The organism is Microlunatus spumicola (genome assembly GCF_039536445.1).
Taxonomy (GTDB): domain Bacteria; phylum Actinomycetota; class Actinomycetes; order Propionibacteriales; family Propionibacteriaceae; genus Microlunatus; species Microlunatus spumicola.
In genome coordinates this window covers 679,996-764,237 of sequence record NZ_BAAAYR010000004.1, presented here as the reverse complement: position 1 = coordinate 764,237, position 84,242 = coordinate 679,996, and the positions used below count along the sequence as shown (strand labels likewise).

Below are 84,242 nucleotides of genomic sequence, written 5' to 3'. Positions count from 1 at the left end.
GCCGGTCCCGCGCCGCTACGCCCCGATCCCGCCGAGGGTCGGGGCGTACGGCCGGACCTCGCCGACCGGGCGCCCGCCGCCGAGGACCGGGACGCTCGCCTGCTCGGTGAGGACGTCCGCCTCCAGCCCCAGGCGCTGGAGCACCCCCGCCATGGCAACGGCGCGGCCGCGCGTCGAGCCGTCGTCGATCTTGAGCGCCACGCCACGTCCGTCGGGCAGCCCCACGACGTAGACCGACTCCGCGCCCGCCTTGGCCACCACGCCGGGCAGCCCGCGGTGCAGCGCCAGCTCGTCGCGCCGGGTCCCCGAGACGTACTCCGGGTGCGCGCGTACGGCGGCCGCGACCCGGGCCTCCGCCGTCCCGGCGCCGAGCGCGATCCGGCCGAACGCCCGGGCCAGCCCCGTGAGCGAGACGGCCCAGAGCGGTGCGCCGCAGCCGTCGACGGCGGGGCCGACCGGCGTCTCGCCGGTCAGGTCGGCCAGCGCGTCCTCGACCGCCCGCTGCACGGGGTTGTCGGAAGCGAGGTAGGTGGCGGTGTCCGCGCCGGTCTGCACCGCGGTCAGCAGCATGCCGGCGTGCTTGCCCGAGCAGTTCATGGCGAGCCGGCTCCGGCTCCCGCCGGACCGCAGCAGGTCCTCCTTGGCCACCTCGTCGAGCGGCCAGTCCTCCGGGTCCTGCAGCGCCGTCTCGTCCAGCCCGGCCAGCGCGAGGATCCGCGTCACGGCCTCCAGGTGGAACGGCTCGCCCGAGTGCGACGCGCACGTGAGCGCCAGCAGCTCGCCGTCGAGGTCGAGCCCCGCCCGCAGCATCCCCGTCGCCTGCAGCGGCTTGCTCGAGCTGCGGGGGTAGACCAGCGCATCCGGGTCGCCGACCGACGCGAGGAGCGCCCCGTCGGGACCGGTGACCGCGACACGGCCGTGGTGGACGCTCTCCACGAGGCCGTCGCGGACGACCTCCACGAGGACGGGATCGACGTCGAAGGGCTGCAGCACACGCCGACCCTAGGACGACGGGGACGACGGGGACGGCCCTGACCACGTCCGCCCGCGCCGCGTGATCGGCGCGACGACCAAAAGTACGGACATGGGGCCCTACGCTTGTCGCTCGTGGACTGGCACGACTACGACGCTGCGCTCTTCGACCTCGACGGGGTCCTGACGCCGACGGCCGAGGTGCACATGCGCGCCTGGCGCGACCTCTTCGTCGACTTCCTGACGAAGCGCGGCGAGACCGGTCGGCCGTACACCGACGCCGACTACTTCGACTTCGTCGACGGCAAGCCCCGCTACGACGGGGTCCGCGACCTGCTCGCGTCCCGCGGGATCACGCTGGCCGAGGGCGACCCGTCCGACCCGGCGGACGCCGAGACCGTGTGCGGGCTGGGCAACCGCAAGAACGACTTCTTCGCCGCGGCGCTGGCCGCCGGGGGCGTCGAGCCCTACCCGGGCTCGGTCGTCCTGCTCGACCACCTCGAGCAGGTCGGCACCAAGGTCGCGGTCGTCTCCTCGTCGCGCAACGCGCCCGCCGTGCTCGAGGCGGCCGGGCTGGCCGACCGCTTCGAGGTCGTCGTCGACGGGCAGGTCTCCGCGGATGCGGGCCTGGCCGGCAAGCCCGCGCCGGACACGTACCTGGAGGGGGCGCGCCGCCTCGGCGTCGACCCCGAGCACACGGTCGTCTTCGAGGACGCGGTCTCGGGCGTCGCCGCGGGCCACGCGGGTGGCTTCGGCCTGGTGATCGGGGTCGACCGGGGCGTGGGCCCGGACAAGCTCACCGACGCCGGGGCCGACCAGGTCGTCACCGACCTCGCCGAGCTGGTGGACGAGCGATGAGGGGCTCGCACGAGGACACCCCGCCGCACCACCAGGACCCGCTGGACCGCGCGCGCTTCCCGGTCCGGGACTGGAGCCTGAGCGAGGTCGTCTACGGCGCCGGGGACCTCGGCGTCACCGAGACCCTCTTCGCCGTCGGGAACGGCTACCTCGGCATGCGCGGGAACGTCGAGGAGGGGCGCGAGACGTACGCGCACGGGACCTTCATCAACGGCTTCCACGAGACCTACCCGATCCGTCACGCGGAGGAGGCCTTCGGCTTCGCGAAGGTCGGCCAGACCATCGTCAACGTCCCCGACAACAAGACGATCAAGCTCTACGTCGACGACGAGCCGCTGCTGCTCCCGGTCGCCGACCTCGAGGACTACGAGCGCACGCTCGACTTCCGCGACGGCGTCCTGCACCGCGACCTCATCTGGCGCACGCCCGCGGGCAAGCGGGTGCAGGTGAGCTCGCGCCGGATGGTGAGCTTCACCCAGCGGCACCTGGCGATCATGACCTTCGAGGTCACGATGCTCGACGACAGCGCACCGGTCGTCATCTCCAGCCAGACCCTGAACCGTCAGGACGGGCGCGACGAGTACCACGTGCGCTCGGCGGCGATGGGGGAGGGGAACCTCGCCGACCCGCGCAAGGCCGAGGGGTTCCACGAGCGGGTGCTCGAGCCGCAGACGCACTCCGCGGACGGGCACCGCCTGATGATGGGCTACCGCTGCGCCCACTCGGGCATGACGCTCGCCGTCGGGGTCGACCACCAGATCATCACCGAGAACGCGTACACCGAGCACATCAGCGCCGACGAGGACACCGGCAAGATGGTCTACCGCGTCGCCGCCTCGCGCGGGCAGACGATCACGGTGGTCAAGACCGTCACCTACCACACGTCGCGCGGGGTCCCCGTGCGCGAGCTGAACGACCGGTGCCGTCGGGTGCTGGACCGGGTCGCGGACCACGGCATCGACCGCGAGCTGGCGGACCAGCGGCGCTGGCTCGACGCCTACTGGGACCGCTCCGACGTCGTGCTCACCGGCCAGCCCGAGCTGCAGCAGGCCGTCCGCTGGAACCTGTTCCAGATCGCCCAGGCCGCGGCGCGCGCCGAGCAGTCGGGCGTGCCCGCCAAGGGCGTCACGGGCTCCGGCTACAGCGGCCACTACTTCTGGGACACCGAGATCTACGTCCTGCCGTTCCTGACCTACACGTCGCCGTCGATGGCCCGCAGCGCGATGCGGTTCCGCTACAAGCTGCTGGACGCCGCCCGCTCCCGAGCGCGCGAGCTGACGCAGGTCGGGGCCCTCTACCCTTGGCGGACGATCAACGGCTCCGAGGCGTCGGCCTACTACGCTGCCGGCACCGCGCAGTACCACATCGACGCCGACGTGGCCTTCGCGTTGTGCAAGTACGTCGCGGCCAGCGGCGACCACGACTTCATGAACCGCGAGGGCATCGACATCCTCGTGGAGACCGCGCGGATGTGGGCCGACCTCGGCTTCTGGCGGGAGAACGGCGGCGGCCGCCGCAGCTTCCACATCCACGGTGTCACCGGGCCCGACGAGTACACGACCGTCGTGAACGACAACCTGTTCACCAACGTCATGGCCCGCTTCAACCTCGACCAGGCGGCGTGGACGCTTGGCTGGATGCGGACCGAGGCGCCGCAGGCGTACGCGCTGGCGGTGGAGCGGCTCGCCATCGGCCAGGACGAGGCGGCGGAGTGGACCGCGGCCGCGCGGGCGATGACGATCCTCTTCGACCCGGTCACGGGCATCAACCCGCAGGACTCGCTCTTCCTCGACCGCGAGGTCTGGGACCTCGCCAACACCCCGAAGGCGATGCGGCCGCTGCTCCTGCACTACCACCCGCTGGTGATCTACCGCTTCCAGGTGCTCAAGCAGGCCGACGTGGTGCTCGCGCTGTTCCTGCAGGGTGACCACTTCACCGCCGAGCAGAAGCGCGTCGACTTCGAGTACTACGACCCGATCACCACGGGCGACTCGACGTTGTCCGGGGTCGTGCAGTCGATCATCGCGGCCGAGGTGGGCTACGCCGACCTCGCCCTGCGCTACTTCCAGAACTCCCTCTACGTCGACCTGGCCAACCTGCACGGCAACACCAGCGACGGCGTGCACGTGGCCTCGACGGGCGGGGTCTGGAACGCGCTCGTCTACGGCTTCGCCGGGATGCGCGACTACAACGGCGTGATCACCTTCGACCCGCGCCTGCCGGAGGCCTGGCCGTCGCTGAGCTTCCAGCTCACCCTGCGCGGCACCCGCGTCCGGGTCGACCTGGAGGCGCGGCGGATGGGGTTCGTGGTCCTCGAGGGCGGTCAGGCGGAGTTGAGCGTCCGCGGCCACCGCGTGGTGGTGTCGGCCGCCGCGCCGGTCTGGGTCCCGCTGGAGGACCAGGGCCCCCGGCTGCACGGGCCGATCGGCTCGCGCGGCGGCGAGCGGCGCCCCGACGGGACGCTGATCACCGCCAGCGTCCCGCAGGCGACCAAGGTCTAGCCGCTCCGGACCGGGACGCCCGCTCGTGAGCGGACCCCCGCCTGGTCGTGCGCCGGAGCGAAGCGGAGGCGGAAGACTCAGCCGTGCTCGATCTTGTCGGGCTGCTCGAAGTAGGTGTGCCGGCTGTAGAGCGCGCGGTTGATCACGAAGGTGATCGCCCACAGCACGATGCCGATCCCGATCAGCACGAGCGCCACCGTGTACTGCTCGGTGGCGCGGCCGGTCCACGGGCCGACGAGGTAGGCGCACGCGAGGCCGCCGACGATCGGGAGCGCCGTCGGGGCCCGGAAGTGCTCGTGGTCGACGCGCTCGCGCCGCAGCACCAGGCAGCAGACGTTCACGACCGTGAACACCCCCAGCAGGAGCAGCGCGGTGGTCCCACCGAGGGCGCTGATCCGGCCGACGACGGTGATGAGGCCGACGGCGAGCGCGGTGGTGAACAGGATCGCGACCCACGGGGTGCGCCGGCCCGGCAGCACCCGGCCGAGGACCGGCGGGAGCACGCGCTGGCGGGCCATGCCGTAGAGCAGGCGGCTGGCCATGAGCATGTTGATCAGGGCGGTGTTCGCGACGGCGAACATGCTGATCAGCGGGAAGATGTCGCCGATCGGCAGGTCCGGCGCACCGGCGTTCACGACCTTGAGCAGCGGGGCGTCGCCCTGGCCGAGCTCGCCGGCGGGCACGAGGGCGATCGCGGTGATCGACACGAGGACGTAGATCGCGCCGGTGATCGACAGGCCGGTGAGCAGGATCTTGGGGAAGACCTTCGACGGCTCGTGCACCTCCTCGGCCATGTTCACCGAGTCCTCGAAGCCGACCATCGCGAAGAACGCGAGCGACGTCGCCGTGGTGACGGCGATGAAGATCGACTTGTCCTCGGCGGTGTCGAACATGACCACCCGCGACAGGTCGGCCTTGCCCTGGGTGAAGGCGTAGAAGCCGACGAAGATCACGAGCAGCAGGCCGGTGAGCTCGATGCACGTCAGCACGATGTTGGCGTAGACGCTCTCGGCGACCCCGCGGAGGTTGACCAGGGCGATGACCAGCACGAAGCAGACCGCGAGCACCGTCGTCAGGCCCGAGGACAGGTCGACCTCGGCGCCGCCCAGCCACTCCGAGCGGACGACGTTCACCATCGCCTCGAGGTTGGCCGCGAACGCCCGCGCCGCGGTCGCCGCCGAGGTGATGCCCGAGCACATGACGGCGAACGCCAGCAGGAACGTCACGAAGTGCACCCCGAACGCCTTGTGCGCGTAGAGCGCGGCGCCGGCGGCCTGCGGGTACTTGGTCACCAGCTCCAGGTAGGAGAAGGCGGTGATCAGCGCGACGGCGAAGGCGATCAGGAACGGCAGCCAGACGACCCCGCCCACCTCCTTGGCGACCGTCCCGGTCACCGCGTAGATGCCGGTGCCGAGGATGTCGCCGACGATGAAGAGGAGCAGCAGCTTGGGCCCCATCACCCGCTTCAGCCCGGGCTCGTCCTTCGCCTCGTCGGTCCGGTCGGCGGTCGTGGTCTCGCTCACGGGTCTGCTCCTCCGTCAGGGGACTGCGGGTGATCAGTGTGTCGGTCGGTGGCGCTGAGGGCTAGGGGTGGGAGCCGGGCACGGCGCGCGCCACCCGGGCTTGAAGCCCTGCCACCGCCTGATCTCGCGCCTCTGCCTGGACGACCGAGCGAGGACGACACGCTTTTCCGTCGTCCTCGGGAGGGAGGAAGGCAGAGGGTCAGAGCGAGATCTGCGCCGGAGCGGAGCGGAGGCCATCAACACTGCTTGCTTCTGCTTGCAGCAGCAAGCATCCTGGAGGTGTGGCCCGGCGCAGCAGCACCTTCGACTCGGTCGGCGAGTACATCGCCGACCGTCGACGGTCCGCGGAGCTCACGCTGCGCCAGCTCGCCGAGCTGACGGGGGTCTCCAACCCCTACCTCAGCCAGATCGAGCGGGGCCTGCGGCGTCCGTCCGCGGAGGTCCTGCAGCAGCTGGCCAAGGCGCTGCGGGTCTCTGCGGAGTCGCTCTACGTCCGGGCCGGGATCCTCGACCCGGAGGACCACCCGACGAGCACGGTCGAGACGGCCGTGCTGGCCGACGGCTCGCTCAGCGAGCGGCACAAGCAGGTGCTGCTCGACGTCTACCGCAGCTTCGTCGCCGAGGACGCGGCCTCCCTGCCCGACCCCGCCCCCGAACCCGCGCGCGACACCTCCGCCGGCTGAACGCCGGCCGACCCACCAAGGAGCACCATGCCCAAGCCCGACGAGTCCGACCTGACCCCGCTGTACGCGGTCGCCGGCCTGGCCGACGTCCTCGCCGAGACCATCCGTGACAACGTGGCGGCGCGTCAGCGCCGCGCCGAGGAGCGCCTCGCCGAGATCCGCGACCGGCGCCTGGAGCGGGTCGAGCAGGCGCGCGTGAACGCCGACGAGCTGCGCGAGTTCCTGTCCACGCTGCCCGAGCAGCTGCGCACCCTGCCCGAGACCACCCGCGCCCGGCTCGCCGAGATCCAGCGCCAGACCGAGGAGCTGCTGGCGCAGGCGAGCGACACGTACGGCGCCCTCGCCGGCCGCGGCAAGCGCGTGGTGGACGACCGCGTCGGCGACGTCCGGACCGCCACCCGCGCCGCGCGCCGGACTGCGGAGGACAACCTGGATGACCTGGCCGAGACCGTCGCCCCCGTCGTGGACGACGTGCAGGAGGCCGTGACCGAGGTCCGGCGGAACGTCACCGGTCGCGCCGCTCGTGCCCGGACGGCACCCACGACGGCAGCGGACGACGTGACGCCGGAGAGCGCGACCCGGGCCGCCCGTGCGGCCGCCGCGGCCGCCGGCGGGCCGCCGAAGGCCGAGCCCTCGGTCGGCGGGCCCGAGGTGGTCAGCCCCGCGCAGGCCCTCGCCCAGGAGCGCGAGGCCGAGGCGGCCGCGAAGGCGGCTGAGAAGGCGGCCGACAAGGACGCCTCGTCAGGTCCGGGGTCGCTCGACTGAGCCGTCGTCGCCCCGCCGCGTCCCGCTCGTCGACGAGGCCCGCGGCGGGGCCGACCGCTAGGGTGAGCAGATGTCCGCCGACCCGGCAGGCGGCGTGACAGCCACCCGAGCCACCCTCGCCGAGGTCGCGGAGCGGGCGGGTGTCTCGATCTCGACCGTGTCGAAGGTGCTCAACGGCCGGTCCGGGGTGTCCGGCGACACCCGCGCGCGGATCGAGGCGCTGCTGGCGGACCACCAGTACAACCCGCGCAACCCCGGTCCGAACCACGCCCCGCTGATCGAGGTGCTCTGCTTCGAGATCGACAGCTCCTGGGCCGCGGAGGCGCTGGCCGCGATCGAACGGGTCGCCCGCCGGCGCGGTGTGGGCGTGGTCGTGTCGGGGACGAGCGACCGGCAGAAGCCGGACCTGGGGTGGATCGAGGGCGTGCTGAACCGCCGTCCCGTCGGTGTCGTCCTGGTCGCGTCGAACCTCCTGCCGGAGCAGATGCAGCAGCTCCGCTCCCGGAACGTCCCCTTCGTGATGCTGGGACCGGCCGGCGACGTGCCGCCGGACGTGCCGACGATCGGTTCGGCGGACTGGAGCGGCGCGTACGCGGCCGCCCGGCACCTCATCGAGCTCGGGCACCGCGAGATCGCGGTGATCACCGGCCCCGAGGACATGATGGCCGCCACGGCCCGGCTGTCCGGGTTCCGCGCGGCGCTGGAGGGCGCGGGGCTGACCCTGCGCCCGGAGCACCTGCGCCGCGGGGAGTTCCACCACGACGACGGCATCGTCCAGGGCCGCGCGCTGCTGAGCCTGCCGCAGCCCCCCACCGCGGTGCTCACGTCCTCCGACGTGCACGCGCTCGGGGTCTACGAGGCGGCGCGGGCGCTGGGGTTCGCGATCCCGTCGCAGCTGTCGGTCGTGGGCTTCGACGACCTCAAGGTCGCCCGCTGGGCCGGGCCGGCCCTGACAACCGTGCGCGTCCCGATCGCGGAGATGGCGGCACGGGCGGTCGAGCTGGCGCTCGAGGTGCGTGCCGACACGGCTCCGGCGCCGATGCGGATCGACCTCGCGACGACCCTCGTCGTCCGCGACAGCACCGCTCCACCGCGCCTCTGAACGAAACTTTCTTCTTCACCTCAGAAACTTGACCTCTCGATGGAGCGCAAGTAGCGTCGCGTCATCGCGGCGAGCTGCGCAGGTGGCAGCTCCGCGGAGGACGACGACGTCAGCGCAGCCCGAGTGACGCACGGTCCGGCGCCCACCCCCCCCGGGGGCGGGCCCGTCGGACGCGGGCGGTGCTCTGTGCGACGTCCTCGGTCCTCCGGTTCGGTCCGGGTCCGACGCCCGGGCGTGATCCCCGATGCCTGGCTCCGGTCGATCGAAGGGGATCACCGTCATGCAGCTCCCGCACCCTCGCCGTACGCCGCTCCGATCCACGTCGCGCCGGGCCCTCCGGGCGCTCGCGGTCGCCGCCGTGGCGAGCCTCCTCCCGCTCGCCGCCTGCTCGCCCGTGGGCGGGGGCGGCGCCCAGTCCTCACAGCAGGACGCCGGCTCGCCCACCTCCGGCACCGTCAACTGGTGGGGCTGGACGCCCACCGACGTCGCCACCGCGCAGGGCTACATCTCCGCGTTCAACGCCGAGTTCCCCGACATCAAGGTGAACTTCAAGCTGGTCTCGATCGCCGACTGGCAGGCGGCGCTCCCGCCCGCCCTGCGCTCGGACGCCGGCCCCGACGTCTTCGACATGCAGCCGGGCGCGTACGTGAAGAACTACGGCTCCTTCGCCGAGGACCTCACCCCCGTCATGCAGAAGGCGCTGGGCGACGACTGGCAGTCCAAGGTCGCCCCGGCCGGCGTCAGCGGGCTGACCAAGGACGGCAAGCTCGTCGCCGCCTCCGTCGGCGCCGTCTACTCCGGGACGATCTGGTACAACCCGGCCCTCTTCGACAAGTACGGCCTGAAGCCGCCGACGACGCTCGACGAGTGGGACAAGGTCTGCCAGGAGTTCCGCTCCCACGACCAGGGCTGCTTCGTGCAGGGCGCCGCGGGCCAGGGGTTCGACCAGGACACGCTGCAGGCCATCGCCAACTCGGTCGAGCCCGGGCTGTGGACCAAGGCCTCCAGCGGTGAGGTGCCCTGGAACTCGCCCGGCATCGTCAAGACGCTCGACATCTGGCAGCAGCTCTTCACGCGCAAGATCATGCAGCCGGGCGCGGTGGGCTACCAGCAGTACCCGGACGCGAACAACGACTTCCTGACCGGCAAGTACGCGATGGTGCAGATGGGCACCTGGTACACGCAGTACTCCACGGAGAAGGCCATGACCGCCGCGCTGAAGGCGGCCGGCGTGTCCGGCGCCAAGCCGTTCCCGATCCTGCCCCTGCAGTTCCCCGACGTCGCCCAGGCCGGGAACGTCAGCGAGATGTTCGGCGACGCCGACTACGGCCTGTCGGTCTCGACCAAGGCCAAGGACAAGGCGGCCGCCGAGACCTTCGTGACGTGGCTGGCGACGTCCAAGGCGGGCCAGCAGGCCGTCGCGGACCAGCTGAACGACGTTCCCGCGCTCAAGGGCGTCGAGCCGAACTTCGACCAGATCGCGTTCGTCGACCCGGCGACGCAGGCCGGGCCGGTCAAGGAGCTGCTCGGCAAGGTCGCCCCGGTGACCCAGCCCCGCTTCGCGCTGCTCACGACCGACGTGCAGGACGCGATGCTCGCGGCCGCGACCTCCACCGCGACCGGCAAGTCCACCCCGCAGGAGGCGGCGGACACGCTGCAGAAGGCGGCCGAGGCGGCTCGCTGAGCCGCTCCGACGACCTCTCCACGCAGACGCAGGCCCGACCCGACAGGGGTGCAGCGGTGACAGGAACGACGGTAGGACGACCGGCGCTGCCGGTGGCGGTGACGGAGGCCGGGAGCGGCCCCGGCACCCGCCGCCGGCTGCGGCCCTCCGGGTACGTCTGGATCCTCCCGGCGCTGGTGCTGTGCGTGGGCCTCATCTACTACTGCATCGCCTACACGGCGGTGATCTCCACGTGGGACTGGGACGGGATCGACCCGTTCCCCGAGCACGTGGGCGGGGAGAACTACGCCCGGATCGCGCAGGACCCGATCTTCTGGAAGACCATCCAGCACACCGTGGTCTTCTTCGTCGTCACCTTCGTCGCGCAGACCGCGCTCGGGGTGGTCTTCGCCGTCCTGCTCCACTCGCGGGTGCGGCTGGCCGTGGTCTACAAGGTGATCATCTTCATCCCGGTGGTGCTGGCGCCGGCGATCACCGCCCCGGTCTTCCGCCGCCTGTACGCCCCGGACGGGCAGTTGAACTGGCTGCTGGAGCACGTCGGGCTCGGTTCGCTGGCCCAGCCCTGGCTCGGCCAGGAGAGCACCGCGCTGCCGGTGATCATGGCGATCACCGTCTGGCAGTGGACCGGGCTCACGTTCGTCCTCTACTTCGCGGCGATGTCGCAGATCGACCAGTCGGTCCTCGAGGCGGCACGGATGGACGGCGCGGGCAACCTGCGCATCCTCGCCAGCATCATCTGGCCGGGGGTGCGGGGGACCACGGTCGCGCTCGGCATCCTCAGCGCGATCGGCGCGCTGAAGACCTTCGACGTGCCCTACCTGGTCGCGGTCGGCGGCCCGAACTACGCCACCGAGTTCCTCGGCACGTACATCTACCGCAAGACGATCGCGCAGTCGCACGTCGGCTACGGCGCCGCGCTCTCGGTGATCCTGCTCGTGCTGGCCCTGGCCTTCGCGATCCTCATGCAGGTCCGCGGCCGCGAGAAGCAGGGGGTGAGCTGATGTTCGAGGTCCGCAGCCGCGGGGGACGGCTGCTCCTGCAGCTCGTCGTGACCCTGCTCGTCCTGCCCTTCCTCTTCCCGCTCGTCGCGATGGTGCAGGGGTCCCTGGCCGGCGACGGCTGGCGCAACTACTCCGCCGTCCTCGCGGTGCCGGGCCTGTGGCGCTTCTTCGTGAACACGGTCGTGATCGCGGCGAGCGTGATCGCCATCGTCTACGTGGTGACGATGCTGGCGGCGTACGGGTTCTCCAAACTGCACCTGCGCGGACGGGAGCTCTACTTCTGGCTGCTGCTGGCCTGCCTCACCCTGCCCGAGGTCGTGCTGCTGGCGCCGCTGTTCACCACGGCCCAGGCGTTCGGCTTCTTCGACACCTACTGGGCGGTGATCCTGCCGCTGGCGGCGCTGCAGGTCCCGTTCGCGGTGCTGCTGACGCGCACCTTCGTGGACGGCATCCCCGACGAGCTGTTCGAGGCGGCCCGGGTCGACGGGGCCAGTGCCGTCCGCGGCTTCGTGCACCTGATCGTGCCGCTGACCCGGCCGATCGCCGCGGCGATCGTGATCTTCACGCTGATCGGCGCCTGGAACAACTACCTGATGCCGCTGGTCTTCCTGCAGTCGCCCGAGATGCAGACGATCACGCTCGTGCCGCAGTTCTTCGTCGGCCAGTTCAGCAACGACCAGACCAAGATCCTCGCCTCCGCCGTGCTGACGGCGATCCCCGAGGTCGTCGCCTACCTCTGCCTGCAGCGCCTGTTCGAGCGCGGCCTCGCCGCCGGCGCCCTCAAGTGAGCCGGACCCACCCAGAGCCACCGATCCGTCCGGACCTCCGGCGGAGCTGAAGGGACCTTCATGCCTCTCATCCAGATCGACCTCGACCGCGAGGTCTTCGACACCCTCGGCGAGCAGCTGAGCGCGGCCGTGCACCAGGCCCAGCTCGACGTCCTCGAGATCCCGGCCGACGACCTCTTCCAGGTCTTCACCCCGCACGGGCCCGGCGAGCTCCGCTTCGACCCCGGCTACAACGGCGTGGACCGCCGGCAGCTGGTGCTGGTGCGCGTGACGATGGTCCACATGTACCCGGTGTCGACCAAGCGGCGCTTCTTCGAGGCCGTGGCGGACCGCTTCGCCGAGGTCGGCGTCCGTCGCGAGGACGTCCTCATCGCGACCGTCGAGAACGGCTTCGAGGACTGGTACGCGGGCGCCTGACGCCGCGCGACGCACGCCACCCCGCCCGACCCGGCACGACCCGACCCCAAGGACGACCACCCATGATGAAGCACGACCGCGCCGCGCTGCGCGTCCTCTACCTCGGCGGCACCGGCACCATCAGCACGTCCTGCGTGCGCCTCTCGGTGGAGAGCGGCATGGACGTGTCCGTGGTCAACCGCGGCCGCAACGCCGCCGACCGCGACCTGCCGGAGGGCGTCACCTGGCTGACCGGCGACGTCGCCGACGACGCCTCGCTCCGAGCCGCGATCGAGGGCCGCTCCTTCGACGCGGTGGTCAACTTCCTCTCCTACGACGCGCCGGACGTCGCCCGGATGGTCGACCTCTTCGCCGGCCGCACGGAGCAGTACGTGCACATCAGCTCGGGCTCGATCTACGCCAAGCCGGTGTGGACGACGCCGATCACCGAGTCCACGCCGATCGGCCCGAACCCCGTGCTCCCGTACGCGACGGCCAAGTGGCGCGCCGAGCTCGCGCTGCAGCAGGCCCGCGCCGAGACCGGCTTCCCGGTGACGGTCGTGCGGCCCTCGCACACCTACGACGACGCCAACCCGCCGCTGCCGGGCGGGTGGACCGTGGTCGACCGGATCGCCCGCGGCGTGGAGATCCCGGTGCACGGGGACGGCACCTCGCTCTGGACGCTGACCCACGCCGAGGACTTCGCCCAGGGGCTCGTCGGCCTGCTCGGCAGCCCGAAGGCCGTCGGCGAGGTCGTGAACATCACCGGCGACGACGTCCTCACGTGGGACCAGATCTACACCGTCGTCGGGGCCGCGCTGGGCGTCGAGCCGCGGCTCGTCCACGTGCCCTCGGAGCTCTACCCCGTCGTGGCGCCGGACTGGTTCTGGTCGGGCGAGGTGCTGGGCGACATCGGGCACAGCGCGGTCTTCGACACAAGCAAGGTTCGGCGGCTCGTCCCCTCGTACGCGCCCGCGCTCACCTTCGCCCGCGCCGCGCACCGCATGGTCGCGTGGCGGGCCGACCACCCCGCCACGACCGGGCCGGACGACGCGACCGCGGAGGTGCTGGACCGGATCGTCGGCGCGTACCACGCTGGTCGGGCCAGCTTCGCCGAGCGGGCGCCGAAGCCCGCGGGCGCGGTGGCGTGACGGCGGCGGCGAGCCCGGCCACGCACCCCGAAGGAGCCCGATGAGCGTCCCCACCGCCGACACCCCCGCGTACGCGTCCTACCCCAGCCTCCGGGGACGCGCCGCCTTCGTGAGCGGGGGTGCGTCGGGCCTGGGGGCCGAGTTCGTCGGCCAGCTCGCGGCGCAGGGGGCGCGGGTCGGGTTCGTCGACGTCGACGTGGAGCGCGGCCGGGAGCTGGAGCGCCGGCTCGTCGACGGCGGGGCCGACGTGTGGTTCGCGCCCTGCGACGTCCGGGACGTGCCGGCCCTGCAGGCGGCGATCGCCGAGACGGCCGAGCGCCTCGGGCCCGTCCGGGTCCTGGTGAACAACGCCGCGAACGACCACCGCGACCGGGTGGCCGAGACCGACGTCGCGCTGTGGGACGACCGCATCGCGGTGAACGTGCGCCACCACTTCTTCGCCGCCCAGGCTGCCGCGCCGATGATGCGCGACGCGGGCGGGGGCTCGATCGTGAACCTCGGCTCGATCAGCGCGCACATCGACCTGATGGACCTGCCCGGCTACATCACGGCCAAGGCCGGGGTGGAGGGCCTGACCCGCACGCTGGCCCGCGAGTACGGGCCGTGGCACGTCCGGGTGAACTGCATCATCCCGGGCTGGATCATGACCGAGAAGCAGCTGGCCGAGCGCGTGACGCCGGAGGCGGAGGCGTCCATCGAGCGCAACCAGTGCCTGCCGGAACGGCTCTACCCCGACGACGTGGCCCGGATGCTGCTGTGGCTCGCCGCCGACGACTCCCGCTCCTGCACCGCGCAGAAGTGGGTCGTCGACGGCGGCTGGATGTAGCCGGCGCCTGGTTCCCGGGCCGGGCCCGGACCGGTCAGTGCGACTCGCGGGCGACGTCGGAGCCGCTGCCGCCGACCAGGAAGTCCAGGTCGGCGCCCGTGCTGGCCTGCTGCACGTGGTCGACGTAGAGGCGCTCCCAGCCGCGGCGCGGGGCGGCGAAGCCGTCGGTAAGCGTCGCCGGCGGGGTGCGCAGCGCGAGCTCCTCGTCGGGGACCTCGAGCTGCAGCACCCGGCGGGGCACGTCCAGCACGATCGTGTCGCCGTCGCGGACCAGCCCGAGCAGCCCGCCCGCGGCCGCCTCGGGGGCCACGTGCAGGACGACCGTGCCGTACGCGGTCCCGCTCATCCGGCCGTCGCAGATCCGGACCATGTCGCGCACGCCCTGCTGCAGCATCTTCTTCGGCAGCGGGAGGTTCGCGACCTCGGGCATGCCGGGGTAGCCCCGGGGCCCGCAGCCGCGGAGCACGAGGACGGTGTCGGGCGTGACGGGGAGGTCGGGGTCGTCGATCCGGGCCTTCAGGTCCTCGACGGAGTCGAAGACCAGCGCCGGCCCGCGGTGCACGAGCAGGCTCGCGCTCGCGGCGGCGGGCTTCACGATCGCGCCGTCGGGGGCGAGGTTCCCGCGCAGGACCGCGATGCTCGCGTCGGCCTGGAGCGGCGTGGTCCGCGGCCGGATGACCTCGGGGTCCCAGACCGGGTGGCCGGCGACCGCCTCGACGAGCGTCTGGCCCGTCACGGTGACGGCGCTCGGGTCGAGCAGGTCGACGACCTGCTCGAGCACGGCGAGCACGCCGCCCGCCCGGTAGAGGTCCTCCATCAGGTAGGCGCCGGCCGGCTGCAGGTTCACGAGCAGGGGCACGCCGGCCCCGGACCGGTCGAAGTCGGCGAGGTCGAGGTCGATGCCCAGCCGACCCGCGAGGGCGAGCAGGTGCACGACGGCGTTCGTGGAGCCGCCGACCGCGGCGAGCGCGACGATCGCGTTGTGGAACGACTCGCGCGTGATGACCTTCGAGATCGTCGTCCCGCTGCGGACGAGGTCGACGGCGAGCCGGCCCGCGGCGTGCGACCCCTCGAGCAGCCGGCTGTCCGGGGCCGGGGTGCCGGCCATGCCGGGCAGCGTCATGCCGAGCGCCTCAGCCACGACGCTCATCGACGAGGCGGTGCCCATGGTGTTGCAGTGACCGCGGCTGCGGATCATCGAGGACTCGGAGCGGGCGAAGAGCTCCGCGGTCAGCGTGCCGGCGCGGACCTCCTCGCCGAGGCGCCAGACGTCGGTGCCGCAGCCCAGGGCCTGGCCGCGGAAGCTGCCGTTCAGCATCGGGCCGCCGGAGATCACCACGGCCGGCAGGTCGACGCTGGCCGCCGCCATCAGCAGGGCGGGGATGGTCTTGTCGCAGCCGCCGAGGAGCACCAGGCCGTCGATCGGGTTGGCCCGGAACATCTCCTCCATGGCCATCGCGGCCATGTTCCGCCAGAGCATGGCGGTCGGGCGCACCAGCGTCTCCCCGAGGGAGACCACCGGCAGGTCGAGCGGGATGCCGCCCGCCTCGTACACGCCGCGCTGCACCGCCTGGGACACCTCGTTGAGGTGCGCGTTGCAGGGCGTCAGGTCGGAGGCGGTGTTCGCGATCGCGATCTGCGGCCGGCCCTCGAACGCGTCGGCGGGCACGCCGCGGCGCATCCAGGCCCGGTGCAGGTAGGCGTTGCGGTCGTCGCCGGCGTACCACTCGTCGCTGCGCAGCCGCGGGCGCTGCGCGTCGTCCTTGCCCTGAGCGCTCATGGGACCAGCACCGTACGCCCGACGCCGCCCTGGCGCAGGTCGGCGAAGGCCTCGTTCACCTCCGCGAGCGGTCGGCGGGCGCCGACCAGGCGGTCCAGCGGCAGCCGGCCGGCGGAGTAGAGGCTGAAGATGCGGGGCAGGTCGAGCCGGGGGTTGCTCGAGCCGTAGAGCGAGCCGACCACCCGCTTCTGGCGCTGCACGAGGTCGTTGATCGGCACGGCGACGGTGGCGTCGGTCCGGCTGAGGCCGACGGCCACGAGGGTGCCCTCGGGCGCGAGCGCGGCCATCGCCTGCCGCATCGTGTCCGGGCTGCCGACCGCGTCGACCGCCCACGGCACCCCCACGCCGTCGGTGAGCCGGAGCACCTGCTCGACGACGTCGCCCTCGCGGGCGTCGATCACGTGGGTCGCGCCGACGGCGGTCGCCAGCTCGAGCTTGGCGGGGTCGACGTCGACGACCACGACCGGGTACGCGCCCACGAGGACGGCGCCCATGACCGCGGCGAGGCCGACACCGCCGGCGCCCACGACGAGCAGCGGCCGCCCGGAGGTGTGCTCGACGGCGTTCAGCACGGCGCCCACCCCGGTGATCACGGCGCAGGCCGAGATGGCGGCGATCTCGGTGGGCACCGCGTCGGGCACCGCCAGGACGCTGGTCTCGGAGACGACGACCTGCTCGGCGAAGCAGGAGACGCCCATCAGGTGGTGCAGCGTCTCGTCGCCGACGTGCAGCCGGCTGGTCCCGTCCATCAGGCCGTTCGTGGCGGCCAGGACGCGGCCGAAGCGGCACAGGACCGGGTTGCCGGCGACGCAGGCCGGGCACTCGCCGCAGCGGGGCCGCCACTGGAGGGCGACGCGGTCGCCGACGGAGACGCGGCCCGACGTGCGCGGGCCGAGGGCCTCCACGACGCCGGCGCCCTCGTGGCCCACGACCAGCGGCAGCTTCGCGGGCAGGTCGCCCGCCATGTAGTGCAGGTCGCTGTGGCACGCGCCGGCGGCCTCGATCCGGACCCGGACCTCGCCCGGCCCGGGGTCGTCCAGCTCGACCTCCTCCAGCGTGAGGGGCTGCCCGACCTCGCGCAGGACGGCCGCGCGCATCAGGCGGTTCCCGCCGGGGCGGGGGACCCGGCCGCGAGCGCGGCCTGCAGCTCGGCGAGGAGCGGGGCCCGCACCTCGCAGCTCTCGAAGGCGAAGGAGTCGGCCAGGGCGGCGAGGTCGTCGTCGTCCAGCCCGCGGAACAGGCTCGCGTACTCGTGGGCCATCGGCTGGGCGAGGGTGATGTTCAGCAGCAGCGTGCGGACCCAGTCGAAGCGGCCCCACGGGTAGGGGTCGAAGTCCGGGAACTCCTGGGCAACGAGGTCCTGGACCGGCTGCGTGACCTCGGCGAGCCCGATCCCGTCGCTGCCCCACTGGTCGACGGCGAGGCGCTCCTTCTTGGCCACGAACGCGTCGAACCGCTGCCGGTACGGCGTGTCCGGACGGACCGAGACCAGACCCTGACGGCCGATGTCCTTGTACATCCACAGCGTCCAGCTGGCCTGGTGGCGGTTGTAGAGGTCGAGCTGGTCGCGCAGGATGCCGCGGAGCCAGGCGTCGCGCTCCTCGTCGCCCCCGTAGATCGGGCCGAACTCCCCGACGAGGATCGGCGAGGTCAGCGAACGGGCGTGCTCGGAGCGCTCGAGGAACTTCGCCTCGGCCTCCTCGGTGCTGTAGTGCGGGCTCCGCCCGAGGCCGGCGGGCACATAGTCGTGCAGCGTCCAGACCGCGTTCTCGAACGGTTCCGTGAACATGCTGAAGTCGGTGGCGTACGTGTTGCCGTCGAGGAAGAGGACGTGGTCGGGGTCGACGGCCCGGATCGCCTTCACCAGGCGGGAGTAGAAGGGCCCGACGACCGCACCGGACTCGTCCGACGGCTCGTTCAGCAGGTTGTAGCCGGCCACCCAGGGGTTGTCCTTGTAGTGACCTGCGATGGCCTCCCAGAGGTGGACCACCCGGTCCTGGAAGTGCCGGTGCTGCCAGAACGCCGCGACGTGGGTCGGGTTGTCTGAGTGCCAGTGCTGGTTCTGCGAGCCGGGCAGCGCGTGCAGGTCGACGATCGAGTAGATGCCGTGCGCGGCCAGCAGGTCGATGACCCGGTCGAGGTGGCGGAACCCGTCGGCCTTGATCTCGAAGGGGGCCGCGTCGTCCTCGAGGTGCTTGTAGCCGACCGCGATCCGGACGAGGTTGAAGCCGGACTCGGCGAGGAAGGCCGCGTCGGGCTCGTCGAAGAAGCGGGTGAGCAGGCGCTCGAAGAAGGCCTCGGCCCGCTCGGGCCCGATCACCTTGGCGACCTCGGCCCGCATCAGCGACTCGTTGGCCGAGTAGCCGGTGATGAAGTTCTCCATGTTGAGCCAGCCGCCGAGGCAGACCCCACGGAGCAGCAGCGGCTGCCCGTCGGGTCCCACGAACGACGACCCGGAGGTCCGGACCAGGGGGGTGGCAGCAACCATGTGACGTCCTCGTCAGAAAGTTTCGTGCGTGAGAGCGGAAGTTTCTCTACGACGGCAACTTACGGACGACCCCGGACCGCGTCAAGCGGTCCGGGGTGCGGGGCGTCAGCCGTTGGTCTTGGCGCGGGACCGCGTCCGGGACCGCTCGCCGGCGTTGAGCACGACCTTGCGGATCCGGACGGCGGCGGGGGTGACCTCGATGCACTCGTCGCCGCGGCAGAACTCCAGCGCCTGCTCCATGGCCATGTTCTTCGGCGGGATCAGACGCTCGAGCTCGTCACCGGTGGAGGAGCGCACGTTGGTGAGCTTCTTCTCGCGGGTGATGTTGACGTCCATGTCGTCGGCGCGGGCGTTCTCGCCGACGATCATGCCCTCGTAGACCTCGGTCGTCGGGCCGACGAAGAGCGTCCCGCGCTCCTGCAGGCTGAACGACGCGTACGCGGTCACGACGCCGCTGCGGTCGGAGACGAGCGAGCCGTTCGGGCGGGTGCGCAGGTCGCCGTGCCAGGGCTCGTACTTCTCGAAGACGTGGTGCATCATCCCGGTGCCGCGCGTCTCGGTGAGGAACTCGGTCCGGAAGCCGATGAGGCCACGGGCGGGGACCAGGTACTCCATGCGGACCCAGCCGGTGCCGTGGTTGATCATCTGCTCGAGGCGGCCCTTGCGGAGCCCGAGCAGCTGGGTCACGACGCCGACGAAGTCCTCGGGCGCGTCGATGGTCAGGCGCTCGACCGGCTCGTGGACCTTGCCGTCGACCTCGCGGGTGACGACCTGGGGCTTGCCCACGGTCAGCTCGAAGCCCTCGCGCCGCATCATCTCGACGAGGATCGCGAGCTGCAGCTCGCCACGGCCCTGGACCTCCCACGTGTCGGGGCGCTCGGTGCTCGCGACCTTGATCGACACGTTGCCGATGAGCTCGGCGTCGAGCCGGTTCTTCACCAGGCGGGCGGTGAGGAGCTTGCCGGACTTGCCGGCGAGCGGGGAGGTGTTGATGCCGATGGTCATGGAGATCGACGGCTGGTCGACCGTGATCAGCGGCAGCGGCTTCGGGTTCTCGGGGTCCGAGAGCGTCTCGCCGATGGTGATGTCGGGGATGCCCGCGATCGCGATGATGTCGCCCGGGCGGGCGATCTCGGCCGGGACCCGGTCGAGCGCCTCGGTGATCAGCATCTCGGTGAGCTTGATGTTCTGGATGGTGCCGTCCTGCTTGCACCACGCGACGACCTGCCCGCGCTTCATCTCGCCCGCGAACACCCGGCACAGCGCCAGGCGGCCGAGGTAGGGGGAGGCGTCGAGGTTGGTGACGTGGGCCTGCAGGACCGCGCCCTCCTCGTACTCCGGCGCCGGGACGCCGTCGAGGATCGTGGCGAAGAGCGGGCCGAGGTCGGCCGAGTCCGGCATCTCGCCGTTCTCCGGGGCGGTCAGCGACGCGCGGCCGGCCTTGGCCGAGGCGTAGACGACCGGGAAGTCGAGGACGTCGGTGTCGCCGTCCTCGAGCAGGTCGAGGAAGAGCTCGTACGTCTCCTCGACCACCTCGGCGATGCGGGCGTCGGGGCGGTCGACCTTGTTGACCACGACGATGATCGGCAGGTTCTTGGCCAGTGCCTTGCGCAGCACGAAGCGGGTCTGCGGCAGCGGGCCCTCGGAGGCGTCCACGAGCAGGACGACGCCGTCGACCATCTCGAGGCCGCGCTCGACCTCACCGCCGAAGTCGGCGTGGCCGGGGGTGTCGATGATGTTGATGATCACGTTCGAACCGTCGGGCGCGTGGTGCAGCACCGCCGTGTTCTTGGCGAGGATCGTGATGCCCTTCTCGCGCTCCAGGTCCATCGAGTCCATGACCCGGTTGTTGACGTCCTGGTTGGCGCGGAAGGCTCCGGACTGCCACAGCATGGCGTCCACGAGGGTGGTCTTGCCGTGGTCGACGTGAGCCACGATGGCGACGTTGCGCAGATCGCTGCGTACGGGCATGGCGGTGGTGCTCCCTGTAGTGACGTGGGGTGCGGACCAGGGCTAGCCGGTCCTGCAGGCCCGCGACGGCGTCGTTCGGGCAACCAGGCAAGTCTACCCGCGCCGCAGCGGCAGGAGTCCCACCCGCACAGGACCCCTGCCGCCGTCGGCGTGGGCCCTCGCCCGCACCGTTCCCCGGCCTGCCCGTGGCCTCCCGTCGGCGTCCCCCCGGCGCCTCCGGGACGACCCCGTCAGTCCGTCGCGGCGCGCAGCGCGCGGCCGCCCGCGAGCACGTTCCGCGGGTCGTGGGCCAGCACGACCGCGCGGAGGCGGGCGACCCCGGCCTCCCCGTAGACGGCGCGGTACCAGCCGGCGTCCGTACGGCTGGCGAAGTTGGGGAGCCGCCCGCCCGTGCTCCACGGCGCCAGGGCCGCCAGCAGGGCCCCGTTGTGGGCCAGAGCCGCCTCGCGGACCGGCGGGACCGCCAGGCCGACGGTGTGCACGGTGAAGGCGGCGTCGCGGTGGGCGAAGGCCGCGTCGGGCCCGGTCCGGTAGGCCCCGCCGAGCTGGCGGAGCTCGACGAGCAGCTGGGGGCAGTCCGCCTCGGGCCCGACCCGGGCGAGCAGCGCGTCGACGGCCTCGTCGGGCAGCCCGGCGAGCAGGGTGTGGTCCTCGACGACGGGCATCGGGTCGGCCGGGTCGGTGTGGATGGCGCCGAAGGCGGCGAAGGGCAGCCGGCCGACGCCGTCGAGGACGGGGGTGGCCGCCGCGCGCATGGGCGCGAGGACCGCGGCGCCCTCGTCCAGCGGTCCCGCCCAGGCGAACCGCACGCTCACCGTGAAGCGGCCCGCCAGCGGCGGCGGGAGGTCGGGGAGCGGGGGCAGCCGGAGGAAGGCGATCGACGTCGTGGCCTCGGGCGGCAGTTCGGCGGACCACGCGTTCCACGTGCGCAGCACCGTCGCGGCGTCCGCGCCGTCGAAGAAGACGGCGCCGCCGTAGAGCTCGGCGAGCGGGAGCAGGTCGAGCTCCAGCGCGGTGACGATGCCCGCGGTCCCGCGCCCGCCCTTGAGCGCCCAGAACAGCTCGGGGTCCTCGGTGGCGCTCGCCCTCCGCAGGACGCCGTCGCCCGTGACGACGTCGAACGAGCGGACGTGGTCGACGGCCAGCCCGTACGTCCGACCGACCGGGCTGAGCCCGCCGCCGGTGGTGTAGCCGACGACGCCGACCGAGGGGGCGGACCCCGCGATGGCTCCGAGGCCGTGGGCGGCGGCCTCGTCCAGCACGCGCTGCCAGACGACCCCGGCGCCGATCCGGGCCCAGCGACCCTCGGCGTCCACGTGCAGCTCGGCGAGGTCCCCGGTGTGCACCATCACCTGGTCGTCCAGGGCCGGGCTGAGGCCGTGCCCGGTCAGGCGGACCCCGACCCCGAAGCCGTGCTCGTTCGCCAGCCGGACCAGGGCCGCGACGTCGGCGGCGTCCCTCGGGCGCACGACGACGACGGGGCTCACCGACTGGTCGAGGTTGAAGCCGGTGACGAGGGCGTCGTACGCCGCGCTGCCGCGGCCGTGCGCGACGAGGCCGGCGTCGGTGATCAGCGCGAGGCGCTCGTCGACCGCGCGGTCGACGGTGGTCTGGGACATGGACGGTCCTTCGCTGGAGGGGACCGTCGGGGCGGTCGCCGCGCCTGGTCGGGCACGGGTGTCACCACCCTCGGGCCCCGGGACGCGCGCGGCAATGGAGCAGGGTCCACATCCGCCTCCCCCGTAGGCTGGCCGCCACCGCACCCGCAGGAGGCTCGATGGCCAACGACTGGCTCAAGGACTCGTTCCGTCACGAGTACGACCAGCAGTCGGAGGCGATGGGCCGCTTCAACCTCGCCGTGTTCGGCAAGACCGGTGTGGGCAAGTCGACCCTGGTGAACGCGATCTTCGGCGAGGACGTCGCCAAGGTCGGCATCGGCGAGCCGGTGACGCAGGGCAGCCACCTCTACCTGGACAAGGTCGGCAGCCTCGGCATCGTCGACACTCAGGGCCTGGAGATGGGCGTCGACGACAAGAAGATCATCGACGAGCTCCAGAAGATGATCAACCGGACCCGCAAGATGCCGCTGAGCGAGCAGGTGCACGTCGCCTGGTACTGCGTGCGGGGCATGGACCGGCGGTTCGAGGACACCGAGGCGGAGTTCGTCCGGGCGCTCGACGAGCTCGGGCTCCCGGTGGTCATCGTGATGACGCAGGTCCCGCGCAACGAGAGCGGCTTCCACCCCGACGCGGTGGCCCTGGCCGAGCTCGTCCGCCAGCGCCACCTGCCGGTGGTGCCCGGCAGCCCGTTCCTGACGTACGCGAAGGCGGACACGTTCACCGGCCAGCGGGCGTACGGGCTGCGAGAGGTCCTCGATGCCACCTTTCGCGTCGCGCCGGAAGGCGTCCACGGCGCCCTCGTCGCGGCGCAGGAGGTCGATCATGCCCGGAAGGCGACCGAGGCCCAGCGCGTGATCGCGGCCGCCGCCAGCAGCGCGGCGGCGAGCGCGGCGGTCCCGGTGCCGTTCTCCGACGCCGTCATGCTGGTGCCGATCCAGCTCGGGATGATGGCCAAGATCGCCCAGCTCTACAAGATCAAGTTCGACCGGGCCGCGCTCCTGGCCATCGCGTCGACGACGGCCGCCACGCAGGCCGGGCGGGCCACCGCGACCGGGCTCCTCAAGCTGATCCCCGGCGCCGGGACGATCGCCGGCGGGCTGATCGGCGCCGGCGTCGCCTCGACCTACACGTACGCCATGGGTCAGGCCTGGCTCGCGGTCTGCCAGCGCGCGGTGACCGGCTCGTTTGGCAAGGTCGGCGACGCCCTCGACACCGAGGCCGTCCGCGAGGCCTTCACCACCGAGCTCAAGAACCGCCTGAAGCTCTGCGGGCAGAAGTCGGCCTGACGGCCGGGCCGGGTCCGACGGCTCAGAGGTAGTCGAAGAAGCGGGTCCACCACGACGCGGGCCAGCGGGCGTCGACGGTGATCTGGCTCGGGCCGTCGTAGGTCGTCCAGAGCGGGTCCTCGGGGATCACCACGTAGTCGAGGTCGTCGAGCACGCCGTAGACGTGTGCCGCGTCGTCGGCGTGGAGCAGCTCGTGGAGCTCGGCGGAGTCGAACACTCCCGGGTTGGTGAGGGACACGGTGGCCAGCCCCCCGAAGTTGCTGACGCAGACGACCAGTCGCTCGCCGCTGGAGGTCGATCCCGCCGGAACCACGACGCGCGCGTGCAGGCTCGCGTCCTGGACCGACCGGTCGGCGTCGGTGCGGCAACCGAAGGCTTCGTCCAGCCCGCCCACCAGCCGCTCGAACCGCTCCCGCGTCGCGCCGAGGTCGAAGCCCGCCGGCGTCTCCAGGTGGTCGGGGTCGTCCAGCTCGCGCAGCAACGCCCACAGCTGCTCGCCCGCGACCCGCACCCGGGTCATTCTCGTGTGCCGCTGGGTGCGGGCGGGCCGGGCGGGGTCGTTAGTGTTCCGGGATGACGGTTCCCGACGTGCGGGGCCTGCTCGACGGCGAGCCCCCGCACGACCAGGCTGTGTTCGCGACGCGCCTCCGGCGCTACTGGCCCGACCTGGTCACCGGCCTCACGGGGGCCTACCCGGAGCACGCCGTGGAGATGGCGGAGCGTCTGGTCGAGATCGCGGCGGAGAACTTCCGGCGCCGTCCGACCGACCTGCGGCTGCTCGACCTGCAGCGCCACGCGGACCCGCAGTGGTTCGGGCACCAGTCGATGCTCGGCTACGCGACGTACACCGACCTGTTCGGCGGGACGCTGCGGGGCGTGGGGGAGAAGGTCGACTACCTCGGCGAGCTCGGCGTCACCTACCTGCACCTGATGCCGCTGCTGCGGCCCCGTCCCGGGCAGAGCGACGGCGGCTACGCGGTGATGGACTACCGCGCCGTCCGCGAGGACCTCGGGACGGTCGACGACCTGCGCGACCTCGCCACGACGCTGCGCGGCCGCGGGATCTCCCTGACGCTCGACCTCGTGCTCAACCACGTCGCCGCCGAGCACGCGTGGGCGGTCGCCGCGCGCGGTGGGGACCAGCGCTACCGGGACTACTTCCACCTCTTCGCGGACCGCACGCTCCCCGACGCGTACGAGCGGTCGCTCCCGGAGGTGTTCCCCGACACCGCCCCGGGCAGCTTCACCTACGACGAGGAGGCGGCGGCCTGGGTCTGGACGACCTTCAACGCGTGGCAGTGGGACCTGAACTGGCACAACCCGGAGGTGTTCTACGAGTTCGCGGACCTGGTCCTCTGGCTCGCGAACCTCGGGGTGGAGTGCCTGCGGCTGGACGCCATCGCCTTCCTCTACAAGCGCATGGGCACGGCCTGCCAGAACCAGCCGGAGGTCCACGCCATCACCCAGGCCCTGCGCACGGTCGCGCGGATCGCGGCGCCGGCGCTGGTCTTCAAGGCCGAGGCGATCGTCGGGCCGGCCGACCTGGCGCCCTACCTCGGGGTCGGCAAGCACACGGGCAAGGTCAGCGACATGGCCTACCAGAACTCGCTGATGGTCCAGGTCTGGTCGGCGCTCGCGGCCAAGGACACCCGGCTCTTCTGCGCCGCCATGAACCGCTTCCCGGCCAAGCCCGTGACGACGGTGTGGAACACCTACCTGCGCTGCCACGACGACATCGGGTGGGCGATCGACGACGCCGACGCCGCCTCGGTCGGGCTGGACGGGGCGGCGCACCGCCGGTTCCTGGCCGACTTCTACGCCGGGCTCTACCCGATGAGCGACGCCCGCGGGCTCGTCTTCCAGGAGAACCTCGAGACCGGCGACCGGCGGATCAGCGGCACCGCGGCCTCGCTGATCGGGATCGAGGCCGCCCTCGCCACCGGCGACGAGGCCCGCCTCGAGGTCGCCGTCCGCAAGCTGCTGCTCGCGTACGCGGTCGTGCTCGGCTACGGCGGCCTGCCGCTGCTCTACATGGGCGACGAGCTCGGCCTGCTGAACGCGTACGACTTCGACGCCGACCCGGACCACGCGGACGACAACCGCTGGGTGCACCGGCCGCAGATGCCGTGGGACCGGGCCGAGCGCCGCCACCAGGAGGGCACGCTCGAGCACCGCGTCTACTCGGGGATCCGGCACCTGGTCGCCGTTCGCGCCGCGCTGCCCGCGCTGGAGGCGTCGGTCGAGACCGAGGTCCTCGACCCCGTGAACCCGGCCGTCCTGGTCTGCCTGCGGCGCGCGCCCACCCAGACGATGGTCGCGGTCCACAACGTCACCGCGGAGCCGCAATCGCTCCCGCGCTGGGTCGTCCCCGTCGGCAGCTGGGCCTGGGACGCGCTGACCGAGGAGACCCCGCTGACCGACGGGCCGCTGCACCTGCGCCCGTACGAGGTCCGCTGGTTCGTGCAGGAGGTGTAGGGGTGGGCGCGGTCGAGGTCGTGCAGGAGGCGCTCGAGAACCTCGGCCTGCCGTGGGAGCGGCGCGCGGACACGTTCACCGTGTCGCTGCCGGGGGAGCACAAGCTCACGACCGAGTGCGCGCTCGAGGTCGGGGCGCACAGCGTGCAGGTGCGGGCGTTCGTCGTCCGCGCGCCCGAGCAGGACGCCGACCGGGTGCACCGCTGGCTGCTCGAACGGAACCTCCGCCTGGGCGGCGTCGCCTTCGCCGTCGACCATCTCGGCGACGTCTACCTCGTGGGTCGGCTCCCGGTGGACGGCCTGACCGGGGGCGTCGTCGACCAGCTGCTCGGCGTGGTGGCCGAGACGGCCGACACGAGCTTCGACCCGGTCGTGGCGATGGGGTTCGCGGACAGCATCCGGCGTGAGTGGGCGTGGCGCCGCTCACGGGGCGAGTCCACGGCCAACCTCGCCGCGTTCACCCAGCTCGACCCGGGCCCGTCCGCCGGTTGAGGGTCAGCCCCCGACGAGCGCACCGAGCCGGGTCTGCACGTCCCGCAGCGCGGCGTCGCGCTGGTCCGACGGCATCCGGGCGGGGGCGTACGTAACGACCGGCTCCAGCACCTCGTAGCCGACGAACTCGAGCATCCCGCGACGGATGTGGAACAGGAATGCGTCCAGGGCGCCGTACGCCTCGGGGTCGCTCGGGCCGAAGGCGGGCTCGCCGCCGCCGGTGGTGAGGAGCAGGACCGCCTGCTTCCCCCGCATCGCGCCCTCGGCGAAGATGCCGTGCTCGCCGCCGAAGGTGGCGCCCATGGCGAAGACCCGGTCGACCCACCCCTTCATCACCGCCGGCATGGAGAACCACCAGAGCGGGAACGACAGCACCAGCAGGTCCGCCTCCAGCAGCCGGTCCAGGTGCTCGCGCACCGTCTCGTCCAGCGTCCCGGCCCCGTACGCCCGCAGCTGCTCGGCCTGCGGCTTGAAGTAGCCCGTCGCGTCGGGGAACTGCTCGCGGCGCAGCACCGGGTCCCAGCCGTCGGCGTAGAGGTCGATGCGGTCCACCCGCACGTCGGCCGTCCGCAGCGCCGTCACGGCAGCGTCGGCCTGGGCGGAGGAGAAGGAGGCCTGTTCCGGGTGCGCGTGGACGAGCAGGGCACGACGGACGAGAGAGGTGGTCGGCGAAGGCACCCCGAGATCATATCGACTATTCGCGATACGTCATACCGAATCGGCGACCTCGTCGAGAAGGGCGGCGACCTGGCCGTCGTCGCGCCGGTAGTGGGTGAACTTGCCCACGCGGGTCGCCCGGACCAGGCCGGCCCGTTCTAGGGTGCTCATGTAGGCGGAGACGGTGGACTGCGCGAGCCCCGTCTTGGCGGCCAGGTGGGTGACGCAGACGCCGACGACCGCGCGGTCGGCGATCGGGGGGTACTCGGCGAACGACTCCTCGGGCGTGCGCAGCCACGTCATGATCTGCAGTCGCGTGGGGTTGGCCAGCGCCTTGAGCGCCTCCAGGAGGTGGGCGTCCACCGGCACCTCCTCATCGGTCCGCACGAGGTCGAAGTATGCGCCGGGCGTCCAGGGTGCGGCGTGCGTCGGCGGTCAGGCGTCGAGACGGGCCGCGACGTCGGCGGGGAAGCCGCCGGTCGCGATCGGGCTCCAGCGGGTCGGGCTGATGCGGAGCAGCGACTTGTCCTGGACCCGCATCGCCGCGCGGTACTCGTCCCAGTCCGGGTGCTCGCCGGCGATGGAACGGAAGTAGTCGACGAGGCCGTCCTCGGCGTCGGGCATGTGCAGGACCTCGGCGTCGCCGTCGACCTGGACCCAGGGCCCGTCCCACTCGTCGGAGATCACGCAGACGGAGACCTCGGGGCGCTGCTCGGCGTTCGTCACCTTGGCCCGCGACGGGTAGGAGGAGACGACCAGCCGGCCCTCCGCGTCCACGCCGCCGCTGACGGGGGACAGCTGCGGGCGGCCGTCGCGCCTGGTCGTGGCGAGCAGGAAGCGGTGCCGCGGGCGGACGAAGTCGAGCAGCTCGGCGAGCGTGACGGACGTGTTCGTGGCGATCGAGCGGGGCACGGGCCGGACACTACCCGGGTGTCCGGGAGGCCTCCGGCCTTCTCTACTAGGGTCGTTCCCATGACGTCGACCCTGATCCTGCTCCGGCACGGCGAGAGCGAGTGGAACGCCAAGAACCTCTTCACCGGCTGGGTCGACGTCGACCTGAACGCCAAGGGCGAGGCCGAGGCCCAGCGCGGCGGCGAGCTGCTCGTCGAGGCGGGCCTGCTGCCGGACGTGGTCCACACGTCGCTGCTCAAGCGGGCCATCCGCACCGCGCAGATCGCGCTGATGACGGCCGAGCGGCACTGGGTCCCCACCCGGCGCTCGTGGCGGCTGAACGAGCGCCACTACGGCGCGCTGCAGGGCAAGGACAAGAAGGAGACCCTCGCGGAGTTCGGCGAGGAGCAGTTCATGGTCTGGCGCCGCTCGTACGACGTGCCGCCGCCCCCCATCGACCGCGACGACCCGTACGCGAACTTCCACGACCCGCGCTACGCGAGCCTGCCGCCGGACGCCCGCCCGGCGACCGAGTGCCTGAAGGACGTGCTGCTGCGCGCGCTGCCCTACTGGTACGACGCGATCGTCCCCGACCTGCAGGCCGGGAAGGTCACGCTCGTCGCGGCGCACGGCAACTCGCTCCGCGCGATCGTCAAGCACCTCGACCAGATCGGCGACGCCGAGGTCGTGAGCCTGAACATCCCGACCGGCATCCCGCTGGTCTACGAGCTCGACGACGACCTGCGCCCGACCGGCCCGGGCCGCTACCTCGACCCCGAGGCCGCGGCGGCGTCGATCGAGGCGGTCAAGAACCAGGGCAAGAAGTAGGGGCGCTCGCCTGCGCCCGAGCACCGCAGGGCACCCGGAGACAGAGCACCCCGGAGACGACCGAGGCACCCCTGGGCAGGGGTGCCTCGGTCGTTCTGCAGGTGCGTCGAGCCCGGGGGCCCCGCAGCCTCAGGGCTGCGGCCAGAAGTCCTCTTCGGGGAACTGCCCGGTCACGACGTAGATGATCCGACGGCCCATCGACGCGGCGTGGTCGGCGATCCGCTCGTAGTAGCGGCCCAGCAGGGCCACGTCCACGGCGGCCTCGACGCCGTGGTTCCAGTCCTCGCTCAGCAGCATCCGGAACTGGGTCCGCCGCAGCTCGTCCATCTCCTCGTCGCGCGAGCGCAGCTCCTGCGCGACCTGGATGTTGCGGTCGTTGAGGGTCTGGCCGGCGGTGACGACCATCTTCTCGGCGACGTCGCCCATGCGCACGAAGTTGGAGCGCAGGGAGTCCGGCACCGCGACCTCGGGGTAGCGCAGCCGGGCGATCTTGGCCACGTGCGCGGCCAGGTCGCCCATCCGCTCGAGCTCGGTCACCATCCGCAGGGTGGTGACGACGGTCCGGAGCTCGCCGGCGACCGGGGCCTGCCGGGCGAGCAGGGAGAAGGCACGGGCCTCGACCTCGCGCTGCTTGGCGTCGATGGCCTCGTCCTCGCTGATGACGACCTCGGCCAGCTGGAGGTCCGCCTCGAGCAGGGCGGTCGTCGCGGTCCGGACGGCCCCCGACACGGTCTGGCACATCTGCACCAGGTCGGCCAGGATGTCGTCCAGCTGTTCGCGGTAGTTCTCGCGCATGTTCGGTTCTTACCCCATCTTCAGAAGACTTTCTGCCCCAACCCTAGGGTCACCGCCTACTGCAGCCCCATCGCCGCATGAACGGGACGTGAACGCGTCCGGAACGCCTGACGACCCTTCGTCCCTGCGGCGCTCGGCGCGGCCTTCGTGGGGGTGCGACCCACCTAGGATCGCCACGTGAACCCACTCGGGGCCGCCGCCGTGCTGGTCGCGGGGATCCTCCTCGGTGCCCTCGTCGCCTGGCTGCTGATGCGCCGGCCGGCATCGGAGGAGCCCGTCACCTTCGAGGACCCGCCCGCCGTCGTGCCGGACGGCGTGTCCGAGATCCTGTCCGTGCTCAGCGCGTCGGCCGTCGTCGTCGGGCCGCACGACGAGGTCCTCGAGGCCACCCGCGCCGCCCGTTCGCTGGGGCTCGCCCGCGGGACCCGCGTCGGGGTGCCCGAGCTCCTCGACCTCGTCCGCGAAGCCCGCCGCGACGGCCAGACCCGGGTGCGCGACCTCGAGCTCGGGCGCGGGCCCAGCGACCCGGTCCTCTACCTGAGCGCCCGGGTGGCGGCGCTGCCGGAGGACCTCGTCGTGATCCTGGCCGACGACCTGACGGCCTCGCACCGGATCGAGGCGACGCGGCGGGACTTCGTGGCCAACGTGAGCCACGAGCTCAAGACGCCGATCGGGGCCATCTCGCTGCTGGCCGAGGCCGTCGAGGACGCCGCGGACGATCCCGGTGCGGTGCGCCGCTTCGCCGGGCGGATGGGCGTGGAGTCGGCCCGGCTCGCCGACCTCGTGAGCCAGATCATCGACCTCTCCCGCCTGCAGGCCGACGACCCGCTCGCCGAGCCGCAGGTCGTCGACATCGACGACGTGCTGCACGACGCGGTGGACCGCTGCCGGGTGGACGCGGAGCAGCGGGGCGTCACGCTCACCCTCGCGGGTGCGCACGGTGCCCGGGTGCTCGGCAACGCGCGCCAGCTCAGCACCGCCGTCGGCAACCTCGTCGAGAACGCCGTGGTCTACTCCGACCCCGGCGCCCGCGTCGTCGTCGCCGCCCACACCCGGGCGCACGCCGAGGACGACGACGTCGAGATCACCGTGTCCGACACGGGTATCGGCATCGCGCCGGCCGAGGCCGAGCGCATCTTCGAACGCTTCTACCGCGTGGACTACGGCCGCAGCCGGGCGAACGGTGGCACGGGCCTCGGCCTGAGCATCGTCAAGCACATCGCCGCCAGCCACGGCGGCAAGGTCGGCGTCTGGAGCCAGGTCGGCCGCGGGTCGACCTTCACGATCACCGTCCCGGCCCACCTCGCGCAGGTACGGGCCGCGGACCACGAGGGCCGTCAGGCCCATCCCGAGGAGGACCCCGTGCAGCCAGAAGCCCCGCGTCGTACGGCGCAGGACCACGCCCAGGAGGTCCGGTCGTGACCCGCGTCCTGGTCGTCGAGGACGAGCCGTCCTACCGCGAGACGCTCGCCTACATGCTCGGCCGCGAGGGCTTCGAGGTGGTCGAGGCCGCCGACGGTGCCGAGGGGCTGGCGGCGTACGACCGCTCCGGCGCGGACATCGTCCTGCTCGACCTGATGATGCCCGGCATCCCCGGCACGGAGGTCTGCCGGCAGCTGCGCCAGCGCGGACCGGTCCCCGTGATCATGCTGACCGCGCGCGACTCGGAGATCGACAAGGTCGTGGGCCTCGAGCTCGGGGCCGACGACTACGTGACCAAGCCCTTCAGCCACCGCGAGCTCGTCGCCCGCATCCGCGCCGTGCTCCGCCGCGGCCAGGACGTCGAGCTGGTGCCCGACGTCGTCGAGGCCGGCGGTGTCCGGATGGACGTCGAGCGGCACGAGGTCGCCGTCGACGGGCAGCCCGTACGGCTCGCGCTCAAGGAGTTCGAGCTGCTGGAGATGCTGCTGCGCAACGCCGGCCGCGTGATGACCCGGGGCCAGCTCATCGACCGGATCTGGGGCGCGGACTACGTCGGCGACACCAAGACCCTCGACGTGCACGTCAAGCGCCTGCGCGCCAAGCTCGAGACCGACCCCGGCAACCCCGAGCACCTGCTCACCGTGCGGGGGCTCGGCTACAAGTTCGAGAGCTGAGCTCTCGGTCTCCGCTTCGTTCCGACACGGACCGGGCTCTGACCCGGTCCGGCGTGGGCTGGCGTCGCGCCGCCGGGCTTCACAGGCCCGACCGCCCCCTGACTACGGGGTGGCGGACGGCGTGGGGGAGGGGGCCGCGGTCACCGAGGGCGAGGCGGAGGCCGAGGGGCTCGCGGACGGCGTGATCTCGCTGTAGGGCGAGAGGTTGCCGTCGACGACCGGGGTGCGGGTGGTGACGCTGCCGGCCTTGCCGAACTGCAGGGTCACGTCCGCGTCGAGCCCGGCCGCGAGGCCGGTGGCGCCGCTGACGGTGATGAGCGGCTGCTGGTTGGTCAGCACGACCTGGGCGTTGTTCGTGAGCAGGACGGGTCCCGCGGGCAGCTCGGCGGTGAAGGGCGTGCCCTTGCTGCTGTCGGCCTTGTAGGGCACCCCGGTGACGCCGGTGAGGGTGTCGCGGCCGGAGGTGACCATGGTCGCGGAGATGATGCCGGTGCCCCCGCTGCGACTGATCACCAGCAGGTTGCGGACGTGGATGACCGAGTCCGGCACGGTCTGGTCGCCGACGTCGAAGTTCACGCCCTCGGAGGGGGTGTACGGCCGCGACGTCTGGCCGCCGCTCGTGCCGCACGCCGCGGCGGGCACGACGGCCAGGAGGGCTGCGGCGGCGAAGGCGGACCGGACCCGTCCCGTACGCGCGTGCCAAGGTCGGCGGGCGCGGAGCGCGCTGGCAGTCACGGTTGACCCCTGTCTCGTCGTGTCGTTGCTGTCGTCGAAGCGGTGCGAGCCCCTTGCGTGAGCGTCAGGGGCAGCCTAGCGACACCGGAGGGTGAGCTGCAGGTACGACCCGGCCGGGTGGACCCACGGCCGCCCGGCCCGGCCGATCCGCCCACAGGGAGCACAGGTTTGTCAACCCCCGGGTGCCGCCTAAACTGGCTCTGACCAGCGCGAACGCCGGAGAGGCGACCCTGTGAGCGTGCTAAACTTGGCTGTCGGACAATCGGGGTACTGGAGGAACATGTCTTTCACGGTCGGCGAAACGGTGGTCTACCCGAATCATGGTGCGGCCGTGATCGAGAACATCGAGACTCGACAGATCAAGGGCGAGGACAGGCTTTACCTCGTGCTGCGCATCGTGGGCCAGACCGACCTGGTCGTCCGCGTGCCGGCGGACAACCTGGACCTGGTCGGCGTGCGTGACGTCGTCGACGCGGACGGTCTGGAGCGGGTGTTCAGCGTGCTGCGCGCGCCGCACACCGAGGAGCCCACCAACTGGTCGCGCCGCTACAAGGCCAACCTGGAGAAGCTGCACTCGGGCAACGTGCTCAAGGTGGCCGAGGTCGTCCGCGACCTGTGGCGCCGCGAGCGTGAGCGTGGCCTGTCGGCCGGCGAGAAGCGCATGCTGGCCAAGGCCCGTCAGATCCTCGTCTCCGAGCTCGCTCTCGCCGAGCGCGTCGAGGAGACCCGGGCCGAGGTCCTGCTCGACGAGGTCCTCGCGTCCTGAGCGCAGAGCACTGAACCACACGACGAACGTCCGTACCGGTATCGGTACGGACGTTCATCGTTTGGTGCCCGGACGACCCATGACGGTCGCCGGGCTCCGCTTCGACGACCCGTACGGCCCCGAGGGCCACTCGGACGGCGACGTGGTCGCCCACGCCGCCTGCGACGCGCTGCTCGTTGCGGCGGGGCTGGGTGACCTGGGCTCCAACTACGGCACCAGCGCACCCGAGTGGGCCGGGGTCGGCGGCGTCGCGTTCCTCGAGGAGACGGCCCGTCGCCTGCGGGCGGCCGGCTGGGAGCCCGGGAACGTCGCCGTGCAGCTCATCGGCAACCGCCCCAAGCTCGGCCCGCGCCGCGCGGAGGCCGAGGCCGTGCTGAGCACGGCCGTCGGAGCGCCCGTCACCCTCTCCGCCACCACCACCGACGGGCTCGGCCTCACCGGCCGCGGTGAGGGCATCGCCGCGATCGCGACGGCCCTGGTCCACCGCGCCTGACCGCGTCGAGGCGAACGTACGCCCTTGAGCCCGTCGAAGGGCCTCGCGGCAACGCCACCTGAGCTCGTCGAAGCGCACATACGCCCCCTGAGCTCGTCGAAGGGCCTCGAAGAGGTCGGCTTCTCATCTAGTGACGGGTTGTGCCAACCCCTTCGGGGCCCTTCGACAGGCTCAGGGGGCGTAGCCAAGTGGCTCAGGGGGCGTGGCTCGGTCTGGCGCCTAGCGGACCTGGCTGGCCGGCACCGTGAACGTGTTGCAGGCACCGACGCTGCCGTTGCCGAGGCCGGTGTCGCCCCAGAAGACGCGGGACCGGGCGAGGCCGTGGTTGCCCAGGATGGTCGCGTTGCCGGTCACCTCGTCGTCGCCGACGGCCCGGTAGGTGCCCTCGATGCCCTGCAGGTCGCCCTGGGTGATCCCGAGCGACTGCGACACCGAGCGGATGTACATGCCGGAGAAGCAGTCGGCCTGGGTCTCGAGGCGGCGGCTGTAGAGCAGGTCGGTCTGCTCGTCGTTCGCGTTCTGCCCGAGCGCCTTGGCCGAGATGAGGATGCCGGTCCGGGCCTGGAGGGCGTGCCCGAACTCGTGCGCGATGACGACGTCGGCCGCCCACTTGTCCTGGGCGACGATCGGCAGCTCGTCGTCGAGCCGGTTGGAGTAGTAGACCTGCTGGTCCGCGGCGCAGTAGAAGGCGTTGACCCCGCTCGTGCCGCACTTCGTGGTCATCTTCGAGCCGTAGATGGTGACGCTCGGGCGCACGATGATCAGGCCGGCCCCGGTGACCGGCGGCTCCCACACCCGGACGAGGCACTCCATCGCTGCGGTGAAGTGCTGCTCGAGCTGGGCGTCGCTGGCGCTGCCGACGTCGATCGGCTCGGCGTCGCAGCGGACCGGCGCGGGGGCGCTCTGGCCGTAGAACGGGCTGCTCGTGGTGACCTGCTCGGCCTGCTCGTACGTGTCCGGGACGGGCAGCGGCGGCGGGCTGAGGTCCGGCGGCGGGACCCTGTAGTCGTTGTTCTGGTAGGGAGAGTCGGCGCTGGTGCCGGTGCTGCCCGTGCCGAGCCCGGTGCCGATGAACCCGAGCACGGACAGGCCGGCGATGACGATCAGCGCGAGCAGCAGGAGGCGGCCGCCACGGTCCTTGCGCCGCGGCGGCCGGCCGCCGAAGGACGGTCCGCCGCGCGGCGCATAGCCCGGGGGCGGCTGCCCGTACGGGTTGTACGCGGGCCGGCCGTAGGGCTGCTGGCCGAAGCCGCCGGGAGGGTAGCCCTGCTGCCAGGGCGCCTGACCAGGCCGGCCGTACGGCTGCCCGCCCCACTGCTGGTTGCTCACGCCAGGCACTGTAATGGGCCACGGGTGCTCCTCAGGGGCCCCCGGAGGTGAAAGGATCGCGCCCGTGCACCCGGAAACCACCGCCGCCTGGGCCCCGCGCCGTCACCTCGTCGCCCTGGTCACGCTGCTGCTGCTCGCCCTGGCGATCGTCGCCGGCCCCGCCGCGCGGCCCGCGCACGCCGAGGGCACGGCCTCCCGGGTCGTCGCCGCGGGGAACGTGGCCAAGGACGGCACCCTGAAGATGCAGGAGACGATCACCTTCGAGGGCGCGGCCCCGGCGCAGGTGACGCAGAAGTTCGAGACGGTGCAGAACGCCGTGGGCGACCGTCGCTACACGACGACGGTCAGCGACGTGACGGCCACCGCGGGCGGTGCGGCCGTGACGCCCGAGGTCAGCACCGACGGACGGTTCACCACGGTGACCGTCGCGACGAACGGTGCGCCCGAGCTCGTCATCGCCTACACGGTCCGCGGCGCGGTGGTCACGGTCCCGGACGGCACCGCGCTGCAGTGGCGGGTCCTGCAGGGCCTGAGCCTGACGGTGACCTCGTTCCGCGCGACGGTGCTGATCCCCGGCGTCTTCACCTACGTCCGCTGCACCGCCGGCAGCCCGAACTCGACCACGCCCTGCCTGTCCGCCGCGGCGGGCACCGAGGACGCCACCACCCCGACCTTCACCGACGGCCCGCGCGGCGAGGGCGAGGTCGTCGGCGTCGACATCGGCTTCCCCGCCGGCGAGGTGACCGCGAACGAGCAGATCGACTACCGCTGGACGGTCGGCCGGGCCTTCTCGCCCGACCCGCTGCCCCTCGGCATCGCCGTCGGTCTGCTCGTGCTCGGCGGCCTCGCCCTGCTGCTGGTCCACCGCCGCCGCGGCCGGGACGCCGCGTACGCGGGCGACCCGGCGCCGGTGGGGGAGTTCGTGCCGGTCGGTCCCGGGCGGTCGGAGTTCCGGGTGGTCGGGGACGTGCGTCCCGGGCACGTGGGCACCGTGGCCGACGAGCGCGTCGACCCCGTCGACGTGACGGCGACCCTGGTCGACCTGGCCGTGCGCGGCCACCTGCTGATCACCGAGCTGCCGCGGGCGAGCGCCTTCTCCCGCACGGACTGGACGCTCACGCGGATCGGCCCGGGCACCAACCTGCGGCCGTTCGAGCAGGCGCTGCTCCAGGGCATCGCCCCCGACGGCGAGCCGGTGCGGGTCTCGCAGATCGGCGGCCGGGTCGGGGAGTCGATCGACAAGGTGCAGGACGCGCTCTACGACGAGGTCGTCGAGCACGGCTGGTTCGCCCACCGCCCCGACGTCACCCGGAACCGCCTCACGCAGCTCGCGCTCGGCCTGCTCGTGGTCGCCGTCGGCGTGACCGCCCTGCTGGCCGCGTTCACGACGTTCGGCCTGATCGGCCTGGCCCTGGTGGTCCTGGGCCTCGGGCTGGTCTTCGTCGCCCAGGAGGCGCCGTCGCGCACCGCCAAGGGGGTGGCCCTGCTGCAGGGCCTCGGCGCGCTGCGCTCGACCCTGCTCACCCAGCCGACCGACCAGATGCCGGAGGGCCGGGCCGTCGAGGAGCTGTCGGAGGTGCTGCCGTACGCGATCGTCCTCGGCGGCAGCGAGCGCTGGCTCGACGCCCTCGTGGCGACCGACACCGACGCGGACCCCGACTCCGACGACCTGCCCTGGTACCACGGTCCGCAGGACTGGCACCTGCGCGACCTGCCCGACTCCCTGCGCAACTTCACGACCACCGTCTCCGGAACCCTCTTCACCCGGTAGCGCCCCCGCCCCCCGGGTAAGGGTTCACCTCGTGCACCGACGCGGGTGCACGACCAGGCACGGTGCGTGCCCGAGGAGGTCACGATGGTCCGTCCCGTGCGGTGGTTGTTCGGCGACCAGCTGGGCGACACGTTCGTCGACGGTCCCGACCAGCGGGTGCTGCTGATCGAGTCGCGCCGGGTGTTCGCCCGCCGGCCCTACCACCGGCAGAAGGCGCACCTGGTCCTGTCGGCGATGCGGCACCGCGCCGCCGAGCTGGGGGACCGCTGCACCTACCTCGTCGCCGACACCTACCGTGAGGCCCTCGAGCAGGTCGACGAGCCGCTGAGCGTCGTCCAGCCGACGACGTGGGCCGCGCTGCACCTCGTCGACACCCTCGCCGGCGAACGGGACGTCGAGCGGCTGCCGGCGCGCGGCTACGTGACGGGCCGCGAGGACTTCAGCCGCTGGGCCCAGGGCCGCGGCCGGCGTCGGCTGCTGATGGAGGACTTCTACCGCGACGCCCGCACGCGGCACGACGTCCTGATGAAGGGCGCAGAACCCGTCCTCGGCCGGTGGAACTTCGACGCGGAGAACCGCGAGCCGCCGCCCAAGACCGGGAGCCTCGACGTCGCCGGTCCCTGGTGGCCGGAGGAGGACGAGATCGACGCGCAGGTCCGCGCCGACCTCGACGAGATGGCCGCCGGGGGCGTGGTGTTCGTCGGCGAGGACGGCCCGCGCCGCTTCGCCGCGAGCCAGACGGAGGCGCAGGCCGCGCTCGACCACTTCGTCGAGCACCGGCTGCCGCTGTTCGGGCGCTTCGAGGACGCGATGCTGGCCGGCGACCGCTGGATGGCCCACTCCCTGATGTCGGCCCCGCTGAACCTCGGCCTGCTCGACCCGCTCGAGGTGGTGCGGGCGGCGGAGGAGGCGTACGTCGCGGGCGAGGCCCCGATCGCGGCCGTCGAGGGGTTCGTGCGGCAGGTGATGGGCTGGCGCGACTACATCTGGAACCTGTACTGGTACCTCGGCGAGGACTACCGGAACGAGAACGCGCTCGGGGCCCGGACGCCGCTGCCCGACTGGTTCCGGGAGCTGGACCCCTCGGGGACGGACGCGCGCTGCCTGTCCTGGGCGCTGAGCTCGGTCCGCGAGGTCGGCTGGGCGCACCACATCCCGCGGCTGATGGTGCTCGGCAACTACGCCCAGCAGCGGGGGTGGGACCCCCAGGAGCTGACCGGGTGGTTCCACCGCAGCTTCGTCGACGGCTACGACTGGGTGATGGTCCCGAACGTCGTCGGGATGTCGCAGTACGCCGACGACGGGGTGCTCGGGACCAAGCCGTACGTCGGCGGCGGGAGCTACATCAACAAGATGAGCGACTTCTGCGGCGACTGCGTCTACGACCCGAAGAAGCGCACCGGCCCGACGGCCTGCCCGTTCACGGCCGGCTACTGGGGCTTCCTGAACCGCCACCGCGAGCACCTGTCCGGCAACTTCCGGATGGGGCAGATGCTGCGCGGCCTGGACCGTCTCTCCGACCTCGACCAGCTGCTCGAGGAGCACCCGGACCTCCGCTGAACCCGCCTCAGGCGGCCACGCGGAACGTGGTGGCGAAGCGGTCCAGCAGGTCGACGCGGCCGTGCAGCACCTCGACGACGCCGGTCGCGACGGCCCGCTCGGGTGCCAGCTCGCCCGCGATCACCTGCAGCAGCCCGGGCCCGGTGGCGAAGGCCAGGTCGACCGGACCCTCCTCGCGCGACACGTCCAGCCGGGCGCCGTCGACCCGGATGAGCAGGTCGGCGGGACCGAGACGGGCCCCGTACGCGGTCGCCGGCAGCCCCGCGGCGACCTGCGGGCGGAAGGCGGTCCGCAGCGACATGGTCAGCGAGTCGGGCGTGACGACCTGCTCCTCGCGCGGGTCGCCGATCGTGCGGAAGCCCCAGGCGCCGAGCGCGAGGACGACGGGCTCGAGCTCGCGCCCGTACGCGGTGAGCTCGTAGACGATCACCCGCGAGTGCGGCGCGCGCCGCAGCACGCCCGCCGCCTGCAGCTCCTTGAGCCGGGCCGCGAGGATGTTGCTCGGGATGCGGGGCAGGCCGGCCGCCAGCTCGCCGTAGCGGCGCGGGCCGACGAGCAGGTCGCGGACGATGAGCAGGGCCCAGCGTTCCCCGACCAGCTCGAGGGCACGCGTGATGCCGTCGTACTGCCCGTACTCCCGGGCCGCCACTAGGCCTGCTGCATCGCCGCGGCGGGTCCCTGCTCGGCGGCGACCGGGTCCATCCAGCCGAAGTCCACGACGTTGCCGTCGGGGTCGGTGAGGCCGCGCTGGTACATGAACCCGAAGTCCTGCGCCTGGCCCGGCTCGCTCCCACCGGCGGCGACGCCCGCGGCGACCGCGGCGTCGACGGCCTCGCGGCTGTCGAGGAAGATCGCGGTCGACGACGACGGGTTCACGGCCGGGTCGCCGATCGGCAGCTCGGTCATCGACTGGAAGAAGTCCCGGACCAGCAGCATGAAGTAGCTGTGGTCCTCCTCCACCACGAGGCAGGCCGCGTTGTGGTCGGTGAAGGCCGGGTTGACCCGGCACCCGATCGCCTCGTAGAACGCCTTCGCGCGCTCGAGGTCGGTGACGGGCAGGTTGACGAACATCGCGGTCATGGCGGTCCCTCTCGTGGGCCTGGTCGGTGCTGCTCACACTTGCAAAAAGCAAGTAGCACGTCAAGGCCCACGAGCGGGCGATCTCGGCTCAGGCGTCGATGGAGCTCATGTCCGGGTAGCGCTCGCCGACCGCGGCGGGCACGGCCTCGTCCAGCCGGGCCAGGTCGTCGGCGCTCAGCACGACCGACGCGGCGGCCACGTTCTCCTCGAGGTAGCGGACGCGCTTGGTGCCCGGGATGGGGACGACGTCGTCGCCCTGCGCCAGGACCCACGCGAGCGCGACCTGACCGGGCGTCGCGCCCTTGGCGTCGGCCACGGCGCGGACGGCGTCCACGATGGCCAGGTTCGCCTGCAGGGCGTCGCCGGCGAAGCGCGGGTTGTGGCGGCGGAAGTCGTCGGGGTCGAGGTCGTCGGTGCTCGTGATGGTGCCGGTGAGGAAGCCGCGCCCGAGCGGGCTGTAGGGCACGAGGCCGATGCCGAGCTCGCGCAGGACGGGCAGGATGCCGCCCTCGAGGTCGCGGGTCCACAGCGAGTACTCGGTCTGGAGCGCGGTGATGGGGTGGGTCGCGGCGGCCCGGCGGATCGTGTCGGCCGAGGCCTCGCTGAGCCCGAGGTGACGGACCTTGCCCGCCGTGACGAGCTCGGCCATGGCGCCGACGGTCTCCTCGATGGGGACCGTCTTGTCGACGCGGTGCTGGTAGTAGAGGTCGATGTGGTCGACGCCGAGCCGCTGCAGGCTCGCGTCGCAGGCGGAGCGGACGTACGCCGGGCTGCCGTCGATGCGGCGGTTCCGGGGGTTGTCGGGGTCCCGCACGTTGCCGAACTTGGTCGCCAGCACGACCTCGTCGCGCCGGTCGGCGATCGCGCCGCCCACCAGCTTCTCGTTGGTGAACGGGCCGTACATGTCGGCGGTGTCGAGGAAGCTCACGCCGAGGTCGAGGGCGCGGTGGATGGTGCGCACGGCCTCGGACTCGTCGGCGGTGCCGTAGAACTCGGACATGCCCATGCAGCCCAGGCCGAGGGTGGACACGGTCAGGGCGGCGTCCCCCCGTCCGAGGACGCGGGTGCCGAGCGTGGAGGAAGAGGTGGTCATGGTCCCAGCCTGCCCCCGCGGACCAGGCCGCGCCGGGTCGGCCCCGACCGGTCCTGGCGTGCGCGCCGCGCAACCCAAGAACTGGCCCTAAAGTTCTCAGGGTCTGCACTCGGGGGTCTGCGGACGAGGTCCCCGTCGGCGGACCGGCCACGCGCCGGCCGGCCGGACCGCGAGGTCGTGAGGGTGCGACGACCCCAGCACAGGACGAGGACCCCATGAACCCCCACCCGCTGATCCGCTCCTGGCGGGCGGCCCGTGTCGCCACCGCCTGCCTCGCCCTCGCGGCCGCGGCGCTGACCGTCTCGGGTTCGGCGAGCTCGCCCACGGTCACGAGCACGACCGGGGCCGCGGACGCCCGAGCGGCGACGGTCGTCGCGCCCTGCCTCTCCGCCTCGCCGAACCAGCGCGTCCGGGCCGACAGCGGGCTGGACGGGGTCGACCCGAACGACGTCACGCCCGCGCAGACCGAGGCCGCGGAGGCCGCGCTCCAGGCCCGGGCCCGCCGGCACGGGCTCGTGGCCGGACGGGCGTCGCTGCCGAAGACCAAGATCGACGTCTACGTCCACGTGATCACGGACGACGCGGGCAAGGGCGGCGTCAGCCGGTCGCGGATCAAGAAGCAGGTCTCGGTGCTGAACAAGGCGTACGCCGGGAAGACGTCGAGCCGGTCGACGAAGACGCCGTTCTCGTTCCGGCTCAAGGCCGTGGACAAGACGGCCAGCTCCGACTGGTACGACTGGGGCAACCCCGAGCTCGACCCCACCGACGACCAGGACGCGAAGACGGCCCTGCACCGCGGCGGGTTCGACGACCTGAACCTCTACGTCACGTCGCTCAGCGACGGGCTGCTCGGCTACTCGTCGTTCCCCTTCGACACCACGCTGCCCCTGGACGGCGTCGTCGTCCTGAACGCCAGCCTGCCGGGCGGCTCGGCGAAGGGCTACAGCAAGGGCGACAGCGCCACGCACGAGGTCGGCCACTGGCTCGGGCTCTTCCACACCTTCGAGAACGGCTGCACGAGCCCGGGCGACAAGGTCGACGACACGCCCTACCAGGCCGACGGCGACAACGTCTTCTCCTGCAGCACCAAGCTCGACACCTGCCGGGCCAAGGGCAAGGACCCCGTGCACAACTTCATGAGCTACGGGGACGACGCCTGCCTCAACCGCTTCAGCAAGGGCCAGGTCGCGCGGATGGTCTCGGTCTGGCGGAACTACCGGGCGTCGGGTTCCGCCGGCTGATCCCGCGCCCTACGGCCGGAGGGCCCGGGCAGCGCGGTCAGGGACGACCGCGCTGCTCCCGCTCGTACGCCTCGATGGCCCGGCGGAAGGCGTCGACCTCCGCGCGGGCCCGGTCCTGGGGATCGGGCCCGCGACGGGCGCGGGGCTCCCAGTCACCGAGCCACGCGTACGAGGCCATCGTCAGCACCAGCACGGCGAACGCCACCATGGCGATGCTGGTGAAGGTGGTGGGGGCCACCGGCGGTTCCTTCCCCTCAGAGCTCCAGACCGGGGTACAGCGGGTGCGTGTCGAGCATCTCGGCCGAGGCGGCCTTGGTGCGGGCCGCGACGCCGTCGGCGAGGACGTACTTCGCCTTGCCCGGGGCGCCCGCGGCCGTGGTCGCCGGGGTGGTGCTCTCCAGCACGTCGACGATGAGCTCGGCCACGCGGTCGAACTCGGCGCCGCCGAAGCCGCGGGAGGTCAGTGCCGGGGTGCCGATGCGGACGCCGGAGGTGTACCAGGCGCCGTTCGGGTCGGCGGGGACCGCGTTGCGGTTGGTGACGATGCCGGCGTCGAGCAGGGCCGACTCGGCCTGCCGGCCGGTGAGCCCGAACGTGCTCACGTCGATGAGGACGAGGTGGTTGTCGGTACCGCCCGTGACGAGCTTGGCGCCCCGCGACAGCAGCCCGCCGGCGAGGGTCTGCGCGTTGTCGGCCACGGCCTGCGCGTAGTCGCGGAACTCCTGGGTGCGCGCCTCGGCCAGGGCGACGGCCTTGGCCGCCATCACGTTGCCGAGCGGACCGCCGAGCACCATCGGGCAGCCGCGGTCGACGCTGGGCGCGTACTCCTCGGTCGCCAGCACCATGCCGCCGCGCGGGCCGCGCAGCGACTTGTGCGTGGTCGTGGTGACGACGTGCGCGTAGGGGACCGGGTCCTCGACGCCGGTGAAGACCTTGCCGGCGACGAGCCCGGCGAAGTGGGCCATGTCGACCATGAACGTCGCGCCGACCTCGTCGGCGATCTCGCGCATGCGGGCGAAGTCGACGCGGCGGGGGTAGGCGGAGTAGCCGGCGATGAGGATCAGCGGCTTGAACTCGTGCGCCGCGGCGCGCACCGCGTCGTAGTCGATCCGCTGGCTCTGCGGGTCGGTGCCGTACGAGCGCTGGTGGAACATCTTGCCGGAGATGTTCGGGCGGAAGCCGTGGGTGAGGTGGCCGCCGGCGTCGAGCGACATGCCGAGCGCGCGCTGGTTGCCGAACTTGTGGCGCAGCGTCTCCCACTGCTCCTCGGACATCTCGTTGATGTTCTTGAGGCCGAGCTCGGCGAGCTCCGGCAGCTCGACGCGGTGCGCCAGGATCGACCAGAAGGCGACCAGGTTGGCGTCGATGCCCGAGTGCGGCTGGACGTACGCGTACTCGGCGCCGAAGAGCGCGCGGGCGTGCTCGGCCGCGATCGACTCGACCTCGTCGATGTTCTGGCAGCCCGCGTAGAAGCGGTGCCCGACGGTGCCCTCGGCGTACTTGTCCGACAGCCAGGTGCCCATCGTGAGCAGCACGGCGGGGGAGGCGTAGTTCTCCGAGGCGATCAGCTTGAGCGAGGCCCGCTGGTCGGCGAGCTCCGCCCGGGTCGCAGCGGCGATGCGCGGCTCGACCGAGGCGATGACCTCCAGCGCCGACCGGTAGGCCTGCGAGGCCGACCCGCTCAGGTCGCTGGCGGCGGTCGCGTTGGGGGCGGTGGGCGGTGCGAGGGTGTCGGTCACGGCAGGGCTCCAGGCGTGGACGGATCGAGCGGTGGCCCAAATCTATCCCGCGCCCGGAGAGCTCCCTCCCGCTTTCCGGCGGCCCGCCTCAGCGCAGCCGCTGCGCCGCCCAGGTCGCGAGCCGCTTCAGGGTGGAGGCGCTGCTGTCCCGCCCGGAGCTGAGGCTGACGATCCCGAAGCGGGTGCCGTCCCGCACCACGGCGACGCCGCCGCCGTCCCGCGACCCGTCGGCGTAGACGGTCGCGTAGTAGTCGGCCGTCGCGCCACCGCCCGCGTCGACGTGGCGGACCGGCGCGTGCCGGAACCCCTCCGCCGGGTCCTCCTGGCACTCCCGCACCCGCGTGACGAGGCTCGTCAGCGTGGCGACGTACCGGTCGGTGTCCTTCGCCGTCGCCCCCTGGGCGACCGCCTCCGTCACGTAGACCTCCTTGTCCTGGGTGCTCGACCAGGTGCCGTCGGCGTAGCCCTGCCCGGTGCCCCGGTCGGGGTAGGACTTGGCCCCGGTGACCGCCCGGATGGTCTTGTCGGACAGGCAGTTCTCGTCGTTGTGCCCGCCGTCGTCGAGCTGCGCGTCGCCGGTCCGGCTGAGCGTGGCGGAGTCGCCGTCGAGGCCGGCGGCGCGGACGTCCTCGATGCTCAGCAGCGCCGCCGTGGTCACGCCGTCGTGGGGCGCGGCGTCCGCCGACGTCGGGATCGCGAGGGCCACGGAGCCGAGGAGCGCGGCGCCGACGAGCAGCGGCCGGGCGACCCGCGCGGAGGGGCGGTGGAGGAAGGGGGCGGTGCGGGACATGACGTCTCCTGACGGTCGGCGTCGCCGGGTGGCGACGCTCTCGTCAGGAGAGAGGCGTGGTGGGGCGGGTTCGTTGGAGACGAGTTTTCTGTGGGCCCGACGGCCTCAGCGGCGCCGTTCGTCGAGGGACAGCCGCAGCCGGGCCCGGACGAACGTCCGGGCCCGGTGGATCCGGTCCCGCACGGTCGTGAGCGGGAGGCCGAGCACCTCGGCGATCTCGTCGTAGCCCAGCTCGCCGAGGTCGGGGTACGCGGCGCCGAGCGCGTCCAGGCTCTCCAGCAGGTCGAGCCGGGTGCCGGCGATGACGCTGGTGGTCTGCGGGTCGACGCCCTCGAGCCACGGCGCGAGCCCGGCGACCTCGCTGCGGCGCCGGAGCGCACGGTAGGTCGCCCGCGCGCAGTTGGAGGCGATCACGGTCACCCAGCCGCGGAACGAGCCGCGGCCGGTCCAGCCGCCCAGGCCGCGGCTGACGGCGAGCAGGGTGTCCTGCGCCGCCTCCTCCGCGTCCGCCCGGTGGGGGAGGAACCGTGAGCACCGCCGCAGCACGAGGGGCTGCAGGCGCACGAGCAGCGCGTTCAGGGCCTCGGCGTCGCCGGCCTGCGCCGCCGGGACGAGGCCGTCGAGGTCCTCGTCCGTCGGCACGTCGTCATCCTCGTGCCCCCGCGGCGCGCCGGCGGTTGCCCCGCCGTCCGCGGCCGCCGCCGGTCAGGGCGTACGGCGCTGCCGGGAGATCTCGTAGAGCGCGATGCCCGCGGCGACCCCGGCGTTCAGGGACTCGACCGTCGTGGCGATCGGGATGGAGGCCAGGCTGTCGCAGGCCTCGCGGACGAGCCGGGAGAGCCCGGCGCCCTCGCTGCCGACGACGAGCACGAGCGGACCGGTGATGCCCTCGGTCGCCGGCAGGTCCGTGTCGGCCTCGCCGTCGAGGCCCACGAGCCGGAGCCCCGCGTTGGAGTAGGCGCGCAGCGTGCGGTTGAGGTTGGTCGCCCGCGCGACGGGCAGGCGGGCCGCCGCACCGGCGGAGGTCTTCCACGCGGCGGCGGTCATGCCGGCGGAGCGGCGTTCCGGGATCAGGACGCCGTGGGCGCCGAAGGCGGCGGCCGAACGGATGACCGCACCGAGGTTGCGCGGGTCGGTGATCGAGTCGAGGGCGACGATCAACGGCTCGGTGCCGGAGTCCAGGGCGCTCGCGAGCAGGTCGTCCGGGTGGGCGTACGTGTACTCGGGCAGCTGCAGGGCCAGGCCCTGGTGGATCGCGCCCGCGGTCATGCGGTCGAGCTCGGCGCGGGTGACCTGCAGCATCGGCGTGCTGCGGTCGGCAGCGAGCCGGAAGACCTCACGGAGCCGGTCGTCGCGCTCGGCGCCCTCGGCGACGTACGCCGACTTCACCGGGATCTCGGCCTCCATGGCCTCGAGGACCGCGTTGCGGCCGACGACCCACTCGGGCCCGGAGCCGGGCCGCCCGGTGCGCTTCTCCGGGGTGCGCCCGGAGGTGGGTCGCTCGCCGTTGGCCGCAGCCTTCTTGTGCGCGACGTGGTACGGACGGTCCTCCGCCTTGGGCGTCGGGCCGCGGCCCTCGAGGCCGCGACGCACGCGTCCGCCGGAACCGGCGGTGTTCCCCTTGCCCTTGCGCCGGACGGCGCCCTTGCGCTGGCTGTTTCCGGGCATCAGTCGTTCTCCGAGCTGGTTGTCGTGGCGTGCTTGAGGGACCATTCGGCGCCCTGCGGGGTGTCCGCGACCTCGACGCCCACGCGGGTGAGCAGGTCGCGGAGCGCGTCGGCGGTGGCGAAGTCGCGGTCGCGGCGGGCCTGGGCGCGCTGCTCCAGGACGGCGGCGACGAGCCCGTCGACCACGCCCTCGAGGCGGTCGTCTTGCGCCGACCCCGCCCAGGCCGGGTCGTCGAGGTCGAGGCCGAGGACGCCGAGCATCCCGCGGACCTCGGCGAGGGCGACGGCGACCGTCTCCCTGTCCTCCGCGTTGAGCGCGTTGTTGCCCTGCCGGACGGCGGTGTAGAGGACGGCGACGGCGCCGGGGGTGCCCAGGTCGTCGTTCATCGAGGCGGCGAAGGCGTCGGGCACGACCGGGTCGACCCGACCGGCGAGCACGGTGGCCCGCTGGACGAAGGTGTCGATCCGGTCCAGCGCGGCGGTCGCCTCGGCCAGCGACGTGTCGCTGAACTCGATCGCCGAGCGGTAGTGGGGCGCCGCAAGGTAGAAGCGCACCGCGCGCGGGGGGTAGGCCTTGACGACCTCGCTCACCAGCGCGCCGTTGCCGAGCGACTTGCTCATCTTCTCGCCGGCCGCGGTCACCCAGCCGTTGTGCATCCAGTAGCGGGCGAACCGCTGCCCGGCCGCCGTCGACTGCGCGAGCTCGTTCTCGTGGTGCGGGAAGCGCAGGTCGAGCCCGCCGCCGTGGATGTCGAACTCCGCGCCGAGGTACTTCGCGGCCATCGCCGAGCACTCCAGGTGCCAGCCCGGGCGGCCGCGTCCCCAGGGCGTCCACCAGGACGCGGTCTCGGGCTCGTCGGCCTTGTGGCCCTTCCACAGCGCGAAGTCGCGCGAGTCCCGCTTGCCGCGCGGGTCCGCGTCGGTGGCGGGCTCCATGTCGGCGACGGCCTGGTGCGACAGCTCGCCGTACGCCGGCCACGACAGCACGTCGAAGTAGACGTCCCCGGAACCGTCGGCCGCCGCGTACGCGTGCCCCCGGTCGATCAGGGTCTTGATCAGCTCGATCATCTCCGGGACGTGCCCGGTCGCGCGCGGCTCGTAGGTCGGCCGGAGGCAGCCGAGCGCGTCGTACGCGGTGTGCAGCTCGCGCTCGAAGCGGTAGGCCAGCGCCCACCAGGGCTCGCCGTTGGCCGCGGCCTTGGTGAGGATCTTGTCGTCGATGTCGGTGACGTTGGCGACCACGGTGACCTCGAGGCCGAGGTGGGTCAGCCAGCGGCGCAGGACGTCGAAGACGACCTCCTTGCGGATGTGCCCGACGTGCGGCGCCGACTGCACGGTGAGGCCGCAGTGGTAGATCGAGACCTTGCCCGGCTCGACGGTCTCGAGGTCGCAGACGGCGCTCGTCCGGGTGTCGTAGACGCGGAACCCGCTCGTGGCAGGCGTCTCCGCCCGCTCGTCCTCACCCGTCAGCACCGCGGAAGTCTAGCCGGGAGGGACCCCTGGCCCCGACCCGTCGTGCGTGGCCCGCCCGCTCGCCGACCTGTCCGCGCCCTGAGCCTGTCGAAGGGTCAGTTTTGCTCGGGCTGCTGCGCCATCAGGCGCCGCATGGCGTCGACGCCGTCGCGCAGTGCCTTCTGGTCCTTGCGCGAGAGCGAGGAGAGCATCGGCAGCACGCTGTTCCCGAGGCTGTGCCGCATCTCGGCCAGGCGGTCCCGGCCGAGGTCGGTGAGCCCGATCATCCAGGCGCGCGCGTCGCTCGGGTCGGCCGTGCGCGTGACCAGCTGCTGGGCCTCGAGCTTCTTGATGTGGTTCGTGATCGTCGGCTGCGAGCAGTTCTCCGCCACGGCGAGGTCGCTGATGCGCACCGCCCCGTGGTCGCGGATGCGGGCGAGCAGGCGGACCGCGGCGAGGCTCAGACCGAAGTCGGTGTCGCGGGGGACCCAGCGGACCACGCGGGCAGCGGTCGTGACCACGTCCTCGCCGAGCGCGAGCAGGTCGTCGTCCATCACCCCACCCTAACGGGGGTACCGAAGCGTGAGGCCCGTTCGCGACGGAGGCGGCGCGGCGCTCAGCCCTTGCCGGCCCGCGCGCGCAGCGCCGCGATGTCCAGGAACCCCTCCGGCACGGCTGCCGCGTCGTCCTCCGCGGCGCCCTCGTCGTCCTCCCACGGGTCGTACGGGGCGGACTCCTCGTCGTCGTCGTAGCCCTGCGACGGGTCGTACGGGTTGGCCAGCGGACCCATGGACGCCATCGAGGACAGGGCGATCTTCTCGTCGGGCAGGCTGCCGAGCACCGTGCGCATGTAGCTCTGCGCCGCCTCGTCGAGCGGGACCTCACGGCCCGCGCGCTCGCTGGCGAACCAGCGGTGCTCCAGGACCTCGTGAAACACCTCGGCGGGCTCGAGCTTGCCGCGCAGGTCGTGCGGCACGGAGTTCACCACGGGCTCGAAGCGGTCGGTCAGCCACTGGTGGGCGACGATCGACTCGTCGGCGCCCTGCTGGTCGGTCAGGGCGCGGAAGTAGTCGAGGTCGTTCAGCAGGCGGCGGGCCTGGTTCTCCTCGGTGTCGAGGCCCGTCAGGCGCAGCAGCCGGCGCTGGTGGTGCCCGGCGTCGACGACCTTGGGCTGGATGCGGATGGTCGAGCCGGCGAAGTCGGTGGTGATGTCGAGCTCGGCGACGTCGAAGCCGAGCGCGTTCAGGCGTCGTACGCGGCTGTCGATGCGGTGCATCTCGGTCCCGGAGAACTCCTCGACCTCGGTCAGCTCGCCCCACAGCTCCCGGTAGCGGCTCTCGATCGTCTCGACCAGGACCTGCGGGTCCAGGGCCTCGTCCAGCAGGCCGCCGGCCTCGAGGTCGCAGAACTCGCCGAAGAGGTTGGTCCGGGCGATCTGCAGGTCGTGCTCGCGCTGGCCGTCGGTGAGCTTCTCGTGCAGCTCGCCGGTCTCGGCGTCGACGAGGTAGGCCGCGAAGGAGCCGGCGTCGCGGCGGAAGAGCGTGTTCGACAGGGAGACGTCGCCCCAGAGGAAGCCGATCAGGTGCAGGCGCGCGATGAGCACGACCATCGCGTCGACGAGCCGGTTCACGGTGTCCTGGCGCACGCCGCGCGTGAACAGCGAGCGGTAGGGCAGCGAGAACTGCAGGTGCCGGGTCACCAGGACCGGGTCGAGCGGGTCGCCGTCCGGGTCGACGCGGCCGACCACGACGCCGACGGCCTCGACCGACGGGGTGTCGAGGCGCTCGAGGTCGCGCAGCAGCGAGAACTCGTGGCGCGCGAGGTGCTCGATGACCTCCTTGACCGCGTAGACCTCCCGGCCCACGCGCACGAAGCGCACGACGTGGCGCGAGATGCCGCGGGGGAGCGCGACGAGGGTGTCGGTCGGCCACTCCGCCAGCGGTGTGCTCCAGGGCAGGGTGATCAGACGGGTGTCGGGCTTGACCGACAGGAAGCGGGGCACGCTCTCATCCTCCCAGCCGCGGTGGACCTGCGGGACGCACGACGCCCCCCTCCCGCGGCGGGAGGGGGGCGTCGTGGCTGTGTCAGACCAGCCTGTTCAGACCGGCGTGCTCAGCTCAGCGGGCGTTGTCCGGGGAGATCCGGTCGCCGCTCGCCTTGGAGAACACGTGGACGTGGTCCGGGTCGATCCGCAGCCGGACGGTCGTCCCGCGCTGCGGAGGCGTCCGGCCCGAGATGCGGGCGGTGATCTGGTTCGCCGTGAGGCGGGCGTCCTCGTCGAGGCCGGAGACGGTCCCGTAGAGGAACGCGTCCGCACCCAGCTCCTCGACGACGGCGACGTCGATGCCGATGCCGTCGTTGCCCTCGCCCAGGGTGAAGTTCTCCGGACGGATGCCCAGCATCAGGTTCTGCTCGTTCGACGCCCGGGCGAGGGTCTCGCGCGGGACGGGGACGACGTAGTCACCGATGTGGATGCCGTCGGCGGAGACCTTGCCCTCGATGAGGTTCATGGCCGGGGAGCCGATGAAGCCGGCGACGAAGAGGTTCTTCGGCTTGTCGTACAGGTTGAGCGGCGTGTCGCACTGCTGCAGCAGGCCGTCCTTGAGCACCGCGACGCGGTCGCCCATCGTCATGGCCTCAACCTGGTCGTGGGTCACGTAGACGGTGGTGACGCCCAGACGGGTCTGGAGCGCCGCGATCTGCGTGCGGGTGGAGACGCGGAGCTTGGCGTCGAGGTTCGACAGCGGCTCGTCCATGAGGAAGACCTGGGGCGAACGCACGATGGCGCGACCCATGGCGACGCGCTGGCGCTGACCACCGGAGAGGGCCTTCGGCTTGCGGTTGAGGAAGTCCTCCAGGCCCAGGAGCTTGGCGGCCTCGGCCACGCGCGTCTGACGCTCGGTCTTGCTGACGCCGGCCATCTTGAGCGCGAAACCCATGTTGTCGCCGACGGTCATGTGCGGGTAGAGCGCGTAGTTCTGGAACACCATCGCGATGTCCCGGTCCTTCGGCGGCAGGTCCGTGACGTCACGGTCGCCGATGTAGATCGAACCCTGGTTGATCTCCTCCAGGCCGGCGAGCATCCGCAGCGAGGTGGACTTGCCACAACCGGAGGGCCCGACGAGGACCATGAACTCGCCGTCGCCGATCTCGAGGTTCAGCTTGTCGACGCTGGGGTGGTCCGCCCCGGGGTAGACGCGGGTCGCGTCCTTGAAGTTGACTGTGGCCACGCCACACTTCCTTTCCACGGGCAGGTACGTGCCCGACGATCCGTAGTGGAAAAAACGCGTAGCGCCCTAGACGCAGCGCTGCGCAAGACGGACTGTAGCCGAGCGCCCCTCATCCCGGCCAGTACCTCCTCCCCGCGCTCTGCGGACGGCGTCTGCGCCCCACGAGTCACAGGACTTTCACGTTTACGTGAAAGACCGGTACTGACCACGGCAGATCTGCCGTGGTGAGTACGAGAGTTCCGTGGTCAGTGCGTCCGCGACGGGGGCCGATGCCGTCGCGCCGCCCCGTACGCGGGCCTTACAGCAGCTGGATCAGCTCGCTGCCGTCGTCGGTGCCGAAGTCGTCGACGACCGCCGTGACCTCGAGGCCGTCGAGGGTCACCATGCCGCCGTAGTTCGTGAGGAACGCGGTGTCGGCGGCGTCGCGGCCGGTGGCGACGCGCAGCAGGCTCTGCCGCGGCGCCAGCTTGGTGGCGTCGACGACGAACCAGCCGCCGGGGCTGCCGTCAGGGGTCTGCTCGAGGTACGCCTCGCAGACCGCGTGGTACTCCATCGGGCTCAGGCCGGGGGCGAAGACGGCGGCGAGGCGGGCGGGGACGTTCAGGGCGCGGAGCAGCGCGATGCAGAGGTGCGCGTAGTCGCGGCAGACCCCCTGCCGCCCGAGGAACGTCCGGACGGCGCCGTCGGTCGGCAGGCTCGAGCCGGGGACGTACGTGAGGATGTCCGCCACCCAGGTGGAGACGGCGTCGAGCAGCTCGGCGCCGTGCAGCCCCGAGAACTGCGCCGCGGCGGTCGGCGCGAGGCTGTCCGACTCGCAGTAGCGGCTGGGGCGCAGGTAGGTGATGAGGTCGAAGTCGTCGACCGGCGGCGGGGCGGCCTGGCCCTCGACCACGGCCGCGTAGTCCATGAGGACCTTGCTGCCGATCGCGTCGAGCACGTGCATCCGGTTCCCGGTGATGTCGACGAGCTTGCGCGCGACGACCGGGACGCCGTCCACGCTCAACGCCATCGACTCGCTCGCGAAGGGCACCCCCTGCGCCGCGGCGACGGCGAACACGAGGCGGGCGGGCGCGGAGAGCCCGAGGTCCAGGTGGCTGGTGACGCTGCGCTTCACGTCCCGGATCCTTCCGGAACCGCCGCGTCCCGTCATCTCGGCGGGCGTGCCCTGAGACGTCTGCTCGTTTCCGCCCCCGAGATGCCCCTCAGGACCTCCTGTGAAGGCTCACATCGCGATCTCGGGGTCGGAAGTGAGCAAGAAACCGTCAGCACTCGACGATGTTCACGGCGAGGCCGCCGCGCGAGGTCTCCTTGTACTTGATCTTCATGTCGGCGCCGGTCTCCATCATGGTCTTGATCACCTTGTCCAGGCTGACCGTGTGCCGGCCGTCGCCGTGCAGCGCGAGGCGGGCGGCGGTGACGGCCTTGACCGCGCCGACGGCGTTCCGCTCGATGCACGGGATCTGCACCAGGCCGCCGACCGGGTCGCAGGTCAGCCCGAGGTGGTGCTCCATGCCGATCTCGGCCGCGTTCTCGACCTGCGCCGGCGTCCCGCCCAGCACCGCCGCGAGCGCGCCCGCGGCCATGGAGCACGCCGTGCCGACCTCGCCCTGGCACCCGACCTCGGCGCCCGAGATCGACGCCGTCTGCTGGTAGATCGCCGCGATCGCGCCGGCGGTGAGCAGGAACCGCACGACCGTCTCCTCGGTCGGCCCGGGCAGGAACGTCACCGCGTAGTGCAGCACCGCCGGGATCACGCCGGCGGCGCCGTTCGTCGGGGCGGTGACGATGCGCCCGCCGGAGGCGTTCTCCTCGTTGACCGCCAAGGCCCAGACGGTCAGCCAGTCCAGCGCCGCCAGCGGGTCGGCCTTGCTGACCTCACCGAGGGCCACCGCGGCCGCGTCGACGTCGGCGCGTCCGTCGAGGGAGGCGCGCAGGTCGGCGGCGCGACGGCGGACCTTGAGGCCGCCGGGCAGCACGCCCGGGGTCGTGGTCCCGTTCGCGACGCAGGCGACCATGACCTCCCACAGGTGCAGCAGCCCCTCGCGGACGTCGGCCTCCGACGAGCGCGCGGCCTCGTTCGCCAGCATCACCTCGGCGATGCTCAGCCCCTCGCTCTCGCACTGGGCGAGGAGCTCGCCCGCGGTGCGGAAGGGGTAGGGCACCGCCGTCGTGTCGGGCTTGAGCGTCGGGCTCCCGGAACCGTCGTCGTCCAGCACGAACCCGCCGCCGATGGAGTAGTACGTGCGGCTGACCAGCTCGACCCCGTCGCGGTCCCATGCCGTGCAGGTCATGCCGTTCGGGTGGAAGGGCAGCGAGCGCCGCCGGTGCATGACCAGGTCCTCGTCCGCGTCGAAGCCGATCTCGTGGTGCCCGCCGAGCCGCAGCCGCCCGCGCTCCTTGATCTCGCGGGCCAGCCCGGGGGCCGCGGCCGTGTCGATCGTCTCGGGGTCGAGCCCCGTCAGGCCCCACAGCACCGCCCGGTCGCTGCCGTGCCCGTGCCCGGTGGCGCCGAGCGAGCCGAACAGCTCGACCTTCACCCGGCGCGTCTCGCGCAGGAGCCCGGACGCGGCGAGCGACTCCACGAACCGCTTCGCCGCCCGCATCGGCCCGACGGTGTGGGAGCTCGACGGACCGATACCGACGGTGAAGAGCTCGAAGACACTGACCACGGGGCCAGTGTGCCGCCTCCCACGCTCCCTGAGCCTGTCGAAGGGTCAGACGCCCTGGCGCTCGCGCTCCGCGGCGAAAACGTCGTACGCCTTCTGGTCGCGCAGCACGAACCGCACCTCCGCGACCTCGGTGGTGGCGGCGGCGACCGTGGCGAGCGCGATCCGCGCGGCGTCGTCCATCGGCCACCGGTACGCGCCGGTCGAGATGGCCGGGAAGGCGACCGTCCGCGCGCCGACCTCGTCGGCCACGGCCAGCGAGCGGGTGTGGCACGAGGCCAGCAGGTCCGACTTGTCGATCGTCTTCGCCCACGTCGGCCCGACCGTGTGGATGACCCAGCGGGCGGGCAGGTCGCCGGCGGTCGTCGCGACGGCCTCGCCCGTCGGCAGCCCCTCCCGGAACGTCGTCTTCCGCACCCGCCGGCACGCCTCCAGCAGCTTCGGCCCGGCGGCCCGGTGGATCGCTCCGTCCACCCCGCCGCCGCCCAGGATCGTGTGGTTGGCCGCGTTCACGATCGCGTCCACGTCCTGCGTGGTGAGATCGCCGAGGACGAGCGTGATGCCGGGCATGCCGACCACGCTAGGACGAAGGGTGCTCCTCGGCGCGGGAGTTCCGGTAGGCCACGAGCCAGAGCGCGAGCTGCAGGTCGGTCCGGTTCCGCCCGAGCCGCAGGTCGACCCCCGTCAGCTGCTCGATGCGGTCGAGCCGGTGGTAGAGCGTGGTGCGGTGCAGGTGCGCCTGCTCGGCGGCCGCCGCGACGTCGCCGCCGAGGTCGAGGACCGTACGGGCCGTGCTCATCAGGTCGGGCCGGGGGAGGGCGGCGAGGGTCTCCGCCGCGGGGTGCAGCGCCGCGACCGGGAGGTCGTCGGGCGCCTCGACGACCAGGCGCCAGGCCCCGAGCGCGTCCCAGGACACGGGGTCGAGCAGGCCGCCGGCGCGGACGACGTCCAGCGTGACGCGGGCGCGGCGTACGGCCTCGGCCAGGTCGGCGAGGGGGAGCGGCGCACCGCTCGTCGCGGGGTGCGGACGCGGGCCCGCGACGTGCGCCCGGAACCCGTCGGCCAGCGCCCAGCCTCCGCGGCGTACGGCGTCGACCTGGACCCGCGCGTCGGGCGCGAGCCGTTCCAGCCGCGCGAGCTCGGCCGCCGCCTCCGGGTCGCGGCCGCGGAGCAGGACGCGGAGGAGCTGGTCGCGCTGCAGGGCGACGTCGCGCCGCGACACCTCCGCCCGGGCCAGGACCCCGGCCGCCTGCTCGGCGCACCCGACGATGGCGGGGAAGTCCTGCGGGGCCACCCGGTCCTCCGGGTCGAGCACCCAGAGCAGGCCCAGCAGCTCGTCGCCCAGGTGCACGGGCATGCACCAGCGCGCCCACATCTCCAGCTCGGGGATGCCCGGCGTACGGACGGGGGCGACGGCGTGGGCCAGGTCGAACGTCCGGACCGCACGCGCCACGTCGGTGTCCACGCGGCGGTTGAGGATCGTCCGGACCCGGGTGCCGTCGACCGGGCCCCGGGTGGACCACCAGACCGGGCGTCCGCGCCGGTCCTCGACCAGCACCGAGAGGTCCAGGCGCGCGGCGAGCCGGTCGACGCCGCGCTGGACGTCCTCGTGCCCGTCGGGCTCGGGCTGCGGCTCGGACGTGGTCGGCATGAGGGTGGTCAGCCTAGGGGGAGGCGTTCGACTTCTGTCGAAGACGCCGGCTCGCGTACGCGGCGGTCTGCGGCGAGCGCAGGGGGTGACGATGACGGGGCCGAGGTCCAGCGGCAGTCGCCTGCCGCGGACCTCGGCCCCGTCGGGGAGGAGGGTGTTCCCTCGCTAGTGCGCGCTCGCCTTCTCCGCGCCCGCGCCGGTGAGGGAGCGGACCTCGAGCTCGTCGTAACGGGTCTGGCTCGAGGTGTCCTTGCTCAGCAGGGTCCCGACGATGCCGCAGAGGAAGCCGATCGGGATCGACACCAGGCCCGGGTTGCGCAGCGGGAACCAGGCGAAGTCGGCGTTCGGGAACAGCGACGTCGCGGTCCCCGAGCCGACCGGGGAGAAGATCACCAGCACCACGGCGGCGATCAGGCCGCCGTAGATGCTCGCGGTCGCCCCGGCGGTGTTGAAGCGGCGCCAGAAGAGGTTGAAGAGCAGCGCCGGGAGGTTCGCGGAGGCGGCGACGGCGAAGGCCAGCGCGACGAGGAACGCGATGTTCAGCCGCTGCGCCGGGATGGCCAGCGCGATGGCGACCGCGCCGATCCCGAACGCCGCGATCCGCACGACGATCATCTCGCTCTTCTCCGACGCCTTGCCCTTCTTGATCACGCTCGCGTAGATATCGTGCGCCACCGACGACGCCGAGGTCAGCGTCAGGCCGGCGACGACGGCGAGGATGGTCGCGAAGGCGACCGCCGAGATCAGGGCGAGCAGCACCGCACCGCCGAGCGTGCCCTCACCGCCGCCGACCGCCTGGGCGAGTAGCGGCGAGGCCGCGTTGCCGGACGACGTGGCGATCGGGCTGCCCTTGGACGTGTCGACCAGGGCCGCCGCACCGAACCCCAGCACCAGCGTCATCAGGTAGAACGCGCCGATGAGGCCGATGGCCCAGAGCACCGACTTGCGGGCGGCCTGGGCGGTCGGGGTCGTGTAGAAGCGGATGAGGATGTGCGGCAGGCCGGCGGTGCCCAGCACCAGCGCGAGGCCCAGGGACAGGAAGTCGAACTTGCCGACCAGGTCCTTGCCGTAGAGCTGGCCCGGCTGCAGGAAGGCCTCGCCCTTGCCCGACTTCTCCGCGGCCGCGCCGAGGAGCTCGGACAGGTTGAAGTGGAACTGCGCGAGCACCAGGATCGTGATCAGCAGCGTGCCGATGATCAGCAGCACGGCCTTGACGATCTGCACCCAGGTGGTGCCCTTCATGCCGCCCAGGGTCACGTAGACGATCATGAGGATGCCGACGCCGATGATCACCAGGTTCTTGACGCCGGGGCTGCTGACGCCGAGGAGCAGCCCGACGAGGCTGCCGGCGCCGACCATCTGCGCGAGCAGGTAGAAGATCGACACGACGATGGTCGAGGACGCGGCCGCCGTGCGGACGGGCACCTGCCGCATCCGGAACGCCAGCTGGTCGGCCATCGTGTAGCGCCCGGAGTTCCGGAGCAGCTCGGCGACCAGCAGCAGCGCCACGAGCCAGGCGACGAGGAAGCCGATCGAGTAGAGGAAGCCGTCGTAGCCGTAGAGGGCGATCGAGCCGGAGATCCCCAGGAACGAGGCGGCGGACATGTAGTCGCCGCCGATGGCGAGACCGTTCTGGAAGCCGGTGAACGAACGTCCGCCGGCGTAGTAGTCGGCCGCGGTCTTGTTCTGCCGTGAGGCCCAGAAGGTGATGCCGAGCGTCACGGCGACGACGGCGAGGAACAGCGCGATCGTCAGGCCCCGGTTGTCGCTGGTGGCCAGCGGCGTGAGCAGCGGCGTCATCGCCCGGTCTCCTTCTCGTAGCGGCGCCCGAGCTTCGTGGCCAGCGGGTCGAGCTCCCTGCTGGCGTGGCGCGAGTAGAGGTACGCGATGACGAAGGTCGAGAGGAACTGCAGCAGTCCGAAGACCAGGGCGACGTTCACGTGCCCGACGACCCGGGTGTCCATGAAGTCGCGCGCCCAGTTGTTGCAGACGACGTAGGTGACGTACCAGACCAGGAACGCGATCGTCGCCGGGACGGCGAAGCGGCGGTAGCGCCGCTTCAGCTCGGCGAAGTCCGGGTCCCTCGCGAGGTCCGTGTACGCCTGCTCGTCGCGCTTGCGCTGGGAGCCGGGTGCGGGTCCACGCCGCGTGCGTGCCATCTGTGACCTCCGTTGGTCGCCGTGATTGAGCAGGACCATATAGGCCACTGGTCTGCTGGTCGAGCGACCCACCGCGTTTCCTGGGCGCGTTCCCACGGGTCAGCCGCGCAGCAGCTCCAGCAGCGCGGCGGGCGACTCGAGCTGGGGGAGGTGCCCGGTGCGGGGCAGCAGGACGAAGCGCGCCCCGGGGATCGCCCGCGCGTACGCCCGCGCGACCTCGGCGTCGACGATGCGGTCCGCCTCCCCGGCCACGACGAGCGTTTGGACGCTGATCCGGCCGAGCCGGTCGGCGAGGGTGGGATCGGTCATCGTCGGGCCGCCGTAGACCGCGAGCGCGGCCCGGTTGCCGGGCATCGCCGCCAGCAGGGCCGGCGGCAGGGTCGCCGGGTCGAGCCGGAACCGGTCCGGCTCGAAGTAGCTGAGGTCCGCGACCTCGTCGAGGCTGAGCGCGAAGAAGTCCGCCGGCCGGTGGTCGGGCACGTCCAGCCCGACGGCCCCGACCAGCGTGAGGTCGCGCCAGCGGTCCCGCGCCCGGGCGCCGACCAGGGCGGCGAGCTCGGCCGCGGCCCAGCCGCCGATCGAGTTCCCGACCACGCTCAGGTCGTGCAAGTCGAGGCGCTCGACCAGCGTCGCGTACGTCGCCGCCAGCCCTCGCATGGCGTCGAGCGCGACGGGCCGTTCCGTGCCGCCGAACCCGGGGTGCGTGGGCACGACGACGCGGACGCCGGCCTCGGCGGCGAGCAGGTCGGCGAAGGCCGACACGGACTGCGGCCCCGCACCGCCGTGCAGGAGGAGGACAGGCCGGCCCTGGCCGTGCTCGTCGACGCGCACCGGCACGGGGCCGATCCCGTCGACGTCGAGCGCGTACGTGGTCGTGCTGGTGGGAATGGTCTGCGTGGTCACGAGTTCTATCTAAGCACGTTTAGATAAGGATACTTCTCTGGACGGTAGGGTTCGGTCATGACGTCGTCGCTCCAGGAGGTCGGCCTCGCGGTCAAGCGGCTCCAGTGGCGCCACCACCGCGCCGCCAACGCCCGGCTGGCCGAGCTCGGGCTCTCGCTGGTCCAGTGGGACGTGCTGCGCCACCTGCGCCGCGAGCCCGAGGCGTCGCTGCACGACCTGGCGGTGCTCACGTTCCAGACGGACCAGTCGATGGGTGCCCTCGCCACGCGGATGGTCAAGCGCGGGCTGATCGACCGGGTGCAGGGACCGGGTCGTGCGGTCCGCCACCGCCTGACCGACCGCGGTGAGGACGCCCGCCGCGCGGGCAGCGCGCTCATGGACGAGGTCCTCCAGGCGTCGTTCGGCGCCCTCGGCCCGGAGCAGGTCGACCAGCTCCACGCCCTCCTGACCCTGACCGAGCCCGAGCCCGAGAACGCCCCCTGAGCCTGTCGAAGGGCCTCGAAGAGGTCGGCCGATTTGAGCCGAAGAACGCCCCCTGAGCCTGTCGAAGGGCCTCGCAGAGGTCGGCTCTCCGAACCCCCAACGCCCCAGCCTCAGTGCTGCGAGACCGTCTTCTGCCGCTTCGGCAGCACGTGTAGCACCGCCACGACGACGGCCCCGACCACGAGCCCGATCACCGCGGACGCGAGGGTGTTGACCAGCCAGGCGAGCACCCCGCCGAGCGCCGGAACCCCGTGCACGGCCTCCTCGGCGGCGTGGACGAGCCCGTAGGGGCCGTGCCAGCCGAGGTCGTTCGTGCCCACGAGCAGGATGTGGCCGCCGACCCAGAGCATCGCGGCCATGCCGACCGCGGAGAGCAGCGCCAGCAGCTTGGGCATCCCCTGCACCAGCAGCGTGCCGACCTTGCGGGCCGAGCCGGACTCGCGGCCGGACAGGTGCAGCCCGACGTCGTCCATCTTCACGATCAGCCCGACGACGCCGTAGACGAGCAGCGTGATCGCGATCCCGACCACGATCAGGATGACCGCGCGGGACAGCAGCCCCTCGTCGGCGACCTCGTTCAGCGAGATCACCATGATCTCGGCGGAGAGGATGAAGTCGGTGCGGATGGCGCCCTTGACCATCAGCTTCTCCTGGTCGGCGCCCTGGACGACCGCGGGCTGGTCCTCCTCCTCGGGGTGGTGCCCGCTGACCTTCTCGTAGATCTTCTCGACGCCCTCGAAGCACAGGTAGACGCCGCCGACCATGAGGATCGGCGTCAGCGCCCACGGCAGGAACTGGCTCAGCAGCAGGATCGCCGGGAGGATGATCAACAGCTTGTTGCGCAGCGAGCCCAGGGCGATCTTCTTGATCATGGGCAGCTCGCGGTCGGCCGTGAAGCCGTGCACGTAGCGCGGGGTGACCGCGGTGTCGTCGACCACCACGCCCGCCGCCTTGGCGCTCGCCCGTCCGGCGGCGGCGCCGACGTCGTCGACGGAGGCGGCCGCCAGCTTGGCCATGGCGGCCACGTCGTCCAGCAGGGCCGCGAGCCCGCCACTCATCGGGCAGGCCCTGGTCGCGTCGTCATGCGCAGACGTTACCGGGACGGACGTCCACCCCGCCTGTCCTCGGAGGGGAAGCACCCTCGGCGCAGCGGCTCCACCACGGAGCCCTCCTGCGGCATCCCCTCCGCCCGCTCGACCGGGCGCCGACCGCGTACGAGCTCCTCCCGGAACCCCAGGAACGTCACCGGCACCCCGTGCGCCCGCGTGACGTCGGGATGGTCGGTCGCCTGCACGTGGACGTGCGGCTGGGTGCTGTTGCCCGAGTTCCCGCAGGTGCCGAGCACCTGACCCGTTCGCACCCGGTCGCCGACGCGGACCCGGAGCGAGCCTCGCCGCAGGTGCACCAGGAACACGAATGCCCGCCCGTCCGCGAGCGCGAGGCCGACGTGGTTGCCGGCCACCGCGGCCGCGCCCGCACGCACCCGCGCCGGCTGGGCCCACAGGTAGGGGAGCAGGGCCACGGAACGTCGGGCCGCGTGGTCGGGCTCGCCGTCGTGCACGACCACCACCTCGCCGTCCGCCGGGGCGAGGATCGGCCGGTCGAACCCGACGAACCGCCCGTTGGGCTCGGTCGCCAGGAGGCTTCGCCAGTCACGCCGGACCGCCGTCGCCCGGCCCGCGCCGACCGCCACGAAGTCGATCGCGTACGTGCTGCCGAGCAGGTCGGTGCCGTGGCTCGGGACGCGGCGTGCCGGGCTGTTCTGCACGAGCCACCGTCCGGTGAACGGCAGCGCGAGCGGGACCGGCGGCGGTGTCATGACGCCCTGCGCCACCAGGGGATCGAGGTCAGGTCGACGGGCACGCTGTGCTCGGCGGGACCCTCGACGACGCTGCCGTCCTCGCCCGCCCAGCGTCCCGGCGGGAAGGCGACGTGCCGCGTCTTCGCCTCCGCGTGCAGCACCGGGGCGCACAGCAGGTCCTCGCCGAGCAGGAACGCGTCGGTCACCCGCTCGTAGCCGGGGTGGTGGAAGGCCAGGGATCGCAGCACCGGTTCGCCGGTCGTGGAGGCGTGCTCGACCAGCGCGAGGATCTCGGGCAGCAGCCGCTGGCGGAGCGCGACCGCCGCGGTCACGGCCGCCAGGTGCTCGGCGTCCAGCACCCGCCAGGGCGCGAGCGAGAACTGCATCATCGGGCTCAGCGCCGCGACCTGCGCCCACCGCACGAACAGCTCGGCGTCCAGCGGGTCGCCGTCGAGGAACCCGCCCAGCTCGCCGCCGCCGATCATGTCGGGGCAGCCGTACGGGTGGCCGATGAGCCCCTGCGCGACGAGGTCCGGGACGAGCGAGGCGAGCCCGTCGGCGTCCCAGGTCGGGCGCTTGTCGTGCAGGCGCTGGGCGAGCGGCTGGCCACCCTCCTTCCAGCAGGCCCGCAGCTCGTTGAACGGGTACTGCACGGCGAACTTCGCGTACGCCTCGCACTGCGCGGTCGGGCTCAGCGGTCCGCCGCCGGCCTGCGTGACGTCGGTGGCGCGGTGGTCGCGCAGGTCGCCGGCGTCGAACTTGAACCCGTCCACCCCGTACGCGTCCCGCAGCTGGTCCAGCTCGCGGCGGAACCACGCGACGGCGTCGGGGTTCGTGAGGTCGAGCAGGGTGCTGAAGCCGTTCCACCACTCGCGCACGACGGGCCGGCCGTCGGCCTCGCGGACGACCCAGCCGCGCGTGACGGCGGTGCGCGAGTTCTCGCTGTCGGGGCTGATGAACGGGACCACCCAGAGCATCACCGCGAAGCCCCACGCGTGCAGCTGGTCGGTCATGGCCGCCGGGTCCGGGAAGCGCGACGGGTCGAAGCGCCAGTCGCCGTAGTCCTCCGACCACCGGTCGTCGATCATGAGCAGCCCGGGCGGGAAGCCGGCGTCCAGCACCCCCTGCGCGTACGCCAGCACGCCCTCCTGCGTCGGCGCGTACGGCATCTCGATCCAGGTGTTGTACTGCGGCGCGCTGAACATCAGCCCGTCCGGCGTGCTCCCGCTCGCGGGGAAATGATCATGCGCGGCGGCGCGGAAGGCGTCGCCCAGGGAGCCGTGGACCGCCGCCGAGGATCCCTGAGCCCCCGCTGACGATCCCTGAGCCTGTCGAAGGGTCACGCCCTCCCCGGTGACCTCCAGCCCGTCCTGCCCGTCGAAGGCGAACGTGAACGGGTCGTCGGACCAGACGTAGCGGCCGTGGCTGGACAGCAGCAGGGGAGCGGACTGGTTCGCGCCCGCGGTGGGGTCGTCGAGCAGTCCGGAGTTCGTCGCGAGCTCGCGCCGGTGCGGCTCCGCGCCGAACGGCATCCGCGTCCCGTCGGCGACCGCGCCGCCCCACCACCACTCGCCCGGCTCGACCTCGATGCGCACCGGCTTATCCTGCCGGTGCGCCCATCGGGTCGGCGCCGCGGGCTAGCTCGACTCCTCGACGTCGAAGAAGATCGCCTTGAATCCGGCCGCGCCCAGCTTCTGCACGTCGCCGAACCAGGCGCCCGCCTCGGCCGTCGTGACGGCCGCGCTCGCCGCGTCGTAGTCGGTGAAGTAGAGGTCGACGATCCGGTACGCCGGCGTGGGGGAGCCGTCCTCCTTGGGCCAGACCTTGGCCGCCTCCACGCGCTGCACCCCGGGCAGCGCGCGGGCCAGGTCGACGTGGCCCCGGTAGCCCTCCTCGAACGCCTCCGGGTCCGTCGGGTTGTCGAACAGCACCGTGATCTTGGTGGGCATGTCTCTCCTCGCTCGGGTGGCCGCTGCGCGGGATGGCTCTCGAGCCGACGGGCAGCGATCGGAACGTAGCCCCGTACGACTCCTCCTGACCAGGCCCCGAGAGGGACCGGCAGACGAACGGGAGGCGGCGGCAAGGCCCGGCAAGAGGGTTCGGCAAACCTGACAGAACTGTCATCTGCACGACAGGGACCCGTCAGCGCCGCCCGATGAAGTAGGGGACGTCGGAGAGACCGACCACAACCTCCAGGAGCGGACACCATGTCGATCACCACCAACGTCAAGCGCGCGACGGCCCTCGGCGGCGCCGGCCTCCTCGTCTCGCTGGGCCTCGCCTTCGCGGTCCCCACGACGGCCTCGGCCGCGACCCCCACCTGCAACGGCCTCGTCGCCACGATCGTCGGCACCGACCGCGCGGACGACATCGAGGGCACCCGCGGCGACGACGTGATCGTCGGCCTCGGGGGCAACGACGAGATCGACGGCAACGGCGGCAACGACACCATCTGCGGCAACGCGGGCGACGACGAGATCGACGGCGGTTCCGGGAACGACTGGCTGCAGGGCAGCACCGGCAACGACGAGATCGACGGCGGCTCGGGCAACGACAAGGTCTTCGGGTCGACCGGCGACGACGACCTCGAGGGCGGCAGCGGCAAGGACACCGTCGACGGCTACAGCGGCAACGACCGCCTCGAGGGCAACTCCGGGAAGGACCGCCTCTTCGGCCACGCGGGCGACGACTTCCTGGAGGGCAACGGCAGCCGCGACACGCTCGACGGCGGCGCCGGCACGAATCAGACGTTCCAGGGCAGCGCCTCCGAGCGGGCCGAGGACGCCTGGGAGCGTCAGTACCGCGGCGACGACGACTGAGCCTGACCCCGCTTCCTGAGCTCCACCGCGCTCCCTGAGCCCGGCGGAGGGAGCGAACGCCGAGGGGCCGTCCACGAGGGCGGCCCCACAGGCGCGCACGGGACAATGTCAGCCACGAGGAGGAACCCAGTGCCCCCAACGACGTCGCGTCGACGCCTGACCACCGCTGCGGTGGTGCTGGCCGTCGCCGCGCTGCTGGCCCTCACGGCGTGGCTGCTCACCCGGCCCGACCCCGAGGAGACCGTCGCTCCCGTGGTGGTCGACGAGGTCAGCGCCGCACCGCCCGTGCCCGGTCAGGCCGGTCCGGCCCAGGAGCAGATCGAGGCGCTCGACCGGCTCACCGGCGACCTGCGCCACGGCGGGGACACCGCCGAGTTCGTCCTCGACGACATCGAGCTGGACTTCGGCCCCGACGCCTGGGTGCTGACGGCGCCCGCGACGGCCGACTTCGACGGGAACGGCACCGTCGAACCGCTCCTCACCGAGCTGCAGGCCCTGGTCGGTAAGCCGGTCACCGCGATGGTCCGGCTCGACGAGGACGGCGACGACGCCGACGTGTTCGTGCTGAACGAGCGCACCTACCGCGACAGCACCGGGGCCAACCTGCCCTGGCAGCCGGTCGAGACCACCGGCACCCCGGTCTCCGCCGAGGTCGTCCGGTCCGCCGCCACCCGGGCCGTCGGCAGCGGTGCCCGCGTCACCGAGCTCGAACGGGTCCGCGCCGGCCGGGTCGCCTGGGAGGCGACCGTCGTCGACGACCGGGGCGGCGAGCACTCCGTGCTGCTCGGGGCCGACGGCGCCGTGCTCGACCTGCGCAAGGCGGACTGAGCCGCCGTGGCGATGGTGCTCCTGATCGAGGACGAGGTCGGCATCTCCGACTTCGTCCGCCGCGGCCTGGAGTCGGCCGGCTTCACGGTCGTCGTCGCCGCGGACGGGCTGAGCGGGCTGAAGCTCGCCCAGCACGACGACGTCGAGCTCGTGATCCTCGACCTCGGGCTGCCCGGGCTCCCCGGCGAGCAGGTGCTCGCGCGGCTGCGGTCCGTACGCCCCGCCGTGCCCGTCATCGTCCTCACCGCCAAGGGCGCCGTGCAGGACCGCGTGACCAACCTCGAGGCCGGCGCGAACGACTACGTCGTCAAGCCGTTCAGCTTCAGCGAGCTCCTCGCCCGTGTCCGCGTCCAGCTCCGCCGTCCCGAGCAGACGTCGTCGGTCCTGCTCGAGGCCGGCGGCCTCACCCTCGACGTCCGGACGCGCGAGGTCAGCGTCGACGGGGCCAGTGCGACCCTGTCGTCGCGCGAGTTCACCCTGCTCGAGGTGCTGATGCGCCACCCCGGCCAGGTGCTGTCGCAGACCCAGCTGCTCGACCAGGTGTGGGGCTACGGCTTCGACGGCGCCTCGAACGTCGTCGAGACCTACGTGCGCCACCTGCGCCGCAAGATCGGCGCCGAGCGGATCCAGACCGTACGGCGCGCCGGCTACCGGCTGGTGCTCGAGTGAGGCACTCCCTCTTCGTCCGGATCGCTTCTCTCGCTCTCGGGATCCTGGCGATCACCATGCTGGCGGCGGCACTGCTCACCGCTCAGCTCATCAGGGTCGAGCAGCGCGAGGACCTGGACGAGGTGCTGCGGCGCGAGGTCACCGCTCTGGCCCTGGGCCTGCCCGACCAGCTGGCCGAGGCGAGCGGGGCCGACGGGGTCGCCGACGCCGCGGAGGTCGACGTGGCCGTCCAGCGCTACCTCGCCCTGCACCCCGGCAGCCAGCAGCACCTGACCGTCGTGACCTTGGGTTCGCGGACCCTGAGTACCCAGGATGGTCCGCCTGAGCTGGTGGAGCTGTCCCGCTCCGATGCGCTGCCTCGAGGAACCGTGGGTCGCCTCCTGACCGTCGGGTCGTCCGCCGGCCCGCTGCGGGTGCTGAGCGCCGACGTGGTCTCGCAGGGTCAGGCGATCGCGCAGGTGTCGGTCTTCGGGCCGCTGGGGCCGAGCCTCGACTCGGCGCGGCAGGCGTTCGCCCGGATCGCTTTGGCCAGCGCGATCGGGCTCGTGCTGGGCGGGGTGGTCCTGCTGGTCGCCCTGCGGCGCGCCTTGCGCCCGGTGCACGAGCTCGCCTCAGCGGCGCGCTCGGTGGATCTGCGTGACCTGAGCAGTCGTGTTCCGGAACCCGAGGGCCGCGACGAGGTCTCCGCCATGGCGGGGGAGTTCAACCGGATGCTCGACCGCATCCGCGACGACGAGGACAAGCGCAAACAGCTTCTCGCCGCGATCTCCCACGAGCTGCGTACGCCGCTCGCCGTGGCGCGGGGGCACCTCGAGCTGCTGGAGACGCTCGGTCCGGAGGAGGGTCAGACGGCCGCCGACACCGCCGCGATCGCTCGGCGAGAGCTGGATCGGCTGAGCCGGATCGTGGATGACCTGACGGCACTGAACTCAGGTTCAGACCGAGCTGACGTCGAGATCGGGCCGGTGTTCGCACCGGACGTGATCGATGCCCTGCGGGACCGGGTGGCGGGGTTGGGCTACACCGACGTGGAGATTCTCGACGCGCCGCCAGTGGTCGCGCTTGGCGACGAGGATCGGTTGACGCAGGCCCTGCTCGCCCTCGTCGTCAACGCGCGGACGCACACCCCGCCCGGGACTCCCGTGTCGGTGCAGACGGAGTCGGTCGACGGTCACGTCGCGTTCCGCGTGTCCGACACGGGTCCGGGGCTGGCTCCCGACGTGGCCGAGCGGGCATTCGAGCCGTTCGTGACGACGAAGAACCTCGGCCCCAGTCGAACGTCCGGGCTCGGCCTGAGCGTGGTCAAGGCGATCACCGAGGCCCAGAGCGGGAGCGTGACCCTGGCGTCCGGCGCTGGCGGCACGACGATCGACGTTGCTCTGCCGCTGGACGATTGAGCGCGCAGTGGCGGGCGGCGCTACCGCTCTGCCGCACTAGCGGCGTCCTTTTGCAGGACTGGCGTGGTCGGCCACTATTCTTCGCATGCCACCTAACTGAGCGGACATCGACCCTATTGGTTCAAGACGTCTAACTTATCGAGGTCGCTGACTAACGCTTGTAGTAGAGCGGCCTGCACGATAGGAAACTTGGCAGGAGCTAGCGTGGCCGGACTTGCGCTGCTAGCCGAGTACTTCTTGAAGGCTTGGCCAATCTTCTTCTTCTTGGCTGCAACTGCTCCCGGCTTGCCGTGATCGACGTCATGTTGCAGACCAGTTCGGAGGAGATTTACGTCTTCAAAGGACGAAGGAACCGAAGTTAATCGTTGTCCGGCAGCTTCTCGAAAGATGAAGTAAAGGTCGGATATGAGCGTCGTGTACTGATCGAAGTCCAAGATGGGCGTCCGGATATGGCTCATGGCGCCTGCAGTCTTATTGGTCGCCTTAAAAAAGTCATGGCCGTACTTCGCCGAATATTCATCATTCTTCGTAGACACTAGAACCTCTAGTTGTCCGGTCAGGCGAGCAATATCCTTCTCCATGCTGCCAACCTGTAGAGCACTCGCACCAAGTACTTCAATCCATTCTGGATCGAAGAGCAGCATCTTTCGTACGAGAATTTCGTGTCTACGCTTAGGTCCGACCTTTACGTTCGCTGAGAGTGTTCGTTGAAAGTCCAAGTAGTCATGGTCGGTCGCCTTCTGACCGAGCTCCACTTGGCTTGCAAGTTCAGAGCCGAATTTCTCCATGAAGGCCCGAAATAGCTCTTCAGTGCCGCCTGCTTTCCCGGTTTGTACGATCTTGGCAGCAAGGGTGATCGTAGATTGAATTGTACTTCGATTGCGTAGCACCGGGCTCTTGCTAGGGAACGAATCATTTAGGTAGCCCAGTGTCTTGAATAGAAGGAGTGCCACGTTTGATTTCTCGGAGAACAGGTTATTCGCCTCGAACACTGCCTTCAAGTCGTCGTATCTAAGGCCGACGTCAATGGTGTCCACTTCGATACTCAAAGCTTTAGAAGCTATGTCGAAGTAAGCTTTTCGAGTGTCCTTGATTGATACTTTTGCCGTGAAGAAAGGATGCTTGGCTAGAGAGCGCGCGAATTTCGTCAGGTTTCCGGCAACCGAGTTAAGACGCTCGGCAGCTGTGAGTTGCATGCCGCCTTGTAGGCGCTGAAAGAACGTCTGCAGGTCGCCATCGCTGGCTTCCGTGATCTCGTCGTACTCGATCTCGAAGTCATCGAAGGCGTCACTCGCCGTTTCGGGGAGTTCTTGGTACCCAGCCGCGCCATGTCTCGCTGCAGAATCGGGGGGCAGTTCTAGAGTGCCGTCCATGAACTCGAAGATGGCGGACAGACGTTGCTGCCCGTCTACGACTTCATACTCGACTGGGTCTTCCGACGTTCTCGCAAAGTAGAGCTTCGGGAGCTTCCAGCCTCGCAGGATCGAATCGATCAGCAGTTGCTTGCGTTCTGTCGACCAGACTTCGTCGCGCTGCCACTCTGGAATGTCGTACCTATTGCGGCGCTTGTAGACCTTGTCCAACGCCATCGTCCGAGCGTCCATCTTCACAGCTTGAATCCTCACTCGGTAGGGATGCATTCCTTGAGCTGACGGTCGGACTCGAACCGACAACCGCCTGTTTACAAGACAGGTGCGCTACCAATTGCGCCACGCCAGCAGGGTGGGGACAGGGTACCGAAGTTGGGCTGGCTAGGCGCCGCGTCAGACGCCCGGCCCGGCCAGGAAGGCGGTGCCGAACCCCGTGGCCGTGACGAGACTGGCCGCCTCGAGGAACGCCGCCTGCCCCTGCTCGACGACGAGGTCCGTGCTGTCGGACGACAGCGTCACCGAACCGTCAACCACGATCAACGCGCGGCCGGACTCCGTATCCGGCACCCCGACGGCCGACCCCGCGGGCTGAATACGCCACAGCGCGAACTTGGTCGCCGGGGTGGGGTAGCGGACGACGCCGTCGGACACCGGCTCGGGGGAGAGCGTCTCGCCGGGGATCGGGTGGAAGTCGAGGATTTTGGTGAGCTCGTTGACGTCGACGTGCTTGCTCGTGAGCCCGCCGCGTAGGACGTTGTCGGAGTTCGCCATGATTTCGATGCCCGCGCCGTGCAGGTAGGCGTGCAGGTTGCCCGCGTCGAGGAAGATCGCGTCGCCGGGCTGCAGGACGACGCGGTTCATCAGCATCGCGGCGAGGACGCCGGGGTCGTCGGCGTAGTGGTCGGACAGCAGGCGCACGGTGTCGGTTAGCTGCGCAAGGTCGCCGCCGGCCGCGTTCGCGTCAAGAGCCTCGGCCTGCTGCGCGATCTCTGCGATGTACGACTGCGGGTCGTCGAGCCGCATGATCGTCGTGAACACGCGCTCGAGCCGCTCCTCGGCCGGCCGCGAGGTGTCGCCGAGCGGCGCCATCAGCTGCAGGGTCTTCTCGCCGCCCAGCTGCTGGACGAGCGCGAAAGTGCGGTCCGGATCCCGGAACCCGCACAGCGCCTCCGACTCGACCAGCGCGCAGAGCAGCTCGGGCTTGGGCCAGTCGTCCTTGTAGAGCCGGTTCTTCGCGTCAGCAGGGACGCCTGCCTTCTCCTCTCGTGCGTAGCCCTCCTCTGCCTGCTTCCGGGAGGGGTGGGCCTGGAGCGACAGAGGTTCGGCGGCGGCGAGGACCTTGAGCAGGAACGACAGCCGCGGACCGAACTCCTTCACCGATGCGACTCCGAGGACGCCCTCGGGGTCGGCGTCGATGAGGGCGTCGATCGACCGGCCGTCGAGCGTGGCCGGCGCGCTCGGGTGGGCGCCCAGCCACAGCTCGGCCTGCGGCTCGTCGGTCGGCTCGGTCCCCAGGAGCGCGGGGAGGAACGTCTTCGAGCCCCAGGCGTACGGCTGCACGACGCCTTCCATGCGCAGGATCACGACGGCAGCCTAAGGAGGCCAGGTGAGGCGTACAGGCGTTCCCGGCGGACTGCCAAGACGGCGAGGCGAATGACATCCCTGTCATTCGGTGCCTACGATGCACGGCATGGCGTTCCTCCCCGACTCCCGACAGGCGCAGACCCCGTCGCAGACGGTGCCGCTGAGCGAGCGCGACACCGAGATCCTCGCGTTCGAGCGACAGTGGTGGAAGTACGCCGGCGCCAAGGAGCAGGCCGTCCGCGAGAAGTTCCAGATGTCGGCCACGCGCTACTACCAGGTGCTCAACGCCCTGATCGACAAGCCCGAGGCCCTCGCCGTCGATCCGTTGCTGGTCAAGCGGCTCCGCCGGCTGCGCGAGACGCGGCAGCGGGTTCGCTCCGCGCGGCGGCTCGGGATCGACCTCACGAACGACTGAGGTTCGTTCCGCCCCTCCCTCAGGACCCGCTCGCGGGTGCGGTTTCACGCGCCCTTCGACAGCTCCCGAAACGTGGCCGAGTCCGCCTGAGCTACAGGCTTTAGCCACTACCTACAGCGTGTAGGTTTGGCGTCATGCCCCGAGCGAACCTCTCCGCGCCGGTCGTCGTCGCGGCCGGGGCTGATCTTGCCGACGCGGACGGGTTCGAGCAGGTCACGCTGTCGGCCGTCGCCCGGCGGCTCGGGGTGCAGACCGCCAGCCTGTACCACCACGTACGCGACCGGGCCGAGCTGCTCGCGGGCATCCACGAGCTCGCGCTCGACGAGCTGGCCGACCGGATCGCCGAGGCGGTCGCCGGACGTGCCGGTCGGGATGCCCTCGTCGGCCTGGCCGAGGCCCAGCGCACCTTCGCCCGCCGGTCGCCTGGCCGTTGGGCCGCGCTGCAGCAGCCGGCGGCGCCCTCGACCGTCGCCTCGCCCGGCGCCGGGCGCGTCGCCGAGCTGACCATGGCCGTGCTGCGCGGCTACGACCTGTCCGAGGCCGAGCTCGTCCACGTCACCCGCTTCCTCGGCGCGACGGTCAACGGGTTCCTCGCGCTCGAGCGCTCCGGCGGCTTCGGGCACCGCACCCCCGCCCCCGAGGTGTCGTGGCGGCGAACCCTCACGGCCCTGGACGCGATCGTGCGCACCTGGCCCACCTCCGACGAAGGATTCTCTTCATGATCACCACGCCGATCATCGCCGCGTACGTCCGCGGGGTCGCCGAGCTCGAACCCACCAACCGCGGTGTCCGGCTGCACCGCCTGCCCGCGTGGGTGCGCGAGCAGTTCCCCGACGGCCAGCTGCTGGCGATGGAAGGCCAGCCTTCGGGCGCGCGGCTGGTGTTCCGCACGGCTGCGTCGACCGTCGAGCTGGTGTCGCACCCGACGCGAGTGGCCTACCGCGGCGCGGACCGCCCCCGCGGGGCCTTCGACGTCTACGTTGACGGCGAGCTGGCCGACCGGGACGTGCTCGACGGCGGCGACACCGTGGTCGTGGACCTGACGACGGGGGCGACGGCGTACGAGCCCGGCCCGTCCCACACGACGACCGTGCGGCTGCCCGACGGCACGCACGACGTCGAGGTGTGGCTGCCGCACAACGAGGCGCTGGACCTCGTCGAGCTTCGCAGCGACGCGGCGCTGGGGGAGGACGTCCGCGCGGCGCCGGTCTGGCTGCACCACGGGAGCTCGATCAGCCACGGCTCGAACGCCGCGACCCCGAGCGAGACCTGGCCCGCCGTCGCCGCCCGGCTCGGCGGGGTCGAGCTGCGCAACCTCGGGCTCGGCGGCAGCGCGCTGGTCGACCCGTTCCTCGCCCGCGTCATGCGCGACACCGAGGCCGACGTCATCAGCGTCAAGCTCGGCATCAACGTCGTGAACCTCGACGCCATGCGGCTGCGGGCCTTCGTGCCGGCGGTCCACGGGTTCCTCGACACGATCCGCGACGGCCACCCCGACACCCCGCTCCTGCTCGTGTCGCCGATCTTCTGCGGCATCCACGAGAGCACGCCCGGCCCGGGCGCGATCGACCCTGCGACGTTCGGGACGGAGCAGGTGAGGTTCGTCGCCACGGGCGACCCCGCGGAGGCCGCGCAGGGGAAGCTGACCCTCGAGGTGATCCGGCGCGAGCTGCGGTCGCTGTTCGAGCGGCGCGCCGGCGACCCGCACCTGCACCACCTGGAAGGGACCGAGCTCTACGGCCCGGCCGACGCGGTCGAGCTGCCGCTCCCCGACGCGCTGCACCCGGGACCGGAGGCGCACCGGGTGATGGGGGAGCGGTTCGCGAAGCTGGTGTTCGGGGAGGGTGGGGCGTTCGGCGCGGTGGGTTCGCGAGGCTGAGCCTTCGCCTCGGCGCTGGTTGGAGCCAACCTCTTCGAGGCCCTTCGACAAGCTCAGGGGGCGTTGACCGTCCTTCGACAAGCTCAGGGGGCGTATTCCTCCGATTGCTTCTGCCCTAGCGTGTCGAGAACGCGACGGCGGCTCCGTCTCCAGGACGAAGGGCCGCGAGAGGCGCGGCTCGGACGAAGGAGCGACGCGATGCCCAAGTACCTGCTGCTCAAGCACTACCGCGGTGGCCCCGAGCTGCCCACGCCCGTGCCGCCGATGCCGGAGTGGGACCCGGCCGACATCGAGGCCCACATGAACTTCCTCGAGCACGTGAACGACCTGCTCAAGGAGAACGGCGAGTACGTCGACGCGCAGGGTCTGTCGATGAACCAGGAGTGGATCCGCTACGGCGGGCCCGGGGCGGCGCCGGTCCGCAGCGACGGTCCGCACCCGGAGACCGGGGACCTGGTCGCCGGCTGGTACGCGATCGACGTCGACTCGTACGAGCGCGCGGTCGAGCTGGCCGCGTACGTGTCCTCCGAGCCCGGCCCGGGCGGCAAGCCGCTCTACGAGTGGATCCAGATCCGCCAGATCATGGAAGCGCCCCCGTCCTTCACGGAGTGAGCTCTCCGACGGGTCCAGGGAGCGAGCCGGTGGACGAGGGCCTGGTCCGGGCCCTCGTACCCCAGGTGATCGCTGCGCTTCTGCGGCGCGGGGCGGACTTCGCGGCGGCCGAGGACGCGGTCCAGGAGGCGCTGATCGACGCGCTGCGCACCTGGCCCGAGAGCCCGCCGCGCGACCCGCGGGCCTGGCTCACCACCGCGGCGGTGCACCGGCTCACCGACGCGGTCCGCAGCGAGGCGGCCCGGCGGCGGCGCGAGGAGCGTGTCGACGAGGAGCCCGAGCCGGGCCCGACCGAGCAGGCGGACGACACCCTGCTGCTGCTGTTCCTCTGCGCGAGCCCGGAGCTGTCGCCGGCCTCGGCGGTGGCGCTGACCCTGCGGGCCGTCGCCGGGCTGACGACCCGGCAGGTGGCGGACGCGTTCCTCGTGCCCGAGGCGACGATGGCCCAGCGGATCAGCCGGGCCAAGGCGGCGCTGCGCGACCGACGGCTCGACGCCCCGGCCGACGTGGCGGTCGTGCTGCACGTCCTGCACCTCGTCTACACGACGGGGCACACGAGCGACGTCGACCTCGCCCGGGAGGCGATCCGGCTCACCCGCCAGCTCGTGCTTGTCAGCCGGGAGCCGGAGGTGCGCGGGCTGCTCGCCCTGATGCTGCTGCACCATGCGCGCCACCGGGCCCGCGTGGTCGACGGCCGGGTCGTGCCGCTCGACGAGCAGGACCGTGACCGCTGGGACCGGACCCAGATCGCCGAGGGGGTGGCGATCCTGCAGGGTGCGCTCGCGGAGGGGCGGCGCGGCCGCTTCCAGGTCGAGGCCGCCATCGCCGCGCTGCACGACGACGCGGAGACGGCCGCCGAGACGGACTGGCCGCAGATCCTCGCCTGGTACGACGAGCTGGTCGGGCTGAGCCCGGACCCGGTGCGGGACGACCCGGCCGCGGTCCTGAGCCGCGCGGTCGCGGTCGGGCACGTGCTCGGGGCCTCCGCCGGGCTGCTCGAGGTCGAGCGCGTCGAGCCCGTGCTGCGCGACCGGTGGAAGGTCCTGGCGGTGCAGGCCTACCTGCTCCGGATGGCCGGCGACCTGGCCGAGGCGGCCGACGCGTACGCCCGGGCCGCGGAGCGCTGCCCGAGCACCCTCGAGCGCGACCACCTCGTCCGGCAGGCGGCGCTGGCCCGCGCCGCAGGACCTCCGGGCCGTGTGAACGACACGTGACGTTCCCCGGGCTACCTCCTTCGGGGGGTTGAAAACTGTCAGCGGGCCAGGAGACAGTGACCCGGTCGCCGCTGCCACGCCCGTCCGGGTCGCAGCGCCCCCACCGCGATCGAGGAGCCTGTCTGTGCCCGTTCCCACCCCCCGCCGGCCCCGTCACGCAGCGGCGGTCCTCGCCGCCGGAGCGCTGACCGCCGGCCTGCTCGTCGCGGTGCCCAGCACCGCGTCGGCCGCCACCCCCCTGCCGATCGCCGCCATCCAGGGCACCGGCAGGTTCTCGCCGTACGTCGGCAAGACCGTCACCACCACGCCGTCCGTCGTCACCGCGGCCTACCCGACCGGCGGGCTGAGCGGCTTCGTCGTGCAGACGCCCGGCACGGGCGGCAAGGACCGGAGCCTCAAGAAGGCCTCCGACGCCGTGTTCGTCTACACCGGCAAGGCCGGCGTGGACGTCAAGGTCGGCGACCTCGTTTCCGTGACGGGCACCGTCGAGGAGTTCCCGGGCGGGAGCAACGCCGACGCCGACAGCCTCACCGAGATCGCGGGCGACGTGTCCGTGACGAAGTCGGACGCCGCGTACAAGAAGGTCAAGCCGGTCAGCAGCGTCTCGTGGGCGTCGACCTACGACCGCCGCGAGAACCTCGAGTCGATGCTCTACTCGAGCACCGAGACGTGGACGGTCAACGACACCTACACGCTCGGCTCGTACGGCGAGCTGGGCCTTGCGACCGGCGGACGGCTCGTCGAGCCGACGGACAAGGCGCGCTTCGGCTCCAAGGCCGCGGACAAGCAGGCCGAGCGGAACGCCGAGCGCCGCGTCGTGCTCGACGACGGGATGAGCACGCAGCTCGACAAGGCGGGTTCGCCGGGGACGCCGCCGTTCGTCACGCGCAAGTCCGACGTGCGCGTCGGTGATACGGCCAAGCTGACCGAGCCGGTCGTCGTCGACTTCCGCAACGGCACCTGGGCGCTCAACCCGACGCGGCCCACGGCCGCCGGCGACGAGGTCGCGACGATCAAGGACAAGGCGCCCGAGAAGGTGCCGAACGTGAAGGGCGACGTCTCCGTCGCGTCCTTCAACGTCCTCAACTACTTCACCACCCTCGGCACGGCCGACGCGGCCTGCAAGCCCAACCCGGTGAGCACCGACGGCACGCCGAACACGGTGGCCTCGGGCTGCGACCAGCGCGGTGCCTGGGACGCCGCCGACCTCGACCGGCAGCAGACCAAGATCGTCAAGGCGATCAACGCGCTTGACGCGTCGGTCACCGGCCTGATGGAGATCGAGAACTCGGTCAAGCTCGGCGAGACCAGGGACGAGGCGACCAAGACCCTCGTCGCGGCGCTGAACAAGGCCGCCGGGCGCGCGAAGTGGGACTACGTGCCGTCGTCCGACCAGCTCCAGCCGGTCGAGGACCAGGACGTCATCACCAACGCGCTGATCTTCCAGCCCGCCGAGGTCACCTGGGCCGGCAAGGCGTACGCGGACGGCAAGGACGCGACCGACGCCGGGCCGTTCGGCAACGCCCGGACCCCGATCGCCGCGTCCTTCACCCCCGTCGGGGGCGGTGCGCCGATGCTCGTCGCGGTGAACCACTTCAAGTCCAAGGGCTCGGCGCCCAAGGACCCGGCCGACCCGAACGCTGACAACGGGCAGGGCGGCTGGAACGCGGCACGCGTCGCACAGGCGAACGCCCTGCTCGGCTGGCTGCCGTCGGTCCAGAGCGACGCCCGGACCGAGGCCGTCGCCCTGGTCGGTGACTTCAACTCCTACACGCACGAGGACCCGCTCGAGACCCTCTACGCCGCGGGCTGGGAGAACGCCGCCAAGCAGAAGGACTACTCGTACAACTTCGACGGGCTGTCCGGCTCGCTCGACCACGTGCTCCTCAACCCGGCCGCGGACAAGCGCCTGACCGGCAGCGGGGTCTGGAACATCAACTCCGTCGAGCCCGTGCTGCGCGAGTACAGCCGCTACAAGTCGACCAAGATCGACTACTACCGCGACGACGTCTACCGGGCCAGCGACCACGACCCGGTCAAGGTCGGGCTGGAGCGCGGCAAGGCCCGCGAGACCACGCTGACGATGCTGAACTTCAACGACTTCCACGGGCGCATCGCCGCGGCGTCGCCGGACACCACGCAGTTCTTCGGGACCATCGAGCAGCAGCGCGCGACGAGCGGCGAGGGCAACACCCTCGTCCTCTCGGCGGGCGACAACATCGGGGCGTCGCTCTTCGCCTCGTCGGTGCAGGAGGACCAGCCGACGATCGACGTACTCAACGCCGCCGACGTCGACGCCTCCGCGGTCGGTAACCACGAGTTCGACCGGGGGTTCGCCGACCTCGACGGGCGCGTGCAGAAGGCCGCGGACTGGACCTACCTGGGCGCGAACGTCTACCGCAAGGGCACGACCAAGCCCGTGCTGCCGAGCTACACGGTGATCGAGCGCGGCGGGCTGAAGGTCGGCGTCGTCGGGGTCGTGACCCAGGAGACGTCGACGCTGGTGTCGCCGGCCGGCATCAGCGACATCGAGTTCGGTGACCCGGTGACCGCGGTCAACCGGGTGGCGAAGCAGCTCACCGACGGCAAGAAGTCCAACGGCGAGGCCGACGTCGTGGTCGCCGAGTACCACGAGGGCGCGAGCAAGACCCAGCTCGACCCGACGACGGGCGGCGAGGTCGTCAGCCTCGCCGACCAGCTGAAGGCCAGCCCGGTCTTCGCGCACATCGTCAACGACACGTCGCCCAAGGTGGCGGCGATCTTCACCGCCCACACGCACCAGGCCTACGCCTACGACGCGCCGGTCCCCGGCGTCGCCGGGGCCACCCGCCCGGTGACCCAGAGCGGGTCGTACGCGGCCTTCCTCACCAAGGTGACGCTGACGGTCGACACCAAGACCAAGGCGGTGCTCGCCCACACCGAGCAGAACCTGAAGCCGACCACCGTCTCCGACGATGACCTGGCCGCGGCCTACCCGCGGGTGCGTCGCATCGCCGGGATCGTCACCGCCGCGCTCGACCGGGCCGAGGAGCTCGGGTCGGTCAAGATCGGCGAGGCCACTCACGAGATCACCCGGGCGTTCGGCGAGGACGGCGAGGACACCCGCGCCGCCGAGTCGACGCTGAGCGACCTCGTGGCCGAGATGTACCGCTCGTCGACCGCCACGCCGGAGCGGGGGAGCGCGCAGATCGGCGTGCAGAACCCGGGCGGGGTCCGCGAGGACCTCGACGAGGGCACGGTGACCTTCGGGGAGGCGGCGTCGGTCCTGCCGTTCGCCAACTCCCTGTTCACCGTCGACCTGACCGGCGCGCAGTTCACGACGCTCCTCGAGCAGCAGTGGCAGCGCGACGCGAGCGGGAACATCCCCTCGCGGCCGTACCTGCAGCTGGGCCTGTCGAAGAACGTGACCTACACCTACGACGAGCAGCTGGCCGAGGGCAGCCGCATCACGTCGGTCACGGTCGACGGCAAGCCGATCGACCCGGCGGCGACCTACCGCGTGGCCACGAACAGCTTCCTGGCCGCGGGCGGGGACAACTTCCGGGTGTTCGGCGAGGGGAAGAACAGCAAGGACACCGGCCTGTCGGACCTCGACTCGTGGACCGACTACATCAAGGCCGAGACGCCGGTCAGCCCGTCGTTCGCCAAGCAGGCGGTCGCGGTCTCGCCGCTGCCGAGCACGCTCACGGCGGGCGGGACGACGACCTTCACGCTGTCCTCGCTCGACTTCAGCAGCCGTCCGACGAAGGACGGCGCGTACAAGGGTTCCGACGAGCAGACCTCGACGGTGACCGCGACGCTGAACGGCACGGCGATCGGCACCAGCCCGGCGGCCGACGGGAAGGCCACGATCGCGCTGGCCGTGCCGGCCGAGGCCGCGAAGGGGGCCGGCACGCTGGTGCTGACCACCGACACGGGGACGACGGTGACGATCCCGGTGATCGTGGGCTGAGTCCAGCCCGTTCGAGGGCCGGCCGGATCGTGGCGACCCGGCCGGCCCTTCGTCGTTCTCCGGCCTTCGGACGACCGCTCAGCCGCGCGCGATGAGGGCGATGGCGTTGACGATCGTGACGAGGATCCCGATGCCCGCGAGCACGAAGGGCCAGATCCGGACGGGCACGAAGAACAGGCTCGAGCGCGGCTGCACGTAGACCGGCTGCCCGGTCTGCGGGTTCACGACCGGGATCTGCCGGTGCGTCTGGTTGCCCACCCGCTCGGGCAGGGGCTGCAGGACGAACTGCTGCTGCGGCTTGTCAAGGTGCGGCCGGAGGACGTAGCGGTCCAGCAGGTAGGTGTAGACCGCGGCCGCGATCAGCCCGACGCCCATGAACATGCTGAAGCTCGGGCCGTTCGTGCGGCCCGGGAGGAGGAGCGCGTCGAGCAGGGCGCCGGTGCCGACCCCCAGGCCGACGGCGACGAGGATGAGGATGCCCCAGCGGGACCAGATGATCACGGTCGGGAAACGTACCGGGGACGAAGGTCAGCGACGCGGGCTGCGGCGGGTTCTCAGCAGGTTCACGGCGCCGGAGAGCGTCGCGGTCAGGGGCTGCGCCGGCCGTTCGACGTAGCCCCCGGCGAGCAGGCCGGCGTGCCGCTCGAAGACGTTGCGGGACGACCGGTCGCCGGTGCGCACCACCGACCAGGCCATGGCCAGGGTGTAGAGCGGCAGGTAGGGCAGGCCGAGGAAGACGGCGTACTGCCGGCTGTGCCGCTCCTCGTGCGCGAGCAGCCCGGGATGGCGCCGCAGCAGGGCGTCGAACGTGCTCGCGGTGACGATCACGTCGCCGACCGTGAAGGCCCCCGCGACCGGGAACCGGAAGCCGTAGCCCTCGGCGAGCACCAGCCCGTACGGCCCCGGTCGCCGACGGGCCCCGCCGGCGCGGGCGACGGCGAGGCCGAGCGGGGTGCTGAGGTTCAGGAGGTTGGCGAGGCGGCGCGCCCGCTGGGCCCGGCAGAGCCCGCTCGCGACGCCTGCTTCGACGACCGGCGGCTCGTGTCCCACGTCGCGAATGTAGACCTCGGGAGGGCCGTCCGCATGCTGGTCAGCCGGCTCAGCATCCGGACGGCGACGCCCGTGATCGGCCGACTGCCGCCTAGAGTTCTTCTCACATCAAGAGGGGACGAGGGAACGGCCCGTCGACTCCCCGGCAACCGGCTGACCAGCAGACACGGTGCCACTTCCGGCTCGCGCGAACGTCGCGCGAGACAGATGACGAAGGACTGATACGTCATGACCGCGGTGCTCGACACCCAGGTTCTCCCGCCCGTCGGCGTCCGCGCCGGTGCCTTCGGGAACGCCACCCACCTCGCCTGTCGTGCCTGTGGTGCGCAGTCGCCGCTCGGCCCCTTCTACGCCTGCATGGAGTGCTTCGGCCCGCTCGAGGTCGGCTACGACTTCCCGCGCGTGACCCGCGCGCAGATCGAGGCCGGCCCCAAGAGCATCTGGCGCTACGCGCCGCTGCTGCCCGTCCCGGCGGACATCGCCACGTTCCGCTCGACGGACCCGGGCTTCACCCGCCTGGTCGACGCCGGCAACCTCGCCGCCGACCTCGGGCTGCGCAAGCTGCACGTCAAGGACGACTCGGGCAACCCGACGCACTCCTTCAAGGACCGCGTCGTCGCCGTGGCCCTCTCGGCGGCCCGCGAGCTCGGGCTGAACGTCCTCGCCTGCCCCTCCACCGGCAACCTGGCCAACGCGGTCGCGGCCGCCGCCGCCCGCGCCGGGATCCGCTCGGTCGTCCTGGTCCCGTCGAACCTCGAGCAGCAGAAGATCATCGCCTCGGCGGTCTACGACACGACGCTGATCGCCATCGAGGGCAACTACGACGACGTGAACAAGCTCGCGAGCGAGATCGCCGGCGAGGAGGAGGGCTGGGCGTTCGTCAACGTCAACGTGCGGCCCTACTACGCCGAGGGCTCCAAGACGCTGGCCTACGAGATCGCCGAGCAGCTCGGCTGGCGCCTGCCGGACCAGCTGGTCATCCCGGTCGCATCCGGCTCGCAGCTCACCAAGATCGACAAGGGCTTCTCCGAGCTGATCAAGCTCGGGCTGGTCGAGGACAAGCCGGTCCGCATCTTCGGGGCGCAGGCCACGGGCTGCTCGCCGATCGTGCAGGCGTACGAGGCCGGCCAGGACGTCGTCGCCCCGGTCCGCCCGAACACGATCGCCAAGTCGCTCGCCATCGGCAACCCGGCCGACGGGCCGTACGTGCTCGACGTGGTCCGCCGCACCGGCGGCCGCATCGCCGACGTCGACGACGAGACCGTCGTCCGCAACATCCTCCGGCTTGCCCGGACCGAGGGCATCTTCGGCGAGACCGCCGGTGGCGTGACCGTCGGCGTGACGGCGAAGCTCATCGCCGACGGCGACCTCGACCCGGACGGCGAGACCGTGATCATCAACTCCGGCGACGGGCTCAAGACCCTCGACGCCGTGGCCGGCCACGTCGGGCCCAAGACGACGATCCCGCCGCGCTACGAGGCGTTCACCGACTTCTGGAAGGGCTACACCGCATGAGTGCGAACGTCCGCATCCCCACCATCCTGCGCACCTACACGGGCGGGCAGAAGGAGGTCGAGGCGAGCGGTCACACGCTGGCTCACGTCCTCGAGTCCCTCGACGCCGACTACCCGGGCCTCAAGGCCCGGATCGTCGACGACAACGGCGCGCTCCGCCGCTTCGTGAACGTCTACGTCGGCGACGACGACGTGCGGTTCATCGGTGGCCTCGAGGCCGAGGTGCCCGACAACGGCGCGGTCTCGATCATCCCGGCGGTCGCGGGCGGCTAGGACGCGTCTCCCCGCCTGCGCCCGGTGGAGCGGGGAGACACGTCCTCAACCCTCAGGCAGCGACGGGCCCTCGGGTCCGCCGCAGCGCCCGCCCGTACGCCGGGTTGCTCGTGATCACGAGCGGCACGGTGGACAGGACGCGGCGCACGGCGTACCCGTTGGCCGTGGCCAGCAGGTCGGTCGTCGGCAGGCCCGGGAGCCCGTAGAGGCGTCGCGCCCACGGCGGGAGCATGGCGAGGCCGAGGCCCACCATCCCGGCCCAGGCCGGTCGGGCGGGGGTGCCGAGACGGACCCAGCGGGGCATCGGCGGCAGCATGAACTTCAGCGTGTTCCGCCGGGCCACCTGCGACACGCGCAGCTGCGGACGGACGTACGCGTAGTAGTCCTCGATGTCCGCCTCGGAGGCGGGAACCGTGTGCCGCTCGAGCCCGACGAGCTCGGCGCTCGCGCGCATCTCGTCGACGTACTGGTCGCCCTCGCCCGGACGGAGGATCCCGCCGCAGCGCCGGTAGGTCGACAGGAACGACTCGGTCTCGGTCACGTGCACCCAGCGCAGCAGCTCGGGGTCGTCGACGCGGTAGGGGAGCCCCGACTCGGGCTCGACGCCCGGCGGGAGCGCGGCGTGGATGCGCCGCAGGACCCGGCCGGCCTTCTCGGCCTCGGCGGTCGTGCCGTAGGTGACCGTGGCCACCCAGTCGCCCGTCCGCTGGAGCCGGCCCCACATGTCGTCGAACCAGACCGTGTTGTCGTTGAAGCCGGCCATCACGAGCGGGTGCACCGCCTGCAGCGACAGCGCACGGAACCCGGCCAGCGCCATCGACTGGTTGCCGTGGATCCGCCACGTCACGGAGTCCGGGCCGTAGAGTCCGGCGTCGGCGCGTTCCTCGACCATCGCGACCACCACTAGTCGGCCGTCCCCAGGTCGACCTTCTCGTTCTCCCCGCCGGAGTAGCGCTGGCCGGTGAGCTTGGACTTGGCCAGGCTCAGGACCGAGGAGACGCGGCCGCCCGGGCCGTCCCAGTACTCGGCGGTCTCGCCGCTGACCTTGATCAGCACGATCGACGGGTCCTCGGGACCCTGCGGGAACCAGGCCTCCATGTCGACCGACCACAGCTCCTTGGCCTTCTCGACGTCGTCCACGACCGCGGCCGAGCCGTTGATCGAGACCCAGGTGCTGCTGGAGGCCAGCGTCACCGCGACGTGCGGGTTGCTGCGGACGTGCTCGACCTTGCGGGAGTCGCGCGAGGAGAAGAACCAGAGGTCGCCGTCGGCCTCCACCTCCTGGTGGGCCATCGGCCGGCTGACGAGCTCGCCGTCGGCGTCGACGGTGGTGAGCATGGCGAACTTGATGTCGGAGGCGAGGTCCGCGACCTTGGCGGGGCTGGCGGACGTGTCGTGGTCAGAAGTCACGTTCATTGATTCAGCGCGCGGGCGCGCGCGGACGCCTCGGAGCCGGACTTCTCGGTCTACTCACAGGTCCACCCGGCGTGCCGGTCGTCCACAGGGCCTGCACCTCGGCCGCGGCGCCGTCCACAGGCGCGGCGACGGGCGGCTGGTTCGGCGCACGCCGACCAGGATGGAAGCATGAGCACGATGACGACGAGCAGCGCGGCCCAGGTCCTCGAACGCGTGATCGCGGCGATGGCCGGTCCCGACGCGCGCCCCCGCGCCGACCAGGTGCGCGCGGTCGAGGAGCTCGTCGTCCGGCACCGCCGGGTGCTCGTCGTGCAGGCCACGGGCTGGGGCAAGTCCGCCGTCTACTGGGCCGCGACGGCTGCGCTGCGCGAGCAGGGCGCCGGGCCGACGCTCGTGGTCTCCCCGCTGCTGGCGCTGATGCGCGACCAGATCGCGGCCGCGGAGCGGGCGGGGCTCAAGGCCGCGACGATCAACTCGACGAACCTCGACGCGTGGGCACAGGTCCTGACCGACGTGCGGGCGGGGACCATCGACGTGCTGCTCATCTCGCCCGAGCGGCTCTCCAACCCGGCCTTCGCCGCCCAGCTGCCCGACCTGCTCAGCTCGGTCGGCATGCTCGTGATCGACGAGGCGCACTGCGTCTCCGACTGGGGCTTCGACTTCCGGCCGGACTACCAGCGGCTCACCCGCAGCATGCTCGGCCTCGCCCCGGGGACGCCCGTGCTGGCGACCACCGCGACGGCCAACGAGCGGGTCACCGCCGACGTCGCGGCGCAGCTCGGCGACGACACCGTGACGCTCCGCGGGTCGCTGGCCCGTGCCTCCTTGACGCTCTCGGTGGTGCCGTCGATGTCGGTGCTGGAGCGGTACGCCTGGGTCGCAGAGGCGCTGCGCACCCTGCCGGGCTCGGGCATCGTCTACGTCCTGACGGTCGCGGAGACGCAGCGGGTATCGGCGTTCCTGACCGAGCAGGGGCTGGACGTCGCGCCCTACTCCGGGCAGAGCCAGGACCGCGAGCAGCTCGAGGACCGGCTCCGGGACAACAAGGTCAAGGCGCTGGTCGCCACCTCCGCGCTCGGCATGGGCTACGACAAGCCGGACCTGGCCTTCTGCATCCACCTGGGTTCGCCGAGCTCGCCCGTCGCCTACTACCAGCAGGTCGGCCGTGCGGGTCGTGCGCTGGACGACGCGGTGGCCGTCCTCGTGCCGGCCGAGTCAGACGAGCGGATCTGGGACTACTTCGCGACCGCTGGCATCCCGGACGAGCAGCAGGTCGAGCGGGTGCTGGACGTCCTCGGCGCGGAGGCGCAGTCGCTGCCGACCATCGAGTCGGCGACGGGGATGCGCAGGGGCCGGCTGGAGGGCCTGCTCAAGATCCTCGCCGTCGACGAGGCGGTCGAGCGTCGAGCCGGCGGGTGGGTGGCCACCGGCAAGGGCTGGTACTACGACGAGGCCAAGTGGTCGGCGCTGCGGCAGGTCCGGGCCGCCGAGGCGGACCTGATGCGCTCGTACGCCCACGGCGAGGGCTGCCTGATGCAGTTCCTGCAGCTGGCCCTCGACGACCCCGACCCGCACCGCTGCGGGCGCTGCTCGGTCTGCACCGGGCGACTGCCCGCCCCGGGCGCCCGCCCGTCGGAGGAGTCGGTGGCCGCGGCCCGGACGTTCTTCCGCGGTCAGGACGTGATCGTGGAGCCGCGCAAGCTGTGGCCGAGCGGGGTCGAGCGCAAGGGCAAGATCGGGTTCCTCGAGCCGGGCCGCGCGCTGGCGTTCGCCGACGACCCGGCCTGGAGCACCGAGCTGGCTCGGCTGTGGCGCACCGACGAGGCGGCCCCGCCGGTCGTGCTCGAGGGCTGCGTCGAGGTGCTCAAGCGCTGGTCGAAGACGTGGCAGCGCCCGGTCGCGGTGGTGGCGATGCCGTCACGCCGGTTCCCGCGGCTCGTCACCTCGGTGGCCGAGCACCTGGCCCGGATCGGGCGCCTGCCGTTCGTCGACGCCCTGGAGGTCGGGGGACCGCTGCCGGCCGTCGACGCCAGCTCGTCGGCCCGGGTGAAGGACCTGACCATGCGGACGCGGGTCCGTGAGGGCGTGACGTTCGACGGGCCGGTGCTGCTCGTGGACGACACCATCCGCAGCCGCTGGACGCTCACCGTCGCCGGGGCCCTGCTCGCCGACGCCGGGGCGACGCGCGTGCTGCCCCTCGCCCTCCACCAGCTGCCCTAGCGCCCGCGCGTCCTCATCCCCTGAAACGGCCGCGAGCGGTACCTCTTCCCGGTCTCGAGTGGTCGAGGACCGGGAAGGGGTACCGCTCGCGGGGTGAGCGCTGGGTGGTGGTGAGGCTCAGTCCCCGAGGAGCCAGCCGCAGGGGCCGGTGAGCTCCTTGGCCGACGGCGGGCCCCACGAGTGGTCGTCGTAGATCTCGACCTGGGGACGGGCGTCGGTGAGCATCGGCTGGAACGCCTGGAAGGCGGACTCCAGGCCGGTGGAGCTGGTGAAGAGCATCCGGTTGCCGGAGAGGACGTCGTGGATCAGCGAGGTGTAGGGCGCCATCGAGCCGGGGGCGACGTTCGCGAGGCTGAGCGAGGTCGCGCTCTCGGCCGGCAGCGGGTCGGGACCCGGCTTCTTGACCGTGAGGCGGATGTCGATCGCGCCGTTGCCCTTGAGGTCGAAGACGATCGCGTTCGCGTCCGGGTGGATGTGGTCCAGCGGGCCGTCGGAGGGCTTGAAGATCAGGCTGACCTTCTGCGCGCTCTCCTTCATCATCTTGCCGGTGCGCAGCAGGAAGGGCACCCCGCGCCAGCGGTCGGTGTCGATCCACAGCCGCGCGGCGGCGAAGGTCTCGGTCTTCGAGTCCTTCTCGACGCCCTCGGTGTCGAGGTAGCTGGCGTACTGACCGAGCACGACCTCCTTCGGGTCGAGCGGGCGGAACGCGGCGATGACCGACTCGCGGGCGGCCTGCACGTCCTCGGGGTCCATGCTCAGCGGCGGCTCGAGGGCGACCTCGGCCGCGACCTGGA

General features: G+C 72.0%; 80 protein-coding genes, 1 tRNA gene and 1 riboswitch (1 of these 82 running past the window's edge). Of the genes, 36 read left to right on the top strand and 45 right to left on the bottom strand.

Annotated elements, in window-relative coordinates; all coding sequences use genetic code 11:
* Window positions 1-15 precede the first annotated feature (15 nt).
* Window positions 16-993, bottom strand: coding sequence for an asparaginase (locus ABD665_RS16465; protein ID WP_204910032.1), 978 nt, complete (start codon window positions 991-993; stop codon window positions 16-18).
* Window positions 994-1,107: 114 nt separating this feature from the next.
* Here ABD665_RS16465 and ABD665_RS16460 point away from each other — a divergent pair, with 114 nt between their 5' ends.
* Both ABD665_RS16460 and ABD665_RS16455 read left to right on the top strand, forming a co-directional pair.
* On the top strand, window positions 1,108-1,830 hold the full coding sequence (locus ABD665_RS16460; protein WP_204910031.1) for a beta-phosphoglucomutase family hydrolase: 723 nt from the start codon (window positions 1,108-1,110) through the stop codon (window positions 1,828-1,830).
* Window positions 1,827-4,331 carry a glycosyl hydrolase family 65 domain-containing protein gene (locus ABD665_RS16455; protein WP_204910030.1) on the top strand — a complete coding sequence of 835 codons (2,505 nt, stop codon included), beginning with the start codon at window positions 1,827-1,829 and terminating at the stop codon, window positions 4,329-4,331. Before ABD665_RS16460 ends, ABD665_RS16455 begins: the two co-directional genes overlap by 4 nt.
* A 77-nt stretch (window positions 4,332-4,408) precedes the next feature.
* Here the strand turns inward: ABD665_RS16455 and ABD665_RS16450 are convergent, their stop codons facing one another.
* The gene (locus ABD665_RS16450; protein WP_344742528.1) at window positions 4,409-5,854 is read right to left on the bottom strand and encodes an APC family permease; all 1,446 of its coding nucleotides are present in this window, start codon (window positions 5,852-5,854) and stop codon (window positions 4,409-4,411) included.
* A 281-nt stretch (window positions 5,855-6,135) separates the two neighbouring features.
* Between ABD665_RS16450 and ABD665_RS16445 the strand changes: the two genes are divergently transcribed.
* The 9 genes from ABD665_RS16445 to ABD665_RS16405 all read left to right on the top strand — a co-directional run bounded on the left by ABD665_RS16445 (window position 6,136) and on the right by ABD665_RS16405 (window position 14,250).
* Window positions 6,136-6,537 (top strand): helix-turn-helix domain-containing protein, encoded by a 402-nt coding sequence (locus tag ABD665_RS16445; protein WP_204910029.1) that lies wholly within the window; start codon window positions 6,136-6,138, stop codon window positions 6,535-6,537.
* A 27-nt stretch (window positions 6,538-6,564) separates the two neighbouring features.
* Window positions 6,565-7,302 carry a hypothetical protein gene (locus tag ABD665_RS16440; RefSeq protein ID WP_204910028.1) on the top strand — a complete coding sequence of 246 codons (738 nt, stop codon included), beginning with the start codon at window positions 6,565-6,567 and terminating at the stop codon, window positions 7,300-7,302.
* A 70-nt stretch (window positions 7,303-7,372) separates the two neighbouring features.
* On the top strand, window positions 7,373-8,404 hold the full coding sequence (locus ABD665_RS16435) for a substrate-binding domain-containing protein (protein WP_204910027.1): 1,032 nt from the start codon (window positions 7,373-7,375) through the stop codon (window positions 8,402-8,404).
* Window positions 8,405-8,684: 280 nt separating this feature from the next.
* On the top strand, window positions 8,685-10,088 hold the full coding sequence (locus ABD665_RS16430) for an extracellular solute-binding protein (protein ID WP_204910026.1): 1,404 nt from the start codon (window positions 8,685-8,687) through the stop codon (window positions 10,086-10,088).
* A 92-nt stretch (window positions 10,089-10,180) separates the two neighbouring features.
* Window positions 10,181-11,089 (top strand): ABC transporter permease subunit, encoded by a 909-nt coding sequence (locus ABD665_RS16425; protein WP_204910025.1) that lies wholly within the window; start codon window positions 10,181-10,183, stop codon window positions 11,087-11,089.
* Window positions 11,089-11,877, top strand: a complete 789-nt coding sequence (locus ABD665_RS16420) for an ABC transporter permease subunit (RefSeq protein ID WP_204910024.1) — start codon at window positions 11,089-11,091, stop codon at window positions 11,875-11,877. The genes ABD665_RS16425 and ABD665_RS16420 overlap by 1 nt, the downstream gene beginning before the upstream one ends.
* A 60-nt stretch (window positions 11,878-11,937) precedes the next feature.
* A complete protein-coding gene (locus tag ABD665_RS16415; protein WP_204910023.1) occupies window positions 11,938-12,294 on the top strand; it encodes a tautomerase family protein in 357 nt (118 codons plus the stop codon).
* A 62-nt stretch (window positions 12,295-12,356) separates the two neighbouring features.
* Window positions 12,357-13,424 (top strand): NAD-dependent epimerase/dehydratase family protein, encoded by a 1,068-nt coding sequence (locus ABD665_RS16410; protein WP_204910022.1) that lies wholly within the window; start codon window positions 12,357-12,359, stop codon window positions 13,422-13,424.
* Window positions 13,425-13,464: 40 nt separating this feature from the next.
* Window positions 13,465-14,250, top strand: coding sequence for an SDR family oxidoreductase (locus ABD665_RS16405; RefSeq protein ID WP_204910021.1), 786 nt, complete (start codon window positions 13,465-13,467; stop codon window positions 14,248-14,250).
* 34 nt (window positions 14,251-14,284) lie between these two features.
* On the opposite strand, the gene ABD665_RS16400 is transcribed toward ABD665_RS16405, so the two are convergent.
* From ABD665_RS16400 to ABD665_RS16380, 5 genes are all read right to left on the bottom strand, one after another.
* On the bottom strand, window positions 14,285-16,030 hold the full coding sequence (locus ABD665_RS16400; protein WP_204910020.1) for a dihydroxy-acid dehydratase: 1,746 nt from the start codon (window positions 16,028-16,030) through the stop codon (window positions 14,285-14,287).
* Window positions 16,027-17,127, bottom strand: coding sequence for a zinc-binding dehydrogenase (locus ABD665_RS16395; RefSeq protein ID WP_204910019.1), 1,101 nt, complete (start codon window positions 17,125-17,127; stop codon window positions 16,027-16,029). The genes ABD665_RS16400 and ABD665_RS16395 overlap by 4 nt, the downstream gene beginning before the upstream one ends.
* Entirely contained in the window at window positions 17,127-18,518 is a 1,392-nt protein-coding gene (locus ABD665_RS16390; protein ID WP_204910018.1) for a cellulase family glycosylhydrolase, read from the bottom strand. Before ABD665_RS16390 ends, ABD665_RS16395 begins: the two co-directional genes overlap by 1 nt.
* Window positions 18,519-18,623: 105 nt before the next feature.
* Window positions 18,624-20,489 (bottom strand): translational GTPase TypA, encoded by a 1,866-nt coding sequence (gene typA, locus ABD665_RS16385; RefSeq protein ID WP_204910017.1) that lies wholly within the window; start codon window positions 20,487-20,489, stop codon window positions 18,624-18,626.
* Window positions 20,490-20,719: 230 nt separating this feature from the next.
* Window positions 20,720-22,108, bottom strand: a complete 1,389-nt coding sequence (locus ABD665_RS16380) for an FAD-binding protein (RefSeq protein WP_204910016.1) — start codon at window positions 22,106-22,108, stop codon at window positions 20,720-20,722.
* A gap of 158 nt (window positions 22,109-22,266) precedes the next feature.
* Here ABD665_RS16380 and ABD665_RS16375 point away from each other — a divergent pair, with 158 nt between their 5' ends.
* Entirely contained in the window at window positions 22,267-23,394 is a 1,128-nt protein-coding gene (locus tag ABD665_RS16375) for a GTPase (protein WP_204910015.1), read from the top strand.
* A 22-nt stretch (window positions 23,395-23,416) separates the two neighbouring features.
* On the opposite strand, the gene ABD665_RS16370 is transcribed toward ABD665_RS16375, so the two are convergent.
* The gene (locus tag ABD665_RS16370) at window positions 23,417-23,905 is read right to left on the bottom strand and encodes a hypothetical protein (RefSeq protein WP_204910014.1); all 489 of its coding nucleotides are present in this window, start codon (window positions 23,903-23,905) and stop codon (window positions 23,417-23,419) included.
* Between the two features lie 62 nt (window positions 23,906-23,967).
* On the opposite strand from ABD665_RS16370, the gene ABD665_RS16365 reads away from it, so the two are divergent.
* Entirely contained in the window at window positions 23,968-25,869 is a 1,902-nt protein-coding gene (locus tag ABD665_RS16365; RefSeq protein WP_204910013.1) for an alpha-amylase family glycosyl hydrolase, read from the top strand.
* Between the two features lie 2 nt (window positions 25,870-25,871).
* The gene (locus tag ABD665_RS16360; RefSeq protein ID WP_204910012.1) at window positions 25,872-26,360 is read left to right on the top strand and encodes a YbjN domain-containing protein; all 489 of its coding nucleotides are present in this window, start codon (window positions 25,872-25,874) and stop codon (window positions 26,358-26,360) included.
* A gap of 3 nt (window positions 26,361-26,363) precedes the next feature.
* Here the strand turns inward: ABD665_RS16360 and ABD665_RS16355 are convergent, their stop codons facing one another.
* From ABD665_RS16355 to ABD665_RS16345, 3 genes are all read right to left on the bottom strand, one after another.
* On the bottom strand, window positions 26,364-27,038 hold the full coding sequence (locus ABD665_RS16355; protein ID WP_204910011.1) for an NAD(P)H-dependent oxidoreductase: 675 nt from the start codon (window positions 27,036-27,038) through the stop codon (window positions 26,364-26,366).
* A 30-nt stretch (window positions 27,039-27,068) separates the two neighbouring features.
* On the bottom strand, window positions 27,069-27,380 hold the full coding sequence (locus ABD665_RS16350) for an ArsR family transcriptional regulator (RefSeq protein WP_204910010.1): 312 nt from the start codon (window positions 27,378-27,380) through the stop codon (window positions 27,069-27,071).
* A 72-nt stretch (window positions 27,381-27,452) separates the two neighbouring features.
* Window positions 27,453-27,929: a TIGR03618 family F420-dependent PPOX class oxidoreductase gene (locus ABD665_RS16345; RefSeq protein WP_204910009.1), complete on the bottom strand. Its 477-nt coding sequence runs from the start codon at window positions 27,927-27,929 to the stop codon at window positions 27,453-27,455.
* Between the two features lie 60 nt (window positions 27,930-27,989).
* Between ABD665_RS16345 and ABD665_RS16340 the strand changes: the two genes are divergently transcribed.
* On the top strand, window positions 27,990-28,736 hold the full coding sequence (locus ABD665_RS16340; RefSeq protein WP_204910008.1) for a phosphoglyceromutase: 747 nt from the start codon (window positions 27,990-27,992) through the stop codon (window positions 28,734-28,736).
* A 129-nt stretch (window positions 28,737-28,865) separates the two neighbouring features.
* On the opposite strand, the gene phoU is transcribed toward ABD665_RS16340, so the two are convergent.
* On the bottom strand, window positions 28,866-29,531 hold the full coding sequence (phoU, locus tag ABD665_RS16335) for a phosphate signaling complex protein PhoU (protein WP_204910007.1): 666 nt from the start codon (window positions 29,529-29,531) through the stop codon (window positions 28,866-28,868).
* 177 nt (window positions 29,532-29,708) lie between these two features.
* Between phoU and ABD665_RS16330 the strand changes: the two genes are divergently transcribed.
* The gene (locus ABD665_RS16330) at window positions 29,709-30,953 is read left to right on the top strand and encodes a sensor histidine kinase (protein ID WP_344742527.1); all 1,245 of its coding nucleotides are present in this window, start codon (window positions 29,709-29,711) and stop codon (window positions 30,951-30,953) included.
* A complete protein-coding gene (locus ABD665_RS16325; RefSeq protein ID WP_204910006.1) occupies window positions 30,950-31,627 on the top strand; it encodes a response regulator in 678 nt (225 codons plus the stop codon). The genes ABD665_RS16330 and ABD665_RS16325 overlap by 4 nt, the downstream gene beginning before the upstream one ends.
* Before the next feature lie 102 nt (window positions 31,628-31,729).
* On the opposite strand, the gene ABD665_RS16320 is transcribed toward ABD665_RS16325, so the two are convergent.
* Window positions 31,730-32,362: a hypothetical protein gene (locus ABD665_RS16320; protein WP_204910005.1), complete on the bottom strand. Its 633-nt coding sequence runs from the start codon at window positions 32,360-32,362 to the stop codon at window positions 31,730-31,732.
* Window positions 32,363-32,642: 280 nt separating this feature from the next.
* On the opposite strand from ABD665_RS16320, the gene ABD665_RS16315 reads away from it, so the two are divergent.
* Window positions 32,643-33,128, top strand: a complete 486-nt coding sequence (locus ABD665_RS16315) for a CarD family transcriptional regulator (protein WP_204910004.1) — start codon at window positions 32,643-32,645, stop codon at window positions 33,126-33,128.
* A gap of 10 nt (window positions 33,129-33,138) precedes the next feature.
* Window positions 33,139-33,621, top strand: coding sequence for a 2-C-methyl-D-erythritol 2,4-cyclodiphosphate synthase (gene ispF / locus ABD665_RS16310; protein WP_204913631.1), 483 nt, complete (start codon window positions 33,139-33,141; stop codon window positions 33,619-33,621).
* A gap of 219 nt (window positions 33,622-33,840) precedes the next feature.
* Here the strand turns inward: ispF and ABD665_RS16305 are convergent, their stop codons facing one another.
* Entirely contained in the window at window positions 33,841-34,950 is a 1,110-nt protein-coding gene (locus ABD665_RS16305; protein WP_204910003.1) for a neutral zinc metallopeptidase, read from the bottom strand.
* Window positions 34,951-35,014: 64 nt separating this feature from the next.
* Between ABD665_RS16305 and ABD665_RS16300 the strand changes: the two genes are divergently transcribed.
* A complete protein-coding gene (locus tag ABD665_RS16300) occupies window positions 35,015-36,721 on the top strand; it encodes a DUF2207 family protein (protein WP_204910002.1) in 1,707 nt (568 codons plus the stop codon).
* An 84-nt stretch (window positions 36,722-36,805) separates the two neighbouring features.
* Window positions 36,806-38,281: a cryptochrome/photolyase family protein gene (locus tag ABD665_RS16295; RefSeq protein ID WP_204910001.1), complete on the top strand. Its 1,476-nt coding sequence runs from the start codon at window positions 36,806-36,808 to the stop codon at window positions 38,279-38,281.
* Window positions 38,282-38,288: 7 nt separating this feature from the next.
* On the opposite strand, the gene ABD665_RS16290 is transcribed toward ABD665_RS16295, so the two are convergent.
* The 3 genes from ABD665_RS16290 to ABD665_RS16280 all read right to left on the bottom strand — a co-directional run bounded on the left by ABD665_RS16290 (window position 38,289) and on the right by ABD665_RS16280 (window position 40,454).
* Window positions 38,289-38,930, bottom strand: a complete 642-nt coding sequence (locus ABD665_RS16290) for a winged helix-turn-helix transcriptional regulator (RefSeq protein WP_204910000.1) — start codon at window positions 38,928-38,930, stop codon at window positions 38,289-38,291.
* The gene (locus ABD665_RS16285; RefSeq protein WP_204909999.1) at window positions 38,930-39,361 is read right to left on the bottom strand and encodes a VOC family protein; all 432 of its coding nucleotides are present in this window, start codon (window positions 39,359-39,361) and stop codon (window positions 38,930-38,932) included. The genes ABD665_RS16290 and ABD665_RS16285 overlap by 1 nt, the downstream gene beginning before the upstream one ends.
* Window positions 39,362-39,449: 88 nt before the next feature.
* Window positions 39,450-40,454, bottom strand: coding sequence for an aldo/keto reductase (locus ABD665_RS16280; RefSeq protein WP_204909998.1), 1,005 nt, complete (start codon window positions 40,452-40,454; stop codon window positions 39,450-39,452).
* A 215-nt stretch (window positions 40,455-40,669) separates the two neighbouring features.
* On the opposite strand from ABD665_RS16280, the gene ABD665_RS16275 reads away from it, so the two are divergent.
* Window positions 40,670-41,695, top strand: coding sequence for a M43 family zinc metalloprotease (locus ABD665_RS16275; protein ID WP_204909997.1), 1,026 nt, complete (start codon window positions 40,670-40,672; stop codon window positions 41,693-41,695).
* Window positions 41,696-41,732: 37 nt separating this feature from the next.
* Here the strand turns inward: ABD665_RS16275 and ABD665_RS16270 are convergent, their stop codons facing one another.
* The 16 genes from ABD665_RS16270 to ABD665_RS16195 all read right to left on the bottom strand — a co-directional run bounded on the left by ABD665_RS16270 (window position 41,733) and on the right by ABD665_RS16195 (window position 57,952).
* Window positions 41,733-41,933 (bottom strand): hypothetical protein, encoded by a 201-nt coding sequence (locus ABD665_RS16270; protein ID WP_204909996.1) that lies wholly within the window; start codon window positions 41,931-41,933, stop codon window positions 41,733-41,735.
* 16 nt (window positions 41,934-41,949) lie between these two features.
* Entirely contained in the window at window positions 41,950-43,380 is a 1,431-nt protein-coding gene (locus tag ABD665_RS16265) for a glycine hydroxymethyltransferase (RefSeq protein ID WP_425562183.1), read from the bottom strand.
* A 142-nt stretch (window positions 43,381-43,522) separates the two neighbouring features.
* On the bottom strand, window positions 43,523-44,224 hold the full coding sequence (locus ABD665_RS16260) for a hypothetical protein (RefSeq protein ID WP_204909994.1): 702 nt from the start codon (window positions 44,222-44,224) through the stop codon (window positions 43,523-43,525).
* 105 nt (window positions 44,225-44,329) lie between these two features.
* A complete protein-coding gene (locus tag ABD665_RS16255; RefSeq protein WP_204909993.1) occupies window positions 44,330-44,866 on the bottom strand; it encodes a sigma-70 family RNA polymerase sigma factor in 537 nt (178 codons plus the stop codon).
* A 63-nt stretch (window positions 44,867-44,929) separates the two neighbouring features.
* Window positions 44,930-45,892 carry a 23S rRNA (guanosine(2251)-2'-O)-methyltransferase RlmB gene (gene rlmB / locus ABD665_RS16250; protein ID WP_204909992.1) on the bottom strand — a complete coding sequence of 321 codons (963 nt, stop codon included), beginning with the start codon at window positions 45,890-45,892 and terminating at the stop codon, window positions 44,930-44,932.
* Window positions 45,892-47,361, bottom strand: coding sequence for a cysteine--tRNA ligase (gene cysS, locus ABD665_RS16245; protein ID WP_425562182.1), 1,470 nt, complete (start codon window positions 47,359-47,361; stop codon window positions 45,892-45,894). The genes rlmB and cysS overlap by 1 nt, the downstream gene beginning before the upstream one ends.
* A gap of 98 nt (window positions 47,362-47,459) precedes the next feature.
* A complete protein-coding gene (locus ABD665_RS16240; RefSeq protein WP_204909990.1) occupies window positions 47,460-47,897 on the bottom strand; it encodes a MarR family transcriptional regulator in 438 nt (145 codons plus the stop codon).
* Between the two features lie 62 nt (window positions 47,898-47,959).
* Window positions 47,960-49,345, bottom strand: a complete 1,386-nt coding sequence (locus ABD665_RS16235) for a DUF4032 domain-containing protein (RefSeq protein WP_204909989.1) — start codon at window positions 49,343-49,345, stop codon at window positions 47,960-47,962.
* A gap of 115 nt (window positions 49,346-49,460) precedes the next feature.
* On the bottom strand, window positions 49,461-50,573 hold the full coding sequence (locus ABD665_RS16230; RefSeq protein ID WP_204909988.1) for a sn-glycerol-3-phosphate ABC transporter ATP-binding protein UgpC: 1,113 nt from the start codon (window positions 50,571-50,573) through the stop codon (window positions 49,461-49,463).
* A gap of 298 nt (window positions 50,574-50,871) precedes the next feature.
* Window positions 50,872-51,687, bottom strand: a complete 816-nt coding sequence (locus ABD665_RS16225; protein WP_344742526.1) for a transglutaminase-like domain-containing protein — start codon at window positions 51,685-51,687, stop codon at window positions 50,872-50,874.
* 148 nt (window positions 51,688-51,835) lie between these two features.
* Window positions 51,836-53,242: an L-serine ammonia-lyase gene (locus ABD665_RS16220; protein ID WP_204909986.1), complete on the bottom strand. Its 1,407-nt coding sequence runs from the start codon at window positions 53,240-53,242 to the stop codon at window positions 51,836-51,838.
* Window positions 53,243-53,287: 45 nt separating this feature from the next.
* Window positions 53,288-53,809 (bottom strand): O-acetyl-ADP-ribose deacetylase, encoded by a 522-nt coding sequence (locus tag ABD665_RS16215; protein ID WP_204909985.1) that lies wholly within the window; start codon window positions 53,807-53,809, stop codon window positions 53,288-53,290.
* A gap of 10 nt (window positions 53,810-53,819) precedes the next feature.
* The gene (locus ABD665_RS16210) at window positions 53,820-54,890 is read right to left on the bottom strand and encodes a helix-turn-helix domain-containing protein (protein WP_204909984.1); all 1,071 of its coding nucleotides are present in this window, start codon (window positions 54,888-54,890) and stop codon (window positions 53,820-53,822) included.
* 165 nt (window positions 54,891-55,055) lie between these two features.
* Window positions 55,056-56,690: a sodium:solute symporter family transporter gene (locus ABD665_RS16205; RefSeq protein WP_204909983.1), complete on the bottom strand. Its 1,635-nt coding sequence runs from the start codon at window positions 56,688-56,690 to the stop codon at window positions 55,056-55,058.
* Window positions 56,687-57,049: a DUF485 domain-containing protein gene (locus ABD665_RS16200; protein WP_204909982.1), complete on the bottom strand. Its 363-nt coding sequence runs from the start codon at window positions 57,047-57,049 to the stop codon at window positions 56,687-56,689. The genes ABD665_RS16205 and ABD665_RS16200 overlap by 4 nt, the downstream gene beginning before the upstream one ends.
* A 99-nt stretch (window positions 57,050-57,148) precedes the next feature.
* Window positions 57,149-57,952 carry an alpha/beta fold hydrolase gene (locus tag ABD665_RS16195; RefSeq protein WP_204909981.1) on the bottom strand — a complete coding sequence of 268 codons (804 nt, stop codon included), beginning with the start codon at window positions 57,950-57,952 and terminating at the stop codon, window positions 57,149-57,151.
* Window positions 57,953-58,009: 57 nt separating this feature from the next.
* Here ABD665_RS16195 and ABD665_RS16190 point away from each other — a divergent pair, with 57 nt between their 5' ends.
* Window positions 58,010-58,435, top strand: a complete 426-nt coding sequence (locus ABD665_RS16190; RefSeq protein WP_204909980.1) for a MarR family transcriptional regulator — start codon at window positions 58,010-58,012, stop codon at window positions 58,433-58,435.
* Window positions 58,436-58,545: 110 nt separating this feature from the next.
* Here ABD665_RS16190 and ABD665_RS16185 read toward each other — a convergent pair whose 3' ends face one another.
* From ABD665_RS16185 to ABD665_RS16170, 4 genes are read right to left on the bottom strand one after another with little or no spacing between them, the layout of a single operon-like run.
* Complete coding sequence (locus ABD665_RS16185; protein WP_204909979.1) at window positions 58,546-59,493, bottom strand: DUF808 family protein; 948 nt, start codon at window positions 59,491-59,493, stop codon at window positions 58,546-58,548.
* Window positions 59,494-59,528: 35 nt separating this feature from the next.
* Window positions 59,529-60,254 (bottom strand): peptidoglycan DD-metalloendopeptidase family protein, encoded by a 726-nt coding sequence (locus ABD665_RS16180; protein ID WP_204909978.1) that lies wholly within the window; start codon window positions 60,252-60,254, stop codon window positions 59,529-59,531.
* Window positions 60,251-61,831 carry a glycoside hydrolase family 31 protein gene (locus tag ABD665_RS16175; RefSeq protein ID WP_344742525.1) on the bottom strand — a complete coding sequence of 527 codons (1,581 nt, stop codon included), beginning with the start codon at window positions 61,829-61,831 and terminating at the stop codon, window positions 60,251-60,253. The genes ABD665_RS16180 and ABD665_RS16175 overlap by 4 nt, the downstream gene beginning before the upstream one ends.
* Before the next feature lie 42 nt (window positions 61,832-61,873).
* Window positions 61,874-62,185, bottom strand: coding sequence for an EthD family reductase (locus tag ABD665_RS16170; RefSeq protein ID WP_204909977.1), 312 nt, complete (start codon window positions 62,183-62,185; stop codon window positions 61,874-61,876).
* A gap of 258 nt (window positions 62,186-62,443) precedes the next feature.
* Here ABD665_RS16170 and ABD665_RS16165 point away from each other — a divergent pair, with 258 nt between their 5' ends.
* The 4 genes from ABD665_RS16165 to ABD665_RS16150 all read left to right on the top strand — a co-directional run bounded on the left by ABD665_RS16165 (window position 62,444) and on the right by ABD665_RS16150 (window position 65,949).
* On the top strand, window positions 62,444-63,055 hold the full coding sequence (locus tag ABD665_RS16165; RefSeq protein ID WP_204909976.1) for a hypothetical protein: 612 nt from the start codon (window positions 62,444-62,446) through the stop codon (window positions 63,053-63,055).
* Between the two features lie 129 nt (window positions 63,056-63,184).
* Window positions 63,185-63,883 carry a hypothetical protein gene (locus tag ABD665_RS16160; protein ID WP_204909975.1) on the top strand — a complete coding sequence of 233 codons (699 nt, stop codon included), beginning with the start codon at window positions 63,185-63,187 and terminating at the stop codon, window positions 63,881-63,883.
* A gap of 12 nt (window positions 63,884-63,895) precedes the next feature.
* Window positions 63,896-64,552, top strand: coding sequence for a response regulator transcription factor (locus tag ABD665_RS16155; RefSeq protein WP_344742591.1), 657 nt, complete (start codon window positions 63,896-63,898; stop codon window positions 64,550-64,552).
* A 56-nt stretch (window positions 64,553-64,608) separates the two neighbouring features.
* Window positions 64,609-65,949 (top strand): ATP-binding protein, encoded by a 1,341-nt coding sequence (locus ABD665_RS16150; protein ID WP_204913628.1) that lies wholly within the window; start codon window positions 64,609-64,611, stop codon window positions 65,947-65,949.
* A 113-nt stretch (window positions 65,950-66,062) separates the two neighbouring features.
* On the opposite strand, the gene ABD665_RS16145 is transcribed toward ABD665_RS16150, so the two are convergent.
* From ABD665_RS16145 to manA, 3 genes are all read right to left on the bottom strand, one after another.
* Window positions 66,063-67,553: a DUF262 domain-containing protein gene (locus tag ABD665_RS16145; protein ID WP_344742590.1), complete on the bottom strand. Its 1,491-nt coding sequence runs from the start codon at window positions 67,551-67,553 to the stop codon at window positions 66,063-66,065.
* 42 nt (window positions 67,554-67,595) lie between these two features.
* Window positions 67,596-67,668 (bottom strand) — tRNA-Thr (locus ABD665_RS16140).
* Between the two features lie 44 nt (window positions 67,669-67,712).
* Window positions 67,713-68,903 carry a mannose-6-phosphate isomerase, class I gene (gene manA, locus ABD665_RS16135; protein ID WP_204913626.1) on the bottom strand — a complete coding sequence of 397 codons (1,191 nt, stop codon included), beginning with the start codon at window positions 68,901-68,903 and terminating at the stop codon, window positions 67,713-67,715.
* 106 nt (window positions 68,904-69,009) lie between these two features.
* Here manA and ABD665_RS16130 point away from each other — a divergent pair, with 106 nt between their 5' ends.
* The 6 genes from ABD665_RS16130 to ABD665_RS16105 all read left to right on the top strand — a co-directional run bounded on the left by ABD665_RS16130 (window position 69,010) and on the right by ABD665_RS16105 (window position 76,975).
* Window positions 69,010-69,318, top strand: a complete 309-nt coding sequence (locus ABD665_RS16130; RefSeq protein WP_204913625.1) for a DUF3263 domain-containing protein — start codon at window positions 69,010-69,012, stop codon at window positions 69,316-69,318.
* A gap of 134 nt (window positions 69,319-69,452) precedes the next feature.
* Window positions 69,453-70,040, top strand: coding sequence for a WHG domain-containing protein (locus ABD665_RS16125; protein ID WP_204913624.1), 588 nt, complete (start codon window positions 69,453-69,455; stop codon window positions 70,038-70,040).
* Window positions 70,037-71,197, top strand: coding sequence for an SGNH/GDSL hydrolase family protein (locus ABD665_RS16120; RefSeq protein WP_204913623.1), 1,161 nt, complete (start codon window positions 70,037-70,039; stop codon window positions 71,195-71,197). The genes ABD665_RS16125 and ABD665_RS16120 overlap by 4 nt, the downstream gene beginning before the upstream one ends.
* Before the next feature lie 198 nt (window positions 71,198-71,395).
* Window positions 71,396-71,809 (top strand): YciI family protein, encoded by a 414-nt coding sequence (locus ABD665_RS16115; protein WP_204913622.1) that lies wholly within the window; start codon window positions 71,396-71,398, stop codon window positions 71,807-71,809.
* Window positions 71,806-73,023: an RNA polymerase sigma factor gene (locus tag ABD665_RS16110; RefSeq protein ID WP_344742524.1), complete on the top strand. Its 1,218-nt coding sequence runs from the start codon at window positions 71,806-71,808 to the stop codon at window positions 73,021-73,023. Before ABD665_RS16115 ends, ABD665_RS16110 begins: the two co-directional genes overlap by 4 nt.
* Window positions 73,024-73,147: 124 nt before the next feature.
* Complete coding sequence (locus tag ABD665_RS16105; protein ID WP_204913620.1) at window positions 73,148-76,975, top strand: ExeM/NucH family extracellular endonuclease; 3,828 nt, start codon at window positions 73,148-73,150, stop codon at window positions 76,973-76,975.
* A gap of 78 nt (window positions 76,976-77,053) precedes the next feature.
* Here ABD665_RS16105 and ABD665_RS16100 read toward each other — a convergent pair whose 3' ends face one another.
* Window positions 77,054-77,476, bottom strand: a complete 423-nt coding sequence (locus ABD665_RS16100; protein ID WP_204913619.1) for a hypothetical protein — start codon at window positions 77,474-77,476, stop codon at window positions 77,054-77,056.
* A gap of 27 nt (window positions 77,477-77,503) precedes the next feature.
* Window positions 77,504-78,025, bottom strand: coding sequence for a hypothetical protein (locus ABD665_RS16095; RefSeq protein WP_344742523.1), 522 nt, complete (start codon window positions 78,023-78,025; stop codon window positions 77,504-77,506).
* 102 nt (window positions 78,026-78,127) lie between these two features.
* A riboswitch (SAM riboswitch) is annotated at window positions 78,128-78,239 on the top strand.
* 14 nt (window positions 78,240-78,253) lie between these two features.
* On the opposite strand from ABD665_RS16095, the gene thrC reads away from it, so the two are divergent.
* Window positions 78,254-79,540, top strand: a complete 1,287-nt coding sequence (gene thrC, locus ABD665_RS16090) for a threonine synthase (protein ID WP_204913618.1) — start codon at window positions 78,254-78,256, stop codon at window positions 79,538-79,540.
* Window positions 79,537-79,812 carry a MoaD/ThiS family protein gene (locus ABD665_RS16085; protein WP_204913617.1) on the top strand — a complete coding sequence of 92 codons (276 nt, stop codon included), beginning with the start codon at window positions 79,537-79,539 and terminating at the stop codon, window positions 79,810-79,812. The genes thrC and ABD665_RS16085 overlap by 4 nt, the downstream gene beginning before the upstream one ends.
* Window positions 79,813-79,864: 52 nt before the next feature.
* On the opposite strand, the gene ABD665_RS16080 is transcribed toward ABD665_RS16085, so the two are convergent.
* The gene (locus ABD665_RS16080) at window positions 79,865-80,704 is read right to left on the bottom strand and encodes an oxygenase MpaB family protein (protein ID WP_204913616.1); all 840 of its coding nucleotides are present in this window, start codon (window positions 80,702-80,704) and stop codon (window positions 79,865-79,867) included.
* 11 nt (window positions 80,705-80,715) lie between these two features.
* Window positions 80,716-81,228 (bottom strand): pyridoxamine 5'-phosphate oxidase family protein, encoded by a 513-nt coding sequence (locus ABD665_RS16075; protein WP_204913615.1) that lies wholly within the window; start codon window positions 81,226-81,228, stop codon window positions 80,716-80,718.
* 168 nt (window positions 81,229-81,396) lie between these two features.
* On the opposite strand from ABD665_RS16075, the gene ABD665_RS16070 reads away from it, so the two are divergent.
* The gene (locus tag ABD665_RS16070; protein ID WP_344742522.1) at window positions 81,397-83,448 is read left to right on the top strand and encodes a RecQ family ATP-dependent DNA helicase; all 2,052 of its coding nucleotides are present in this window, start codon (window positions 81,397-81,399) and stop codon (window positions 83,446-83,448) included.
* A 117-nt stretch (window positions 83,449-83,565) separates the two neighbouring features.
* Here the strand turns inward: ABD665_RS16070 and ABD665_RS16065 are convergent, their stop codons facing one another.
* Window positions 83,566-84,242, bottom strand: partial view of a glucose-6-phosphate dehydrogenase gene (locus ABD665_RS16065; protein ID WP_204913614.1) — the final stretch only. Its footprint extends 772 nt past the window's final position; 677 of the gene's 1,449 nt are visible here — the last part of the coding sequence; its start codon lies off the right edge, out of view; the stop codon is at window positions 83,566-83,568.

Coding starts and splice junctions, on each gene's coding strand:
- ABD665_RS16315 (WP_204910004.1), top strand. CDS start 32,643: ATGTCTTTCACGGTCGGCGAAACGGTGGTCTACCCGAATCATGGTGCG.
- ABD665_RS16380 (WP_204910016.1), bottom strand. CDS start 22,108: ATGTCCCAGACCACCGTCGACCGCGCGGTCGACGAGCGCCTCGCGCTG.
- ABD665_RS16210 (WP_204909984.1), bottom strand. CDS start 54,890: ATGCCGACCACGTCCGAGCCGCAGCCCGAGCCCGACGGGCACGAGGAC.
- typA (WP_204910017.1), bottom strand. CDS start 20,489: ATGCCCGTACGCAGCGATCTGCGCAACGTCGCCATCGTGGCTCACGTC.
- ABD665_RS16200 (WP_204909982.1), bottom strand. CDS start 57,049: ATGGCACGCACGCGGCGTGGACCCGCACCCGGCTCCCAGCGCAAGCGC.
- ABD665_RS16395 (WP_204910019.1), bottom strand. CDS start 17,127: ATGCGCGCGGCCGTCCTGCGCGAGGTCGGGCAGCCCCTCACGCTGGAG.
- ABD665_RS16375 (WP_204910015.1), top strand. CDS start 22,267: ATGGCCAACGACTGGCTCAAGGACTCGTTCCGTCACGAGTACGACCAG.
- ABD665_RS16180 (WP_204909978.1), bottom strand. CDS start 60,254: ATGACACCGCCGCCGGTCCCGCTCGCGCTGCCGTTCACCGGACGGTGG.
- ABD665_RS16115 (WP_204913622.1), top strand. CDS start 71,396: ATGCCCAAGTACCTGCTGCTCAAGCACTACCGCGGTGGCCCCGAGCTG.
- ABD665_RS16275 (WP_204909997.1), top strand. CDS start 40,670: ATGAACCCCCACCCGCTGATCCGCTCCTGGCGGGCGGCCCGTGTCGCC.
- ABD665_RS16405 (WP_204910021.1), top strand. CDS start 13,465: ATGAGCGTCCCCACCGCCGACACCCCCGCGTACGCGTCCTACCCCAGC.
- ABD665_RS16185 (WP_204909979.1), bottom strand. CDS start 59,493: ATGAGTGGCGGGCTCGCGGCCCTGCTGGACGACGTGGCCGCCATGGCC.
- ABD665_RS16260 (WP_204909994.1), bottom strand. CDS start 44,224: ATGTCCCGCACCGCCCCCTTCCTCCACCGCCCCTCCGCGCGGGTCGCC.
- ABD665_RS16080 (WP_204913616.1), bottom strand. CDS start 80,704: ATGGTCGAGGAACGCGCCGACGCCGGACTCTACGGCCCGGACTCCGTG.
- ABD665_RS16170 (WP_204909977.1), bottom strand. CDS start 62,185: ATGCCCACCAAGATCACGGTGCTGTTCGACAACCCGACGGACCCGGAG.
- ABD665_RS16440 (WP_204910028.1), top strand. CDS start 6,565: ATGCCCAAGCCCGACGAGTCCGACCTGACCCCGCTGTACGCGGTCGCC.
- phoU (WP_204910007.1), bottom strand. CDS start 29,531: ATGCGCGAGAACTACCGCGAACAGCTGGACGACATCCTGGCCGACCTG.
- ABD665_RS16145 (WP_344742590.1), bottom strand. CDS start 67,553: ATGGACGCTCGGACGATGGCGTTGGACAAGGTCTACAAGCGCCGCAAT.
- ABD665_RS16070 (WP_344742522.1), top strand. CDS start 81,397: ATGAGCACGATGACGACGAGCAGCGCGGCCCAGGTCCTCGAACGCGTG.
- ABD665_RS16285 (WP_204909999.1), bottom strand. CDS start 39,361: ATGACCGCGATGTTCGTCAACCTGCCCGTCACCGACCTCGAGCGCGCG.
- ABD665_RS16075 (WP_204913615.1), bottom strand. CDS start 81,228: ATGAACGTGACTTCTGACCACGACACGTCCGCCAGCCCCGCCAAGGTC.
- ABD665_RS16190 (WP_204909980.1), top strand. CDS start 58,010: ATGACGTCGTCGCTCCAGGAGGTCGGCCTCGCGGTCAAGCGGCTCCAG.
- ABD665_RS16280 (WP_204909998.1), bottom strand. CDS start 40,454: ATGACCACCTCTTCCTCCACGCTCGGCACCCGCGTCCTCGGACGGGGG.
- ABD665_RS16430 (WP_204910026.1), top strand. CDS start 8,685: ATGCAGCTCCCGCACCCTCGCCGTACGCCGCTCCGATCCACGTCGCGC.
- ABD665_RS16390 (WP_204910018.1), bottom strand. CDS start 18,518: ATGGTTGCTGCCACCCCCCTGGTCCGGACCTCCGGGTCGTCGTTCGTG.
- ABD665_RS16130 (WP_204913625.1), top strand. CDS start 69,010: ATGGCGTTCCTCCCCGACTCCCGACAGGCGCAGACCCCGTCGCAGACG.
- ABD665_RS16165 (WP_204909976.1), top strand. CDS start 62,444: ATGTCGATCACCACCAACGTCAAGCGCGCGACGGCCCTCGGCGGCGCC.
- thrC (WP_204913618.1), top strand. CDS start 78,254: ATGACCGCGGTGCTCGACACCCAGGTTCTCCCGCCCGTCGGCGTCCGC.
- rlmB (WP_204909992.1), bottom strand. CDS start 45,892: ATGCCCGGAAACAGCCAGCGCAAGGGCGCCGTCCGGCGCAAGGGCAAG.
- ABD665_RS16120 (WP_204913623.1), top strand. CDS start 70,037: ATGATCACCACGCCGATCATCGCCGCGTACGTCCGCGGGGTCGCCGAG.
- ABD665_RS16365 (WP_204910013.1), top strand. CDS start 23,968: ATGACGGTTCCCGACGTGCGGGGCCTGCTCGACGGCGAGCCCCCGCAC.
- ABD665_RS16155 (WP_344742591.1), top strand. CDS start 63,896: ATGGTGCTCCTGATCGAGGACGAGGTCGGCATCTCCGACTTCGTCCGC.
- ABD665_RS16455 (WP_204910030.1), top strand. CDS start 1,827: ATGAGGGGCTCGCACGAGGACACCCCGCCGCACCACCAGGACCCGCTG.
- ABD665_RS16410 (WP_204910022.1), top strand. CDS start 12,357: ATGATGAAGCACGACCGCGCCGCGCTGCGCGTCCTCTACCTCGGCGGC.
- ABD665_RS16415 (WP_204910023.1), top strand. CDS start 11,938: ATGCCTCTCATCCAGATCGACCTCGACCGCGAGGTCTTCGACACCCTC.
- ABD665_RS16435 (WP_204910027.1), top strand. CDS start 7,373: ATGTCCGCCGACCCGGCAGGCGGCGTGACAGCCACCCGAGCCACCCTC.
- ABD665_RS16205 (WP_204909983.1), bottom strand. CDS start 56,690: ATGACGCCGCTGCTCACGCCGCTGGCCACCAGCGACAACCGGGGCCTG.
- ABD665_RS16340 (WP_204910008.1), top strand. CDS start 27,990: ATGACGTCGACCCTGATCCTGCTCCGGCACGGCGAGAGCGAGTGGAAC.
- ABD665_RS16295 (WP_204910001.1), top strand. CDS start 36,806: ATGGTCCGTCCCGTGCGGTGGTTGTTCGGCGACCAGCTGGGCGACACG.
- ABD665_RS16215 (WP_204909985.1), bottom strand. CDS start 53,809: ATGCCCGGCATCACGCTCGTCCTCGGCGATCTCACCACGCAGGACGTG.
- ABD665_RS16400 (WP_204910020.1), bottom strand. CDS start 16,030: ATGAGCGCTCAGGGCAAGGACGACGCGCAGCGCCCGCGGCTGCGCAGC.
- ABD665_RS16150 (WP_204913628.1), top strand. CDS start 64,609: ATGCTGGCGGCGGCACTGCTCACCGCTCAGCTCATCAGGGTCGAGCAG.
- ABD665_RS16420 (WP_204910024.1), top strand. CDS start 11,089: ATGTTCGAGGTCCGCAGCCGCGGGGGACGGCTGCTCCTGCAGCTCGTC.
- ABD665_RS16240 (WP_204909990.1), bottom strand. CDS start 47,897: ATGGACGACGACCTGCTCGCGCTCGGCGAGGACGTGGTCACGACCGCT.
- ABD665_RS16125 (WP_204913624.1), top strand. CDS start 69,453: ATGCCCCGAGCGAACCTCTCCGCGCCGGTCGTCGTCGCGGCCGGGGCT.
- ABD665_RS16085 (WP_204913617.1), top strand. CDS start 79,537: ATGAGTGCGAACGTCCGCATCCCCACCATCCTGCGCACCTACACGGGC.